Source organism: Nocardioides dongkuii (assembly GCF_014127485.1).
In the GTDB taxonomy this organism is placed as follows: Bacteria; Actinomycetota; Actinomycetes; order Propionibacteriales; family Nocardioidaceae; genus Nocardioides; species Nocardioides dongkuii.
The window spans coordinates 3831589-3943731 of sequence record NZ_CP059903.1 but is presented as its reverse complement, the minus strand read 5'-3'; the positions used below and the strand labels follow the sequence as shown (position 1 = coordinate 3943731).

Here is a 112143-nt window from a genome sequence, read left to right as displayed (position 1 = left end):
TCTATCCCGGCAAGGACTGGTTCGAGCCGGCCCTGACCCACCAGGTCGACTTCCTCACCCGGCACCTCGGCGGCGGCCGCCCGCAGCTGTAACGCGGTGTCCAGCGCTGTTCCGCGGTGCTGCGACGCCGCAGAACAGTCGCGGACACCGCGTTACAGCTGACGCGCCGCCCACGGACGCTGGCCTGGTCGCCGATCAGACCAGCGTGGCGGCCCAGGCGAGGCAGCCGACCGACGCGGTCGAGGTGAGCGCGCGCACGACGTTCCACCGCCGCCAGGGCGCCTCGAAGCCCCGGCGCACGTCGGCGAGGTCGGCGGCCTCGTGGACCGGTCCGGCCGCGTCGAGGGCGTTGTTCAGCGGGATGTTGCGCGCGCCGGTGACCACGACCGTCGCAGCGGCCAGGGCGGCGCCGGCGGCGACCCACGCGCGCGCCGTGCCCGTCGTCGCCGGGACGGCGAGCGCGGCCACCACCGGGGCGCCGACGAAGCTCGCCAGGAAGACCGGGTTCACGATCGCGACGTTGACCTGCTGCATCGCGTGCACGAACGTGCGGTCGTCGACCCGCGCCAGTCCGGGCATCACCCCGCTGGCCCAGGTGTAGTAGGTGCCGGCCTGCAGGGCGCCGAGGACGACGGCCGCCGTCAGCAGGAGGTCGCGCAGGGGCTCGAGCGTGTCGGTCATGGCTCCACCCTGGCGTGGACCGCCGTCGTCCGCGACCGGGCAGCCGTGCAGGTCAGCCGTGCAGGGCCCGGTGGGCGGTGCGGTGGGAGATCGGGTGCACCCGGCCGCGGCGGTCGGCGGCGAAGGAGTGCCCCCGCCCGTTGCCGCGGTGGCGGGCGTCCCAGACGCAGAGGCGGGAGTCCTCGTAGCGGCACGGCCGGGCGTTGCCGGGCTGGAGCATCTCGCGCCAGCCGCCGTACGCCGCGGCGGGCGCGGCCGGCACGGCGGCGAGCAGCGAGAGGGCGAGGGCGGCGGCCGCGGCGAGGGCCGGCGCGCGCATCAGGCGGCCCTCGGGTCGGGCTCGAGCGTGGCCGCGACCGCCTCGAAGACCTCGCACCAGTCGGCGTAGTCCTCCCGCGCCACCGTGCCGGTGAGGGTCAGCCCGGTCGTGCCGAGCAGCCAGGACCACTGCTCGCTGATCAGCGCCGCGAGGCCGTGGCGGTGCGAGAACCGGGCGTAGTGCACCGGCCGGCCCTCGAGCTCGAAGGCGTCCTCGTCCTCCAGGTCGAAGTCGTCCAGCCGCTTCCGCAGCTCGTCGAGCGCGGTGGCGCGCCACGCGTCGAGGTCGCCGTCGACGACCGTGCACCGCAGCACCAGCTCGGGGCGGGTGCCGCTGGGGGGCGTGCCGGGGGCACGCGCCTGGAGGAGCAGCCCGTGGTCGGGGTCGGAGCGGCGTCGCCAGCGCGGGGGCAGGCTGATGGTCAGGTCGCGGAGTCTCGTCATGGGTCCAGTCATCACCCGAGGACCCCCGCGCGGCACCGGTCGGCGGTCCGCCTGTGGACGAGGGTCGCCCGGGGGCGACCGGTGGACGACTACCGGTCGAAGGCGGCGCGCACCTGGTCCTCGGTGAGGCCGTAGTCCTCCAGGGAGTACCGGTGCGAGGGCGCGGCCTTGCCCTCCTTGGACTCGCGGTCGATCTCGGCGACCGCGGCCTGCGCCTCGGGGTTCCAGTCCAGCCCGAACTGCTCGTAGATCCCGCGGGTGACGCCGATCGGGTCGGCGCGCAGGTCGGAGAAGGCAACGTCGGCGAACTGCGCCGCGTCGTACGCCGGCCGCGCGTCGTGGAAGGAGTGGTAGGCCCGCGACCACAGGTCGAGCTGGGTCTGCCCGATCACGCCGCCGACGTACGTCGTGCTGTGGCCGTCGGTGGTCTCGGCCGACAGCGAGCAGGACGAGGCGATGCAGACGACCGGGTCGCGGTGCGTGTAGACGACCAGCGCGTCGGGGTAGACCGCCATCAGCGCGTCCAGCGCGGTCATGTGCGAGGGGTTCTTCAGCACCCAGCGCTTCTCGGGGTCGTTCATGCCGATCAGCTGCAGGTTGCGGCGGTGCCGCTCGTAGGCGTCGGTCCAGTCCTGCCGGGCGAGCCACTCGGTGTAGCGCGGCACGTGGGCCAGCGACTCGTAGGAGTTGGACTTGCCGGTCTGGCGCAGCACCCGCCAGCACTCCTCGACGGTGGTGGCGTCCATGTAGTGGATCCCCATGAACTCCGGGCTCTCCACGTGGTGCGCGGCGAACCCCTGCTGCATCGCCTGGAAGATCGGGTCCGCCTCCCAGGTCTCGCGCGGCGGCCGCGGCTGCGGCAGCTGGGTCAGCCACATCTCCAGCCCCTGCGCCATCGGGTCGGCGTGCAGCAGCCGGTGCAGCGCGGTGGTGCCGGTGCGGGGCAGGCCCATCACGAACACCGGCCGCTCGATGGGCACGTCGAGGTGCTGCGGCAGCTCGTCGAAGCGCGCCTGGGTGAGCAGCCGGCCCACCAGCGCGCTCTTGACCTCCGAGCGCTGGAAGTAGTTGCCGCGCGGGGTCAGGCCGGCCTCCGGGGAGGCGAGGTCCTCGACCAGGGTGCGCAGCCCCTCCTCGTGCTCGGTGCCGCCCATCTCGGTCAGGCCGGTGGTGCGGACGGCGGCCGCGGCGATGTCGTCGTACGACCCGACGTCGGCGCGCTCGCGCACCATGATGTTGTCGCTCATGGGAGGTCCCGTCAGGAGTGGAACTCGCCGCAGTCGACGTTGAGCATCTGGCCGCTCACGGCGGAGGCGAGGTCGGAGGCGAAGAAGAGGGTCGCGCGCGCGACCTCCTCGGAGGACGCGAGCCGCTTGAGGTCGGTCGGCGCCGCCTTGGCGGCGTACACCTCGTCGTGGGTCTTGCCCTCGACGGCGGCGAGGTAGTCGAAGTAGCCGCGGTTGACGTCCTCGTAGATGTAGGACGGGGCGACGCTGTTGACCCGGATCCCGCGGGGGCCGAGCTCGGTGGCGAGCGAGGAGGCGAGGTGCTCGAGCGCGCCCTTGGAGAGCTTGTAGCCGGCGAACTCCGGCAGGCTGCTGTAGGAGACGCAGGAGTTCAGCATGATCACCGAGCCGCGGCTCGCGGCGAGCGCGTCGGCGAAGTGCGTGGCGAGGCGCAGCGGCGCGAAGACGTTGGTCTCGTTGGCGCGGCGCAGCTCCTCCAGCGGGATCTGCGAGATCGGGTCCATCGGCGGGATCGCGAAGGCGTTGTTGAGCAGGCAGTCGACCTTGCCGAACTCGGCGAGCGCCCGCTCGACCAGCGCGGCCCGGGAGTCCTCGTCGGTGATGTCGGTGGGGACGACGAGCGCCCGGCGGCCGTGGGAGCGGACGACCTCGGCCATCTTCTCCAGGCGGCTCTCGGTGCGGCTGACCAGCACCAGGTCGGCGCCCATCCGGGCCGCCTCCTCGCCGAGCGAGCGCCCGAGACCGGGACCGACTCCGGACAGCACGATCACCTTGTCCTGCAGCAGCGGGACCGGGGTGTAGCGCTCCTCGATGGAGGTGTCGTGCGCGGCAGCGAGGCCGAGAGGCGTACGGCTCAACTGATCATCCTTCGGGCAACGGAGCGCTGTCGGGCGGCGATCCGCGCGGCGTACTCCTCGGTGGTGAGCGGGGTGAGGTGGGGGAGCCGGTCGGGAACCTCGTCGATCCGGCAGATCTCGATCTGCGGGCCGTCCTCGGGGCCGAGGTCGCGCTCCAGGCGCTGCCAGCGCAGCATCATCGCGCCGGTGCGGTGGCCGGTCGTCTCCAGCCAGTTCGCGATCGGCCGGTCCGCGCCGCCGGGCGGGCGCTCGGAGACGACGAAACGCATCATCCCGTCGGGGTCGGTGACCGCCTGCGCCTTGGTGAGCGAGGTCTGGTGGGTCTCGTAGTCGGTCGAGGCGTACCAGTCCGACCCGATCTGGATCGCCTGGTAGGAGCAGTCGTGGCACTCGGGAACGGTGACGATCATCGCCTCGTCCTCGGCGAGCTCGTAGTGGCCGATCGAGGAGCGCTGCGAGGCGAGCCCGCCCGGCGTCGACTGCGGCGCGGTCAGGGTGTTGACCGGCTCCTTGTACTGGAAGAACTGGGGGAAGGCGAACCACGTCTGGATCGACCCGACCAGCGAGCGGGCGGCCACCTCGTACTTGCGGCGCAGCAGGTCCTCGGTGAGGGTGCGGGCCGGCTTGCCCAGGGTGTCGGGGCGCTCGATCGTGAGCGTGCCGCGCTCCTCGGTGTCCCAGTCGTTGAAGACCTCGCGGACGATCAGCGTCTTCGCGCCCGGCTCGGCGACGTAGGTGAACTCGAAGGTGCCGTCGTCGGCGATCTCCAGCTCGCGGTCGTCGAAGGCCATCAGCGAGGTCGCGGCGGAGTCGGCGGTGTACGCGCCGCCCATCACCTGGAAGGACAGGTCGGCGCTCGTCCCGCGGCGCCCGCGCACGACGTACTCGACCCCCTCGCGGAGGTAGGCGTTGAAGTAGATCGCGTCGGGGTTGTCCAGGCCCTGCCGGGAGAACTGGTGGGTCGGGTTGATCAGCAGCGGCCGGTCCAGGTCGTGGTCGAAGGCCATCTGCATGGCCATCCGGATCCGGCCGGCCAGGTAGTCGTACCCCTCGAGCCGGTCGGCCTCGGTGCGGATGAACGGCGCGTTCGCGACCAGCTCCTCGGCCTCCGCGATCGCGTCCTGCAGGACCCGGGTCAGCCCCAGGCTCGCGCTCACCCGTTGACCTTGGCGATGATGTTCTCGGCGTACTTCTCGAGGTGCCGGACCTTGGTGTCCAGCGGCTCGGTGTCGGGGCCCTTCACGTAGGGCACGCGGAAGCCGACGATGCAGTCGGTGACGCCCTTGTCCTCCAGGCGCTTGATCCCGTCGGGGTCGTAGGCGTCGTAGGAGATCACGTGCACCTCGAAGTCGTCGCGGGTGTCGCCCTCCTCGGCGCGGATCTCGGCGAGCCGCTTCAGCAGCCGGTCGAGCTCCTCGCCGTCGCCGCCGGCGTGCATCCACCCGTCGCCCCGGCGTACGGCGCGGCGCAGCGCGGCGTCCGCGTGCCCGCCGACGAGCAGCGGGATCTTCTCGGTCGGGGCGGGGGACTGCTTGAGCGAGTCGACCTCGTAGAACTCCCCGGAGTAGGAGAAGAACTCGCCGGTGGTCAGGCCGCGCACGATGTCGATGCACTCGTCCATGCGCTTGCCGCGCTTCTCCCACGGGACGCCGAGGTTGGCGAAGTCCTCGGGCCACGGCGAGATGCCGACGCCGAGGCCGAGCCGGTTGCCGGAGAGGAAGGCCAGCGAGGACGCCTGCTTGGCGACCAGCACGGGCGGCCGCACCGGCAGCTTGAGCACGAACGGCGTGAGGCGGAGCGTGGTGGTCTGCGCGAACAGGTGCGCGCAGAGCACCATCGTCTCGATGAACTCCTTGCCGTCGAGGAACTCGCGGTCCCCGGTGTCGGTGTAGGGGTACTTGGAGTCGGAGTCCTCGGGGTAGATCAGGCTGTCGGCCACGGTCATGCTGGTGTAGCCGGCGGACTCGGCGGCCTGGGCGAGCGGGGCGTAGAACGACGCCTGGGTCATCGCCTCGGCGTAGGTGAACCTCATGGGCAGCACAGTAGAACGTGTTCCAGTTTTGTGCCACAGTTCACGCTGTGGACCTGCAGACCCTCTCCGACCGGCTCGAGATCGCCGACGTCCTGACCCGCTACACCCGGGCGATCGACACCGGCGACTGGGACCGGCTGGACACGGTGTTCACGCCCGACGCGCAGATCGACTACGTGCAGTCCGGCGGCATCGCGGCGGCGTACCCGGAGGTCAAGGCGTGGCTCGCCGAGGTGCTCCCGGCGTTCTTCCCCATCCGGATGCACACCCTCGGCCAGGTCGACGTCGCGCTCGACGGCGACGAGGCGACGGTCGCGGCGTACTTCCACAACCCGATGCCGGTCTCCGACGGCCAGGGCGGCGAGAAGATCGTGGAGTTCGGCGGCATCTACCACCACACGATGACCCGGACGGCGGACGGCTGGCGCAGCCGCGCGCTGCACGAGGAGATCGTCTGGAAGCGCGGGATGTAGTGGGCCTCCCCGAGGAGCGGCCCGGCGGGCTGGACTCGCCGTGGACGGTCACGGCGATCAAGTACATGGCGCGCGTCCAGGTCGCGGTCTTCCGGCTCACCAACGGCCGGGTCGGCAACACGTGGCGGGTCGGCGCGGGCTGGCGCGAGCCGGTGCCGACGCTGCTGCTCGACCACGTCGGCCGCCGGTCCGGCACCCGGTTCACCACGCCGCTGCTCTACCTCGAGGACGGGCCGGACCTGGTCGTGGTCGCCTCGCAGGGCGGGCTGCCGAAGAACCCGCAGTGGTACCTCAACCTGCTCGCCCACCCCGACACCGAGGTCCACCTGCCCCGGGAGGTACGCCGGGTGCGCGCCCGCGTGGCGGACCCCGAGGAGCGCGCCGCGCTGTGGCCGCGGCTGGTGGACCTCTACGCCGACTTCGAGAAGTACGCCCGCTGGACCGACCGGGAGATCCCCGTGGTGGTGCTCGAGCCGCGCTGACCCGGCCCGGGTTGGCGCCTGCGCGTCCGTCCCCCGACAATGGGGCGTCCGCAGCTGACCGCACCTGACCGGGAGTGACCGTGGCCGAACCAGAGGGACGTCCCGTCCTCACGGGCCTCGCCGCCCTCGCCGGCGTCGGCCTCGTCGTCGGCCTGGTGCTCGGTGGCGCCGCGCTCGCCGTCACCCAGGTGCTCGGGCTCGACGGCGAGACCAGCTCGGGCCAGGCGTCCTCGGCCGAGTCGATCTACCTCCCCCGGCCCTCGGAGACCGAGGGGGACGACGGCCCGGCGATCACGCTGGCCCCCGGCGAGGACGAGCCCTCCGAGGAGCCCTCGGAGAGCGAGGCGTCGGACGACTCGATCTCGCTCTCGGCCGGTCAGACCGAGGTGAGCCCGATGGAGAACATCGACCTCACCGGTGTCTACCCCGGCGGTGAGGGCGCGATCCTGCAGGTCGAGCGGCTCGCGGACGGCGCGTGGACGGAGTTCCCCGTGACCGCGTCGGTCGGCAACGAGACCTTCACGACCTACGTCCAGACCGGGCAGCTCGGGCCCAACAAGTTCCGCGTGCGCGACACCGACACCGGCGAGGTCTCGAACGCCGTCTCGGTCACGGTCCGCTGACCGCTCGCGCACGGTCGGCCTGTCGGGTCCAGTAGCCGACCCAGACGGTGCCGGCCACCATCAGCAGGCCGACGACGACCGACGCCGTGGCCAGCGGCGCCACCGCCGCGACGGCGCCCACGAGCAGCGGGCCGCCGGTGTTGCCGATGTCCCCGCACAGCCGCCAGCCGCCCAGGAACTGGGCGCGGCCGTGCTCCGGTGCGGCGTCCGCGCCCAGCGTCATCACGATCCCCGACCCCAGGCCGTTGCCGACCGCGATCAGCGCGACGACGGCGGTGACCGACCAGACCTCGTCGGCGAGCGGGAGCAGCAGCGCCGCGACGGCGACGGTCGCCACCACGGGCACCGCGACCACGGTCCGGCCGCGGGTGTCCATCAGCCAGCCGCCCGGGAAGAAGAAGGCGATGTCGACGGCGGCGGCGACCGCGAAGATCAGCGAGGTCGTGGAGGCGGCGATGCCGACGTGGTCGGCCCACAGCGGCAGCAGGCCGTTGCGCACCGACCGGGAGGCGCCGATGACCACGACGGCGACGCCGAGGGTGAGCAGCGTCCTGCGGTGCGCGACCAGCACCGAGCGGACCGTCGCGTGGCCGCGGGATCCGGCCGCCAGCCGCTGCTCCGACCCCAGGTCGGGCATCAGTCGCGCCATCAGCGCCGAGACCACGGACAGCACGGCGGCCAGGACGAAGACCGAGCGCAGGTCGGTGAGGTGGATCAGCGCCGCGCCCAGCAGCGGGCCGAGGAGGATCCCGACCCGGTGCGAGCCGCCGAGGCCCGCGAGCGCCCGGGCCCGGTGGGTGGCCGGGACGGCGTCGATCATGAACCCCTGGCGCGCGAGCAGGAACGCCGTCCAGGTCATCCCGCTGAGCACCACGGCCACGCCCAGGAGCAGGACCGAGCTGCTCAGCGCGGCGGCGACCATCGCGACCGCGTCGACCAGCCCGCCGAGGAAGAGCGTGCGGCGCTCGCCGATCCGGGCCACGAGGGCGCCGGCGGGCAGCGAGGCCAGCAGCATCCCGACGCCGAGGAGGGCGACCACGAGGGCCGCGGTGCTCACGTCGGCGCCGAGCTCGCGGGCACGCAGCGCGAGCACCGGCATCACCGCGCCGTGCCCGGTGGCGTTGACGATCGTCGGCCCGTAGCCGACGAGCGCGACGTCACGCAGGCGGAACGAGCTCGCGCTCCCGCTCTGCTGTCCCGGGCTCGGTCCTGGCGGCACCTGCCCGATTCTGGCGGCGGATCACCGCGGCCACCACAGCGGGCTGGCCCGCGAGCACGCCGACGAGCACCAGCACCAGGCCGGCGGCCTGGGTGCCGCCGAACGTCTCGCCGGCGAGGGTGACCCCGATCAGCAGGCCCGCGACCGGGTTCAGCAGGCCCACCAGCGAGACCGCGGCGGCCGGCAGCTCGCGCAGCCCGCGGAACCACACGGCGTACGCCAGGACGGTGCCGACGAGCCCGAGGAAGGCGAAGCCGCCCAGCGCGCCGGCGTCCAGCGCGGGCGGGGCGCCCTCGACGACGACCGCGACGGGCAGCAGCACCAGGCCGCCCGCGACGAGCTGCCACGCGGTGAGGGTGAGCAGGTCGACGGGAGCGGGCCAGCGCTTGACCAGCACGAACCCGAGCGAGGACATCGCGACCGCGCCGAGCGAGGCGGCCACGCCGACCGGGTCGACCGCGAAGCCGGCGCGCAGGACGAGCAGGGCCACGCCGGCGGCGCCCACCAGGGCGCCCGCGATCGAGGCGACGTGCGGGCGCTCGCGGACGAGCAGCCAGGCGAGCAGCATCACCGCGATCGGCGCGGTGGCGGTCAGGGTGGCGGCCAGGCCGCCGGGGAGGCGGTACGCCGCGACGAAGATCAGCACGAAGAACGCGCCGATGTTCAGCACGCCGAGCACCGTCGCCTTCCACCACCACGACCCGCGGGGGAGGTGCGGCCGGAAGGCGAGGAGGAGCAGGCCGAAGGGCAGGGCGCGCACCGTCGCGCCGAAGAGCGGCCGGTCCGGCGGGAGGAAGGTCTCGGTGACGTAGTAGCCGCTGCCCCACGCGATCGGCGCGATGGCCGCGGCGAGCAGCACCCGCCAATTTGTTTCCATGGAAACTATAATAGCTTCCGCGTCAGATACATTCCTCCGCATGGACGGCGACCCGCGGCTCGACCACGTCGGCCGGATCCTGGCGCAGTGGGCCGCGGAGCGGCCCGACCTCGACGTCGCGCCGATGGGCGTGATCGGCCGGCTGCACCGGCTCGCCGCGCGGCTGACCGAGGAGCTGGTCGCGGTGTACGCCGAGCACGGGCTCGGCGAGGGCGAGTTCGACGTGCTGGCGACGCTGCGCCGCAGCGGCGCGCCGTACGAGCTGGCGCCGGGCGACCTCGCCGCCTCGACCATGGTCACCTCGGGGGCGGTGACCAAGCGGGTGGACCGCTGCGTCGAGCGCGGCTGGGTCACCCGCCGGGTCAGCGACGCCGACGGGCGCGGCCGGGTCGTCGCCCTGACCCCGGCCGGGCGGGAGCTGATCGACCGGGCCTTCGAGGCCCACGTCGCCAACGAGCAGCGGCTGGTCGGCCTGCTCCCCGAACGCGACAGCGCCCGGCTCGCACGCCTGCTCGAGGCGTGGGGCCGGGCGCTGGACGCTTAGCTGCGGATCAGGGGAGGTAGTCGAAGGTGTCCGGGTTGGGGCCGGTGCGACCGTCCTCGCCGCGGTCGAGGGCGGCGATCCGCTCGAGCTCCTCGACGGTGAGGGAGAAGTCGAAGAGGTCGAAGTTCTCCCGCATCCGCTCCTCGTGGGTCGTCTTCGGGAAGACGATGTCGCCGCGGTCGAGGTGCCAGCGCAGCGTCACCTGGGACGGCTTCTTGCCGTACTTCGTGGCGATCTCGCCGATCACCGGGTCGCCGAGCACCGCGCCCTGCGCGATCGGGGACCACGCCTCGACCTCGACGCCGTGCCGGATGGAGGCGGCGCGGGCGGCCTCGTTGGTGAAGTAGGGGTGCACCTCGATCTGGTTCACCACCGGGACCACGCCGGTCTCCTCGACGATCCGGTCGAGGTGGGCGGGCTGGAAGTTCGAGACGCCCACGGACGCCGCGCGGCCGTCGGCCACGAACTCGGCCAGCGTGCGCCAGGTGGAGACGTAGTCGCCGTCGTACAGCGTCGGCAGCGGCCAGTGGATGAGGAACAGGTCGATCTTGTCCAGGCCGAGCCTGGTCAGCGTCTCGTCGAACGCGCGGCGCGCGTCGTCGGGACGGTGGAAGCCGTTGTTGAGCTTGCTGGTGACGTAGAGCTGCTCGCGCGGGATCCCCGAGGTGCGGATCGCCTCGCCCACGCCCTCCTCGTTCTGGTACATCTGCGCGGTGTCGAGGTGGCGGTAGCCGACCTCGAGGGCCGTGGCGGTCACCTTGGCCGTGTCCTCCGGCGGGACCTGGTAGGTGCCGAAGCCGAGCTGCGGGATGGTCGTCTGGTCGTTCAGCGTGATGGTCGGAACGGTCATGTCTATCGGAACCCGTCAGCGGACAGAACATTCCAGAATGCGGCCCGGGGCGAGAATGGTCACTGTGACCGACGCGCCGCACGACCTCCCGCACCGCCTCCCGCACTACACCGAGTACGACACCCGCCTCGGGGCGTACGCCGTGATCCGCGACGAGGAGGGCCGGCTGCTGCTCGCGCTGTGGAACGAGCCGGACCACGCGCAGTGGACGCTGCCCGGCGGGGGCGTCGAGCTCCCCGAGACCGTGGAGGAGGGCGCGGTGCGCGAGGTCCGCGAGGAGACGGGGTACGACGTGCGCCTCGACCGGCTGCTCGCGGTCGACAGTCACGTCGTCCCCGCGGAGCGCCGGCTGCACGGCGGGCCGCCGGGTCGGGCGCTGAAGTCCGTGCGGGTCCTGTTCGCCGCCACCGTCGTCGGGGGGACGCTGACCGCGGAGGTCGACGGCAGCACCGACGAGGCCCGCTGGTTCCCCGTCGAGGAGGTCCCCGGCCTGCAGCACGTGTCCCTGGTCGACGTGGCCCTGCGGCACCTGGGGTGACGGTGCGCCGCCGACCGGCCGCTGGGGCGGGCCTCGCCGCGGCCCTGGTGCTCGCGGCCGCCGCCTGCACCTCGCCGGCCTCCGAGGGCGACCCGGAGCCCGCCCCGGCACCGCGGACGAGGCCCGCAGCGCCCCCCGCGACCGCCGCGCCGGAGCCCGACCTCGCCGTCGTCGGGCACGCGACCCGCCCGCAGCTCGCCCTCACCCGCGCGGCGTACCGCCGTCTCGTCGCGGGCGACCTCGACCGGTGGCGCGGTCGCGAGGTGGTCGCCGGGATCCGGGCGGTCGAGCGCGACCCCGGCGCGATCGCGGTGGTCCCGCTCGACGACGTCGGGCCCACCGTCGTGGCCGCCCGCGTCGGCGGCGTCGACCCGGTCCGCGACGACCCGCGCGCGGTCGACCTGACCGTCGGCGGCGACGTGATGCTGGTGCGCGGCGTCCCCGACGCGGCCGCGGCCCTGGCGCCCCTCTCGCGGCGGCTGCGGTCCGCCGACGTGACCGTCGGCAACCTGGAGAGCACGCTCTCGCTCGAGGGGTCGCCCACCCAGGGCGGCGACTCCTTCGGCGGCACGCCCGCCCTGCTCGGTCCGCTCCGGCGCGCCGGCTTCGACGTGCTGTCCCTGGCCAACAACCACGCGGGCGACTACGGCACCACGGCGATGCTGCGCACCGTGGCCGAGCTGCGGCGGAGCCCGGTCGCCCCCGTCGGGGCCGGGCGCGACCTGGCCGCGGCGAGCCGGCCGGCGTACGTCGTGCGCGGCGGGGTGCGGTTCGGGTTCGTCGCCTTCAACGCCATCGGGGAGACGCCGCAGGCGACCCCGGACGCGCCCGGGGCGCTGTCGGTGCGGATGCCGCCCCGCACCGGGCCCCTGGTGCCGGCCGACCTCGACCACGTGGCCGAGGTGATCCGGCGCGCGACGCAGCGCGCCGACGTCGTGGTCGCGCTGCCGCACTGGGGCACGCAATACACCCACGAGCCCGAGGAGGTGCAGCGCACCGTCGGGCGCCGGCTGGTGCGGGCCGGCGCCGACCTCGTCGTCGGCGGCCACCCGCACTGGGTGCAGGGGATCGACTCCGTCGGGGGCGTGCCGCTGGCTCACTCGCTGGGCAACCTGGTCTTCGACATGGGCCCCAGCAGCGGCTTCCCCGTGGAGACGCGCGAGGGGGTGCTGCTGGAGGCGACGTTCTGGGGCGCGGAGCTCAAGGCGGTGCGGCTGGCGCCGTACCGGATGGACCCGACGTCGTACGCGCCGCGGCCGGTGCCGGGTCCGGAGGTGCTCGCCGACGTCTGGAGCACGAGCACGGGCCCGTACGCCGGGTAGGTTCGACGTGTGATCGAGCTGCACCAGGGCGAGGACTGGACGCTGGCGACCGAGACCGGCGAGCCGGTGACCCGGCTGCGGCTCGGCGTCGGCTGGGACAAGGAGCGGGGCGCGGGCTTCATCGGCTCCGGCGCGCCCGACGTCGACCTGGACGCCTCGGCGGTGCAGTTCGCCGGCGGGAAGCTCTTCGACCTGGCCTTCTACAACCACCTGCGCACCCGCGACGGCTCGGTCGAGCACCAGGGCGACAACCGCACCGGCGACGGCGAGGGGGACGACGAGGTGATCTCGGTCGACCTGGACCGGGTGCACGGCCCCGTCGACACGATCATCTTCCTGGTCAGCAGCTACCAGGGCCACAGCCTGGAGTGGGTCGACCGCGCCTACTGCCGCCTTGTTGACGAGCACGACACCGAGCTCGCCCGGTTCCGGCTGACCGCCGGGGTGCCGCAGACCGGGCTTGCGATGGCCGGGCTCTACCGCGACGGCGACCGCTGGCGGCTGCGCGCGATCGGCGAGGGCGTCGACGTGAAGGTGCCCTCCGACGCGGTCACCGCGCTGCGTCGCTTCGTCTGAGGGCTCCCCATGGGGGACCGGCCGGTGCAGGTCACCGCACCCAGGCCAGCACGACCCGCGCGGTGCGCTCGAGCTGCGCCGGGTCGACGACGGCGGGCAGGTCGCTGGCGTCGTGGTACGCCGCGTACGGCGTGCTGCCGAGGCGCACGCCCGGCATCCCCTCGCGGGCGAACGACCAGTGGTCGCTGGAGACCTGGCCGGTCTCCGGGAGCACGGGGACGCCGGCGCGGCGGGCGGCGGCGAGCACCTCGTCGCGCAGGGGCGACGGCAGGTCCGGGCTGCCGACGGGGACCGCCGCACCGACGCCGACCCGGTCCAGCGAGACCATGCCGCGCAGGCTCCGCCGCTCGGCGGCGGTGAGCGACGCGACGTACGCGCGGGAGCCGTAGTGGTGGTGGGCGTCGCCGGTGCCGCGTGGCTCCTCGGAGCCGAAGGCGACGAGCACGACCGGGAGCCGGGTACGCCGCCCGGCCAGCGCCTCGGCGACCGCGAGCAGCACCCCGACCCCCGAGGCGTTGTCCTCCGCCCCGGGCGCGCGCGGGACGGTGTCGAGGTGCGCGCCGACGGCCAGCCAGGGGCGGCCGGGCCGGACGTCGCCGCGGGTGGCGATCACGTTGACCGACGGCCCCGCTGGCACCGGGGCGACCCAGGAGAAACCGGCCGGGGTCGGGAACCGCTGCCGCTCGACCTCCCAGCCCAGGTCGGTGAACCGCCGCTCCACCCACGCGGCCGCCCGGAAGTACGCCGGGGAGGTGCCGGGCCGCGGGCCGATCTCGCCCGCGAGGTGGCGGACGGCGGCCGTCGCCGTACGGACCCGGACGTCCTCGGGCGACACGCGCGGGGCGGGGGGTGGCTGCTCCGGAACGACAGCCGGGGTGCTGGTGACCGAGCTCGGCGGGGCAGTCGCCGTCGGGCTCCCGGGGGCCGACGGCTCGGCCGTGCAGCCCACGAGCAGGGCGGGGAGGGCGAGGGCGAGCACGAGGAGACGGGGTCTCGAGGCTCGCGTCGCTCGCACCTCCACCACCGTAGGGCCACGGCAGGTCCGCGTCAGAGGTACGGCGTGGCCGCGTCGCTCAGCCAGGCCGCCAGGTGCCGGGCGAAGGCGGCGCGCACGTAGAGCCGCAGCGCGTCCGGCCCGACCCGGCCGATCGCGACCTGGGCGCCGGCGAGCGTGCCCTGGACACAGCCGCCGACCGGCACGACGGAGAGGTCGATCGGGCAGCCGTGGGCGACCACGGTCGCGGCGTGCTCGCCGGTCAGCACGATCGTCGTCCGGTGGGCCGAGACGTCGGTCGTCGCGGCGCCCGGACCGCGCAGCTGCGCGGCGAGCGGCACCTCGAGCGCGGGTGCGGGCGGCGGCGGGCCGTCGGCCAGCCACCAGTCCGGACCGAGTCGCCAGACGTGCCCGGTCGAGGGAGAGACGTCCGGCGCGACGTCGGAACGCACCTCGACCAGCGAGCGGAACGGCGCCTCGGCCATCGTCAGCCCGGGGCCGCCGACACCGAAGCCGGTCCCCTCCAGCGGCGAGCGCCGCAGCGCGAGGACGTCATCCGTCACGGCGGGCCCCCTCCTCGTCGTACGACACCGGTCCGGTGACGCGCACCGGCACCGGCACCAGGTCGTCGACGGCGTCGAGCACCTCGCCGATCCGGTCCCGGCCGCCGTCGAGCAGCGCGAGCGCGAACGGGCGCCCGTCGTGCCCGGCGGGGTAGGCGCTGGTGACGTGCCCGGCCATGGGCACGGGGTACGCCATCAGGTCGGCGCCGTGCGCGACCAGCTGGGCCCCCTCGACGATCCGCGAGGTGCCGTCGACGGGCCTCAGGCCGACCAGGTGCCGCCGGTCCGGGCGCTGGGCGTCGGCCCGGGCCAGCGAGCGCTTGCCGACGAAGTCGGCCCTCTTCCTCGAGACCGCCCACCCCAGGCCGAGGTCGTACGGCGTCACGGTGCCGTCGGTGTCCTGGCCCACGATCGGGAAGCCCTTCTCGGCGCGGAGCACGTGCATCGTCTCGGTGCCGTACGGCGTGATGCCGTACGCCGCCCCGGCCTGCGCGACCGCGTCCCACAGCGCCGCGCCCCACCAGCTCGGGACATTCAGCTCGAAGGCCAGCTCGCCCGAGAACGAGATCCGCATGACCCGCGCCGGGATCCCGGCCACGTGGGTGGAGCGCCACTCCATGAAGCCGAACGCCTCGGCCGAGCAGTCCAGCCCGGGCGCGAGCGCGGCGACCACCTCGCGCGAGCGCGGGCCGGCCACGGCGACCACCGACCACTGGTCGGTCACCGACGTCATCGTCACGTCGAGCTCGGGCCACTCGGTCTGGTGCCACTCCTCGAGCGCGTCGAGGACCGTGGCCGCGTTGCCGGTGGTGGTCGACATCAGCCACTCCGTCTCCGAGAGCCGGGCCGTGGTGCCGTCGTCGATCACCATGCCGTCGGGGCCGCACATCACGCCGTACCGCACCTTGCCGGTCTTCAGCGTCGAGAACAGGTTGGTGTAGACCCGGTCGAGCAGCACGCCGACGTCGGTGCCCTGCAGCAGGATCTTGCCGAGCGTCGAGGCGTCCATCATCCCGACGCCGGTGCGCACGGCCCGCACCTCGCGGGCGACCGCGTCGTCGAGCGTCTCCTCCGCCGCGGGGAAGAACCACGGCCGCTTCCACTGCCCGACGTTCTCCATCGGCGCGTGCGCCACCCGGTCGTGCAGCTGCGAGAGCCGGACCGGGTCGGAGAGCTCGCCGCGGTTGCGGCCCGCGAGCAGCCCGAAGGAGAGCGGGAGGTACGGCGGCCGGTACGTCGTCGTCCCGACCTCGCCCACCGGGAGGCCGAGCTCCTGCGCGAGCACCCCCACGCTCAGCACCCCGGAGCCGCGGCCCTGGTCCGCGCCGGTGCCGATGGTCGTGAACCGCTTGACGTGCTCGACGCTGGTCAGCCCGGCGGTGTGCGCGCGGCGCAGGTCGTGCAGGGTCGCGTCGCGGTGCGGGTCGAGGAAGACCCGCTCGGGGTCGCCGACCGAGGAGCGGAAGTGCGTCGCGGGAGCGAGGTACGTCGGCCGCGGGCCCCCGAGCTCGCCCGCGGCCGCGCCGACGATGCTCACCCGGCCCTCGGGGCCGGGCAGCGGCACGAAGCCCGCCACCTCGTCGGACCACCGGGTCCGCCCACCGGCGTGGCTCCACAGCTGGACCGCCGGGTCCGCGCCGCCGCTGACCGCGAGCAGGTCGGCGTCGTACGAGCCAGCGCTGGTGTGCACGCGGTTGAGCCGGCCGTCGTCGGTGCCGTCGGTGCCGGTCACCTCCGCGCCCAGGTGGACCGGGATCCCGCGGGCGGCGAACGCCGCGGCGAGCGGCTCGCCCATCTCGTCGCGGACGTCGAGCACGGCCAGCACCTCGACGCCCCCGTCGGCCAGCTCGATGGCGGCGTGCAGGCCGGGGTCGTGGGCGGCCCAGACGACCGCGCGCTCGCCGGGCAGGACGGCGTACCGGCGCAGGTGGTCGGCCGCCGCGCAGGCCAGCATCACCCCGGGGCGGTCACCGTCCTCGAGGGCCAGCGGGCGCTCCTGGCTGCCGGTGGCGAGCACGACCCGCCCGGCCTGGAGGTGGTGCAGTCGGGCCCCGCCGATCTGCCCGGTCGCGGGAAGCCGCTCGACGGCGACCAGGCGGCCGTGGCCGTAGAGCCCGGTGACGGTGGTGCGGGCCAGCACGGTGACGCCGTCGAGGTGCTCGAGGGCGGGCTGGTCGTCGACGAGCAGCACCCGCCCCGCGCCCGCCGCCGCGGCCTGGGCCGCCGCGCGCCGCCCGGCCGCCCCGCCGCCGACCACCACGACCTCCCAGTGCGAGAACAGCGTGTCGTGGCGGTCGCTCTCCGGATCGAGGGGCAGGCGGCCCCGGCCCGCGAGCCGCTCGACCGCGAGGCCGTCGTACACCTCCAGCAGCGTGGCCTGCACCATCGGCTCGCCGCCGCCCGAGAGCACCTGCACCCAGGCGTGGGGTTCCTCGGCGCCGACGCCGACGATGCCGCGAGGACGGCCGGAGTAGATGCCGCGGGCGACCAGCGGCAGGTCGGCGGCGAGCATCGCGGAGGCCAGGGTGTCGCCGGCGTACGCCGCGAGCTCCTGGCCGTCGACGGTCACGCGCACCGGGCGGGAGCGGTCGATCCGGGTGCCGCCATGGTCGAGACGCCGGCTCACGAGGGACTCCTGATCTCGTCGGTGACGGTGTGCCGCTCCACGGTCAGCCAGCGCCGGCAGCCGGCGCCGTGGAACCAGCGCTCCCGCAGCCAGCCCCGCGGGTTGCTCCGCACGAAGAGGTACGACGACCACGCGACGTCGTCGAGCGCGCTCGGGTCCGCGGGGTAGGCCACCCCGGCCTGGCCGCCGTAGTGGAACTCGGTCTCGTCGCGCTCGCCGCAGTGCGGGCAGGGGACCCGGATCATCGCGGTGCCTTCATCAGTGCGCCACCGCGGCCGCGCCGTGCTCGTCGATCAGCCGGCCGGTGACGAAGCGGTCCAGCGCGAACGGCTCGGCCAGCGGGTGGGGGTGCTCGCGGGCGACCGTGGCGGCGTACACCGACCCGACCCCGGGCGTGGCCTTGAAGCCGCCGGTGCCCCAGCCGCAGTTGAGGTAGGCGTTCGCCCACCCGTCCAGGTGCCCGATGATCGGCGAGGCGTCGGGGGTGACGTCGACGATGCCGGCCCAGGTGCGCAGCACGTGGGCGCGCGCGAAGATCGGGAACAGCTCGACGGCCGCGGCCATCTGGTCCTGGATCACGTGGAAGGACCCGCGCTGGCCGTAGCCGACCTGCGGGTCCACGCCGGCGCCCATCACCAGCTCGCCCTTGTGCGCCTGGGAGACGTAGACGTGCACGGCGTTCGACATCACGACCGTGTCCAGCACCGGCTCCAGCAGCTCGGAGACCAGCGCCTGCAGCGGGTGGCTCTGCACGGGGAGCCGGACGCCGAGCAGGTCGGCCAGCACGGAGGAGTGCCCGGCCGCGCACAGGGCGAGCCGGCCCAGCCCGATCCGGCCGCGGGAGGTCTCGACGGCGGTGACCCGGTCGCCGTCGGTCACGAAGCCGCCGACCTCGCAGCCCTGGATGATGTCGACGCCGAGCGCGTGCGCGGCCCGGGCGTAGCCCCAGGCGACGTGGTCGTGCTTGGCGATGCCGGCGCGCGGCTGGAAGGTGCCGCCGAGCACCGGGTGCCGCGGCCGGTCGGTGACGTCGAGGATCGGGACGAGCCGGCCGATCTCCTCCGGCGTCAGCCACTGCGCGTCCAGGCCGTTGAGCTGGTTGGCGTTGACCCGGCGCTTTCCCTCGCGGATGTCGGGGAGGCTGTGGGCGAGGTTGAGCACGCCGCGCTGGCTGAACAGCACCGACGTCCCGAGCTCCTCCTCCAGCGTCTCCCACAGCCTCAGGGAGTGCTCGTAGATGCCGGCGCTCTCGTCCCAGAGGTAGTTGGAGCGGATGATCGTGGTGTTGCGGGCCATGTTGCCGCCGGCCAGCCAGCCCTTCTCCAGGACCGCCACGTCGGTGATGCCGTGGTCCTTGGCGAGGTGGTACGCCGTCGCCAGGCCGTGCCCGCCACCGCCGACGACCACGACGTCGTAGGCCTTCTTCGGCGGGGCGTCCGACCAGAGGAAGTCGGGATGCTCGGGGAGCCGAGGGGCGGGCCTCATCCGCGCAGCCTGGTCATCGCCGGGTCGAAGAGCGGCTCCTCGGTGACGACGTACGGCAGCCGCTGGTCGAAGTAGCCGACCTCGACCTCGGTGCCGGGCGTGCTCAGCCCGGCCGGCACCCACGCGTAGGCGATCGCCCGCTCGACGGTGAAGCCCCAGGCGGCGCTGGTGACGTGGCCGACCGGCTCGCCCCCGTGGAGGACCGGCTCCTTGCCCATCACGACCGCCTGCGGGTCGGGGGAGGTGAGGCAGACCAGCTTCCTCGTGGGCTCGCCCAGCGCCGCCAGCGCGGACTTGCCGACGAACGCCTCCTTGGCCGTCTTGACCGCGAACGACAGCCCGGCCTCGGCGGGCGTGTGGTCCCACGTCATGTCGGCGCCGAAGGAGCGGTACCCCTTCTCCAGCCTCAGGCTGGTGAACGCGGCCCGGCCGCCCGCGACGATCCCGTGCTCCTGCCCGGCCGCCCAGAGGGTGTCCCAGAGCTTCTGGCCCAGGTCGGCGGTCGTGTAGAGCTCCCAGCCGAGCTCGCCGACGTAGGAGAGCCGCAGCGCGGTCACCGGCACCATCCCGACGTGCGCCTCGATGCCGCGGAAGTACTTCACGCCGTCGTTCGACCAGTCGTCGGTGGACACGCTCTGGACCACCTCGCGCGCCCGCGGGCCCCACAGCCCGACGCAGCAGGTGCCGGGCGTGAGGTCGTGGACGAACACGTCGGCCGGCGCCCGCTCCTGGAGGTAGGCGAGGTCGAGGTTGCCGTTCGCGCCCACCTGGTAGCGCTGCTGGCCGGGCGGCGCGCTCAGCCGGGCCACCGTCACGTCGCTGCGGATCCGGCCGCGCGGGTCGAGCAGCAGGCAGTACGTCACGCTGCCGACCGAGGTCGCCACGTTGCCGGTCACCAGGCCCTGCAGGAAGTCGGTCGCGCCGCGGCCGGCCACCTCGATCCGCTTCAGCGCGGTCATGTCGTACATCGCCACCCGCTCGCGGGTCGCGAGCGCCTCCGCGCCGGCGATCGGGGACCAGTAGCGGCTCGCCCAGTCGCCGGGGGTGGGGACGGTGTACTCGTCCAGCAGCGAGGCGTTGGCGGCGTACCACTGCGGTCGCTCCCAGCCGTTCGCCTCGAGGAAGTAGGCGCCGAGCTCCTCCTGGCGGCGGTGGAACGGCGAGAGCCGCAGCGGTCGCGGCGACGCCATCGGCTGGAGCGGGTGCAGGACGTCGTACACCTCGGCGAAGTTCTGCTGGTCGCGCTCGAGGACGTACGCCGGCCCGCGCTGGTGTGCCTCGAAGCGGCCCAGGGCCGCCTCGTGCAGGTCGGTGGTCGGGACGCCGTCGACCAGCAGCTCGGCCACCGCGCGCCCGACGCCGGCGGAGTGGGTCACCCAGACCGCCTCGGCGACCCAGAAGCCCGCGACGTCCGGGCTCTCGCCGATCAGCGGGGCGCCGTCGGTGGTGAAGGAGAACATCCCGTTGATGCCCGACTCGACGCCCGACTCGGCCAGGGCCGGCAGCAGCGCCTGCGAGTCCTTCCACGGGCCCTCGAAGTCGTCGGGGGTGAACGGCCGGACGCTGGGCATCACGGGTCCGCCCCAGTCGTCGAAGTCCGCGACCGCGACCGGGATCGGGCGGTGCGCGTAGGAGCCGATCACCTGGCGGTCGTGGTCGTCGCGGTAGTAGAGGTCCGCGCCCTGGTGGCGCAGGATCGGCCGGCGTACCTCCTCGGTCTGGCCGGCCAGCGCCGGCACCGGGGTGGTGCGCACCAGCTGGTGCTCCAGCGGGGTCAGCGGCAGGTCGAGGCCGACCATGGCGGCGATCTTCTGCCCCCAGATTCCGGCGCAGCAGACCACGACCTCGGCGTCGATGTGGCCTGCGCTCGTCTCGACCCCGACGACCCGACCGTCCTCGACGAGCACGTCCAGCACCTCGGTGCCGGGGCGCAGCGTCGCGCCCCGCTCGGCCGCCCGGCGGGTCTGCGCGTCGACCGCGCGGACCGCCTTGGCGAGCCCGTCGGTGGGGGTGAGCAGGCCGCCGAGCACGACCGCCGGGTCGAGCAGGTCGTGCTGCGCGACGCACTCCGCGGGGGTCAGGATCCGGGCAGGTACGCCGTGGGCGGCCAGCCAGCCGGCTCGCCGGTGCAGCTCCCGGAGCCGGTCGGGGCTGGTGGCGACCTCGAGGCCGCCGACCTGGAGGAAGCACGGCCCCTCGTCGGTGGACAGCGAGACCAGCTTCTCGACCGTGTACGTCGCCAGCTCGGTCATCATCCGCGATCCGTTGGTCTGGAAGACCAGCCCGGGCGCATGGGTCGAGGAGCCTCCGGTGTGCGGGATCGGGCCCGCGTCGACCACCGTCACGTCGGTCCACCCGCGCTCGGTGAGCTCGTCGGCCAGCGCCGCCCCCACCACGCCGGCCCCGATCACGACGACCTTGGGTCCGCCCACGACGCCCTCCGATCAGTTGCGCTGTGCGCAACCAAGATCACGATGTGCAACAAGCCTACCGGTGGTCGAGCAGGTTGCGCTAGCACCGGTACTGGCGGTTGAGCAGGTTGCGCTAGCAACCGTGTCGAAACCCCCGCAGCCCGACGTCGCACGTGGGCTACGGGGGTTTCGACAACGCTCAGGACTTCGTCCTTCGCTGCTCAACCACCGGCACCGGTGGTTGAGCAGGTTGCGCTAGCAACCGTGTCGAAACCCCCGTAGCCCGACATCGCGGGTGGGCTGCGGGGGTTTCGACAACGCTCAGGACTTCGTCCTTCGCTGCTCAACCAGCGAGGGCGTGAGCTCAGGCCAGCCAGGCCTCGACCTTGTCGGGGTTGTCCTCGACCCACTTGGCGGCGGCGTCCTCGGCGGACATGCCGTCCTGGGAGATGTACTTCGCGACCAGGTTCTGGTCGTCGTTGGTCCACTGGAAGTTCTGGACCAGGCCGACCGCCGGGCTGTCCTCCTCCACCCACGAGGTGGAGACGATCTTCTTCAGCTCGGTCTCGGGGTAGTCGCAGGCGACCTTCGCCGGGTCGTCCTGGCAGCCCTCCTCGTACGGCGGCAGCGCGACCTTGGCGAGGTCCACCTCGGCGAAGAGCCACTGCGGCTCGTAGAAGTAGCCGATCAGGAACTCCTTGTTCTTCTCGGCCTGCTGGAACGCCGTGATGCTGGCGGCCTCGCTGCCGGAGAAGACGACCTTGAAGTCGAGGTCGAGGTTGCTGGCGATCGCCTCGTCGAACTGCACGAACGACGGGTCGGCGCCGAGGAACTGGCCCTGGTCGCCGGACTCGGAGGTGGCGAACTCCTCGGCGTACTTGTTGAGGTTCTCCCACTCCAGGATGTCGGGGTGCTCCTCGGCGAGCCACGCCGGGACGTACCAGCCGATGACGCCGACGTTGCCGGTCGGGCCGAAGTCGGTCGCGCTGCCGTCGCCGGTCCCCTCGAAGAACTTCTTCTCGAGGTCCGGGTGGCCCCAGTCCTCGATGACCACGTCGACCTGCCCGGTCCCGAAGCCCTGCCAGGAGACGTCCTCCTTCAGCTCGCGGTAGTTGACCTTGCAGCCCAGCTCGGCCTCCGCGACGTGCCCGACGACGTAGGCGTCGGCCTCGAAGCCGACCCACGGGTTGACCGCGAGGTTGAGGTCCCCGCAGTCACCGCCGTCGGGCTGTGACTCGTTGGCCTTCGTCTCGTCGTCGATCGAGCTGCCGCCGCAGCCGGCGAGGGTGAGGGTCACGCACGCGGCAACCGAGGCGAGGCCGGCCACCCGCTTTCCTGACTTCCGCAATTTCTTCTCCTTGCTGGGTTGGTGTCGCGTGGTCACGTCTCTCCCGAGTGACTGGGTATGACTAGACGTCGCGGGCCGAGGCCCGGGCGATCCGGTCGATCATGATCCCGAGCAGCACGATGCTGAGCCCGGCGGCCGCGCCCTTCCCCCACTCCTCGGAGCGGGAGAAGCCGAGGACGACGTCGTAGCCGAGGGCCTGGGCGCCGACGAGGCCGCCGATGACGACCATGGCCAGCACGTAGAGCAGGCCCTGGTTGGCGGCAAGCACGAGGGAGCCGCGCGCCATCGGCAGCTGCACCTTGGTGATCTCCTGCCAGGTCGTCGCGCCCGTCGACCGCGACGCCTCGAGGGTGGTCGGCGAGACGGCCTTGACCCCGTCGGCGACGAGCTTGACGGCGACCGGGGCGGCGTACACGACGCCCGCCACGATCGCGGTGAAGCGGGAGGTCCCGAAGAGCGCCAGCACCGGGATCAGGTAGACGAACGGGGGGATGGTCTGGCCGGCGTCGAGCAGCGGTCGCAGGGCCACGTCGACCCGGTGGCTGCGGGCCATCCAGACCCCCAGCACCACGGCCAGGACGACGACCAGCAGGGTGCCGACCAGGGTCATCGTCAAGGTGAGCATGGTGTCGTGCCACAGGTCGAGGAACCGGATGCCGGCCAGGCAGAGCACGGTCGGGAGCAGGGCGCGCCGGCCACCGAAGACGGCAGCCAGGGCGAGGATCGCGGCGCCGGCGAGCCACCACGGCGACTCGCCGAGGAGCGCCTGCAGCGGGTTCAGCAGGACGGTGCTGATCGCGTCCTTGAAGGCCTGCGTCGCACCGCCGAAGGTGTCGAGGAACCAGGTGAAGAAGCGGTCGACGCCGTCGGCGACGGTGCGGCCCCACGTCAGCTCGGGGAACTCCGCGGCCGAGGGGAAGTAGCGCGAGGCCCACACGGCGACGGCGGCACCGACCGCCGCGACGGCGAGCACGATGCGCCGCAGGCGCGGGTCGGCGCCCGCCCGGGCGAGCTTCTCGGGGCGCTCGCTGGCCGCGGTGGTGGTGCGGTCGAGCATCACGGCCATCACCACGATCAGCATCCCGGGCACGAACGCGCCACCGACGTCGAGGCGGGTGAGTGCCGAGAGCACCGGCTGCCCGAGCCCGGGCCCGTCGACGTACGACGCGATGGTCGCCATCGAGAGCGCCGCCATGATCGTCTGGTTGAGGCCGACGACGATGGTCGCGCGGGCCATCGGGAGCTGGACCTTGGTGAGCCGCTGCCACCGGGTCTGGCCGACGGAGTCGGTCGCCTCGATCGTGGTCCCGGAGACCGACCGGATCCCGTGGCCCGCGATCCGGATGATGGGCGGCAGGGCGTAGACCAGCGTGCACACCACCGCCCCGGCGGCGCCGATGCCGAAGAACAGCACGACCGGCAGCAGGTAGACGAAGGTGGGCATCGTCTGCATCGCGTCCAGGACGCCGGTGATGACCGCCCGGACCGACCGCCCGCCGGTGCCGTAGAGCACCGCGAGCGGGAGCCCGATCAGCACCGAGGCCGCGACGGCGACGAACGTGACGATGAGCAGGTCGAGCGCGTCGGACCAGTAGCCGAAGGCGCCGAAGGACAGGAACGACGCGGCCACCAGGACCGCGATCCGCCAGCCGCCGAGCGCCAGCCCGACCCAGGCCGCCAGGGCGGTCACGCCGAGCCAGCCGAGCTGCGGGACCGGGCGCGGGTAGTCGGGGATCGAGACCAGCCGCTGGGCCCGGTCGACCACCGAGGTGAACCAGTCGCCCAGCTGGTAGGTCAGCTGGATCAGCGGGTTGGTGTCGCGGCTGGCGAGCACGGTGTCGCGGAAGTCGGTGAGCGAGTCGTGGAGGTCGGTGTGCTCGCGACCCGGCAGCGAGAGCGTGTCCTGACCCTGGGTGAACGCCCAGACGACCAGCCAGACGCCGAGCACCCCGAGCGCCCAGACCCAGCGCGGCACGGAGCGCCGCTCGGTCGGAGCGGGCGGCGCGGTGCGCGGGGGAGCGGGTCGCTCGAGCGTGGAGGTCATGCGGTGACGGCCTCCTCCGCGACGACGACCCGCAGGATCGCGTCGTCGTCGACGATGCCGACCAGCTCGCCGTCGCGCACCACCTGGACGGGATGCTCCGAGGCCAGCGCGGCGCGCGCCGCCTGTCGTACGACGACGTCGGGGGCCATCACCGGGCCCTCGAGCGAGTCGGTCGGCTCGGGCGGGCGCATGACGTACTCGAGCGTGAGCACGTGCGAGCGCGGCACGTCGCTGACGAAGTCGCGGACGTAGTCGTCAGCCGGCCGGGCGACGATCTCGGCCGGCGTCCCGACCTGGACGACCTCGCCGTCGCGCATGATGAGGATCCGGTCGCCGAGCCGCAGCGCCTCGTTGAGGTCGTGGGTGATGAACACGGCGGTCTTCTGCAGCTCGGCCTGCAGGCGCACGACCTCGTCCTGCATGTCGCGGCGGATCAGCGGGTCGAGCGCCGAGAAGGGCTCGTCGAAGAGCAGGATCGAGGGGTCGTTGGCCAGCGCCCGGGCCAGGCCGACCCGCTGCTGCATCCCGCCGGAGAGCTGGTCGGGGTAGGAGCGCTCGTTGCCGGTGAGGCCGACCAGGTCGACCAGCTCCTGGGCCCTCGCGTGCCGCGCGGTCTTCTTGACGCCGCGGACCTCGAGGCCGTACGCGACGTTGTCGAGGACCTGCCGGTGCGGCAGCAGGCCGAAGTGCTGGAAGACCATCGAGACCTTGTGGCGGCGCAGGTCGCGCAGCTCGGCCTCGGAGGCCGCGACGACGTCCCGCCCGTCGAGGGTGATCGCGCCGGCCGTCGGCTCGATCAACCGGGTCAGGCAGCGCACCAGCGTGGACTTGCCGGAGCCGGAGAGGCCCATGACCACGAACACCTCGCCGGGAGCGACCTCGAAGGACACGTCCTTGACGGCGGCGACGCACCCCGTCCTCGCCTTCAGCTCGGTCCGGCCGAGGTCGGCGTCCGGGGTGCCGAGGATCTTCTCCGCGCGCGGACCGAAGATCTTCCACAGTCCGTCGACGCGCAGGGCGGGCTCGGTCATGCGGGCTCCTCGGTGCGGTTGCGGGGGTCCCCGGGCGGGTGCAGCGGTGATCCGTCACGGTGGCGGTAGAACGGCACGTGCAGGGGCGCCAGCGGCTCGTTGCCGGCGATCAGGTCGGCCGCCTTCTCTGCCAGCATCATCACAGGTGCGTAGATGTTGCCGTTGGTGACGTACGGCATCGCGGAGGCGTCGACGACCCGCAGCCCCTCCAGGCCGTGCACCCGCAGCGACCCCGGGTCCAGCACGCTGTCGCCGTCGATGCCCATCCGCGCCGTGCAGGAGGGGTGCAGCGCGGTCTCCGCGTCCCGGGCCACCCAGTCGAGGATCTCCTGGTCGGTCCGGACGTCCGGTCCCGGCGACAGCTCGCCCGCGCTGAACGCCGCGAACGCCGGCTGCTCGAGGATGTGCCGCGCCGCCCGGACCATCTCGACCCACTCGCGGCGGTCGGTCTCGGTGGAGAGGTAGTTGAACCGCAGCGCCGGGTGCTCGAACGGGTCCCGGCTCTTCAGGGTCAGGCTGCCGCGCACGTCGGAGTACATCGGTCCGATGTGCACCTGGTAGCCGTGGTCGGCGGCCGGCCGCGACCCGTCGTACCGGATGGCGATGGGCAGGAAGTGGAACATCAGGTTGGGGTAGTCGACCTGCTCGTTGGAGCGGATGAAGCCACCGGCCTCGAAGTGGTTGGACGCCCCGACGCCACGGCGCAGGAAGAGCCACTCCGCGCCGATCCGCGGCTTGTGGCGGTGCCGGAGCCACGGACCGATCGAGACCGGCTGCTTGCTCGCGTGCTGGACGTAGACCTCGAGGTGGTCCTGCAGGTTGCGGCCCACGCCGGGCAGGTCGGCGAGCACGGGGATGCCGAGCGCCTCCAGCTCGGCGGCCGGTCCGATGCCGGAGAGGAGCAGCAGCTGGGGGGAGTTGATCGCGCCGCCGCAGAGGATCACCTCACCCGCGTCGACCCGACGACGTACGCCGCGCCGGCCCACCCCGCGCACGTAGTCGACGCCGGTGACCCTCGAGCCCCGGGTGCGCAGGCCGGTGACCTGCGCGAGGGTCTCGACGGTGAGGTTGGGCCGCTTGCGCACGGGGTGCAGGTAGGCGCGCGCGGCGCTCAGCCGGCGACCGCGGTGGACGTTGCGGTCGAACGGCGCGAAGCCCTCCTGGCGGTAGCCGTTCACGTCGTCGGTCAGGGGGTGGCCGGCCTGCTGCACGGCCTCGAGGAACGCCCCGAACAGCGGGTTGGTCGCGGGCCCGCGCTCCAGCACCAGCGGCCCGGAGCCGCCGCGCCAGGCGTCGGCGCCGGCGTGGCCGTCCTCGACAAGACGGGTCTCCAGGCGCTTGAAGTAGGGCAGGCAGTGGGCGTAGTCCCACTCCTTCATCCCCGCGTCGGCCGCCCAGCGCTCGAAGTCGAGCGGGTTGCCGCGCTGGAAGATCATCCCGTTGATGGAGCTCGATCCGCCGAGCACCCGGCCCCGCGCGTGGTAGATCCGCCGCCCGTCGAGGTGCGGCTCGGGCTCCGAGCGGTAGCGCCAGTCGTAGAGCGGGTTCCCGATCGGGAACGGCAGCGCGGCCGGCATGTGGATGAACGGGTCCAGCCGGACGTCGCTGCGGCCGGCCTCGAGCACGAGCACGCGGGTGGTGCCATCGGCGCTGAGCCGGTTGGCCAGCACCGAGCCGGCGGACCCACCGCCCACGATCACGACGTCGTACGCCGGCTGCATCAGCCGAACCAATTCTGGGCGACCGGCTTGACGTTGTGCCAGACGTGCTTGGTCTCGCGGTACTCCGCCAGTCCCCCCGACCCGAGCTCGCGGCCGATGCCGGACTGCTTGTAGCCGCCCCACTCGGCCTGGGCGACGTACGGGTGGTAGTCGTTGATCCACACCGTGCCCATCCGCAGCCGGGCGGCGACCCGCTCCGCGCGCCCGGCGTCCTGGGTCCACACCGCTCCGGCGAGGCCGTAGATGCTGTCGTTGGCGAGCCGGACCGCGGCGTCCTCGACCTCCTCGGCCGTGTCCCCGCGGAAGGTCTCGATCGTCAGCACCGGGCCGAACGACTCCTCCTGCACCACGCTCATGCCGCTGTGGCAGTCGCCCAGGATCGTGGGCCGGTAGTAGAAGCCCTGCTCGTACGCCGGCCCCTCGGGCCGTTCGCCGCCGAGCAGCAGCCGGGCGCCCTCGGCGAGCCCGGCGGCGACGTACGCCTCGACCTTCTCGCGGTGGGCAGCGCTGATCAGCGGACCGGACTGGGCCGCGTCGTCGAACGGCCCGCCGAGCCGGATCCGGCCCGCGCGCTCGACGAGCTGCGCGACGAAGTCGTCGTGGACGCTCTCCTCGACCAGCAGCCGGGCGCCGGCCGAGCAGACCTGGCCGGAGTGCAGGAAGACCGCGGCCAGGGCCAGGTCGAGCGCGACCTCGAGGTCGGCGTCGGCGAAGACGATGTTGGGGTTCTTGCCGCCGAGCTCCAGGGCGATCCGCTTGACCGTGCCGGACGCGGCGGCCATCACCCTCTTGCCGGTGGAGAGGCCGCCGGTGAAGGAGACCAGGTCGACCCCCGGGTGCTCGGTCAACGGTGCGCCGACGCCGGCGCCGTCACCGAGGACCAGGTTGGCGACACCGGCGGGCAGCCCGGCCTCGCTCAGGGCGTCCATCAGCCACAGCGCGGTGCTGGGGGTGAGCTCGCTCGGCTTGAGGACGAACGTGTTGCCGGTCGCCAGGCACGGGGCGACCTTCCAGGCGGTCTGCAGGAGGGGGTAGTTCCACGGCGTGATCAGCGCGCAGACGCCGACCGGCTCGTGGACCACCTTGCTGATCACGTCGCTGCGGCCGGTGTCGACGACCCGGCCGGCCTCGGCGCCCGCGAGCCCCGCGAAGTGGCGGAAGACGCTGACGACGTCGGCGACGTCGTACTCCGACTCGACCAGGCGCTTGCCGGTGTCGAGGGACTCGCGGCGAGCCACCTCGGCGACGTCGCGCTCGAGCAGGTCGGCGACCCGGTGCAGCAGCGCGCTCCGCTCGGGCGCCGGGGTCCGCGGCCACGGGCCGGTATCGAAGGCCCGGCGGGCCGCGGTCACCGCGACGTCGACGTCCGCGGCCGCGCCCTCGCTGACCACGCGCACCGGGCGGGCGTCAGCGGGGCAGCGGATCTCCCGCGTGCCTCCGCCCAGCGCCTCGCGCCAGGTCCCGTCGACAAACAGATCGGCCACAGTCCGCCCTCTGCTCGGTGTTGCGGATGACGCAACAAGTAGCATTATAAGCAACCTTACGTTTCACGGGAATCACGGTGGTGGAACGTTCTGGACCCCGGCGGCGCCTCCTGCCAGCCCAGCCGGTGCGACACCTCCCGTGCGTGCTCGACCACGGCCTCGGTGGCCTTCGCGAGCTCGGGGCCGCCGAAGCGGAAGGTCGGCCCGGAGACCGAGAACGACGCGACCACGTCGCCGTGGGCGTTGCGGATCGGCGCCGCCACGGCGCTGAGGCCGTGCTCCAGCTCGTCGACGACCACCGCGTACCCCTGCTCGCGGACCTCGGCGAGCTGGGCGACCAGGGCGGCCGGGTCGGTGACGGTGTTCGCGGTGTACGACGCCAGCGTGCGGCCGAGGGTCGCCCGCGCCTCGGTGTCGCTGAGGCCGGCGAGCAGCACCTTGCCGTTGGAGGTCGCGTGCAGCGGGATCCGCTGGCCCACCCAGTTGTGCGACTGGGGCGCGCCGGCGGTGGCCACCTGGTCGACGTACAGCGCGGCGCCCTCGGAGAGGACCGCGATGTTGACGGTCTCGGCCGTGCTCGCCGCCAGCGCCTTGGCGACCGAGCGGGCCTCCTGGACCACGTCGAGCCGGGCCGTCGTGGCCCCGGCGAGGCGCAGGATGCCGATGCCGAGCCGGTACTTGCCGCGCCCGTCGAGCTGCTCGACGAGGTCACGCTCCTCGAGGGAGTCGATGAGCCGGGACACGGTGGACTTGTGCACGCCCAGGTGGCCGGCGATCTCGGTGACCCCGGCCTCGCCGTCGCGTGCCAGGATGTCGAGGATCCTCAGTGCCCGGTCCACGGACTGCACGGTGCCCATGTCGTTGCACACTACGCAACGACTTGCGAGGGGCGCAACGCCTCGGTCAGGCTGGCAGCATGAGAGCCGGTCCGGACCGCTACGTGCTCACGCTCGCCTGCGACAACCACGTCGGCCTGGTGCACGCCGTCGCCGGCTGGGTCGTGGCCCACCGCGGCGACATCACCGACTCCCAGCAGTTCGACAACCCGGTCAACGGCCGGTTCTTCATGCGGGTGGAGTTCCGCGCCGAGGGCGTCGACGTCGCGTCGCTGCGCGGCTCCTTCGTCGCGATCGCCCAGGCCCACGCGATGTCGTGGCAGCTGGTGGCCGCGGACGCGCCGTACCGCACGCTGATCATGGTCTCGCGCTTCGGGCACTGCCTCAACGACCTGCTGTTCCGGCACAGCACCGGCGCGCTGAACGTCGACATCGCGGGGGTGGTCTCCAACCACCGCGACTTCGAGCGGCTGACCTCGACGTACGACGTCCCCTTCCACCACGTCCCGGTCACGCCGGACACCAAGGCCGACGCCGAGGCGCGGCTGCTGGAGCTGGTGGAGTCCGAACGGGTCGACCTGGTGGTCCTGGCCCGCTACATGCAGGTGCTCTCCGACGAGACCTGCGCCAAGCTCGACGGCCGGATCATCAACATCCACCACTCGTTCCTGCCGAGCTTCAAGGGCGCCAAGCCCTACCACCAGGCCCACGAGCGCGGCGTGAAGCTGATCGGCGCCACCGCCCACTACGTCACCGCCGACCTCGACGAGGGCCCGATCATCGAGCAGGACGTCATCCGCATCGACCATCGCCCCACCCCCGAGGAGATGGTGCAGGCCGGCCGCGACGTCGAGGCCCGCGTCCTCGCCCGGGCCGTCCGCTGGCACACCGAGTCCCGCCTGCTCCTGGACCGCTCCCGCGTCATCGTCTTCGACTGAGGAGCCGCCCCGGCGCACTCCGTGGACAGAACGGAGTCTCCGGAGCGCCCGGTACGTCGGAGGCTCCGCGCTCCTCCACAGGCCGGCGCCGGGCGGATGCGGGTCGGACGGTGCGGCGCCAGGCTGTGCCGCATGGCTCTGGACAGGGACGGACTCGCTCGGGTGCTCCGCGCCCAGTCGGGAGTCGTCACGCGCCGCCAGCTCCGTGAGCTGGGCGCGGCGAAGCACGACGTCGAGCGCCTGGTCCGCCGACGGGAGCTCGTTGCGGTAGGTCGGTCCGTCTTCGTCGACCACACCGGTGCGCTGACCTGGCTCCAGCGGGCGTGGGCGGCCACGCTTGCAGCCGGCCCGGCGGCGTTGTGCCTCGGGTCGGCGGCTCCGACGCCGGACGAGGCCGGGCCGATCCACCTGGCCATCGACGAGTCGAGGCGGGTGGCTCCCCTCCCCGGCGTCCGTGTCCATCGGGTCGTCGCTCTGGCGGACAAGGTGCGGTGGACCGCGTCGCCACCGAGGCTGCGACCCGAGCACAACGCACTGGAGCTCGCCCACCGGGCGAGGAGCGAGGTGGAGGTCGTCCGGGTGCTCACCGACGAGGTCAACGCCCGACGGACGACGCCCGAGCGACTACGGCAGGCGTCCGAGGCCCGGCCCCGACTGCGCCGGCGGGCGTTCATCGGCGACGTGCTGGCGGATCTCGCCGCCGGCGCCTGCTCGGTGCTGGAGCGCGGCTACCTCGAGCGGGTCGCGCGACCCCACGGCCTCCCCGTCGCGGACCACCAGGTCGTACGCCGGGTCGCGGGCCGTTCGGAGTACCGCGACCTGGAGCACGTCGCACTCGGGGTCGTCATCGAGCTGGACGGTGCGACCGGGCACGACTCGTGGGTCGCGAGCGGGCGCGACGCCGATCGGGACCTGGACGACCTCGCCGCGGACCGGATCACCGTGCGCCTGCGCTGGTGGCAGGTGTACGAGCGGCCCTGCGCCACCGCCGTGCGCCTGGCGCGGGTCCTCCAGAGCAGGGGATGGCAGGGGCAGGCGTCGGCGTGTGGACCGACCTGCGACCTCGCCGCGGACGCCGGAGCCGCCGGCGTACCAGGTGCGCCGGGGACTCCGATCACGCCAGCTTCGTCGTGACCCAGTCGTGGAAGTCGGCGATGTGGTGCTCGGCGGGGACCAGGACGCCGCCGGCGGCGTACAGCTTCGAGGACATGGCGGGCTGGGTGCGCTCGCAGGCCTCGAAGTCCTGGCTGTTGACCCGGTGGAAGAGCTCGACGGAGGCGGTGACGTCGCGGCCGGAGTCGACGACGTCGGGGAGGTAGAGCCAGTCGCACTCGACGACGGTCCGGTCGGCGGCCATCGGGTACATCCGGTGGAAGATCACGTGGTCGGGGACCAGGTTGACGAAGACCTGCGGCTTGACGGTGATCGCGTAGTACTTCCGGTCGCGGTCCTCGGCCAGCCCCGGGATCACGCCGAAGCCCGCGGAGCCGTCGACGGTGAAGCCGGAGACGTCCGCGCCGAACTCCGCGCCGTGGTCGACGAAGTACTGCGCGGCCAGCCCGTCGGCGAACTCCGGCAGCACCTCGGTGAGCTCGGGGTGGATCGTCGCGCAGTGGTAGCACTCCATGAAGTTCTCGACGATGAGCTTCCAGTTGGCCGCGACGTCGTAGACGATCCGGCGGCCGACGGCGAGGTTCGCGACGTCGTACCCGGCGATGTTGTCGAGGGTGCCGAGCCGGTCGACGACCTCCCGCTGCACGGTGCCCTCGAACGACGGGGGCGACTCGGCCAGCGAGACCCACACGTAGCCCAGCCAGGAGCGCACGTGGACGGCGTGCAGGCCACGCTCGTCCCGGTCGACGTCGGGCATCTTGGTGAGGTTCGGGGCGGCGATCAGCTTGCCGTCGAAGTCGTAGGTCCAGGCGTGGTAGGAGCACTGGAAGGACCGGGCCCGTTCGCCGGACTCCTCGGTGCAGATCCGCGCGCCGCGGTGGCGGCAGACGTTGTAGAAGGCCCGCACCTCGCCGCGGCGCGAGCGGGTCAGCAGGATCGACTCGCGGCCGACCTGGACGGTGCGGAACGCGCCGGGCTTCGGCAGGTCGCTCTCCCGGGCCGCGCAGAACCACAGCTCCTCGAAGATCCGCTCGCACTCGGCGTCGAAGACGGCCGGGTCGACGTACGCCGAGCCGGGCAGGGTCGGGATCAGGCTCGCGGCCGGCGGAGCGTCAGTGCTCATCGGGGACTCCCTGGAGGTCAGGCTGGAGGTCAGGCAGGGACAGGGCCACCCAGACCTCGCCGTCGCGGACCTCGACGCGGTGCGTCCGGACCGGCAGCTTGGCCGGCGGTGCGTCGACGGCGCCGGTGCGCAGGTGGAAGCGGGACCCGTGCAGGGGGCACTCCACCCAGCAGTCCTCGACCCAGCCGTCGGCGAGCGAGGCGTCCTGGTGGGTGCAGGTGTCGTCGAGGGCGAAGACCTCGCCGTCCTCGGTGCGGAAGACCGCGATCGGCGGCGTGACCGAGGCGATCCGCAGGCCCTCGTCCGTGGGGACGTCGGCCAGGGCGCACACGTGCTGCATGACACGAGCGTGCGGCCGGCGCGGAGTCCTGTCAACGCCATCGCGGAGATCTGTTCGCGATTTCACCTGGCCGAAACAGGGCTGCCCACAGGCGCTCTGACCTGCGAGGACAGTGACGGCGGTGGCCGACAACAGTTCCATGATGTGGAACACCTGATCTACCATGTGGGCATGACCGGCACCCAGTCCGTGGACCGCGCCGCCGAGCTGCTGCGCCTCGTCGTGCAGGCCGACGCGGCGCCGTCGTACTCCGAGCTGGTGGCCGCGAGCGGCCTCGCCCGCTCGACGGTCTCCCGGCTGCTCGGCGCCCTGGAGCGCGGCGGCCTGGTGGAGCGCGAGGGCGCGGGCTACCGCGGGGGCCGGCTGTTCGCCGACTACGCCGCCCGCTTCGACCGGGTCGAGGAGCTGGCCCGGGTCGCCCACGTCCACCTCGAGGGCGTCGCCGCGGCCACGGGGGAGACGGTCAACCTCGCGGTCGCCCGCGGCTCCCGGGTCGTGCACGTCGACCAGGTCGACGCCCGCTACGTCCTCGGCTCGGTCAGCTGGGTCGGCGTCGACGTCCCGAGCCACTGCTCCTCGCTCGGCAAGGTGCTGCTCGCCTGGGGGGCGGTACGACGCCCGTCGGGCCGCCTCGAGGTCCGCACGCCGTCGTCGGTGGCGACCCATGCCGACCTGGACGTCGAGCTGGACCGCACCCGCGAACGGGGCTACGCGGTCACCCGCGGCGAGCTGGAGGACGGGCTCGACGGCGTCGCGGTGCCGGTGCGCGGCACGGAGGGGGCCGTGGTCGCCGCCCTCGGGGTCTCCGGCCCGACCTTCCGGATCGGCGCGCGGCACGCCGAGGTGGCCGAGCTGTTGCGGACGGCCGCGGCCGCGGTGGAGCGCGACCTCCGGGCGCGGCGCCGGTTCCTCGCCGAGAGCCCCGCCCGGCCCGGGAACAAGTCGGGCCCGCCCTCCGTTGACCCCTATGAGCAAACTTGAGTTGAGAGCACTCAACTTGTTTGCTTGACTCGTCGCAGCGGCGCAGGATCGGTCCGCTGGACCTGTCCCGCAGTCACCACAGCAGTCCCCAACACGGAGGTAGAACAACCATGGCACGTGCGGTCGGCATCGATCTCGGTACGACGAACAGCGTCGTCGCGGTCCTCGAAGGTGGCGAACCCACCGTCATCGCGAACGCGGAGGGCGCCCGCACCACCCCGTCCGTCGTCGCGTTCGCCAAGTCCGGCGAGGTGCTGGTCGGCGAGGTCGCGAAGCGTCAGGCCGTGACCAACGTCGACCGGACCATCCGCTCGGTCAAGCGCCACATGGGCACCGACTGGAAGCAGTCCATCGACGGCAAGGACTTCACCCCGCAGCAGATCAGCGCGTTCGTGCTGCAGAAGCTCAAGCGGGACGCCGAGGCCTACCTCGGCGAGCCGGTCACCGACGCGGTGATCACCGTCCCGGCGTACTTCTCCGACGCCCAGCGCCAGGCCACCAAGGAGGCCGGCGAGATCGCGGGCCTCAACGTGAGCCGGATCGTCAACGAGCCGACCGCGGCCGCGCTGGCCTATGGCCTCGACAAGGGCGACGACCAGACGATCCTCGTCTTCGACCTCGGCGGCGGCACCTTCGACGTCTCGCTGCTGGAGATCGGCGAGGGCGTCGTGGAGGTCAAGGCGACCTCCGGCGACAACCACCTCGGTGGTGACGACTGGGACGCCCGCGTCGTGGAGTGGATGATCAAGAAGTTCAAGGACGGCAACGGCGTCGACCTCGGGGCCGACAAGATCGCCAAGCAGCGCCTCCAGGAGGCCGCCGAGAAGGCGAAGATCGAGCTGTCCTCCTCCTCGGAGACCACGATCCACCTGCCCTACATCACCCACGGCGAGTCCGGCCCGCTGCACTTCGAGGAGAAGCTCACCCGCAGCGAGTTCCAGAAGTTGACCGCCGACCTGCTCGACCGCACCAAGGGCCCCTTCCAGAACGTCCTCAAGGACGCCGGGGTCCCCATCTCCGCGATCGACCACGTCGTGCTGGTCGGCGGCTCGACCCGGATGCCCGCCGTGAGCGAGGTCGTCAAGGACCTGCTCGGTGGCAAGGAGCCCAACAAGGGCGTCAACCCCGACGAGGTCGTCGCCATCGGCGCCGCCCTCCAGGCCGGCGTCCTCAAGGGCGAGGTCAAGGACGTGCTGCTGCTCGACGTCACCCCGCTCTCGCTCGGCATCGAGACCAAGGGCGGCGTGATGACCACGCTGATCGAGCGCAACACCACGATCCCGACCAAGCGCTCGGAGATCTTCACAACCGCGGACGACAACCAGCCGTCGGTCGAGATCAAGGTCGCCCAGGGCGAGCGCCAGATGTGGGCGCAGAACCAGCCGCTCGGCAACTTCGAGCTGACCGGGCTCCCGCCGGCTCCCCGCGGCGTGCCGAAGATCGAGGTCACCTTCGACATCGACGCCAACGGCATCGTCCAGGTCCACGCCAAGGACCAGGCCTCCGGCAAGGAGCAGTCGATGACGATCTCCGGCGGCTCGGCGCTGAGCAAGGACGACATCGACCGGATGGTCAAGGAGGCCGAGCAGTACGCCGAGGAGGACGCTCGCCGTCGGGCCGCGGTCGAGGCTCGCAACCAGGCCGACCAGCTCGTCTACACGACCGAGAAGTTCCTCGCCGACAACGGCGAGAAGATCCCGGACGACGTGAAGACCGAGGTGCAGGCCGACGTCGACGCGCTGAAGGTCACGCTGGAGAACTCCGAGGCCTCCGCCGAGGAGCTGCAGGCCGGCATCACCAAGCTGGGTGAGTCCAGCCAGAAGATGGGCGCGGCCATGTACGCCGCCGCCGAGGCCGACTCGGCCGCTGCGGGCGGCGCCACCGGCGCGACGGGCGAGGCCGACGACGACGTCGTCGACGCCGAGATCGTCGACGACGCGCCCGAGGGCACGACCGGCGAGGACGGCACCAAGTGACCGAGCCCCGCGAGGAGCAGGTCGCACCGGAGGGGCAGGAGCCGACGGCTCCTGCCCCCGAGGGGTCCGTCGCCGAGGAGCAGGTCGAGGCCGCGGACGCGGCGGACTCCGCCGTCCCCGACTCGCCGGCCGAGCTGGTCGACGAGGCCGGCGGGGTCGACGAGGTCACCCGGCTGGAGACCGCGCTGGCGGAGCGGACCGCCGACCTGCAGCGACTGCAGGCGGAGTTCCTCAACTACAAGCGGCGGGTCGACCGCGACCGCGACCTGGTCAAGCAGAACGCGACGTACGCCGCGCTCGCGCCGATCACCGAGGTGCTCGACACCATCGACCGGGCCCGCAAGCACGCCCCCCTCGAGGACGGGTTCCGCTCCGTCGCCGACCAGCTCGAGCGCGCCGTCGCCGGGCTGGGGCTGACCAAGTTCGGCGCGCCGGGCGACCCGTTCGACCCGGCCCTGCACGAGGCGCTCAGCCACATCGGCCAGGACCCCGAGGTCACGGTGACCACCTGCAAGGTGATCGCCAAGTCCGGCTACCGCATCGGCGACCGGGTGTTCCGGGCCGCGCAGGTGCTGGTGGTCGACCCGGCGGAGCCCGCCGGCGAGTGACCCGCCGGCGAGTGAGCGGACGACGTACGAGGACGAGGGAGAGGAGGGTGCGCGCGTGAGCACCGACGACGGCTTCCGGGCCGACTGGGTCCAGAAGGACTTCTACGGGGAGCTGGGTGTCAAGAAGGACGCCCCCGCCGACGAGATCAAGAAGGCCTACCGCCGGCTGGCGCGGGCCAACCACCCCGACTCCCACCCCGGTGACACCGCCAAGCACGAGAAGTTCAAGGCGGTCGCCGAGGCGTACGACGTGGTGGGCGACCCCGCCAAGCGCAAGAAGTACGACGAGCTGCGGTCCCTGCACGGCCCGGGCGGCTTCCGCCCGGGGGCCGGCGGGGGCGGCGGCTTCAACCTCGAGGACCTGCTGCGCGAGCGCGCCGGTGGCGGCGGTGGCGGGTTCGGCGACATGTTCGGCGACCTCTTCGGCGGGGGTGCCGGCGGCGGCTTCGGCGGCCGCCGGCAGCAGCCCCGCCGGGCCCAGAAGGGCCAGGACGTCGAGAGCACGGCGACGATCAGCTTCACCGACGCCATGGACGGCGTCACGATCTCGCTGCGGCTGACCTCCGAGGCCGCGTGCTCGGAGTGCTCCGGCACCGGTGGCAAGCCCGGCACCAAGCCGCGGGTGTGCCCCGAGTGCGAGGGCGCCGGCTACGTCGTCGCGTCGGTCGGCGGCGGGTTCTCGATGAACGAGACCTGCCCGACCTGCGGCGGCCGGCAGCTGATCTACGACGAGCCCTGCCCGGTCTGCGGCGGGTCCGGCCGGGGGTCGTCCGCGCGCACCATCCAGGCGCGGATCCCCGCCGGGGTCAAGGACGGGCAGCGGATCCGGCTGCGGGGCAAGGGTGCGCCGGGGGAGAACGGCGGTCCCGCGGGCGACCTCTACATCACCGTCAAGGTCACCCCGCACCGGCTCTTCGGCCGCAAGGACGACCACCTGACCCTCGACGTCCCGGTCTCCTTCGACGAGCTCGCGCTCGGCGCCGAGGTGAAGATCCCCACCCTCGGCGGGGCGCCGGTGACCCTCAAGCTGCCGGCTGGCACGCCCGACGGGCGCACCTTCCGGGTGCGCGGCAAGGGCTCGACGCGCGCCGACGGCACCCGGGGCGACCTGCTCGCCACCGTCAAGGTGCAGGTCCCCGCGCACCTGCAGGAGCGGGCGCGGGCCGCCGTCGAGGCCTACCGGGAGGCGATGGCCGGCACGCCGCTGCGGGCCAACCTGTTCGAGCAGGCCGGGTCCTGATGCCGCGCCGCCCGTTCGAGAGCCCCGGCCCGGACGCCGCGGTGTTCGTGATCAGCGTGGCGGCCGAGCTCAGCGGGCTGCACCCGCAGACGCTGCGCACCTACGAGCGGCTCGGGCTGATCACCCCGGGCCGCACCGGGGGCGGCGGCCGGCGCTACTCCCAGCGCGACATCGAGCGGCTCCGGGAGATCTCCGAGCTCACCTCGGCCGGCATCGGCATCGAGGGGGTGCGCCGGGTGCTCGACCTGCAGAGCCGGGTCGAGGCGCTCACCGCGCGCAACCGCGAGCTGGCGGCCGAGCTCGACGCCACCCGCGACGCCCTGCGCCGGGCGCTGACCGCCCGGCGTGCCGAGGCCCCGCCCAGCAAGCTCCCCGTGCTCCGCCGTCCCGACCCCGGGCAGTCGCTCGTGGTCTGGCGCCGGGGCCGCTGACGCCGCCGGTCGAGGGGCGAGGTCAGCGCACCGGGGCGAGGACGGTGCGGGACTCGCCGTCCCGGGTGACTTCGAGCCGCAGGGCGGCCTGGTCGAGCCACTCGCGGACCGTCGCCAGCTCGATGCCGCTCTCGTGGGCGATGGTGGTGTCGGTGACCGGCGCGCCGGTCTCCTCCCACAGTCGCTGCGCGGTGCCCCAGACGAGCTCGGCCTCGGCGGTCTCACGGTCCCTGGTCATGGGCAGACCGTAGCGGTCACCCGGTCGCGCCGAACTGCTCGACCCGGATCGTCCGGGCGAGGACGCCCACCTCGCCCAGCAGCCGGGTCGCGAACGACGCGAACCCGACCGACCCGCAGACGTAGGCCCGCTCCACGCCGTCGACCAGCGGCGCGAGCTCGTCGGGGTACGGCGGGTGCGCCACCCGGTCGTGGTGGTTCTCCCGGGTGAGCGCCAGGAACGCGCCGCGCCGCTCCAGCTCCGCGGCGTACGGCAGGTCGGCGTACGTCCGGCCGACGGCGACGACCCGCAGCCGGTCCGCGAGCCCGAGCCGGTCGGCGTACCGCAGCATCGCGACGAGGGGCACCACGCCGGAGCCGCCCGCGATCCCGATGGCCGGCACCTCGCCGGTCCAGGTGAACCAGCCGCCGATCGGGCCGCGCAGCTCCAGGACGTCCCCGACCCGGGCCTCGTCGTGCAGGAACGAGGACACCTCGCCGTCGGGCAGGCACTCGACCATCAGCTCCAGCAGCGGGTCGACGGGGTCGGAGGCGACCGAGTACGAGCGCTGCGCGGTGTAGCCGTCGGGCGCCCGCAGCCGGACCACGTAGTGCTGCCCCGGGAGGTGGTCGACGCGGTCGGCGACCTCGAGCCGCAGCCGCACCAGCCGGTCGGTGGGCCGCTCGACCTCGGCGATCCGGCCGGTGGTCCAGGGTCCGGCGGGAGCAGTGGTCACGGGTCGCCCTGGTAGCGCTGCTCCAGCCAGGGGTCGCCGCGGTCGTGGTAGCCGTTCTGCTCCCAGAACCCGGGCCGGTCGCGGGCCATCAGCTCCAGCCGGGTGACCCACTTGGCGGACTTCCAGAAGTACAGGTGCGGCACCAGCAGCCGGGCGGGCCCGCCGTGCTCGACCGGCAGCGGCCGGCCCTCGTGCTCCCAGACCACCCACGCCCGCCCGCCGGTGACGTCGGCCAGCGGGAGGTTGGTGGTGTAGCCGGTGGTCGAGTGCGCCATCACGTACGCCGCCTCCGGGCGCGGGCCGGCGGCCTCGAGCAGGGTGTCCACGCTGACGCCGGCGAACCGGGTGCCGAGCTTCGACCAGGTGGTGACGCAGTGGATGTCCCCGGCGTACGACGACCCGGGCAGCGCCTGCAGCTCGGGCCAGGACCAGGTCGTCGGCCGCTCGACGAGCCCGTCGACGGTCATCGTGTGGTCCTCGGGGCGGATGACGGGCGTCGCCTCGGCGGTCAGGACCGGCCAGTCGGCGCCGGCGTCGTACTGCCCCGGCGGCAGCCGGTGGCTGCGCTCGCGCCGGTCGCGCCGGCCGAAGAATCCTCGGGTCACGGGCATGCGGCCATTGTGCCGTGCCGGTGGTCCCGCCGGGCCGTGCCCGGTGTTCTCCTAGACTCACAGAGTTGAGTGGAACAGACTCAACTCTTGGCACGTTGAAGAGGTGGACGGGGAACCCGTCCTGCGAGGAAGCACGACCACAGGAGAGACGATGAGCCAGTTCGGTGCCGACAAGTTCACGACCCGCAGCCGCGAGGCGATCGAGGCCGCGCAGCTCGCCGCGACGACGGCCGGCAACTCCACCACCGAGCCCGCCCACCTGCTGGTGGCGCTGCTGCTCCAGGAGGGCGGCACCACCGCGGCGCTGGTCACCCGCGCCGGGGCGGACGCCACGGCGCTGGTGCGCGAGGCCGCCGCCGTGCGCGACGCCCTGCCGACCGCGAGCGGCGCGACCGTCCAGCAGCCCGCCGCCTCGGCCGCCCTGACCCGCGTGCTCGCCAAGTCCATGGAGCTCGCGCGCGGCATGAACGACGAGTACGTCGCCACCGAGCACCTGCTGATCGCGCTCGCGAGCGTCGAGAGCCCGGCCCGCAAGGTGCTGCTCGACGCCGGCCTGACCGAGGAGGTGCTGCGGGAGGGCCTGGTCTCGGTCCGCGGCAACCGCCGGGTCACCAGCGAGGACGCCGAGTCGACGTACGAGGCGCTGGAGAAGTACTCCGTGGACCTCACCGCCGCCGCCGAGGAGGGCCGCCTGGACCCGGTCATCGGCCGCGACGCCGAGATCCGCCGCGTGGTCCAGGTCCTCAGCCGCCGCACCAAGAACAACCCGGTGCTCATCGGCGAGCCCGGCGTCGGCAAGACCGCGGTCGTCGAGGGGCTCGCCCAGCGGGTGGTCGCCGGCGACGTGCCCGACTCGCTCAAGGGCCGCCGGGTGCTCAGCCTCGACCTGGCGGCGATGGTCGCCGGCGCGAAGTACCGCGGCGAGTTCGAGGAGCGGCTCAAGGCCGTCCTCGAGGAGATCAAGGACGCCGGCGGCCAGATCATCACCTTCATCGACGAGCTGCACACCGTCGTCGGCGCGGGCGCCGGCGGCGACTCCGCCATGGACGCCGGCAACATGCTCAAGCCGATGCTGGCGCGGGGCGAGCTGCACCTGGTCGGCGCCACCACCCTCGACGAGTACCGCGAGCGGATCGAGAAGGACCCCGCGCTGGAGCGCCGCTTCCAGCAGGTCTTCGTCGGCGAGCCCAGCGTCGAGGACACCGTCCAGATCCTGCGCGGGATCCAGGAGAAGTACGAGGCCCACCACGGCGTCCGGATCACCGACTCCGCGCTGGTCGCGGCCGCGACCCTCTCCGACCGCTACATCACCGGGCGGCAGCTGCCGGACAAGGCGATCGACCTCGTCGACGAGGCCGCCTCCCGGCTGCGGATGGAGATCGAGTCCTCCCCCGAGGAGATCGACCAGCTCCGCCGCCAGGTCGACCGGCTCAAGATGGAGCAGTTCGCGCTCGAGAAGGAGAACGACCCGGCCTCGCGCGACCGGCTGGAGCGGCTCCGCGCCGACCTCGCCGACCACGAGGAGGAGCTGCGCGGGCTCGAGGCGCGCTGGGAGCGCGAGAAGGGCTCGCTGGAGGGCGAGGGCGAGCTGCGCCGTCAGCTCGACCAGCTGCGGATCGAGGCCGAGCGGCTCCAGCGCGAGGGTGACCTCGGCAAGGCCAGCGAGATCCTCTACGGCCGGATCCCCGAGCTCGAGCGGCAGATCGAGGCGTCCACGAGCGCCGAGAAGGACGACGTCGAGCCCCTCGTCGGCGACGAGGTCGGGGCGGAGGAGATCGCCGAGGTCGTCGAGGCCTGGACCGGCATCCCCACCGGCCGGATGCTGCAGGGCGAGACCGCCAAGCTGCTGCGGATGGAGGACGAGCTCGGCCAGCGCCTGATCGGGCAGCGGGCCGCCGTGACCGCGGTGAGCGACGCCGTACGCCGGTCGCGGGCCGGCATCGCCGACCCCAACCGGCCCACCGGCTCGTTCCTGTTCCTCGGCCCCACCGGCACCGGCAAGACCGAGCTGGCCAAGGCGCTGGCCGACTTCCTCTTCGACGACGAGCGCGCGATCGTCCGCATCGACATGAGCGAGTACTCCGAGAAGCACTCGGTCGCCCGGCTCGTCGGCGCCCCTCCCGGCTACGTCGGGTACGACGAGGGCGGCCAGCTGACCGAGGCGGTGCGCCGCCGGCCGTACTCCGTGGTGCTGCTCGACGAGGTCGAGAAGGCCCACCCCGAGGTCTTCGACATCCTGCTGCAGGTGCTCGACGACGGTCGGCTCACCGACGGCCAGGGCCGCACGGTCGACTTCCGGAACACCATCCTGGTGCTCACCAGCAACCTGGGCTCCGCCTTCCTGGTCGACCCGCTCCTCGACCCCGAGAAGCGGCGCGAGTCGGTGATGGCGGTGGTCCGCGCGACGTTCAAGCCGGAGTTCATCAACCGGCTCGACGAGATCGTCACCTTCGACGCGCTGACCCTCGAGGACCTCACCAGGATCGTCGACCTGCAGCTCGCGCTGCTGGAGAAGCGGCTCGCCGTCCGCCGGATCAGCATCGAGGTCACCGACGAGGCCAAGCGCTGGCTGGCCGACACCGGCTACGACCCGGCGTACGGCGCCCGGCCGCTGCGCCGCCTGATCCAGTCCGCCATCGGCGACGCGCTCGCGCGGATGCTGATCGCCGGCGAGGTCGTCGACGGGGGCACGGTCCACGTCGACCGCGGGCCCGACGGGCTGGTGCTCACGGCGGGGCAGCCCGTCGGAGCGGCCTGACACGGCTGTCGGGCCGTGAGGGCCGCTCTGGTGGAATGGCCGCATGAGTGACACCGCCAGCACCCGTCCCCGCCAGGTCACCGTCGCGGCCTCGCTCATCATGGCCGGGTCGGTGCTGCTGGTCATCGCGGTCTTCGACCAGATCGCCGGGCTGCGCTCGCTGGAGACCCGCGAGGCGGTCGAGGACTTCCTCGCCGATCCCCCCGGGGAGGGCCTCGGCCTGAGCGTGAACGGCGTCCTCGACATCCTGCGCGTGGGGTCGATGGTCGCCGCGGCGTGCGCCACCGCGGCGGTGATCCTGGGGACCCAGGTGCTGCGCCGCTCGCGGGCGGCGCGGATCGCGCTCTCGGTGCTCGCGGTGCCGCTGCTGCTCACCGGGCTGGTCGCGGGCGGCTTCCTGTCCTCGGTCGTGGCGGTCTCCGTCGCGATGCTGTGGATGCAGCCCTCGCGCGACTGGTTCGACGGCATCGAGCGCCGCGAGCCCGAGCGCGCGACCCCCGAGTCGCGCCCCGCGGAGGTCACGCACGAGCACGCCACGCACGAGCACGTGCGCGAGCCGGTCGCCCACGGGAGCGCCGGGGCGTCGCAGCCGCAGGTCGTCGTCCCGCCGCAGGGCGAGGCCCGCGCCTACCCCGGGTTCGGCACCGCCGCCGCGGCGCACCCCGAGGCCCTGGGCCGGCCCGGCCAGCCGGGGCAGCCGACCCAGGTCGGCGGGCCCGAGCGCCGTCCCCCGGCGGTGGTCTGGGCGTGCGCGCTGACCTGGACCTTCGCGGGGCTGGTCGCGGTGGGGATGCTGCTCACCGCGGTCGTCATCCTGCTGACCCCCGACCTGGTCATGGACGAGGTGCGCCGCCAGGAGCCGGCGATGGCCGAGGACCTCTCCGAGGACCTGCTCGTCGGCACGACGGTCGTGATGGCCGGGATCCTCGTGGTCTGGTGCACGGTCGCCGCCGTCTTCGCCTGGTTCGCGTTCCGCCGGGCCGGCTGGGCCCGGGTGGCGCTGCTGGTCTCCGCGGCGGTCGCGGGCGCGGGCTGCCTCGCCGGCGTCCTGGTCGGCAGCTTCCCGCTCCTCGTCCCCATGATCGGGAGCGCGGTGACCACCGCGCTCCTGGCGCGTCCCGAGGTCCGCCGGTGGTACGCCGGTCGTGGGACGATCTGAGGTATGAGCGACTCGAACCCGCCGGACCAGCCGTACGGCCAGCAGCCGTACGGCCAGCAGCCGTACGGCCAGTCGTCGTCCCCCTACGGCCAGCAGCCGACCCCGCCGTACGGCGGCCCGCCGGCGCCGTCGGGCGACCCTGACCGGCGTCCGGGCACCGTCACGGCGGCCGCGATCACGACGATCGTGATGTCGGCGCTGGCGTTCCTGCTGTTCGGCGGGGTCGCACTGATGATGCTGGTGCTGCGCGACGACATGGTCTCCGAGATCGAGAAGCAGCTGCGCCAGGAGAACATCCGGGACTTCACCGGCGACGAGCTGGCCACGATCGTGATCGTCACGACGCTGGCGTTCGCGCTGTGGGCGCTGGTCGCGCTCGTGCTCGCCGTGCTGGCGATGCGCCGCTCGCAGGTGGCCCGGACCATGCTGGTCGTCTCCGCCGCGGTCACCGCCCTGGTCTGCGTGCCCACGGTCGGGTCGGTGGTCTCCGTGGTCCCGTTCCTCGCGGCGGTCGCGGTCATCGTGCTGCTCTTCACCGGCGGCGCCAACGAGTGGTACGCCCGGCGCGGGCAGCCGGGCCAGGGCGAGCTGCCCACCGGCACCACCCAGCCTTGGGGCTGAGCCCGGGGCTGCTCAGGCGTGCAGCCGGGCGGAGCCCAGCCGGCGCAGGCCGTCCTGGATGACCGCGGGCTCCTTGCAGAACGCCCAGCGCACCAGGTGCCGGCCGGCCTCGACGTCGTCGTGGAAGACCTGCGCCGGGATCGCCACCACGCCCGCCCGCTCCGGCAGTGCCAGGCAGAAGGACCGGCCGTCCTCCCAGCCCAGCTCGGAGACGTCGGTGGTCGCGAAGTAGGTGCCCTCGGGCACCCGCACGGTCATCCCGACGTCCGCGAGCCCGGCGCACAGCAGGTCACGCCGGGCCCGCAGCTGCTCGGCGAGCCGCCGGGGGAAGTCCGGCTCCTGGTCGAGGGCGTGCGCGACGGCGGGCTGCAGCGGCGACCCGGAGGTGAAGGTCAGCCACTGCTTGGCCGCGAGCAGCGCCCCCACGAGCTCGCGCGGCCCGGTCGCCCAGCCGACCTTCCAGCCGGTGAACGAGTAGGACTTGCCGGCGCTGGACAGGGTCAGCGTCCGCTCCGCCATGCCGGGCAGGGTCGCCAGCGGCACGTGCTCGGCGTCGTAGGTGAGGTGCTCGTAGACCTCGTCGGTGACGACGACCAGGTCGTGCTCGAGCGCCACGTCGGCGACCGCCTGCAGCTCCGCGCGGGTCAGCACGGTGCCGGTCGGGTTGTGCGGGGAGTTGAGCAGCACCAGCCGGGTGCGCGGCGTGACGGCCGCGCGGAGCGCGTCGGGGTCGAGGCGGAAGTGCGGGGCGCGGAGGGTGACCGGGCGCCGTACGGCTCCGGCCATCTGGATCATCGCGACGTAGGAGTCGTAGTAGGGCTCGAGCACGACCACCTCGTCGCCGGGGTCGACCAGCCCAAGCAGTGCGGCGGCGATCCCCTCGGTCGCGCCGGTGGTCACCACCACCTCGGTGTCGGGGTCCAGCTCGATCCCGTAGTGCCGCTGCTGGTGCCGCGCGACCGCCTGCCGCAGCGCCGGTACGCCGGGGCCCGGCGCGTACTGGTTCTGGCCGCCCTGCAGCGCCCGCACCGCCTCCGCGATCACGCCCGGCGGCCCGTCGACGTCCGGGAACCCCTGCCCGAGGTTCACCGACCCCGTCCGCACCGCCAGCGCGGACATCTCCGTGAAGATCGTCGGCGGGATCCCTCGCAGCCGCTGGGCCAGACGTCCAGGCATGGGTCGAGGGTACGGCGGGTGGGGCGATTCCCCGGTGATCAGGGAGAGCCTGACGTTCTCAGGGGAAATTCTGGCCGAGAACATCCGGTTTCCCCGGATCACCGGGGAAACCGACACCCCGCACGCCAGGTTCCACCGTGCGCGATGATGGCCCGGTGACGACTGTGGACCGCGAGCTCGCCTCCGACATCGACGCCTGCTGCCGGCTGACGGGCAGCTTCACGCTGCGCTCGGGCCAGCAGGCGACCGAGTACTTCGACAAGTACCTCTTCGAGGGCGACGCCGCGCTGCTCTCCCGGGTGGCGCGCGAGATGGTGCAGATCCTGCCGAGCGACACCGAGCTGCTGGGCGGCCTGGAGCTGGGTGGGGTGCCGATCGCGACGATGGTGAGCTACCTGACCGGCCACTCCGCGGTCTTCGTGCGCAAGCAGGCCAAGACCTACGGCACCTGCAAGCTCGCCGAGGGCCGGGACGTCGCCGGGCGCCGGGTGACGCTCATCGAGGACGTGATCACGACCGGCGGGGCGGTGCGCGACGCGACGCGGGCGCTGCGCGAGGCCGGGGCGATCGTCGAGGTCGTGGTCTGCGCGATCGACCGCAGCCCCGAGGGCGAGAACCCGCTCGCGGACGTCGGCCTGGAGGTCCGCGCGGTGCTCACCAAGGCCGAGCTCGACGCGGCGCGGAACGCCGCGCGGTGAGCGCCGGGGACGGGGAGGACCTCACCGGGGTCGCCGGCTGGGCCGTCGACCTGATGGAGCAGCTCGGGGCACCCGGCGCCGGGCTGGCGATCGCGCTGGAGAACCTGTTCCCGCCCCTGCCCTCCGAGATCATCCTCCCGCTCGCGGGCTTCACCGCGAGCCGCGGCTCGTTCACCCTCGCCGAGGCGATCGGCTGGACCGTCGCCGGGTCCGTGGTCGGCGCGGTCGCGCTCTACGTGCTCGGCATGGTGATCGGCCGGGACCGGCTGTACTGGATCTGGCGCCACCTGCCGCTGGTCAAGGTCGAGGACCTGGAGAAGACCGAGCGATGGTTCGCCCGGCACGGCCGCAAGGCGGTGTTCTTCGGCCGGATGATCCCGATCTTCCGCAGCCTGATCTCCGTCCCGGCCGGCCTGGAGCGGATGCCGTTCGGGCAGTTCCTGCTGCTCACCCTGGCCGGCTCGACGATCTGGAACGTGACCTTCGTGGTCGCCGGCTACCAGCTCGGCGAGCAGTGGCACCGGGTCGAGGGGGTCGTCGGCGTCTTCCAGTGGGTCGTCATCGCCGCGGTGCTGGCCGGCGTCTGCTGGTACGTCCTGATCCGGATCCGCTCCAGCCGGACCGCCCTCCGCGAGGACCGACCCCAGGACTGACCCCAGGGCTCAGGGGGTGTCGGTGCGCGGCGGCACCGGCGCGCCGGTGATGTCGCGGTCCGGTCGCCCGTCGTGGTCGTTGTCGTCGGCCTCCGGCCCCGACGTACGACGGTGCCGCCGCCACTCCCAGACCATGGGGATGGAGCCGAAGACCAGGATCGCGATGATCGCGTAGTCGATGTTGTCGCCCAGCCACGGCACCTTCTTGCCCAGCCAGTAGCCGAGCGCGGTGATGCTCAGCACCCACAGGAGGGCGCCGATGAAGCTCCACAGGAAGAAGCGGCGACGCTCCATCCGGGTGACGCCGGCGACCACGGTGATGAAGGTCCGCACGAACGGCACGAACCGGCCGATCACCAGCGCCTTGTTGCCGTGCTTGTCGAAGAACACCTCGGTCTGGTCGAAGTACTTCCTCTTCAGCAGCCGCCCGTCCCGGGCGTAGAGGGGTGGCCCGAGCTTGCGGCCGATCTCGTAGCCGACCACGTTGCCCAGGAACGCCGCCACGGTGAGCAGGGCCAGGACGATGGCGAGCTCGGCCAGCGGCGGTCCCGGGAACAGGTCGATCCGCTCGGTCGCGATGAAGATGCCGAGGGCGAAGAGCAGGGTGTCGCCCGGCAGGAACGGGAAGAACAGGCCGCACTCGATGAAGATGATCAGCAGGCTGATCCAGAGGAACTCGGTCCCGAACCGTTCCAGCAGCCACTGCGGGTCCATCCAGTCCAGGCCGGGCACGAGCGCATGGGACCAGAGCGGGACGACGACCACGCGATTACGGTACCGCCCGAGTCTGAGCGGCCGGCGGCGCCTTTAGTCTCGTGCCGTGGAGGACACCGACGAGCAGCAGCGGGCGCCGTACGACCCGATGCCGCACGGTCCGCCCGAGGTCGGCGTCGGGCCCTGGGCGGGGGAGTGGCCCTCCGGTCCCGGCAGCGAGCGGTACGACGCGGCGCTGCTCGCCGCGGGCGACCGGCGCAACGTGGTCGACCGCTACCGCTACTGGTCGCTCGAGGCGATCGTGGCCGACCTCGACACCCGCCGGCACGGCTTCCACGTCGCGATCGAGAACTGGCAGCACGACTTCAACATCGGGACGATCGTGCGCTCCGCCAACGCGTTCCTGGCGGCCGAGGTGCACATCGTGGGCAACCGGCGCTGGAACCGGCGCGGGGCGATGGTCACCGACCGCTACCAGCACGTCCGGCACCACCCCGACGTCGCGGCGCTCGCGGCGTACCTCCGCGGCCTCCCGGACGGGCCGGTGCCGCTCCTCGGCATCGACAACCTGCCGGGCTCCCAGCACCTCGAGACGATGGCCGTGCCCGAGCGGGTCTGCTTCCTGTTCGGCCAGGAGGGCCCGGGGCTGTCCGAGCCCGCCCGCGCGGCCTGCGACGGCACCTTCTCGATCGCGCAGTTCGGCTCGACCCGCTCGATCAACGCCTCGGCCGCCGCTGCGATCGCCATGCACGCCTGGGTCCGCGCACACGCCGAGCTCGGCGACGACGCCGCCTGGCGGGGCTGACCCGCCTGACCCGGGCGGGCCGGGCGGGCCGGGGATCCACAACTTTGCCGATGCAGCGGGCCGCCGCCGGGACCGAGACTCCGACGGTGGTGCGGTGGCGGTCGGTGCTGGTGACGGGCGTTGCCGTGCTCTCGATGGCCGGGCCCGAGGCCGGGTCGGCGGCCGACGGACTGGTCGAGGTCCGGGACGGCGCCGTCCTCGGCGGTGCGGGACTCGAGCCGGGCTCCTCCGAGACCAGCGTCGTGACGATGAGCAACCCGTCCCGCGAGCCGGCGGCGATGAGCCTGTCGGTGCGGGTCACCTCCGAGGACGAGAACGGCTGCCTCCCGGCGGAGACGCGCGCGGCGGGGGAGGACTGCGAGGCCGACGGCGGAGAGCTCGGGGACTGGCTGGAGGTCGCCGTCGTCCAGGACGGGGTCCCGGTGTGGTCCGGACCGCTGACCGCTCTCGAGACGGCGCGGCGTCTCCCCGGCCGGCTCGCGCCCGGGCGGTCGGGGGAGGTGGAGCTGAGGATCGGCCTGCCCCTCGGGGCCACGAACGAGGTGATGACCGACCGCCTGGTCTTCGACCTGGTCGTGAGCGCCACGACCGAGACGGGGGACGTCGGCGACGCCATCTCCGCCGGGGTCTCCGCCGGGGGAGCCGGGGGCGCCGGGGTCTCCGCCGGGGGCGCCCAGGCCGGCTCGGGCGACGCCGGGACGGGAGCTGCCGTGCCGGGCGCCGTCGCGGCCGGCGGGCACGGAGCGGATCGGGCCGCGGCCCCCGAGCAGGCCTGGGTCGGCGCCGGTGGCGCCCGCTGGCTGCTGCTCGCGCTGGCCGGCGGCGGCGTGGTGGCGGGTGCCGGCGCACTCCGTTCGGTGCGTCGAGGGCGCTGAGGGCCGGCGAGCCCCCGACGCCCGCCGGCCACGTCGCGCTCCCGCGCGTGTCCTGGTACCCAGTTCCGCTCAGGTTCCACGGCGTACGTCGGCGAGCAGCCGGCGCTGGGCGAGCTCGGTGACCACCTCGCGCGCCGCCAGGTCGGTCACCAGGTAGGCCCGCCCGAGCACGCCGGCCGGCGCGAACGAGACCCGCAGCGTGATCCGGCACCGGTCCTCGGCGAGCGGGGTCACGCCCGCCTCCAGGCGCACCTCGCCCGGGGCGCGCACGTCGGCGCGCAGCACCAGGCGACGCGCGTCGTGGTTGGCCTCCTCGACGACCCAGAACCCCGCGCGGTCACCCGTCGTCAGGACCGGCGTCCCGGGTGGTCGCCAGCGGTGGCCCGCGCCGCCGAGCGCGCGGTCCACGCCGGCGCGGACGACGAACGGCGTGGCGTCGGCGTACCACTGCGGGCGGTCCTGCCCGCTGGCCACCACCCGCCAGGCCGCGGATGCGGCGACCGGCACCTCGCTGCTGCGGGTGGAGGAGCGCAGGGCCGGGCGGCGACGCATGTCGGCGAGCGTACGTCGGCACCCTTCGGGCGACCGGCCGGAAGCGACTAGGGTGACGGGCACGCCCGCCGATCCGCCGAGGAGCCCCGCAGATGCCCATCGCGACCCCTGAGAAGTACGCCGAGATGCTCGACGCCGCGAAGGGCGCGGCCTACGCGTTCCCCGCGATCAACGTCTCGTCCTCGCAGACCCTGAACGCCGCGCTCAAGGGCTTCGCCGACGCCGGCTCCGACGGCATCATCCAGGTCTCGACCGGCGGCGCGGAGTACCTCTCCGGCCCCTCGGTCAAGGACATGGTCACCGGCTCCGTCGCGTTCGCGGCGTACGCCGCCGAGGTCGCGAAGAGCTACCCCGTCAACATCGCGCTGCACACCGACCACTGCCCGAAGGACAAGCTCGACGGCTTCGTCCGGCCGCTGCTCGCGATCTCCGCCGAGCGGGTCGCCCGCGGCGAGGCGCCGCTGTTCCAGTCGCACATGTGGGACGGCTCCGCGGTGCCGCTGGAGGAGAACCTGGTGATCGCCGAGGACCTCCTCGAGCGCTGCATCCAGGCCAAGATCATCCTCGAGATCGAGGTCGGCGTCGTGGGCGGCGAGGAGGACGGCGTGGCCCACGAGATCAACGACAAGCTCTACTCCACCCCCGCCGACGCCATCGCGACCGCCAAGGCCCTGGGGTACGGCGAGCGCGGCTACTACATGACCGCGCTGACCTTCGGCAACGTGCACGGCGTCTACAAGCCCGGCAACGTCAAGCTCCGCCCGAGCGTGCTCAAGGACGCCCAGGACGCGGTCGTCGGCGAGTTCGGCCTCGAGGCCGGCAGCAAGCCCTTCCACCTGGTCTTCCACGGCGGCTCCGGCTCCACGGCCGAGGAGATCGCCGAGGCGGTCGGCTACGGCGTCGTGAAGATGAACGTCGACACCGACACCCAGTACGCCTTCACCCGCCCGGTCGCCGACCACATGCTGCGCAACTACGACGGCGTGCTCAAGGTCGACGGCGAGGTCGGCAACAAGAAGCAGTACGACCCCCGCGCCTGGGGCAAGGCCGCCGAGGCCGGCATGGCCGCGCGGGTCGTCGAGGCGTGCGAGCACCTGAGCTCCGCGGGCAAGTCCATCGGCTGATTCCCCTCCTCCGCCCCTAGGGTGCGGAGCGTGCCGATCCGTTCCGGGCTCCGCGCCCTGTCGTCCTTCGCCGCGCTCGCCGGCGTCCTGCTGGTCCTGCTGCCCGCGTCGGGGCCGGTGACCGCCTCGGCCCCGGCCGCCGGCCGACCGGTCTCGGACCGGCCGGCCGCCGGGGCGCAGGTCGCCCGGGCGCCGCTGCCGGCGCTGCGGTGGGGCCGTTGCCGCTCCGATGAGAGCGGCAGCGCCAGTGGCCGGGAGAGCGGCCGGGCCGCCGGGATCCGGCAGCGGACCACCTGCGCCGACATCTGGGTGCCGCTGGACTACGACCGCCCGCACGGCGCCCGCACCCGGCTGCACCTCGCCCGGGTGGCGGCCGTGCGTCCGGGCGCCCGGATCGGCACCCTGTTCGTGAACCCGGGCGGGCCCGGCGGGCCCTCGGCGGAGTTCGCGGGGTACGCAGCCCACCTGCTCGGCGACCGCGTCCAGGCCCGCTTCGACGTCGTCGGCATCGACCCGCGCGGGACCGGCGGGAGCGGTGAGGTGAGCTGCCGCGGCCCGCGCCCGCGGTCCCTCCCGGCCTACCCGCGGACCACCGAGGAGATCGCCGCCCAGCTGCGCAGCGACGCCCGGGTGCGCCGGGCCTGCCGCCGCGCCGCCACCCCGTTGACCGACCACGCCAGCACCGCCGACAACGCCCGCGACATGGAGCTGGTCCGGCGGGCGCTGCGGGAGCGGCGGATCAGCTACCTCGGCATCTCCTACGGCACCTACCTCGGCGCGACGTACGCCGCGATGTTCCCCGACCGGATCCGCGCGATGGTCGTCGACGGCGTCCTCGACCCGGTGGCCTGGTCGACGGGCGAGCCGGGCTCCCGCGACCCGTTCTCGACCCGCGTCCGCAGCGGTGCCGGCTCCCACGAGGCGCTGATGGCGGCCCTCGCCGAGTGCGCGAGGGTCGGCGAGCAGCGGTGCCCGATCGCCGCCGCCCCGCAGGAGACCTGGGAGCGGGTGCTCGCCCGCGCGGCCGCGCGGCCGATCCGGATCGAGGGCGAGAGGGTCTCCGACCGGGACCTGATCTCCCTGGTCACCAGCCTGCTCTACGACGCCTCGGCCGTCCCGCTGATCCTCGAGTACGTCGACGAGCTCGACCGGGCCGCCTCGGCACCGGCGGGCGCCCGCCGCAGCACCCGGTTGCTCGACCTGCACCGCCGGGTCGCGACGGTGCACGAGCGGCGCGCGGCCGGTGGGCCCTGGACCGCCCCGGCCGGGCGCCGCGTCGGGGTGCAGTCGCCTGCCGTGATGTGCAGCGACAGCCGCAACCCCGATCGTCCCCGGGCCTGGGTGCGCGCGGCGGCCCGGGCGGACCGGGAGGCCCCCGGCTTCGGACCGCTGTGGACCTGGGTGTCCTCGCTGTGCGCCCGCGAGGGCATCGGCTCCGGTGCCGACTCCTACCGCGGGCCGTGGCGCACCCGCACGGCGTACCCCCTGCTCGTGGTGGGCAACAGCCACGACCCGGCGACGCCGATCAGCGGCGCCCGCCGGGTGCACGGGCTGTTCGCCGGCTCGCGGCTGGTGACCTACGACGGCTGGGGCCACGGCGCCCTCGGCACCGGACGCTGCGCGCGCCGGACGATGGCCGGCTACCTCGTCGGCCGAGAGCTGCCCGCGGCGGGCAAGGTCTGCCCCGCGCCGCCGTTGTTCGCGAAGCCGCCGCGGGGGTAGGGCGACCCGGCCGCGGCGCGGCGTGGACACTGGGGTCATGAGTCACGTCGACCTGATGGCCGGTCCGCCCCCCACCCACCTCCCCGCCGACCCGGCGAGCGCCGAGCTGACCGACGGCGTCGACCCCGTCGACGTCGTACGCCGCCACCCCGACTCGCCGCTCGCCTGGGCGACGCTGGCCGTGGCGGCCGTCGACGACGGCCTGGACCCGGTGACCGTCTACGCCTACTCGCGCGTGGGCTACCACCGCAGCCTCGACCTGCTGCGCCGCAACGGGTGGAAGGGCCACGGCCCGGTGCCGTGGGAGCACGAGCCGAACCGCGGGTTCCTCACCTGCCTCGCGCTGCTCGCGCAGGCCGCGAAGGCGATCGGGGAGACCGCCGAGTGGGAGCGCTGCTCGGAGTTCCTGCGCGACTCCAGCCCGACGGCGTACGACGAGCTGCTCGGCTCGGTCTAGTCCCTGGCGATCCGGACGAGCTCGGCGGCGGGCCCGTCCGGACGGCGCTCGGGCAGCCACACCGCCCGCAGCGCGCGGGTGAGGTCCAGGCCCTCGACCGGCACCGGCACCAGCTGACCGGTCGCCACCTCGCCGGCCACCGCCAGCTCGCTGAGCACGGCGGCCGCCTCGCCCTCGGCGGCGGTCGCCTTGAGCGCCGCGGTGCTGGCCAGCTCGAGGCGGGAGCGGTCCAGCGCCACGCCGGCCCGGGTCAGCGCCCGCTCCAGGGTCTCCCGGGTGCCCGACCCGGTCTCGCGCAGCACCAGCGCGGCCCCGGCGAGCTCGGCGGCGCGCACCGGCGTACGCCGGCGGGCCCACGGGTGGCCGGGCCCCACGACGACGACCAGGGTGTCGCGGGCGACCGTCGTCGACGCGACCGTGCGCGGCACCGTCGGCGACTCCACGAACCCCAGCGGCACCGTCCCGCTCGTCACCAGCTCGAGCACCTCGCCGGAGTTGCCGACGTCCAGGCTGACGTGCAGGTCGGGGTGGGTCCGCCGGAACCGCGCCAGCCACCGGGGCGCGAGGTGCTCGGCGACGGTGAGGCTCGCGGCCACGGTCAGGTGCGCGGCCCGCGCGGCGGCCAGCGAGCGGGCCCCGAGGGCGACCCGGTCCATCGCCGCGACCGCGTCGCGCGCCCAGGCGACCACCACCTCGCCCTCGGTGGTCAGCCGCGACCCGCTCGGCGTGCGGACCAGCAGCGTGAGGCCGAGCTGGCGCTCGAGCCGGGCGAGGGCGCGGCTGGCGTTGGGCTGGGCCATGCCGACCCCTCGGGCGGCGGCGCCCAGCGACCCGGTCTCCGCGACCCGGACGAGCAGGTCGAGCGCGGTGAGATCGGGTCGGGAGGTCATGCGTTGACGATATGCCCTGCACTTCGCTCATATCAACAGCGCATGGGCTGAGGCTCGACTGACGGCTACCGCGACGGGCGCGGGCGGGGGAGCCTGGGAAGGTGCCCTCCCGTGTCCTGCCCGCGCTGCCCGGGCTGCTGCTCGCCGCCGCCGGCGGGGCGGCGGCGGTGCTGGTGCACGCCCGGGTGCCGCTGCTCGGGGCGACGCTCGTCGCGGTCGTCGCCGGGCTGGCCGTCGGCGCCGCGGGGCTGCCGGGCGCGTCGCTGCGTCCCGGCCTGCGGGTCGCCTCGCGGCAGGTGCTGCGCGTCGGGGTCGCGCTGCTCGGGCTGCAGCTCGCGCTCGACGACGTGACCGCGCTCGGCTGGCCGGTGCTGGCGGTCGCGGCCGGGGTCGTCGGGCTCGGCATCCTCGGCACCCTCGCGCTGGCCCGCCTGCTCGGGGTGGACCGTGAGCAGGCGCTGCTGGTCGCGTGCGGGTTCTCGATCTGCGGCGCGGCCGCGGTCGCCGCGGTGGACGGCGTACGCCGCTCGCGGGACGAGGACGTCGCCGCCGCGGTCTCCCTGGTGGTGGTCTTCGGCAGCGCGGCGATGCTGGGGCTCCCGGCCGCGGCCCTGCTGCTCGGTCTCGACCCGGTCGGCGCCGGCGCCTGGGCCGGCGCGTCGGTCCACGAGGTCGGTCAGGTCGTGGTCGCCGGGGGGCTGCTCGGCGGCGCCGCGCTCCAGGTGGCGGTCGTGGTCAAGCTGGCGCGGGTGCTGCTGCTCGCGCCGGTGCTCGCCGTGGTGTCCTGGCGGACCCGCGCGACCGGCCCCGGGACGCGTCCGCCGCTCGTGCCGGCGTTCGTGGTCGCCTTCGCGGTGCTCGCCGCGGCCCGCAGCGCGTCCGTCGTACCGCCCGTGGCGCTGGAGGCCGCCTCGGTCGTGCAGTCCGCGGCGCTGGCCACGGCGATGTTCGCGCTCGGCTGCTCGGTCGACGTGCGGGTGCTGCGGCGCACCGCCCGGCCGCTGCTGGGGCTGGCCGCGGGCGCGACCGCGCTGGTGACGCTGGTCGGCCTGCCCGCGGCGTACCTGGTGTGAGCGCCGGTGTGTCCCTGCCAGGTCCGCGCGCAGCCTGACGACCGGATCTGGCGACACCAGCTGGCCGAGGAGGTCACCACCGCCAGCTGTAACGCGGTGTCCACCACTCTTGCGCGGTGCCGCAGCACCGCAGGAGTGCAGCAAACACCGCGTTACATGCGCGGCGCAGCCCGCCGGCAGCCGTCCGCTCCGTCCACGGCTCGCCCCCGGGCACGTCGACGGTCCGGACGCGATAGGTACGTTCGGCTACGTCAACGGAGCGTCGACCCCGACCTCCGCGCTCGGCCTCCTGCCAGGACTCACCCCGCCGGCGGGCGGAGCAGCGAGCGGACCTTCTCCGAGCCGAGCGCGAGGAACAGCGTGGGCAGGCGCGGGCCGCGCTCGGCGGAGACGAGCAGCTGGTAGAGCAGCCGGAAGAAGCGCTTCTGGTCGGCCTTGACCTCGTCGGTCGGCGGGTCGTCGAGGCCCAGCCCGCGGCCGAGCTTGGGGACGCCGTAGATCAGGGTCGTGAGCTCGTCGGCGTCCGGCTCGTCGGGGAGCCGGTCGAGGAGCTGGGCCAGCCAGAGCTCCTCGTCCTCGTCGAGGGCGGCGAGCCGGTCCTCGTCGGGCGTCGCCCGCACCGTGGTGCGCTCGGACTCCGGCACGTAGTCAGCGGTCCAGGTCATCGCCCGGCCCAGCCGCGGCTGGAGGTCGTCGACCGAGTCGTGGGCGTACCCGACCTCGCCGACGATCCGGCTGACCAGCTCGGCGCTCCCCGCGGTCACGTCGGCGACCGACGAGAGCTGGCGGAACGGGACGACGACCTTCGGCGTCGGCAGCCTGCCCGCGGCCGCGGTCGCGGACGCGCGCTCGAAGGCGAGCACCTGCGCGTCGCGCTTGTCGGGGTTCGCGGCCTTGCGGGCGAGCGCGTCCCACTCGTCGTACAGGCGCACGACCTCGGCGCCGAAGTCGACGTTGAAGGCCTGCTTGGGCTGGCGGCGCACGTAGAGCCAGCGCAGGATCGGCGCCTCGAGCACCTGCAGCGCGTCGGCCGCGGTCGGGACGCCGCCGCGGGAGGAGGACATCTTCTGCATGCCGGCCACGCCGACGAACGCGTACGTCGCCGACGAGGGCGCGCGGAAGTCGAAGACCCGCTTCACGACGTCCTTGCCGACCGTGTACGACGACCCGGGGGTCATGTGGTCCAGGCCGGCGGGCTCGAAGTCGACGCCCTCGACCATCCAGCGCATCGGCCAGTCGACCTTCCAGACCAGCTTGCCCTCGTGCTCGGTCGCGACGTTGGTGCTGCCGGCGTACCCGCAGGACGAGCAGGTGTAGGCGAGGTCGGTCGAGTCGTCGTCGTACGCCGTGACCTCGACGGTGTCGCGGCCGCACTGGCGGCAGTAGGGCTTGTACGGGAACCGGGCGAGGTCGCCGGAGCCGCCCGCCGTCACCTCGTCCTCGGCGTCGGCGACCGAGTCGGCGAGCGCCGCGGCCTCCTCCTCGGACTCGGCGACCGGCTCGACCTTCTTGGTGCGGTGCTGGGCGAGCACCCGCTCGATGTCGTCGCGGTGCCGGATCGCGTGCAGCACCTGCTCGGTGTAGGCGCCCGCCCGGTAGCGCTCGGTCTGGGAGACCTCCTCCATCTCGACGCCGAGCTCGCGGAGCGCGTGCTGCAGCGGCTCCTTGAAGTGCTCGGCCCAGGACGGGTGGCAGTCCCAGGGGTCGGGGACGGCGGACAGCGGCCGGCCGATGTGCTCGGACCAGGAGGGGTCGACGCCCGCGGGCACCTTGCGGAACCGGTCGAAGTCGTCCCAGCTGTGCAGGTGGCGGACCGCGTGGCCGCGGCGGCGGATCTCCTCGGCGACGAAGTGCACGGTGAGGAACTCGCGCAGGTTGCCCAGGTGGATCGGGCCCGACGGGCTGGCGCCGGACGCGCAGGTGATCAACCGGTCCTCGGGACCGGTCTGCCGCGCGTGCCGGATGGCGTCGTCGGCCGCGCGGGTCACCCAGTCGGTGGGCTCGCCCTGGTTGCTGCCTCGTGCCATCGGTGCCTGCGCTCCTGCTCTGCTCGTGCTCGCTCGGGGGTCCTGCTGGTCCGACCGGCCACGCTACTAGAGCGCCTGTGGAGAAAGGGGGTGCGGGAGCCGTACGTTGCGGGCATGGCCCGTGGTGCACCGTCCTCGCTGATGACCGCCCTGGGGTTCCCGCGATCGGTCCAGGTGCTGTACGACCAGGTGCTGACGCAGTCCGGGCGGGAGCTGGTGTCGGTCGCCCAGTCGCTCGGGGTCACGCCGGAGGAGCTGGAGCGGCGGCTCCGGCCGTTGCTCGAGCACCGCATCGCGAGCATCGACGGGACCCGGCTGCACCTGGTCGGCCCGGTCGAGGCGGTCGGCGCGATGCTGAGCGAGACGGCGGCGTCGGCGGCCCGGGCGCACAGCCAGCTCGCCGCGGTCGCCACCGCGATCCCGTTCCTCACCGCCTCGCGGAACCCGCACGCGGACCCGGGCTCCGAGGTCGTCCCGCTGGACGGCGAGCTGAGCGCGGGAGGCGACGTGGGCGCCCTGGTGCAGGCCCTCGTGCCGGCCAGCCGCGGGGACCTGCTCTGGCTGCGCCCCGACCAGTTCCGCAAGCAGCGCGAGGAGGCGATGGCCGCCATGGTCGGCGCCGCCGTCGCCGAGGGTCGCCGTTCCCGGGCCATCTACCCGGTGCGCGCGGTGACCGAGGTCCCCGAGATCCTGGCGCACCGGGCCGCGGTCGGGGAGGAGGTCCGGGTCCTGCCGGAGCTGCCCACCCGGATGCTGGTCATCGGCGCCACGCACGCCCTGCTCCCCGAGCCGCTGGGGTACGTCGAGACCCCCCGCGCGCTCATCCGGCAGCGCGGCGTGGTCCAGGCGCTGACGCTCTGGTTCGAGGCGCTCTGGGAGCGCGCGGCCCCGGTGACCGGGCTCGACGGCGGCGACGCGCGGCCCGACGTACGCCGGTTCCTGCTCGAGCAGCTCGCCTCCGGGGCGCAGGACGAGCAGATCGCCCGGCGGCTCGGCGTCAGCCTGCGGACGGTGCGCCGGCGGGTCGCCGACCTGCTCGCGGAGCTGGGCGCGGAGAGCCGGTTCCAGGCGGGCGTCGAGGCGGCCCGCCGCGGCTGGATCTGAGCGGGTCAGGCGTCGCGCGGCCCGGCCGGCAGCAGCATCGAGTACGCCGCGGGCTCGACGTGCCAGGTGCGGGTGCGCTCGGGTCCGAAGACCTCGCCGTCGGCGCTGCACCAGAACTCCTCGCCGCTGACCGACACCGTCGACCCGCGCAGGTACGCGACGTCGTCGCGCTCCGGGTGCGTGCCGCGGAGCAGCCCCGCGACGTACCCGAACCGCGCCAGCGGGCCGATGGCCATCGAGACCATCACGTCGATCTTCCCGTCGCGCGCGTCGGCGTGCGGGACCAGCTCGGTGCCGCCGCCGACGTGCGACCCGTTGCCGACCGCGACCATCAGCACCGGGTGGTCGAAGTCGGAGACCACCTGCCCGTCGACCTCGACCCGGACCCGCACGAACGGCGGCTTGAACGCCGCCAGCAGGGCGCCGATGGGGTAGCCGAGCTTGCCGAGGTTGAGGGAGCCGACGCCGACCGAGTGCAGGCGGTCCTTCCAGCGGCCGCCGAGCCGGCTGGCCTGCGCGCCGGCGCCGATGTGCACGCTGTTGACGACGACCTCGCCGAGCTCGTCGACGATGAGGTCCATCGGGGAGACCCTGCCGTCCAGCACGACGCGGGCGGCCTCCTCGACGTCGAGGGGGAGCCCGTTGCCGCGGGCGAAGTCGTTGCCGGTGCCGAGCGGCAGCACCCCGAGCACGGAGCCGTGCAGGTCGTGGCGGCGGTAGAGCGCCGCGATCACCGCGTGCAGGCTGCCGTCGCCGCCGGCGACCACGATCCGGCGGGACCCGGCCCGGGTGAGGGCGCCGTCGAGCTCACCGGGGTTGGCGGTGGCCGCGACCTCGACGGAGGTGCGCTCGCGCAGCACCGCCAGCGCCCGGTCGAGGGTCTCCTCGTCGTCGGGGCCGGCGTCGCTGTTCCTGATCACGAGGAGCGGGTCCACGCGGCGGACCCTATCCCGACGACGTGGGGACGCCCGGTCGTCTTTGGTAACGTGACTGCGCAAGAGCTCCGGTGCACTTGCGCCGGGGCTCCTTTTCATGTGCCCAGTTCCATGGGTCGAGTTCTCTGCCGAGAGGGAGCAGGAATGCCTGCGATCGCGATCATCGGTGCCCAGTGGGGCGACGAGGGGAAGGGCAAGGCGACCGACCTCCTCGGGAGCCGTGTCGACCACGTGGTGAAGTTCAACGGCGGCAACAACGCCGGTCACACCGTCGTCATCGACACCCCGGACGGGCAGCGCGAGAAGTACGCCCTGCACCTGCTCCCCAGCGGCATCCTCAGCCCGAACGTCGTCCCCGTGATCGGCAACGGCGTCGTGATCGACATCGAGGTGCTGTTCCAGGAGCTCGACGCGCTGTCGGCGCGCGGCGTCGACGTCAGCCGCCTCCAGGTCAGCGCGAACGCGCACGTGATCGCCAGCTACAACCGCACCCTCGACAAGGTCACCGAGCGGTTCCTCGGGAGCCGCCGGCTCGGCACCACCGGCCGCGGCATCGGCCCGACGTACGCCGACAAGATGAACCGCGTCGGCATCCGGGTCCAGGACATCTTCGACGAGAAGATCCTCACCCAGAAGGTCGAGGGCGTGCTGGAGCTGAAGAACCAGGTGCTCTCCAAGATCTACAACCGCCGCGCCGCCACGGTCGAGGCCGTCGTCGAGGAGCTGCTCGAGTACGCCGAGCGGCTGCGGCCGATGGTCGCCGACACCGGGCTGCTGCTCAACCAGGCGCTCGACCGGGGCGAGACCGTGCTCCTCGAGGGTGGCCAGGCGACCCTGCTCGACGTCGACCACGGCACCTACCCCTTCGTGACCTCCTCCTCGGCCACCGCCGGCGGCGCCTGCACCGGCTCGGGGATCCCGCCGTCGCGCCTGGACCGGGTCGTCGGCATCGTCAAGGCGTACACGACCCGCGTCGGCGAGGGCCCGTTCCCCACCGAGCTGTTCGACGACTTCGGCGCCCACCTCAGCAAGGTCGGGGCCGAGTTCGGCGTCACCACCGGCCGGCCGCGCCGGTGCGGCTGGTACGACGCGGTGATCGCCCGCTACGCCGCGCGCGTCAACGGCGTCACCGACTTCGTGCTCACCAAGCTCGACGTGCTGACCGGCCTGGAGCAGGTCCCGGTGTGCGTGGCGTACGACGTCAACGGGGTGCGCCACGACGAGATGCCGGTGAACCAGACCGACTTCCACCACGCCAAGCCGATCTACGAGTACCTCCCCGGCTGGTGGGAGGACCTCAGCGACGCGCGGTCCTTCGACGACCTGCCCAAGAACGCGCGTGACTACGTGCTCGCCGTGGAGCAGATGTCCGGCGCGCGGATCTCGGTCGTCGGGGTCGGCCCGTCGCGGGCCGCGACGGTCGTTCGGCACGAGCTGGTCTGAGAACGCCACTAGGCTCCACGCCCGTGAAGACCCTCGTCATCGGCTCCGGCGGCCGCGAACACGCCCTGGCCCGCGCCCTCGCGCTCGACCCGGGCGTCACGGAGGTGCACGCCGCCCCCGGCAACCCGGGGACCGCCACCGTCGCCACCCTGCACGAGGTCGACCCGATGGACGGCGAGGCGGTCGCCGCGCTGGCCCTCGACCTCGAGGTGGACCTGGTCGTCGTCGGCCCGGAGGCGCCGCTGGTCGCCGGCGTCACCGACGCGGTCACGGCGCGCGGGATCCCGGTCTTCGGGCCGACCGCCGCGGCGGCGCGGCTGGAGGGGTCCAAGGCGTTCGCCAAGGAGGTCATGCAGGCGGCCGGCGTGCCGACCGCCCGGGCGCGGCTGTGCACCACCCTCGAGGAGGTCGAGGCCGCGCTCGACGACCTCGGCTCGCCGTACGTGGTCAAGGACGACGGGCTCGCCGCCGGCAAGGGCGTCGTGGTGACCGAGGACCGCGCCGCCGCGCTCGAGCACGCCGGGCAGTGTGGGCGGGTCGTGGTCGAGGAGTACCTCGACGGTCCCGAGGTCTCCCTGTTCGCGATCACCGACGGCCGCACGGTCTACCCGCTGCAGCCGGCGCAGGACTTCAAGCGGATCGGCGACGGCGACGAGGGCCCGAACACCGGCGGGATGGGCGCCTACACGCCGCTGCCCTGGGCCCCCGCGGACCTGGTGGACGAGGTGCTCGCGACGGTGCTGCAGCCGACCGTCGACGAGCTCGCGAAGCGGGGGACGCCGTTCGCCGGGCTCCTGTACGCCGGCCTCGCCCTCACCGCCGCCGGCACCCGGGTCGTGGAGTTCAACGCACGCTTCGGCGACCCCGAGACCCAGCCGCTGCTCTCGCTCCTGGACTCGCCGCTGAGCCCGCTGCTCCTCGGCGCCGCGACCGGCACCCTCGACGAGGTGCCGCCGCCGTCGTGGCGGAGCGGCTCGGCGGTCGGCGTCGTGATGGCGAGCAAGGGCTACCCCGAGAGCGCCAGCCGCGGCGACGTGATCACCGGCATCGAGGACGCCGAGGCGCTCCCCGGCGTGCACGTCATCCAGGCCGGCACCGCCACGGAGGGCGGTCGCCTCGTCACCGCCGGCGGGCGGGTGCTCGCCGTCGTCGGCAACGGGCCCGACCTGGCCGCCGCCCGCGCCGCGGCGTACGCCGGGGTCGCCGTGGTGGAGTTCCCCGGCGCGCAGCACCGCACGGACATCGCGCAGGCGGCGGCGTCCGCCTGACGCTGCTGGGCGTGGGAGGATCGGGCACCGTGACTGTCCCCAACGTCCTCGCCACCCGGTACGCCGGGGCCGACCTCGCCGCGATCTGGTCGCCCGAGCACAAGATCGTCCTGGAGCGGCAGCTGTGGGTCGCGGTGCTCCGCGCGCAGCGCGACCTGGGCGTCGAGGTGCCCGACGGCGTCGTCGAGGCCTACGAGGACGTCGTCGCGCTGGGGGAGAAGGGCGTCGACCTCGCCTCGATCGCCGCGCGCGAGCGGGTCACCCGGCACGACGTGAAGGCGCGCATCGAGGAGTTCGCGGCGCTCGCCGGGCACGAGCACATCCACAAGGGGATGACCTCCCGCGACCTCACCGAGAACGTCGAGCAGCTGCAGGTGCGCCAGTCGCTGACGCTGCTGCGCGACCGCACCGTCGCCACGCTGGCCAGGCTCGGGCGGCTCGCCGCCGAGCACCAGGCCACGGTGATGGCCGGGCGCAGCCACAACGTGGCCGCGCAGGCGACCACGCTCGGCAAGCGGTTCGCCACCGTCGCCGACGAGATGCTCCTCGGGCTGGAGCGGGTCGAGGACCTGCTCGCCCGCTACCCGCTGCGCGGCATCAAGGGCCCGATGGGCACCGCCCAGGACATGCTCGACCTCCTCGACGGGGACGGCGACCGGCTCGCCGAGCTCGAGCAGCGGGTCGCCGCCCACCTCGGCTTCGAGCGGGTGCTCACCAGCGTCGGCCAGGTCTACCCGCGCTCGCTGGACTACGACGTGGTCACCGCCCTCGCCCAGCTCGTCGCCGGCCCCTCCAACCTCGCCACGACCATCCGGCTGATGGCCGGCAACGAGGTGGTCACCGAGGGCTTCAAGGAGGGCCAGGTCGGCTCCTCGGCGATGCCGCACAAGATGAACAGCCGCTCCTGCGAGCGCGTCAACGGTCTTGCGGTCGTCGTCCGCGGCTACGTCTCGATGATCGGCGAGCTCGCCGGCGACCAGTGGAACGAGGGCGACGTCTCCGACTCCGTCGTCCGCCGCGTCGCGCTCCCGGACGCGTTCTTCGCCACCGACGGGCTGTTCCAGACCTTCCTCACCGTGCTCGACGAGTTCGGCGCGTTCCCCGCGGTGATCCAGCGCGAGCTGGACCGCTACCTGCCGTTCCTCGCCACCACCAAGGTGCTGATGGCCGCGGTCCGCAACGGCGTCGGCCGCGAGGCCGCGCACGAGGCGATCAAGGAGGCCGCGGTCGGCACCGCGCTCGACATGCGCCGCGGGCAGGCCGAGAACGACGTGTTCGCCCGGCTCGCCGCCGACCCCCGGCTGGGGCTCACCGCCGACCAGCTCGCCGGCCTGGTCGCCGAGCCGATCACCTTCACCGGCGCGGCGGTCGACCAGGTCCAGGCCGTCGTACGCCGAGTGGCCGAGGTCACCGAGCGGCACCCGGCCGCGGCGGCGTACGTTCCGGGCGCGATCCTCTAGCCCGCACGGCGGTGACCAGCGCCAGGCTCAGCACCACCAGCGCGGTCAGCAGCGCGACCCGCAGCCCGTGGTCGGCCGAGCGGGCGGCGCCGACCTGGTAGGCGGTCATCAGCAGCGCGGCGCCGATCGCGGAGCCGATCCGCTGCCCGGTCTGCAGGGCGCCGCCGGCGGCGCCGCCCATCCGCGGCGGCACGTCGGCGAGGGTGAGGGTGAAGTTCGGCGAGACCACCGCGCCGCCGCCCAGCCCCGCCACCAGCAGCAGCGGGACCAGTGCCCACCACAGCTCCCCGACGCCGCGGCCCGGGACCAGCAGGGCCACGCCCAGCACGCCGGTCATCATCACGACCAGCGCGACCACGGTGAGCGCCCGGCCGGCGCGGGACACCAGGCGGCCCGCGAGCGGGCTGGTGATCGCCGACCCGACCGCGAACGGCGTGATCAGCGCACCCGCGGCGAGCGGCGAGAGGCCGCGGCCGTCCTGCAGGAACACCGAGAGGACCAGGAACACCCCGGTGAAGCCGGTGAAGTACAGCGACCCCACGGCGAACCCGTTGGCGAAGCCGGGCAGGCCGCGGAGCAGGGCGACGTCGAGCAGCGGCGGCTGCTCGCGCCGGGCCCGACGGCGCTCCCAGGTCGTGAAGGCCCACAGCAGCGGCGGGAACCCGACCAGCAGCACCAGCGGCAGCCGGGCGCCGCCCTCGACGCTGACCAGCGGGTAGAGCAGGCACAGCACCGCGCCGCCCAGCAGCAGCGCGCCGACCACGTCGATGCCGGCGCCCTCCTCGCGCGTGCCCGGGGGCCGGCCCGGCACCAGGCGGAGCACGGCCAGCGCGGCGACCAGCCCGATCGGCACGTTGATCAGGAACAGCCAGCGCCAGCCGTCGTCCTCGCCGGCGACCGCGATGATCAGGCCGCCCAGGAGCGGACCGGTGGCGGAGGCGAGCGAGACGACCAGCCCGAAGAGGCCGAACGCGCGCGCCCGCTCCTCGCCGCGGAACAGCTGTTGGATCAGGCCCGAGTTCTGCGGCGTCAGCAGCCCCGCGCAGGCGCCCTGCGCGAGCCGGGCGACGACCACCAGCGCGGCGTTCGGCGCGAACCCGACCGCGGCGCTGGCCAGCACGAACCCGGCCAGCCCGACCAGCATCATCCGGCGGCGGCCGTAGGCGTCGCCGAGCCGGCCTCCTGCGACCAGGGTCAGCCCGAACGCGAGCGCGTAGCCCGACACCACCCACTGCACGGTGCCGGCCGAGGTGTCCAGGCCGGTGCGCATCGACGGGATCGCGACGTTCACGATCGTCACGTCCAGCAGCGACATGAACCCGACCACGAGGGAGACGCCCAGGATCCGCCACCGGCGCGGGTCGGGCTCGTCCACCCGCCCTCGGTGCCCAGCGGGATGCCCCAGCACGCGAGAATGGCTCCATGAGCACCGCCACCACCACGACCGCCGCACCCGTCACCGTCTCCATCACCCGCCACCTCGACCCCGGCCACGAGGCCGAGATGCTCAGCTGGGTCGAGTCCGGCGTGACGCTGGCGCAGCGGTTCCCGGGGTTCCTGGGCGCCGGCTGGGTGCGACCCGAGCCGGGCTCGGAGGAGTGGCACATGCTCTACCGCTTCGCCGACCCCGACGCGCTGCTCGCCTGGGAGCAGTCGCCGCAGCGCCAGTGGTGGCGCTCCTCCGCGGTCGGTCTCGGCGTGGTCGAGTCGCGGATGGAGCGCCGTACCGGCATCGAGGGCTGGTTCGACGAGCCGACCACCCAGGACGTCAGCGACCTCCGCACGGCCCCCACCCCGCCGCCGCGGTGGAAGCAGATGGTCGTGATCTTCATGGTCTTCTTCCCGCTGAGCCTGAGCGTCAACTGGGGCTCCGGCCAGCTCGTCCCCGGCTGGCCGCTGCCGCTGCGGGTGTTCGCGTCGGTGCTGGTGATGACCCCGGTGATGACCTACGTGGCCCTGCCGTGGATGACCCGGCGGATGGAGTGGTTCCTGCACCCGCGCTCCGGCCGCCGCGGGTCGACCGCAGGGTCCTAGGCTGGCGACCGTGGCCGACCCCAACATTCCCGACGCCCCTGCGATCGAGGGGGCCGTCCACGTCCACTCGGGCAAGGTGCGCGACCTCTACGAGCTGCCGGGCGGCGAGCTGCTGATGGTCGCCAGCGACCGGATCTCGGCGTACGACTTCGTGCTCGCCACGACCATCCCCGACAAGGGCGAGATCCTCACCCGGATGTCGCTGTGGTGGTTCGACCGGCTGGCCGACCTGGTGCCCAACCACGTGCTCTCCACCGACGTGCCGGACGCGGTGCGCGGCCGCGCCGTCGTCTGCGAGCGGCTCGAGATGTTCCCCGTCGAGTGCGTCGTGCGCGGCTACCTCACCGGCTCCGGGCTCGCCGACTACCGCGCCACCGGCGAGGTCTGCGGGATCCCGCTCGAGCCGGGGCTCGAGGACGGCAGCCGGCTGCCGCACCCCGTGTTCACCCCGGCCACCAAGGCCGCGGTCGGCGACCACGACGAGAACGTGTCGTACGACGCCGTCGTCGCCGAGGTCGGCGCCGACGCGGCCGAGCGGCTGCTCGACCTGAGCCTGCGGGTCTACGCGCGGGCCGAGGAGATCGCCCGCGACCGCGGCATCGTGCTCGCCGACACCAAGATGGAGTTCGGCCGCCGCGCCGACGGCACCACCGTGCTCGGCGACGAGGTGCTGACCCCCGACTCGTCCCGCTTCTGGCCCGCCGACGAGTGGCAGCCGGGCCGCACCCAGCCCTCGTTCGACAAGCAGGTGGTCCGCAACTGGCTGACCTCGCCGGAGTCCGGGTGGGACCGGTCGAGCGGCGCGCCGCCGCCCCCGCTCCCGGCGGAGGTCGTCGAGCGCACCCGCTCGCGGTACGTCGAGGCCTACGAACGGCTCACCGGCGAGACGTTCTGATGGTGCACTTCCCGGTGCCGCCCGAGGTCGCGTTCGACTACCTCGTCGACCCCGCCCACCGGCCCGCCTGGCAGTCCAGCCTGGCGCGGGTCGAGTCGGTCACCGACGGTCCCGCCGTCGGCCAGACCTGGGTCGACGTCACCGCGCCCGGCCCGCGGCCCCGGATGGAGACCACCGTCCTGGACCGGCCGCACCGCTGGACCGAGCGCGGCACCTGGCGCTCGTTCACGGCCGAGCTGACGCTGGAGTTCGCACCGGCGCCCGGCGGCTGCGAGGTGGAGGTCGCGGGCCTGCGACTGACGGCGACGGGGCTCGCCGCGCCCGTCGCGCGTGCCCTCGCGGCGGCGGCCCCGGTCGCCGTACGGTCCGACCTGCGGCGCGCCGCGACCCTGCTGGCCGACCGCGCGTGAGCGGTTGCCGACCGCTGAGTAGGTTGGCCCCCACCCGTTCGTGATGGAGGCCACCTGTGTCGTACAACCTGTCGTCCCTGCTGGAGAACAGCGCGAAGAGCTACCCCGACCGGGACGCGATCGTCCTCGGTGACACCCGGCTGACGTACGCCGCGGTGGACTCGTTCGCCAACATGGTCGCCAACCTGCTGGTCGCGCGCGGGATCCGGCCCGGCGACAAGGTCGCGCTCAGCTGCCCGAACCTGCCGTACTTCTCGGTCGTCTACTTCGGCATCCTCAAGGCCGGCGCGACCGTCGTCCCGCTCAACGTGCTGCTCAAGGGCCGCGAGATCGCCTACCACCTCGGCGACTCCGACGCGAAGGCCTACTTCTGCTTCCAGGGCACCCCCGAGCTGCCGATGGCCCAGGAGGGGTACGCCGGGTTCGGCGAGGCCGACGGGTGCGAGCACTTCTTCGTGATCACCGCCGACCTGGCCGCGCCGTCCCCGATCGAGGGCACCGAGACGATGGCCCAGGCGATGGGCGGCCAGCCGGGCGAGTTCACCTCGGTCGAGACCGACGAGGACGACACCGCGGTCATCCTCTACACCTCCGGCACCACCGGCCAGCCGAAGGGCGCCGAGCTGCGGCACCGCAACATGCGCGACAACGCGCTGCTGGGGGAGAGCCTGTTCGGCGCGAGCGCCGAGAGCCCCGACACGTTCCTGTGCGTGCTGCCGCTGTTCCACTCCTTCGGGCAGACCGTCATCCAGAACGGCGCGTTCGCCTACGGCGGCACCGTCGTGATGCTGCCGCGCTTCGAGGCGCAGCCGGCGCTGCAGCTGATGCAGCGCGAGCAGGTCACCTTCTTCGCCGGCGTCCCCACGATGTACTGGGGCCTGCTCGGCGCGCTCGACGACTCGGTCGACGTCGAGAAGATCGCGGGCAGCCTGCGGATCGCGGCCGCCGGCGGATCGGCGCTGCCGGTCGAGGTGCACAAGGACTTCGAGCGCAAGTTCGGCGTCACGATCCTCGAGGGCTACGGGCTCTCCGAGACCTCCCCGGTCGCGTCGTTCTCGACGTACGGCGAGCCGCCGCGCGTCGGCTCGATCGGCGTCCCGGTGCCCGGCGTGGAGATGAAGCTGATCGCCCCCGACAGCTGGGCGGAGATCGAGGCCGGTCCCGACGCGGTCGGCGAGATCGCGATCAAGGGCCACAACATCATGAAGGGCTACCACGGCCGCCCGGACGCGACCGCCGAGGTGATCGAGGACGGCTGGTTCCGCTCCGGCGACCTCGCCCGGCGCGACGAGGACGGCTGGTACTACATCGTCGACCGGTCCAAGGACCTGATCATCCGCGGCGGCTTCAACGTCTACCCGCGCGAGATCGAGGAGGTGCTGATGACCCACCCCGACGTCTCGCTCGCCGCCGTCATCGGCGTCCCGCACGAGAGCCACGGCGAGGAGATCAAGGCGTACGTCATCCTCAACGACGGCGCCACGGCCACGCCCGAGGAGCTCGTCGCGTGGGGCAAGGAGCAGATGGCGACCTACAAGTACCCGCGCCAGGTCGAGGTCGTCCCCAGCCTGCCGATGACCGCCACCGGCAAGATCCTCAAGCGCGAGCTCAGCTGACCCCGCGGCGGTCGCCTCAGAACGGGTCGGGGCGACCGCCGGGGAGCTCGGCGAGCAGCTCGCGGGCCCGGGCGGCCCCCTTGTGCTCGACCAGCACCTCGTAGCGGGTCGCGACGATCTGGGCGACGGAGGAGAAGTCGCGCGTGCCGCGGGTCGTGGCGTACCCCACCAGCGCCCAGATGAGGCCGAACAGCGCGCCGACGAGGACCGTCGACAGCACGGTGGCGAACACGCTGTCCTCGGTGAAGATCATGAACAGCACGCCGACGAAGAGGCCGAGCCAGGCGCCGGACAGCAGGCCGCCCAGGGCGACCCGGCCGGTGGTGAGCCGGCCGGTGATCCGCTCGAGGCGCTTGAGGTCGGTGCCCACGATCATGCACTGCTCGACGGGGAACGCGCGGTCGGCGAGGTGGTCGACGGCCCGCTGCGCGGAGGCGTAGTCGTCGTACACGGCGAGGGACTGCGGGAACTCCAGCCCGACCGGGGATTGCCCGGCTGCGGAGCCAGGGCCAGTGGGGATGCTCATACGGCCCAGTCTGCCCGGCCCGCCTAGAATGAGGCCATGCCTCGAGTCGTGGTCGACGTCATGCCCAAGCCCGAGATCCTCGACCCCCAGGGCAAGGCGGTCCTCGGAGCGCTGCCCCGGCTGGGGTTCTCCGGGATCACCGACGTCCGGCAGGGCAAGCGGTTCGAGCTCGAGGTCGCCGGCGAGGTGACCGACGAGGTCCTGGGCCGCGTGCACGAGATGGCCGAGACGCTGCTGTCCAACCCGGTGATCGAGAGCTACACCGTGCGGGTCGAGTCCGCGGACGGCGCCGAGGTCCTCGCGTGAAGGTCGGCGTCGTCACCTTCCCCGGCTCGCTCGACGACGTCGACGCGCAGCGCGCGGTCCGCATCGGCGGCCACGAGGCGGTTGCGCTCTGGCACGGCGACCACGACCTGCGCGGCGTCGACGCGGTGGTGCTGCCCGGCGGCTTCTCGTACGGCGACTACCTGCGCTGCGGCGCGATCTCCCGCTTCTCGCCCGTGATGACCGAGGTCGTCGCGGCGGCCGGCCGCGGGATGCCCGTGCTCGGCATCTGCAACGGCTTCCAGATCCTCTGCGAGTCCCACCTGCTTCCCGGCGCGCTGATCCGCAACCAGCGGCAGAAGTTCCTCTGCCTCGACCAGCGGCTGCGGATGGAGAACACCTCCACGCCCTGGACCTCGGCGTACGAGGAGGGCCAGGAGGTCGTGATCGCGCTCAAGAACGGCGAGGGCTCCTTCGTCGCCGACACCGAGACGCTCGACCGGCTCGAGGGGGAGGGCCAGGTCGTCGCGCGGTACGTCGGCGAGAACCCCAACGGCTCGCTGCGCGACATCGCCGGCATCGCCAACGAGCGCGGCAACGTCGTGGGCCTGATGCCGCACCCGGAGCACTCCGTCGAGGAGCTCACCGGCACCGGCACCGACGGGCTCGGGTTCTTCACCTCGCTCGCCGCGGCGGCGTTCGCATGAGCCCGCTCCGGTTGTTCCGCACCGTCGCGGTCGCCGAGGCGATCACCTGGGCGCTGCTGCTGGGCGGCATGTTCCTCAAGTACGTCACCGAGACCACCGAGCTCGGCGTCCGCATCGGCGGCATGCTGCACGGCGCGGTCTTCATCGCCTACTGCCTGACCACCGTGCTCGTCGCCGTCGACCAGCGCTGGTCGCTGGGGCGCACCGTCGCCGGCCTCGCCTGCTCGGTGCCGCCGTTCGCCACCATCCCGTTCGACCGGTACGCCGAGCGGCGCGGGCTGCTGGGCAGCTCCTGGCGGCTGCGCGAGGTGCCCCCGGCCACGGCGCCGGAGAAGGTCGCCGGCTGGCTGATCCGCAAGCCGGCCCAGGGTGCCGCCGCCGGCGTCGCCGCCGTCGCCGTGCTCTTCGGCGTCGCGCTGCTCGTCGGCCCGCCGGTCTAGGTCTCGCTACGTCCCCTCGGTGGTCGAGTAGCGAGCGTCCCCTCGGTGGTCGAGTAGCGAGCGCATCGAGACCCCGCCGAGTCGGCGCTTGTGTTCGCGGCTCTGAGGGTCTGGACGTGCCGGTGCCCCGCCGTGTGGTGCGTACGGCGGGGTCCGGGGCTGGGTGGTCAGGTTTCGTTCGGATCGGCCTGGGTGCCGGTGTGGTCGCGGATGAAGATCAGTCCGTGCGGGCTGCGCCATCGGAAGGTGGTCTCGTCGAGGGCGACGTAGGTCCAGCGGCCATGCGTCTTCACGCGGTGGTGTCTTCGGCACAGGGGCGCGGTGTTGCAGGAGCAGGTGGTGCCGCCGCGTGACGCGGCAGTGACGTGGTCGCAGTCGGCCTTGCGTCCGGGTCTGGTGCACCAGGGGAAGACGCAGGTGTGGTGGAGCAGGACTTGGCGTTCCCGGAGCCGGTCGGGGACTTCGTAGGCGGTCGTCGCGATGTGGCCGGTGAGGTCGATGACCGGCTTGACGACCACCTGGGTGTCGGGGTTCGCACACCACGCCTTGACCTGCTCGACGTCGATGAAGGAGCGGGTGTTCTCGATCCGCGCCAGGAACAGGCCGCCTGACTCACCAGTGCCGCCGCTGATCGCGGCGGCGGCGAGGTGCGCGTGCAGCACCACCTGGCGGGGCATGGCCCGCTTCGAGCGCTTCGCCTCCGCTTCGGGTTGGTCGGTGTTCAGCTCGAGGGCGAGCTGGCGGCGGGCCAGGTCGCCGGCGGCCATGGAGCGCCGTACGTCGAGCGAGGCGTCGTTGCCGAGGTCGGCCAGTTCTGCGGCGCCGCGCGTCACCGCGGCGTCAAGGTCGATCGCGTCGGCCAGGTCCAGGACACCCTCGACGCTGATGGTGCCGTCGTAGGAGACCTGGTGGGTGTCGATGTCGAAGTGCCGCCCGTCGGCGGCCGCGAGGCGGCGTTCGCGGGCTTCGTCGGGGTCGAACCGGACCCTCGCTTCCTCGATCAGCCGGTCCAGGGCGGCGATGCCGATCTTGTGCGCCACCGGGGCGACGTGCCGGTCGACATAGGCCGCACCATCCAGTGGCAGGGAGATGGTCTGTTGTGCGATCCGGCGGGCCTTCTACGCCGGCAGGTCACCGGACTGGACCCGGGTCCACACGCGGCGGAGCCGGTGGGCCAGCTCGACGGCCTCACCGAGGTAGCAGGCGCCGGCGTCGGTGGTGATGCCCATCGCGGCCGCGAACTCGCACACGCTGAACTCCGCGACCATCGGCGCACCCTCGCCGGCGACCATCAGCTCGCCCTCGGTGCCGGGCACCACCGCCGCCAGATAGGAGTCACGCTCGTCGACGGAGTGGATCCCCGCCCACGCCACCGCCGCGGCAAGCAGGTCAGCAGCGGCCTGGTGCTCGACCTGCCGACGCTCGCGCACCCGGGACAGCACGTCGGCTGCGGTGTCGAGAACGGGGGCGGTGGTCATGCCCTCATTCTATTCGAACATCTGTTCGAAGAAAAGGGTGGGAAAGGGGCTTGTGGACGCAACTTTCTCGTTGGTCGAGCAGAGACGAAGTCCCGGTGTCGAGACCCGGTGAGCTGCCCGGAGTGGTGAGGGCTGCTTGTCGGCGTACGGGGTTTCGACATCGCTCAGGCGCCAGGGCGCCTTCGCTGCTCAACCACCGGGGGTCGGCGCTCAGGCGGACACAAGCGCCGACTCGGCGTACCGGGTCCTCTCGACGCGCTCCGCGCTGGCTCAACCGTCGTTGGTCGAGCAGGGACGAAGTCCCGGTGTCGAGACCTGGTGAGCTGCCTCGGGCGTTGGATGGAGGCTGCTTCTCGGCGTGCGGGGTTTCGACATCGCTCGTCGCTGGCGCTCCTCGCTGCTCAACCACCGGGGGCCGGCGCTCGCGCGGGACACAAGCGCCGACTCGGCGTACCGGATTCTCTCGACGCGCTCCGCGCTGGCTCAACCGCCGGTGGTCGAGCAGGGACGTAGTCCCGGTGTCGAGACCCGGTGAGCTTCCTGGGGTGTTGGGTGGAGGCTGCTTGTCGGCGTACGGGGTTTCGACATCGCTCGTCGCTGGCGCTCCTCGCTGCTCAACCACCGGGGGTCGGCGCTCAGGCGGACACAAGCGCCGACTCGGCGTACCGGGTCAGCGGCGCTTGCCGAGGGCGAGCAGCCGCCAGGTGGCGGGGGTGGCGACGCCGCTGGTGGGGTGACCGACCCGCGACTGCCAGGCCTTGAGTGCCGTGGTGGTGGAGCCGGCGAAGACGCCGTTCACGCGGAGGTCCACGCCGTCCTGGGCGGCGTTGAGCGCGCGCTGCAGGCGGCGTACCCCCTCGCCGGCGGAGCCGTGCTTGAGCACCGGGGTGCTGCCCGCGGAGAGCAGCGCGATCCAGTGCCGGCGCAGGAACGCGTCGCGCACCGCGAGCCCCGCCTGCTGCTGCCACGCACGGGCGGCGGCGACGGTCTTGGGGTTGTACCTGCCGTTGAGCTTGCCGCGGTACAGGCCGCGCTCCTGGAGCAGGCACTGCAGCGCCTTCACCTGCTTCGCGCCCGGGGTGTACGTCGCGCTGGCCCGGCGGATCGGCGCGTAGCGCCGGAAGCTGACGTTCACCCCGCCGCAGCGCGACTCGCGCGCGGCGACCGAACCCTTGCCGACGTCGAGGAAGTTGCTGTCGATGTTGATGGTGACGCCGCCCCAGGTCTCGTCGTGGCCGCCGCGGTACTGCTTGACCCGGCCGCCGGGACGCCACCCGTCCTCACGGAGGTACGACGTGGAGGTGTTCGCGACGCCGTCCCAGCGCGCGATCCAGAGCCGGTCGGGGAGGACGAACTTTCCGGGGCGCGAGACGCGGGCGTCGTCGAGCGCCTTGATGCCCGAGCTGGCGCTGGAGTAGACGCCGGAGACGTAGTCGAGCGCGTGCAGCTTGCGGGTCCAGCCGCTGAGGAACTGCAGCGCCGACTCGCGGCAGTGCGTGTTGGTGTTGTCGTAGCCCTCGAGGTCGTACCAGAGCGTGCTGCCCGGGACGATGCCAAGCGCCTTCGCGTCCGCGACGGTCGAGACGGCCTCGAGCCGGCCCATCTTGCGGGCCTTGCCGTAGGTCTTGTTCTTGCCGGGGGTCGGGTCGATCCGCCGGTCGTCGTCGTACCGCGGGAACCGCGGCTGGCAGGACGCCTGCGGCCCGAGGGTGATCGGGAGCAGCCGCCAGCCCTTCGCGAGCTGGGTGCTGATCCAGGTCGGCGTGAGGTTCGGCTGGCTGCGGCAGGCGCGGGAGTCGCCGGAGATGTAGATGCCGACCGCCAGGAACGGCGAGTGGGCGAGCCAGGCGTCCATCTTCGCCTGGTCGGGGGCCAGGCACTGGTCGAACCCGTAGCCGGTGAAGTCGCCCGGCGTGGCCGGGTTCGCGGCGCGCGCGGCGACCGGTCGTACGGCGGCCTCCGTCGACGCGGTCCCGGTCTCCGCGGTGTCTGCGGTGTCTGGGGCGGACGCGACCACGACGGCCCCGGCGGTGGCGACGAGCAGGGCGCTCAGGGCGGTGGCGAGCACCGGGCGGAGGCGACGGGGGCGGGCCAGGCGGGTCATGACGGTGCTCCAGGGGAAGGCGGGGCGGGGGCCGATCCGAGTCACCATAACCCCACGAGTCACACCAGCCACAGCCTTCCTGTGAACTACAACGGTGTAGTTCAGCGCCGCGTTTCCGCAGGTCAGCGCGGTGCCCGGCACCCGCGTGACGACGGCCCCGAGACCGTGGTCGGGAGGGGTCCGCGCCGCCGGTAGATTGACCGCCGTGCTGGACACCGTCGCCGTCGCCGCCCAGGACCCCCACCGCGAGCAGCCCTGGGCCGACCTCGGCCTGAAGGCCGACGAGTACGGCGAGATCCGCGAGATCCTCGGCCGGCGCCCGACCAGCTCGGAGCTGGCGATGTACTCGGTGATGTGGAGCGAGCACTGCTCCTACAAGTCCTCCAAGGTGCACCTCAAGCAGTTCTCCGAGCTGAGCCAGGAGACGCCCGCCGGCAAGATGCTGGCCGGCATCGGCGAGAACGCCGGGGTCATCGACATCGGCCAGGGCTACGCCGTCACGTTCAAGGTCGAGTCGCACAACCACCCGTCGTACGTCGAGCCCTACCAGGGCGCCGCGACCGGCGTCGGCGGCATCGTGCGCGACATCCTGGCGATGGGCGCCCGGCCGGTCGCCGTGATGGACCCGCTGCGCTTCGGCCCGCTCGACGCCCCCGACACCCACCGGGTGCTGCCGGGGATCGTCGCGGGCGTCGGCGGCTACGGCAACTGCCTGGGCCTGCCCAACATCGGCGGCGAGGCCGTCTTCGACGAGTCCTACCTGGGCAACCCGCTGGTCAACGCGCTCTGCGTCGGCGTCCTGCGCCACGAGGACCTGCACCTCGCCAAGGCGAGCGGCGTCGGCAACCAGGTGATCCTGTACGGCGCGCGCACCGGCGGCGACGGCATCGGCGGCGTCAGCGTGCTCGCGAGCGAGACCTTCGACGCCGACGGGCCCGCCAAGCGGCCCAGCGTGCAGGTCGGCGACCCGTTCATGGAGAAGCTGCTCATCGAGTGCACCCTGGAGATCTTCGCCGCCGGCCTGGTCGCCGGCATCCAGGACCTCGGCGGCGCCGGGCTGTCCTGCGCGACCTCCGAGCTCGCGTCCGCCGGCGACGGCGGCATGCACGTCGAGCTCGACCGGGTCCCGCTGCGCGACTCCACGCTCGCGCCCGAGGAGATCCTGATGAGCGAGAGCCAGGAGCGGATGATGGCGGTCGTCGAGCCCGACGACGTCGCGGCGTTCCTCGCGATCTGCGCGAAGTGGGACGTCGAGGCGGTCGTGGTCGGCGAGGTGACCGACACCGGCCGGCTCGAGATCGACTGGCACGGCGAGCGCGTCGTCGACGTGCCCCCGCGGTCGGTGGCCCACGACGGCCCGACGTACCACCGCCCCTTCGCGCGCCCCGACTGGCAGGACGCGCTCCAGGTCGACGCCGCCGAGCGCCTCCCGCGGCCCGCGACCGGCGCGGAGCTGCTCGAGACGCTGCTGACCCTGGTCGCCTCGCCGAACCTCTGCGACAAGTCCTGGATCACCGACCAGTACGACCGCTACGTGCGCGGCAACACCGTCCTGGCCCAGCCCAGCGACAGCGGGATGGTGCGCGTCGACGAGGACACCAACCTCGGCGTGGCGGTGTCGACCGACTGCAACGGCCGCTTCGCCAAGCTCGACCCGTACGCCGGGGCGCAGCTCGCGCTCGCGGAGTCCTATCGCAACGTCGCCACCGGCGGTGCGACCCCGGTCGCGATCTCCGACTGCCTCAACTTCGGCTCGCCCGAGGACCCCGACGTGATGTGGCAGTTCGCCGAGGCCTGCCGCGGGCTCAAGGACGGGTGCGCCGAGCTCGGCGTCCCGGTCACCGGCGGCAACGTCAGCCTCTACAACCAGACCGGCGAGACCGCGATCCTCCCGACGCCGGTCGTCGCGGTGCTCGGCGTGATCGAGGACGTCACCCGCCGGACGCCGTCCGCGTGGTCGGCCGCCGGCGAGCGGCTGTTCCTGCTCGGCGAGACCCGCGAGGAGCTCTCCGGCTCGGAGTGGGCGCACGTCGTCCACGGCCACCTCGGCGGGACGCCGCCGCGCGTCGACCTCGCCGCGGAGCGCGCGCTCGCCGAGCTGCTGCACGAGGGCGTCGGCCTGCTGACCAGCGCCCACGACCTCTCCGACGGCGGGCTCGCCCAGGCGCTGGTCGAGGGCTCGCTGCGGCACCTGGTCGGCGCGACCGTCGCCGTCCCGGGCGACCCGTTCGTCGCGCTGTTCTCCGAGTCGACCGCCCGGGTGCTGGTCACGGTCGCCCCCGGCGACGAGGACGCGCTCACCGAGCTCGCCGCGCGCCACGGCGTACCCCTCACCGCGCTGGGCGCCACCGGCGGCGACAGCGTCGTCGTCGAGGGCCAGTTCACCGCGCCGCTCCTCGAGGTCCGGTCAGCGTGGATGGCGACGCTGCCCGCGGCGATGGCGTGAGGCTTGGCTGACGACCTCGTCGTCACCGGGTCGTGGGCGGTGCCCGCGGCCGAGCTGACCGAGCGGTTCTCGCGCTCGTCCGGCCCGGGCGGGCAGGGCGTGAACACGGCCGACAGCCGCGTCGAGCTGTCGTACGACGTGCTGCGGTCGCCGTCGGTGCCCGACCACCTGCGGGCCCGCGTGGCCACCCGGCTCGCGCCGCGGCTGGTCGACGGCGTGCTCACCATCGCCGCCAGCGAGCACCGCACCCAGCTCGCCAACCGCCGCGCCGCCCGGGAGCGGCTCGCGCAGCTGCTCCGCGAGGCCGCCGCGCCCCCGCCGCCGCAGCGCCGGGCGACCCGCCCGACCCGCGGCTCCAAGGAGCGCCGGCTCGCGCAGAAGAAGCGGCGCAGCGAGACCAAGCGGGGACGGCAGGGCCGGATCGACTGACCCGGCTCGGGCAGGATGGCGAGGTGCGAGCAGACGAGCGGCCGGTCCGGACGGCGTACGGCGAGGACCCGAGCCAGGTCGGCGAGCTGTCCCTCCCGGAGGGCGACCCCCGCGGCGTCGTGGTGGTGATCCACGGCGGCTTCTGGCGGGCGGCGTACGACCTCTCGCTCGGCGCCCCGCTCGCGGCCGCGCTGGCGGCGGAGGGCTGGGCCGCGTGGAACCTGGAGTACCGCCGGGTCGGCGGCGGGGGTGGCGCGCCCGAGACCCTCGACGACGTCGCTGCCGGGATCGACGCGCTCCGCGGGCTGGACCTGCCGCTGGACACCGTGGTGACCCTCGGTCACTCCGCCGGCGGCCACCTCGCGGCGTGGGCCGCGTCCCGCACCCGTCACGAGCGCTGGGCCGGCGGCGTCGAGGTCACCGCCGTCGTCTCCCAGGCCGGGGTGCTCGACCTGGTCGCCGGGCACGAGGCGGGGCTGGGCGACGGGGCGGTCGCGGCGTTCCTCGGCCACCCGCCGGGCGCCGAGGACGCGGCGTACGACCCGGCCCGGCAGCTGCCCCTCGACGTCCCGCTGTGGTGCGTGCACGGGCGCGACGACGACATCGTGCCGATCAGCCAGTCCGAGGGGTACGTCGCCGCCGCGACCGCCGCCGGCGCGCGGGCCGAGCTGGTCGCGGTCGACGGCGACCACTTCACGGTCGTCGACACCGGCTCGGCCGCCTGGGCCCGGACGCTGGCGGTCCTCGACACCCTCTAGGCGCACGGCAGCGGCCGCTAGCCTCGGGGGATGCACCTGCGCTGGAAGCTCTGCGTCGTCCTCGGCGGCGGCACCGGCGTGGGCCACGAGGTGAGCCTGCGGCTGGCGCGTGCCGGCGCCGGCGTCCTGGTCGCGGACCCCGACCTCACGCTCGCGGAGGAGACGGCCGCGGCGCTCCGCGGCAACCGGGTCTCCACCTGGTCGATCGAGGTCGACCCGGCCGACGACCGCGAGCTGGAGCTGCTCGCCGCCCGGGCGCGTGACCTCGGCGGGGCTGACCTCGTCGTCGTGACCGGCGTGACCCCTGCCCGCGGGAAGGACGTCGCCGCCGCGCTCCTGGCCGAGCCGCAGCTGGTCGGCGTGCTCGCCGACGACCAGCCCGGCGGGGACGCCCGGACCGCGATCGCGGTGGTCGACCTGCTCGGCACCGCCGACGCCGGCACGGTCGTCGTCGTCGCCTAGGCCGAGGAAGCACACCGGCCCGCGCCGGGGAGGCGCGGGCCGGTGGGTCGTGCTGGGTTGTTCTGGTCGTGCGGGGTGGGACTCAGCGCGCCACGGGGTCCCCGGGGTGCGCGTGGGCCGCGTGGCTGCTGCGGCGCGGCGTCGCCGCCGGCGGCGGCGGCTGGTGACCGGTGCGGTCCCCGTTCACGCTGCGGGTGGACCGGGCGTACTTGGTCACCGAGTGGAGGATCGCGGCGGTGTTCGCCTTGATCGCCCGCCGGCTCACGTTGCCGAGGTCGTCGCACTCCGCGTGGTAGCACTCGTCGTACGACTCGCCGGCGGTGCCGCCGAACTTCGCGGCCTGCTCCGGGGTCTTGACGCCCTCCGCGCCGGTGAACAGACCGCCGGCCGGCACGTTGAGCGCGATGAACGCGCCGTAGTCGCTACGGCCGCTGAACGGGGTCTCGTCGGAGCCGGTGCCGTACTTCTCGAAGAAGCGGTGGAAGGACCGCTCGATCGCGCCGGAGCCCTTCGGGCCGTCCGCGGCGTCCGGGCCGACCGGGTACGCCGAGTTGTTGCCGTCGTAGACCATCAGGGCGTAGTTCGGGGAGCCGACCATGTCGAAGTTGAGGTACAGGGCGATCTTCTGGAACCGCTTCGGGTTGGCGGCCGAGAGCTGCGCGACGTAGTGGTCCGACCCGAGCAGCCCGAGCTCCTCGGCGCCCCACCAGGCGAACCGGACCCGGTTGTTCGGCTTGGCCTGGCCGCCCATCGACTCGGCGACCTCGAGCAGCGCGGCGCTGCCGCTGCCGTTGTCGTTGATGCCGTTGCCGCCCAGGATGCTGTCGAGGTGCGCGCCCGCCATGACGACGTTCTTCCTGGAGCCGCGGGTCTCGGCCAGCACGTTCCAGGTGGTGCGGATCTCGGAGGCGGTGTCCGTGGCGACGTGGGCAGAGGTGCCCGCGGCGCTCAAGGCCTCGCCGGCCGCGAAGCTCGTCCCGATCGCGGGGATCTCGGTCCCCGGCCCGCCGAGGGTGCCGGCGAGGGCGTCGGTGCGACCGGCCGTGCCCTGGTTCATCACGATCACCGCGCTGGCGCCGGCCTCCTCGGCGTTGGTCACCTTGTCGGAGAACGGGCAGGTGCCGCGGCGCACCAGGGCGATGTTGCCGGCGGTGAAGCCGGCGAAGTCGGCGTCCTCGCACCCGCTGGTCGAGGTGGCGAGGTCGCCGAGCGCCAGGTCGACGCCCTGCACCGGTGCGGTGACGTCGCCGGACCCGGAGTAGGTCATCAGGACGTAGTCGGTGTCCTCGACGTAGGTCTGCTGGGTCGGGGCGGTGCGCTCGAGGGTCGAGGGGCCCAGCTGCTCGAAGTACGGGAAGTCGAACTCCTGGACCCGCGGCTCGTAGCCCGCCTTGCGCAGCTTCTTGACGACGTAGTCGCGGGAGGCGCGGTACCCGGGCGTCCCGGAGGCGCGGCCGTCGTGCCGGTCGCCGATCGCCTCGAGGCGCTGGAGGTGCTCCATCACCCCGGCGGCGGTGCCGTCGCGGTGGCGCGCGGGGGCCGTGTCGGGCCGGGCGTTGGCGGGAGACTGGACGAGCGTGGCGGCGAGGGTGAGCGCCGCGGAGGTCGAGATCAACGCGGCGGCCGTGGTACGGCGGCCGCGGAGGGTGCGACGTGGCAAGGGAGGTCCTTCCCGGAGGGCGAGACCGCGCCGGGTGGCTGCGGTGCCGGACACGGTAAGGCGGTGGGGCCGCATCCACAATGGGTCTGTCTCACTAGGCTGGCGGCGATGCCCGCCCGCCTCCGCCCCGCAGACCCCGCCGACGTGGCGGCCGCCCTCGACCGGGTCGCCGGTGGCGATCCCGAGCGCGGCGACCTGCGGCTGCTGGTCAAGCACTTCCTCGCCGTGCTGGAGGAGCGCGCACCCGGGCACTCGGTCGAGGTCCGCGTCCCGCCGTACGCCGCCGTGCAGGTGATCCCGGGCGTCCGGCACACCCGCGGCACCCCGCCCGCCGTCGTCGAGACCGACGCCGCGACCTGGATCGCGCTCGCCTCCGGCGAGCTGAGCTGGGCGGAGGCCCAGGCCGCCGGCCGGGTCCGGGCGAGCGGCGAGCGCGCCGACCTCGGGCCGTACCTGCCGCTGGGATGAGCTGTTCGTAGGCTGGTGCACATGAGCCTCCCCACCACCGACGACATCCGCACCCGGGTCCAGGCCGAGCTCCCGCGCCTGCGACGAGACCTCGAGGACCTGGTCCGGATCGAGTCGGTGAGCGCCGACCCGGCCCGCGCCGCCGAGGTCCAGCGCAGCGCCGAGGCCGTGGCCGAGCTGTTCCGGGCCGAGGGCTTCGCGAGCGTCGACATCGTGAGCGCCCGCGAGGACGGCGGCGCCCCCGCAGTGATCGCGCACAAGCCCGGGCCGGAGGGCGCGCCGACGGTGCTGCTCTACGCCCACCACGACGTGCAGCCCGAGAACGACCACGCCGAGTGGGACTCCCCGCCGTACGAGCCGACCGAGCGCGACGGCCGCCTCTACGGCCGCGGCGCGGCCGACGACAAGGCGGGCATCGCCGCCCACCTCGGCGCGCTGCGCGTGTACGGCGAGGAGCTGCCGGTCAGCGTCACGATGTTCGTCGAGGGCGAGGAGGAGGTCGGCTCCGACACCCTCCCCGAGCTGCTCGCGCAGCACCACGAGGCGCTGCGCGCCGACGTGATCGTGATCGCCGACTCCGGCAACTGGGACATCGGCGTGCCGGCGCTCACCACCAGCCTGCGCGGCCTGGTGCGCGCCGACGTCGAGGTCCGCACCCTCACCCACGCGGTGCACTCCGGCATGTGGGGCGGCCTGGTCCCCGACGCGCTGATGACGCTGAGCAGGGTGATCGCCAGCCTGCACGACGACCGGGGCGACGTCGCGGTCGCGGGGCTGCACAGCGGCCCGGCGGCCGACGTCGAGTACCCCGAGGACCGGCTGCGCGCCGAGTCCGGCGCCACCGCGGGCGTCGAGTGGATCGGCACCGGCTCGGTCGTGGAGCGGCTCTGGACCCGCCCCGCGCTGAGCATCACCGGCCTCGACGCCCCGCAGGTCGCGGGCGCATCCAACACGCTGGTGCCCACGGCCCGCTGCCGGGTGAGCATGCGGGTCGCGCCCGGCGACACCACCGCGAACGGCGTCGAGTGCCTGCGCCGCCACCTCGAGGCGCACGTGCCGTGGGGCGCGGAGCTCACGTTCACCGTCGTCGACACCGGTGAGGCGACCGCGATCGACGCGACCGGCCCGGCGTACGACGCGGCGCGGTCGGCGTTCACCGAGGCCTGGGACGGCACCGCGCCGGTCGACATGGGCGTCGGCGGGTCGATCCCCTTCATCGCGGAGTTCCTCGAGGCGTTCCCGGAGGCCAGCGTGCTGGTGACCGGCGTCGAGGACCCCGACACCCGCGCCCACGGCGCCAACGAGGGTCTGCACCTCGCGGAGTTCGAGCGGGTCGTGCTGGCCGAGGCGCTGCTGCTGCGCAACCTCGCGCCGGAGGCGTCCCGGTAGGGCTCAGGTCGCGGCCGGGAGCAGCACCCGGAAGGTGCTGCCCAGCCCGAGCTCGGACTCCAGCTCGATCCGGCCGCCGTGCCGGTCGACGATCCGGCGCACGATCGCCAGACCGAGGCCGGTGCCGGGCTGGGCGACGGCGAGCGGGTTGGAGGACCGGAAGAACTCCGTGAAGAGCTGCTCCTGGTCCTCCGGGCAGATGCCCAGGCCCTCGTCGGCGCAGACCAGCTCGACCTCGTCGCCGACGCGGGCGAGCGACACCCGCACCTTGCCGCCCTCGGGGGTGTACTTCAGCGCGTTGCTCACCAGGTTGGAGACGACCCGGTCGAGCTCGTCGGCGTCACCGAGCGCGAGCGGGTGGTCGACGACCGAGACGGACACGGTGAGGTGGCGGCGCTCGGCCTCCACCGCGGTCAGCTCGACCACGTCGTCGACGATCGAGCGGAGGTTCACCGGGCGCGGGATGATCGGGTTGTCGGGGTCGCCGACCTTCGAGAGCAGCAGCAGGTCGTCGACGACCCGTCCGAGCCGCCGGGCGCCCCGCTCCATCGCGGTGAGCGAGCGCTGCACCGGGACCGGCAGCCCCTCGACCGACTCCAGGATCTCGAGGTGGCCGAGGATCGAGGTCAGCGGGTTCTTCAGCTCGTGCGAGACGGTCGCGATCAGCTGGCTCTTGTAGGTGTCGAGCGCCTGGAGCTGCTTGACCAGCCGGTGCTCGCGCTCGTAGGCCCGCACGTTGAGGATCGCGCCGCCCAGGTCGCGACCGACGTCGAGGGCGGCCGCCGCCTCGGTGTCGCTCCACTCGCGGCCGCGGATCGGGCGGGTGAGCACCAGGTTGCCCAGGCACTCGTGGCCGGCCCCGATCGGCACGAACAGCAGGGAGCCGACCTCGATGACCGCCAGGAAGTCGAGGGTCTCCTGCCGCTGCTCGGGGGTGAGGTAGTCCAGCGTGCGGTCGGCCGCGATCACGGTCGCGGACTGGTCGCGCCACAGCGCGCGCGCGTTCACCTCGGCGAGCTGGATGAGGGACGGCGGCAGCACCACCTCGGCGCCGTGGGTGGAGTAGACGCTGCCGGTGCCGAGACCGTCCTCGTCGAAGGTCTGGATCCACATGCCGAGGGCGCGGAAGCCCTCGGTCAGCGCGGTGTGCGAGAGCTCGAGGATGCGGTCCAGGGAGCGCTGGCCGGAGGCCTGCCGGACGATGCGGCGGGCGGTGTCGGCGAGCCGGACCTGCTCGGCGAGCTCCTCGCGCTCGAGCGTCGTGACGACGGCGCGGGCCGCCTGCGCGGCGTACTTCTCCAGCACCCGGCGCTGCATGGGCCCCGGCCGCCGGCCGTCGACCGGCATGTCGATCGACAGGCTCCCGCGGAGGTTGCCCTCGTGGTCGCGCAGCGGCGCGACGAGCAGGTCCATCGGGTGCCAGGCGTCCTCGGCGTCGAGCGGCTCGATGTCGGGGACCCAGCCCCACTCGCCGGCGTCGGTGTCCATCCGCTCGTGCGGCACGAACTTCCACAGGCCCCAGTTGTCGGCCTTGTCCAGCTCGCCCAGCAGGCTGGCGATCGGCGTCCGGACGCCCTCAAGCTGCAGCCGGGCCTCGTCGCTCCCGGCGACCGCCATCACCTGCATCTGGCCGTCGTCGCGGGCCACGCTGAGCGCGGCCACGCCGAACCCGGCGATGTCGGTCACGCCCTCGGCGATCAGCTGGAGCGCGTGGTCGCTCGGTCCGCCGACGACGGCCGGGCGTCCCGGCACGTCAGTGGGCGGTCCGGACATGGGGGGCTCCAGTTTTCGCGGGGGGTGGGGGGCAAGCAATGCTACGGCCGACCGGGGGGTCCGCACCGGCTTTCCCATCGGCTGCTCGGCGGTCGGGTTGAGCGGTCGGGGTCCACTAGACTCCGTGCGTGCCCTACCTCAGCAGCAGCGGCAGCTCACGCAGGGGCGGTGACGGCCGGCTCACGGCGGCACTCGACCCCCACGACCAGGGCCCTCAGGACGCCTGCGGTGTCTTCGGGGTCTGGGCGCCGGGGGAGGAGGTCGCCAAGCTGACCTACTTCGGACTCTACGCGCTCCAGCACCGCGGCCAGGAGTCCGCCGGCATCGCCGTCTCCAACGGACGGCAGATCCTGGTCTACAAGGACATGGGCCTGGTCTCGCAGGTCTTCGACGAGACCACGCTGGCCTCGCTGCGCGGGCACGTCGCGGTCGGCCACTGCCGCTACTCGACGACCGGCGCGAGCACCTGGGAGAACGCCCAGCCGACGTTCCGGCCGACCGTCGACGGGTCGATCGCCCTGGGCCACAACGGCAACCTGATCAACACCCACGCGCTGGCCCGGATGGTCGAGGAGCTCCCCGGCCCCGATGACGAGCTCGACCTGCACACCCGACCGGTCGAGACCTCCACCAACGACACCGGCCTGGTCACGGCGCTGCTCGCCCACCACCCGGACACGACCCTGGAGCAGCGGGCCCTCGAGGTGCTGCCGCTGCTGCGCGGCGCGTTCTGCTTCGTGTGGATGAACGAGAACACCCTGTACGCCGCGCGCGACCCGCAGGGCATCCGCCCGCTGGTCCTGGGCCGCCTCGACCGCGGCTGGGTGGTCGCGTCCGAGGACGCCGCGCTGGCCACGATCGGCGCCAGCGTGGTCCGCGAGGTCGAGCCCGGCGAGATGCTGGTCATCGACGAGCAGGGGCTGCGCTCCCACCGGTTCGCGGAGCCCGCGCGCAAGGGCTGCGTCTTCGAGTACGTCTACCTCGCTCGCCCCGACGCGACCATCAGCGGCCGCAGCGTCCACGAGTCGCGGGTCGAGATGGGCCGCCAGCTCGCCCGGGAGTTCCCCGTCGAGGCCGACCTGGTGATCCCGGTGCCGGAGTCCGGCACCCCCGCCGCCGCCGGGTACGCCGAGGAGAGCGGCATCCCGTTCGGCCAGGGCTTCGTGAAGAACGCCTACGTCGGCCGCACCTTCATCCAGCCCAGCCAGACGTTGCGCCAGCTCGGCATCCGGCTCAAGCTCAACGCCCTGGACCACATGATCCGCGGCAAGCGGATCGTGGTGGTCGACGACTCGATCGTGCGCGGCAACACCCAGCGCGCCCAGGTGCGGATGCTCCGCGAGGCGGGCGCCCGCGAGGTGCACGTGCGGATCTCCAGCCCGCCGGTGAAGTGGCCGTGCTTCTACGGCATCGACTTCGCCACCCGCGCCGAGCTGATCGCCAACGGGCTCACCCCCGAGGAGATCGCCGCCAGCGTCGGCGCCGACACCCTCGGCTACATCTCCCTCGAGGGGATGGTCGACTCGACCCGGCAGGCCCCCGAGTCGCTGTGCCAGGCGTGCTTCACCGGTGAGTACCCCATCGCCCTGCCGGACGCCTCGATGCTCGGCAAGCACCTGCTCGAGGCCACCCTGGCCTCGCCCGCGCTCGGTCGCGAGCTGCCCGTGCTCAACAACCCGTGAGGACCCCGCCCGTGAGCCAGCCCGTGTCCGAGCCCAACGCGTACGCCGCCGCCGGCGTCGACATCCACGCCGCCGACCGGGCCGTCGACCTGATGCGCACCTGGGTCGAGAAGGCGCGCCGTCCGGAGATGATCGGGGGGATCGGCGGCTTCGCGGGGCTCTTCGACGCCTCGTTCCTCACGACGTACAAGCGCCCGCTCCTCGCGACGTCCACCGACGGGGTCGGCACCAAGGTCGCGATCGCGCAGGCCATGGACGTGCACGACACCATCGGCTTCGACCTGGTGGGCATGGTGGTCGACGACCTGGTCGTGTGCGGCGCGGAGCCGCTGTTCATGACCGACTACATCGCCACCGGCAAGGTCGTGCCCGAGCGGATCGCCGCGATCGTCAAGGGCATCGCCGAGGCGTGCGTGGAGGCCGGCTGCGCCCTGGTGGGCGGCGAGACCGCCGAGCACCCCGGCCTGCTCGGCCCCGACGAGTACGACGTGGCCGGCGCGACCACCGGCGTGGTGGAGGCCGACCGGCTGCTCGGCCCGGCCCGGGTCCGTCCCGGCGACGTCGTCGTGGCGATGGCGGCCAGCGGGCTGCACTCCAACGGCTACTCCCTGGTGCGCCACGTGCTGCTGGAGAAGGCGGGCTGGGCGCTGGACCGCAACGTCCCCGAGCTGGGCGGCCCGCTCGGCGAGGAGCTGCTGACCCCGACCCGGATCTACGCCAAGGCCTGCCTGGCGCTCGCCGACGCCACCGCGACCCACGCGATGTCCCACGTCACCGGTGGCGGGCTCGCCGCCAACCTGGAGCGGGTGCTGCCCGTCGAGCTCACCGCGACGCTGGACCGCGCGACCTGGACCCCGCAGCCGATCTTCGACCTGGTGCGCCGGGTCGGCGACGTCTCGCAGCCCGACCTGGAGATGACGCTCAACTGCGGCGTCGGCATGGTGGCGCTGATGCCCGAGGGCGACGTCGACGCGGCGGTCCGCCTGCTGGACGGGTTCGGCATCCGCGCGTGGGCGGCCGGGCGGGTCACCGAGGCCGGCACCGAGACCACCGGATCCGCGTCCGAGGGCGGCCGGGTGCGGCTCGTGGGGCAGCACCCGGGCTGGTGAGATCCGGCTCGGGGAGCCGGTTGCGCCTCCTGGTGTGCGGGAACACCCGGCGAACAGGTAGCGTTGCGCCCACGGAGATTTTCTAGGAGACAGCCCGGGAGCCACTGTGCCCCGGCCAACGTGCGAGGGGGCTGACCCTATGGGGCGCGGCCGAGCGAAGGCAAAGCAGACGAAGGTCGCTCGCGACCTGAAGTACCGGACTCACGAGACGGACTTCGGGAAGCTGGCGCAGGAGCTGCACGGCGGGGAGGACCCTGCCGAGACCGACCCTGTGGACCCGGAGGTCCTCGAGAAGTGGTCGGACTACACCGAACCCCAGCGAGACTGACCCCGCGCGACTGACCCCGCCCGCGGCGCGGGCCTAGCCGACCCAGATCCCTCGCAGCCGGCCCACGTCGCGCATCCTCGCCTCGGCGAGCCGGTCCGCGGCGTGCGCGGGGGGCACGCCGTCCCGGACGGCGCGCTCCAGCACCTCGCGGGTCGTCTCGAAGATGCGGCCGGCGCGCTGCTGGGCGCGCTCGAAGCTCGGGCCGGCGGGGTGGAGCTCGTCGGCGACCTGGACCAGGCCGCCGGCGTTCACGCAGTAGTCGGGCGCGTAGAGGACGCCGCGGTCGGCGAGCGTCTTCTCGATGCCCGGGTGGGCGAGCTGGTTGTTGGCGGCGCCGCAGACGACCCGGGCGCTGAGGGCCTCGACCACCTCGTCGTCCAGCGCGCCGCCGAGCGCGCACGGGGCGTAGACGTCGAGCGTCGAGGCGACCAGCTCCGCGGCCGAGGCCACGGCGCGGACGCCGGGGTGCTCGTCGCGCACCCGGTCCAGCGCCGGCTGCCAGACGTCGGTCACGACCACGTCGGCGCCGTCCTCGACCAGGTGACGCACCAGGTGGCGACCGACCTTGCCGACGCCGGCGACGCCGACGGTGCGACCGGCCAGCGAGTCGGTGCCCCAGGTGGCCTCGGCCGCGGCCCGCATGCCCTGGAACACGCCGTACGCCGTGAGCACCGAGCTGTCCCCGGCGCCGCCGGCCGCGACGGTGCGGCCGGTGACGTAGTCGCTCTCCCGGGCGACGAGGTCCATGTCCGCCGAGGTCGTGCCCACGTCGCAGGCGGTGCGGTAGCGGCCGCCGAGCGACTGCACGAACCGCCCGTACGCCCGCAGCAGCGCCTCGGTCTTGAGCGTGCGCGGGTCGCCGATGATCACGGCCTTGCCGCCGCCGAGGTCGAGCCCGGCGAGCGCGGCCTTGTAGGACATGCCGCGCGCGAGGTCGAGGACGTCGCGCAGGGCGGCGTCGGTCGAGGGGTAGGGGTGGAAGCGGGTGCCGCCGAGCGCGGGCCCGAGGGCGGTGGAGTGGATGGCGACGATCGCGCGGAGGCCGGTCGCGGGGTCGTGGGCGAAGACGACCTGCTCGTGGTCGGGACCGAGCTCGAACACGTCGCTCGGGGTCGCGGGGGTGGGAACGGTCATGGTGGTGTCCGCCTTCGGGTGAGCCACGGGGTGGGTGGCGCGCAGGGTCGGCCCGCAGGGGTGGCGCGGGTCACATCCCAGGCTAGGTGACGGCGCCGGACGCCGGACGCCGGCCTCAGCGCGCGCGCATCACCACGAGGTCGCCGTGCGTGCCGTACCCGGTCAGCGGGCCGCCGTACGGCGTGCCGTCGAAGGTGACCAGCAGCCGCCCGCCGCTCTCGCCGTCCGGCTCGACCACCGTGGGCCACGGGATGTTGCTCGGGTACGGCGCGGCCAGGCGCCCCACGCGGGTGAGCGCCAGGTCGTAGACCGGGTACTCCGCGCGCCGCCGGTCGCTGGCGAGCACGCGCCACTCCGCCCCCACCCGGTGCAGCGTGGTGCCCTCGCAGCTGCGGCGGGTCCGGTCGGCGCCCAGCAGCCCCAGCTCGTCCAGCGACGGGCCGCCCGCGAGCACGGGGTGGAAGCTGAAGTAGCGGCGGGCGCTGACGTAGCCGACCAGCCACCCCTCGTCGGTCCGCACCAGGTGCGGGTCCCAGACCCCCACCGAGGTCAGCCCGCCGGTGGGCAGCGGCAGCACCCGGGCGTCGAGGACGTGCCGGCCGGTCAGCAGGTCGCCGGAGCTCTCCGCGAGCAGCACGCGCACCGGCCGCCGCCGGTCGAAGTCGCCCCACGAGCTGGTCGCCACCAGCCAGCGACCCTCGTCGCGGACCAGGTGGGTGGCGTGGTCCCCGTGCACGCCGGGGGCGCCGCCCGGGCCGCCGGGGCGGCGGAAGAAGAGGTCCGCGCGGTGCGCGAGGTCGAGGCTGTCGGGATCGAGGCTCCAGACCGAGGTGTGCGCGGTCGCGAAGAACCCGGGGCCGGCGCTGGTGGCGGTGAGCAGCACCAGCCGGCCGAGCCGGTACGGCGACCCGTCGGTGTGGGTGACCAGCCGGACGTCGCGCAGCCCGAGCTGGCCGAACCCGCCGGCCGGACCGCCGTCGGTGCGCAGGTCGGCGAGCAGCGCCTCGTCGCGCACGTCGACCCGCCCCTCGAGGTCCACCCGGCCGCGCGCGACCCACTGGCCCGCCTCGTGGGTGAGCACGGTGGCCTGCGACCCGGTGAGCGCCAGCCCGAGCCCGTCGACGGGGCCGGCGGCGCGGTGGTGGCGCCGGCTGCGGTGCTCGGTGCGCCGGCCGGCGGTGGCGACGGTCAGGCCGGCGCCCCCGTCGTACCAGGCGGTCAGCTCGAGGTCGCCCGCCGCGATGGTGAGCGGGCCGTCGCCGGTGACCGCGACGTACGGCGCGCCCGAGTAGTCGCCCGCGTGGTCGCCGGGGACCACGAGGTCGACCGGGCGGTGCCGGGCGACGACCTCGAAGCGGTCGTCGAGCAGGCTCACGCGGTCGCGTCCCGCAGCGCGACCACCGCGCGGGCGACCTCGCGGCGCAGGTCGGCCATCATCGGCTCGGTGCCGCGGGTGCTGCCGCCCTCGGCGTGCGCCTCGACCCGGGCGGCGGCCGCGGCGACGAGCGGCAGCCCCAGGTTCAGCGCGCTGCCCTTGACCAGGTGCGCGGAGCTGAACGCGCGGGTGGCGTCGCGGGCGTCGATGGCGTCCTGGATGGCGCCGAGCTGCTCGCCGATCCGGCCGGTGAACGACGCCGCGGTGCGCTCGAAGAAGCTGACGCCGTCCTTGCGCAGCTCGTCGAGCATCCGCACCCGCGCGGGGTCGAGCACGACGCCGACGACCGGGGTCTCCACGGTGTCGAGGCCGTCCTGCGGGTCCGGCGCCGGGCCGACGCCGGCCTGCGGCCCCGTCCAGCGGCGTACGACGCGCGTGAGCACCGCGGCGTCGACCGGCTTGGTGAGGAAGTCGTCCATCCCGGCGGCGAGGCAGCGCTCGCGCTCGCCCTCCAGCGCGGAGGCGGTCATCGCGATGATCGGCACCCGGCGCCCGTCCGGCTCGGCGGCGCGGATCGCGCGGGTGGCGTCGTACCCGTCCATCCGGGGCATCCGGCAGTCCATCAGCACCGCGGCGTACGGGTGGTCGCCGGAGAGCATGGACACGGCCTCGACGCCGTCGCCCGCCACGGCGACCTCGGCGCCGAGGCTCTCGAGCAGGCCGGTGGCGACCAGCTGGTTGACGGGGTTGTCCTCCACGACGAGCACGGTGATCCCGAGGCGCGGTGCCGTGGCCCGGGGATCCAGCGCCCGGCGGCCGGAGCGGCCGGCGGGGGTGGAGGTGCCGCGTGCCAGTGTCGCGACCAGGACGTCGTGCAGCTCGCCGTGCCGCACCGGCTTGCTGAGCGCGCCGTCCGCGTCGGCCTGGGCGATCGCGCGGGTGCCGACGGAGTGGTCGGAGGAGAGCATCAGCAGCCGGGTCGCCCCGAGGGACGGGTCCGCGCGCACCCAGCGGGCCAGCTCGACCCCGTCGGTGCCGGGCATCACGACGTCGAGGAGCGCCAGGGCGAAGGGCCGCTGCTGACGGGCGGCCTCGCGCAGGGAGGCCAGGGCGGCCTCGGCGCCGGCCACCGCCTCCGGCTCCGCCTCCCAGGCCCGCAGCTGCTCGGTGAGGATGTACCGGTTGGTCTCGTTGTCGTCGACGACCAGCACCCGCGTGCCGCGCAGCGAGGGCAGCGTCGCGGGGGCGCGGTACGCCGGGGTCGCGGCCCGGCCGAAGCGGGCGGTGAAGCTGAACGTGCTCCCGACCCCCGGCTCGCTCTCGATCTCGATCGTCCCGCCGAGCGCTGCGACGAGCTGCTGGGAGATGGCCAGGCCGAGGCCGGTGCCGCCGTGCCGGCGGGTGGTGGACGGGTCGGCCTGGGTGAAGGCGTCGAAGAGCGACGGGACGACCTCCGCGGGGATGCCGACGCCGGTGTCGCGGACCTCGACCCGCAGCACGACCTGGTCGCCGTCGTCCTCCACGACCGACCCCCGCACGACGACCTCGCCCTGCGGGGTGAACTTCACGGCGTTCGAGCCGAGGTTGGTGACGACCTGGCCGAAGCGGGTGGCGTCGCCGCGCAGGAACGCCGGGACGTCGGGGTGGCACGCGACGACCAGCTCCAGGCCCTGGGTGTGCGCGGGCCCGGAGAGCACCCCGGCGACCTGGTCGAAGACCGCCCGGACGTCGAAGTCGGCCTCCTCGAGCTCGAGCCGGCCGGCCTCGATCTTCGAGAGGTCGAGGATGTCGTTGATGATCTCGAGCAGGGTGAGCCCGGCGCTCTGCACGCCCTCGGAGAGCCGGCGCTGGCGGTCGTCGAGCTCGGTGCGCAGCAGCAGCTCGTTGAGGCCGATCACGCCGTTCATCGGGGTGCGGATCTCGTGGCTCATCGTGGCCAGGAACTCCGACTTCAGCCGGGACGCCTCCATCGCCTGGTCGCGCGCCTCGGCGAGCTCGGCCGCGGCCCGCTCGCGCTCGGCGACGGTGCCGAGCTGGCGGGCGACCTGCTCGAGCAGCTCGCGGGAGACCGGGTCCGGGGGCCGCTCGTCGGAGAGCAGCACGGCGACGGCCACGACCTCGCCCGAGGCCTGGAGCGGCAGCGCGACCATCGACTGGTCCTCGCCGATCCCCTCGGGGGTGCCGACGGTGAGGGCGCCGGTGCGGGCCGCCTCGTGCACGAGGGACTCCTCGACCGCAGCCGTCGTCTCGAAGGACATCACCTGCGTCGGCGCGCCGTCCCGCACGTCGTACATCGCGACCGGCTGCCAGCGGGGGGCGACGGTGGTGAGCCCGTCCGCGGTGAGCGCCGCCGCCTCGAACAGGGAGGTGGCGCGGTTGGAGACCTCGGCGACCCGCTGGAGCAGGTGCAGGCGCCGGGTCGCCTCCTGGACCTGCTCGTCGGCGGTCTTCAGGTCGGTGATGTCCTGGATGGTGCCGCTGATCAGGAGCGGCAGGCCCTCGGCGTCCCGCTGGGCCACCCCGAGCCCCCGGACCCACCGGACCTCACCCGAGGGCAGGAGCACCCGGGCCTCCCAGGTGGACTCCTCGTGCCCCGCGAGCGCCGCGTCGGCGATCGCGCGCACGCGCTCGCGGTCGTCGGGGTGCAGGACGGTGTGGAAGCTCTCCCGGGTGACCTCGAAGGTGGCCGGGTCGGCCCCGAGGATCCCGTACAGCGCGTCGGACCAGGTGATCGTGCCGTCCCGGGGGTCCCACAGCCAGCTGCCCAGCCGGGCGATCTCCTGGGACTGGGTCAGCTGCTGCTCCCGCTCGCGGAGCGTCTCGACGAGCTCCTTGCGCTCGGTGTACGGCGTGATCCGGTGCAGCCACCCGATCACCCCGCCGTCGTCGTCGGGCACCGGGCTCCAGCTGACCAGCCCCCACACCGTGCTGCCGTCGGCCCGGTTGAAGCGGGTCTCGACGTTCTCGCGGCCGGGTCGGCCGGCGGCGAGCTCGCGGAGGTGCTCGGTCATCGTGGTGCCCTCGGCCTCGACGTCGACGGCGCCGAGGTCGAGCGCGGTCAGCTCAGCGGGCTCGAGGCCGAGGATCGCGGCCATCCGGTCGTTGGCGTACACGGTCCGTCCGCGCGCGTCGATGATCCACAGCCCATCGGTGCTGGCCTCGATCATCCGACGGAACAGGTCGGGGGGTTGCCTCATGCACGCGCCTCCTCCCACCAGTCTCCACCCTCGGCATGCGCCGGCACCGACGTTTCGCCGATTCTCGCGGGTGTCACGTCAGCCCTGCGAGTCACGTACCCGATCGCCGCCGAACCTGCCGGGTGAGTGGTCGAGTCGGCGCTTGTGTCCGGGTTCTCCACAGAAGAGCTGGGGATGACCCGGACACAAGCGCCGACTGGGCGGGGGTGGGGGCTCTTGACGGTCGGGGGCCGAAGGGGCACCGTGCCGCCATGAGGCGCCCTCCTCACGAGAACGTGGCGACCGTCCTGGTCGACCCGGCCGTGCTGCGCGAGCTCGAGGTGCACCTGATGTCCCTCGACCTGCGGCTCTGGCCGGTCGCGACCTCGCCGGTGCACGAGGACGGGCCGCGCGCGGCGTTCCAGCTGCGCCGCCGGCTGCTGATGGCGCGCCGCGGCGCGTGGGACGACGCCGCGCAGTGGACGCCGGTGTGGATCGCCTTCGGCGAGAGCTGGTACGACGGCGCGGAGCCGCTGCCCTGGTCGGCCCACCAGGTGCTCTGGCGCACGCTGGAGGAGTACGCCGGGCACGTGCGCTACCGGCTGGGTCTCGGGGGGATCCCGCGGGTCGACGTGCCGCGCGAGCGCACCGCCTGAGCCGGTCCTGGCGGGTGGTAGCTCAGACGTGGCCGGAGAGCTGCGCCATCCGCGCCTCGAGGGCGGCCAGGTAGGCGTCGCGCTGCTTGCGCCCCGCGGCGGTCTCCTCGTCGAGGTGGCTGCAGGCGGGCAGCACGTCCACCGAGAGCTTCGCGGCGCCCGCGAGCGCGCGCAGCTCGTCGACGCGGTCGCCGAACGGCGTCCCGCTGCCGGGGGAGTAGGAGCGCACGACCTCCTCCACCTCGTCGGGGAACAGGTCGGCCTTGGTGACCACCACGACCAGCCAGGTCGGCCGCGACCGGCGCACCGCCATCGACGCGATCCGGTGCGAGGTCACGGTCCAGTCCTCGAGCTCGCGGGCGAGCTGCTCCTCGCGGTCCACGACCGCCGTGCCGGTGGTCCCCGCCGTACGACGGCCGGTGGCGAGGCCGTTGGCGACCACGTGCAGGACGCCGTCGACCGGGTCGTCGTGGAAGACCTCGTCGAGCGCGCCCAGCCGCGTGGCGGCGTTCTCTCCCGGGACCACCCGGAACCGGAACCCGCGCAGCCGCCGGTCGCGGCGCACCCGGCGCTCCATCACGGCCGACCCGGACTCGGTCGTCGCGCCCGAGGTCCGGCCGCACAGGTGGTCGACGAGCTCGGTCTTGCCGACGCCGGTCATGCCGGTGACGGCGACCGTCGGGTAGCGGTGCTGCCACAGCCCCACCAGGCGGTCGCGGCCGCGCTGCACCGGCCGGGTCAGCGAGCGGGGACCGAAGGAGTCAGGCATGGCCCGAACGGTACCCAGCGGGTCGCCCGGGGCGCGGAATCCCGCTCAGATCGGCAGTCGGCGGAAGATCGGGCGCGGGACGTGCCGGAGCGCCGACATCACGGCCCGCATGCTGCCGGGCACCCAGATCTGCTCCTTGCGGGCGTCGACCGCCGCGAGGACCGCGGCGGCGACCGCACCGGGGTCGGTGGCGAGCGGCGCCGGGTCCAGGCCCTCGGTCATCTTCGACCGGACGAAGCCCGGCCGGACGACCAGGACGTGGCCACCGTGCTCGCGCAGCGCCTCGCCGAGCCCGGTGTAGAACGCGTCCAGGCCGGCCTTGGTCGAGCCGTAGACGAAGTTGGAGCGCCGGGGCCGCTCGCCCGCCACGCTGGAGAGCGCGACCACGACGCCGTGCCCCTGCTCGCGGACCAGTTCCCCCAGGGCGATGCCGGCGGCGAGCGGCCCGACGTAGTTGACCTCGGCCAGCTCGACCCCGGCGGCCACGTCGGTCCAGGACTTCTCGTTGTCGCCCAGGAGCCCGTAGGCCACGACGGCGACGTCGACGTCGCCCCCCGCGGCCGCGGCGCGGACCGCCGCCTCCTGCGACTCGGGGGAGCGCGCCTCGAGGTCGACCGGCTCGACCCGGCAGCCGGCGCGCTCGAGGCGGCGGACCGCCTCGTCGCGGCGCGGGGTCGGTCGGGCGGCGAGCGTGACCCGCAGCCCGGCGGCGCGGGCGGCGTACGCCTCGGCGACGGCGAGCGCGATGTCGGAGGTCCCGCCGAGGAGCAGCAGGGACTGCGGGCGTCCGGTGGCGTCGATCACGGAGGGCTCCTGGGAGGGCTGGTCAGCCGAGCAGACGGCGGGAGAGGTCGGAGACGAGGATGCCATCGGGGTCGACGGCGGCGCGGACGGCGCGGAACTCGCCGAGGCGCGGGTACATCTCCTCGAGGTGGCCGCCGGGCAGCCGGGCGTCCTTGGCGAGGTAGACGCGTCCCCCGGCGGCGAGCACCAGGTCGTCGAGCCGGCCGAAGAGCCGCTCCAGCACGGGCCGGACCGGCACGTCGACCGCCAGCGTCCACCCGGGGGCGGGGAAGGACAGCAGCCCCCGGCCCGACGGGCCCATCCGCTTGAGCACGTTGAGGCAGGCGGGGTGGCCCGAGGCGGCGATCAGGGAGACCGCCCGGCGGAAGGCGTCGACCTCCGCGAAGGGCACCACGCACTGGTACTGGCAGAAGCCCCGCGGGCCGTAGGCCCGGTTCCAGTCGCGCACCCCGTCGAGCGGCTGGAAGAACGCACCGATCCCCTGCACGTCGGTGGTCGGCCGCGCGGGGGCCTTGCGGTACCAGAGCTCGTTGAACGCCATCCCCGTCCCGCGGGTGACCAGGCCGGCGGGCACGGCCGGGAAGGCCGGTCCGCCGCCGCTGGGCGGGAGCCGCACCGGGTCGCGGGCCAGCCGCCGCGGCAGGTCGTCGCGGGTCGCGAGCCGGCCCCGGGTCAGCACCGCCCGTCCGAGGCGCCGGCCGCGGGCCATCGCGTCGAACCACGCCACGGAGTACGGCAACGCGGGGTCGTCGCCCTCCTCCAGGCGCTCGAGGAGGTGGTCGAGGTCCCGGCAGCGCTCGGTGACCACGACGGCGTACGACGTCTCCGTGCGCAGGCAGGCCAGGGTGGCGCGCACGACGACCCCGGTCAGGCCCATCCCGCCGACCGTGGCCCAGAACAGCGCCGCGTCGGGCCCGTCGGGGCCCAGCGTGTGCGTCTTCCCGTCGACGGTGACCAGGTCCAGCTCGAGCACGTGCGCGCCGAAGGACCCGGCGACGTGGTGGTTCTTGCCGTGCACGTCCGCGGCGATCGCCCCGCCCACCGTGACCTGCCGGGTCCCGGGGACGACCGGGAGCCAGAGGCCTAGGGGGAGCAGGACCCGGGTCAGCCGGTCTAGGTCGACCCCGGCCTCGACCCGGACGACGGCCTGCTCGGTGTCGATCGACAGCACCCGGTCGCAGCCGGTCATGTCCAGCACCAGGCCACCGGAGCTCTGGGCCGCGTCGCCGTAGCTGCGGCCCAGCCCGCGGGGCAGCACCCCGCGGCCGGGCACCCCGGTGGCCAGCAGCGCGACGACGTCCTCCGGGGACCGGATCCCGGCGACCTCGGCGACCCCGGGGGAGGTCCGGCCCCACCCGGTGAGCGCGCGCCGGACGGTGGTCGGCCCGCTCACGCGAGCACGACCGCCGCGACGAGCGGCGCCAGCCAGAGCGCGCCGAGCACCTGCAGGATCCAGTCGCCGTAGACGACGCGCTCCGGTGACCCGGCCCGGCCGAGCCGGACGTGCTGCGCGTAGCGCGCCATCCCGGCGGCGAAGAGCGGGACCGAGACGATCGCCCAGGCCGCGGCCGCCGACCCGAGCGGCGCCAGGCCGGTCGCGGCGACGGCGTACCCCACGACGGCGAAGGCCCCGGAGAGGGCCCAGACGACGCGCAGGGACCGCAGGGAGTACCGGGCCAGGCTGCTCCGCGTGCCGGCGGCCGCCCCGAGCATCCACATCTCTGAGTACCTCTTCCCTGCGACCATGAACAGCGCCGCCAGCCCGACCACCACCACGAACGGCACCGACACCTCCACGGCGGCGGCCACGCCCCCGGCCACCACCCGCAGCACGAACCCGCTGACGACGGTGACCATGTCGACGCCGGGGACGTGCTTGAGGTGGGTGCAGTACGCCGCCTGCACCAGCACGTAGGTCAGGAGGACGACGGCCAGCGCAGGCGACCACCACAGTGCCAGGCCCAGGCCGCCGGCCGCCAGCACCATGGCGCCGCCGAGGGCGAACGGCACGCGGAGCGCCCCGCTGGCGATCGGGCGCCGGGACTTGGTCGGGTGGCAGCGGTCGAGCTCGACGTCGCGCACGTCGTTGACGAGGTAGACGGCGGAGGAGAGGGTCACGAAGGCGACGAAGGCCACCAGGGTCCCCGGCACCACGGCGGCGTCGCTCAGCAGCTGCCCGCCCAGGGCCGGGGCGGTCAGCACGAGGAGGTTCTTGGTCAGCGCCTGCCGGGGACGGGTGCCGAGCAGGAGGGCGTACCAGCGCCGGCCGCGGGAGGCGGTGGCGAGGGCGCGCTCGTCGACGGGGACGGGCCACCGCTCCGACGTGCTGGCCATGATTGCCTCCCAGAGGTGAGGGCGCGGGGTACCCCGTCATCACGACCTGAACGCCGGATCGAGGAAAAGAGGACGTCGATGCCGCTCCGGCCCTGGCTGCTGCTCCTCGCGACAGCCCTCGGTGCGGCCGCGGCGGCGCTCGTCGTCGCGGCGCTCGACGTCCGGGTCGTCGAGCACGTGTGGCGCGAGCGGGTGACCTGGGGGCTCACCTGCGCGGCCGGGCTGGCGGGGGCGGCGGTCGCCCTCGTGGCCCGTCGATCGCGGGCGCGGGCGGCGGACGTCGGGGTGGTGCTGGCCGGGGTCCTGCTCGCTACCGCGGGCACCGCGGCGCTGCACGGCACCCGGTGGGGCTGGGCCGGGCTGTTCGCGGACTCCTCGTTCCGCACCCAGATGGCCACCCGGTACGCCGAGACGGCGGCGCTGGTCGACTACGGGTACGCCGACCTCCCGGCGTACTACCCGCCGGCGCTGGGGTGGCTGCAGGGCCGGCTCGCCGCGGTGAGCGGGATCGAGGGCTGGGAGGCGGTCAAGCCGGTGCAGCTGGCCGTCGCCGTGCTCGTGCCCGTGGCGGCGTACCTGCTCTGGCGGCAGGTCGTCGGGCCGATCCCGGCGGTCGCGGTCGCCGGGCTGGTGAGCGTGTGGACCGCGCACCCGCAGAAGCCCGACGAGTGGCTGGTGCTGACCTGCCTGCTGCCCTGGTGGCTGCTGGCCGTGCGCGACGTCCGCGCGCCGGGGGTGGAGCGCTGGCCGGCGTGGCGGCTGGGCCTGGTGCTGGGGCTGCTGATGCTCGTCCACACCTACTGGTTCCTGCCCTTCGGCGTGGCGACGGTGCTCGCGCTCGGCTACGACACGGCCCGCGGCCGCGGCCCCGTCGCCGCCCGGCGTCCGTCGCCGCTGCCGTGGCGGCGGGCCCTGGCCATCGGCGCGGTGGGGCTGGCGGTGTCGGCGGTCTCCTGGCTGCCGGTCCTGGTGGCCCGGCTGCGGCTGCCGGCCGACAGCCTGCAGCTGCGGTTCGCCGTGCCGGAGGGCAACCGGCCGCCGGTGCCGCTGCTCGTCGAGCCCCTCGACGCGCTGGACACGCTCGGCGTGCTGGTCCTGGTCGGGGCGCTCTGGCTCGCCTGGGCGGACTGGCGGTGGGTACGGCGCCGGGAGGCGCACGAGCTGGCCGGCGCGCTGGCCCTCGCGGTGGCCGGGACGCTGGCCACCCTCGCCCTGGGCGCCGTCGGCGAGCGGTACGACGTCGGGCTGCTCGCCTTCAAGACCCGCGACGCCTTCACGATGGTCCTGCTCGTCTGCGGGGTCCTCGGGCTGATCGACTGGTGGGGACGGCTGCCGGTACGACGGGGGGCCGCGGCGTTCGTCCCGGTCCTGGCCGCCGCCCTCGCCGGGGGGCACGCCGGCCACCACCTCGCCACCCTGTGGGTGACCGGTCCGCCCGCGCTGCTCGCGCACACGACCCGCTACCCCGACGGCTCGGTGCCGAGCGGGACGGTCGGGCAGGACCCCTACTACCCGACCCTGTTCGTCGACCCCGACGACCCGTCGGTCGCCGAGGTCCGCTCGGCCTGGCGCGAGCTGCGCCCCGACGTACCCCTCGACGAGGCGGTGCTGGTCACCTCGCAGGTCGACCTGCTCGCGACCACCCCGGTGCAGGGGTTCCTGGCGTACAAGAGCATCTACTCCCACCCGAACGGACAGTTCGAGGACCGGGTGGCGCTGCTCGAGGAGGTCGCCCGGTGCGACGACTCCGCCTGTGCCGCCGGGCTGCTGCGCGACAACGGGTTCGACGAGGTCGACGGGCTGGTGCTGCGCCGGGTCGGGGACGAGCTGGTGCTGCCGTTCATGGTCGACGACTTCCCGGACCGGACCCGCCGGGAGCAGGTGACCTTCCCCGACGAGCTGTTCAGCGGCCCGGAGTTCGTCCGCCGGGAGCTCGGCCCGATCGTCGTGGTCGCCGTGGTGCCCTGAGGGCAGGCGGGTACACACAGGCGCGACGACGGAAGGGGATTCCGGTGGCGGAACAGCTGACCACGGTGCACCTCGTGCGCCACGGCGAGGTGCACAACCCCTCCGGGCTGCTCTACGGCCGGCTCCCGGGCTTCCCGCTCTCCGGGCTCGGCCACACCATGGCCGCCCGGGTCGCGGAGGTGCTCGGCGAGCGCGACGTCCGCCACGTGTGCGCCTCACCCCTGGAGCGCACCCGCCAGACCGCGCAGCCGCTCGCCGACCGGCGGGGTCTCGAGGTCGTCGCCGACGACCGCGCCGTCGAGGCCGGCAGCCACCTCGAGGGCCGGCGCCTCGCCGGCGGGCGGGGCGTGCTGCGCGACCCCGCGGCGTGGCGCTACCTGTGGAACCCGGTGCGGCCCTCCTGGGGCGAGCCGTACGCCGAGGTCGTGGCGCGGATGCTGCTGGCGGTGGCGGCCGCCCGGGACGCCGCCCGCGGCCACGAGGCGGTCCTGGTCTCCCACCAGCTGCCGATCTGGGCGACCCGGCGGCACCTCGAGGGCCGGAGCCGGGTGCACGACCCCCGCCGCCGGCAGTGCAGCCTGTGCTCGGTCACCTCGCTGCGGTTCGCGGGGGACCACGTTGTGCGGGTGGAGTACTCCGAGCCGGCCGCCGACCTGCTGCCGGTGCTCCGCAGCTAGCCGAGGACCTCACGCAGCACGGCCGCCACCGCCGGTCCGTCGGTCAGCGGGACCATGTGCGCCCCGGCCGCCAGCGTCACGACGCGCGACCCCGGGGCGCCGTACGACGCGAGCTCGCTCGCCCAGTCGGCGGGGCAGATCCGGTCCCGCGGGCCGCGGACCACCAGCACGGGGCGGTCCAGCGCCCGCACGGCCGCGCGGACGTCGTGGTGCCGCGCCGCGCCCAGCGCGGCGAGGAGGTGGCGGGGACCGGTGCGGGTGTAGGACCGGACCAGCGTCGGCACCTGCCAGAGGCGCTCGTGGGCGGCGGTGCGCAGCCAGCGGACCACCAGCCGCCGCCAGGACCGCGCCCGCGGGTCCGTGGTGGGGCCGATCAGCACCACCGCGGCGACCGAGCCGGGCGCGGCCCGGGCGGCCTCGACCGCCACCTGGCAGCCCGCGGAGTGCCCCACCAGGACGACGCCGGACCGCCCGGCCAGCCGCTCGCGGGCGACCCGGCGCCCCAGCGCGACGGGGTCGAGCGGCTCACCGGGGCGCCGACGGGCGCCGTACCCCGGCAGCACGGCGACGGCGGACGGCCACTGCGGCAGGCCGTCGAGGGTGGGTCGCCACGCCGCGGCGTCGAGACCCACTCCCGGGACGCACAGGACCTCCGCCGCCGGCCTCACCGACGGGGGAACTGCCTGCCTCGGGTGGTGCGATCGGCCTCCATCACCACGACGTCTCCGTGGGTGCCGTAGCCCAGCAGCGGCTCCTCGAACTGGGTGCCGTTGAAGGTCACGATCAGCCACCGCGTGCGTCCGTTGCGCGTCGGCACCGGGATGACCATCGGCCACGGGATGTTGGTCGGGTGCGGGGCGTCCAGCACGCCGACCTGGTCCATCTGCAGGTCGTAGACGGGGTACTGCCCGCGGATCTCCTCCGGCGAGGCGTCGCCGTTGCTGGCCAGGACGTACCAGGAGTCGCCGAACTTCTGCATCACCGTGCCCTCGGTCTCGACCTTGTCGGCGTCGGCGCCCACGAGCCGGAGGCCGTCGTCGAAGTCGGCGCCCCGGGCGCTGCGCGCCAGGGCGGGGTAGAAGTTGAAGAACGCCCGCGCGTTGACGAACGCGACGTACCAGCGGCCGCGGATGCGGACGACGTGCGGGTCCCACTGGCCGACGGCCTCGCTGGGCAGGTCGGCGAGCGGCAGCGGGAGGCGCCTGGTGCGGAGCACGTGCACCCCGGAGAGCAGGTCACGGCGGGTCGAGACGGTCGTGTAGTTGATCTCGACGCCCTCGAACGAGAAGTCGCCCCAGGTGCTGTTGGTGACGATCCAGCGGTCGTTGCGCTCGTCGAGCACCAGGTGCCCGGCGTGGTCGCCGAGCACGGCGTCGAGCCCCTCGCGGCGGAAGAACAGATTGGCGACCTGCTCGAGCTCGAAGGTGCGCAGGTCGAGGGTCCACACGCCCCAGTGGGCGGTCTCGAAGAACGCCAGCCCCGCCTGGGTGAAGGTGAGGTAGGCCTTGCCGTCGCGGAGGTACGGCGTGCCGTCGGCGCGGGTGACCAGGTGCGGGTCACGCAGGCCGAGCTCGCCGAAGTAGCCCGCCTCGACTGCGGCGAGCTCGGTGCGTCCCGATCCCGACTCGGCGCCGAAGCCGTTGCGGTAGCGGGCCAGCAGCGCCGGGCGCCGCAGGTCGACGTGGTCGTCGAGGCGGGCCTGCACGAGCGGCTGGAGGCCCTCGCCGCCCTCGACGAACACCACGACCGTGCTGCTGGTGAGGCTGAACGCCATCCGGAACCCCCCGGTCAGGGCCGGCGCCTCGGCGCTGCCGAGCTCGGTGACCACGCCGTCGACGGAGACGTCGATGCCGGCGCGGCCCGTCGCCGCGTCGTACCAGGCCAGGACGTGGTCGCCCGCGTCCGCCACCAGCCCGGCGTACACGCGGTCGCGCTCGTCGTCGCCGGACATCGAGGCCACCTGCACCACGACCGAGGCGTACGGCGCCCGCTGCCCGGTCGTCGAGCGCAGCAGCGTGAAGTGCGGGTCGCGGCCGCCGATCTCGAGCCGGCCGTCGCGACGGCGTACGCGGCCGGGCTGGTCGCTGGGCGAGAGGACCGTGTAGCGCGGGCCGCGGCCCCCGAACCGGTCGCGCAGCTCGACGAACCGGTCGGCGACCAGGTCGCGCGGGCGCTGGGTGTCGACGATGTCGAAGCTGAGGTCCATCGGGTCGAGCCCGGGTGCGGCGTACGCCTCGCCGGAGGCGGCGGCGGTCGCGAGGCCCCCGAGGCCCGCCGCCGCGAGCAGGCGGCGGCGGTCGAGGGACGGCTGGAGGGTGGGCGGTGCGGCGGGCGAGGCGGTCGTGGACATGGCGTTCTCCTCCGAGCAGGACGCGGGTGCGGATGTGACCCAGGTCACTGTAAGCACCGGGACCGACATCACGCCACGAGGTCGTCCCAGCCTGCGGCGAGGTAGTCGATGAACGCCGGCCCGACGTGCTCGTCGCGCAGCACGTCCCGCGGGACAGGGCGCGACCGCACCTGGAAGTCGGGGTCGGCGATCGCCTGGGCGGCGAAGTCGTGGTGGAGGATCGCGGCGGTCCCGACGGAGACGAAGTCGGCGCCCTGCTCCAGGCACCACCGCGCGTCGGCGGCGGACAGCACGCGGCCGGCCACTCCGAGGAGCGCGCCGTGGCGGGGCAGGTCGGTGAAGTGCTCGATGAGCAGCCCGTCGTGCCCGGCGCCGCGCGGCCGCATGAAGACGTCCCACAACGACATGTCGAGGTAGTCGAGGGTCCCGCCGGCGAGCACCCGGCGGGCCACCTCGCGCCCCTCGGGCAGGGTGATGCCGTTGCCCTCGGGGGTGAGCCGGAGCCCCAGCTGGAAGTCGGGTCCGGTGGCGGCGCGGATGCCCTCGAGCACCTCCGTCAGGGCCCGGACGCGGTCGTCGAGCGACCCGCCGTACCCGTCGGTGCGCTGGTTGTGCCGGGCGTCGAGGAACTGCCCGAGCAGGTACCCGTGCGCGCCGTGGACCTCGACGCCGTCGAAGCCCGCGCGCTCGGCACGCACCGCGGCCGCGACGAAGTCGGCGACCATCTCGTGCACCTCGGCGGTCGTCATCGCGACCGCGTCCTTGTCCGGCTCGTCCCAGGGGCACTGGTTCGGCCGGCCGCTGAGCGCCGGGTCCGCGCGACGGCCCCCGTGGTGCAGCTGCACCGAGGACCGGGTCCCCGTGGCGCGCAGGCTCTCCGCCAGCCGGGTGAGCCCGGGCAGGTGCGCGTCCGAGGCGATGCCGAGCTGCCCCCGCCACGCCTGCCCCGCCGGAGCGACGTACGCCGCGCAGGTCATCGTCAGCCCGAACCCGCCACGCCCACGGGCCACCAGCCAGTCGTGCTCGTCGTCGGACAGCGTCCCGTCGTCGTGGCTCTGGGTGTTGGTCAGTGGGGCGAGCGCGAACCGGTTCGGCCACTCGGGGCCGTGCGGCAGGGACAGGCGGTCAGCAAGGGATGTCACCGACCCATCCTCCCGACCGCACCACCACCCACGACCACCGCCCGCAGGATCCGTGGCCCAGGTAACGCCGGCGGTCGAGCAGCGAAGGCGTCCCGCCGGTGGTCGAGCAGCGAAGGCGCTCTGCGCCTGAGCGGTGTCGAGACCCGGTGAGCCGAGAAGCAGCCTGAACCCAACGCCCCAGGCACCTCACCGGGTCTCGACACCGGGACTTCGTCCCTGCTCGACCACCGACCGCCGGTGGTCGAGCAGCGAAGGCGCTCTGCGCCTGAACGTTGTCGAGACCCGGTGAGTCGAGAAGCAGCCTCCACCCGACACCCCAGGCACCTCACCGGGTCTCGACACCGGGACTTCGTCCCTGCTCGACCACCGAGGCACTCGCCGAGTCGGCGCTTGTGTCCCGCTCCGGACCGCGAACACAAGCGCCGACTCGCGGGGTCGGGGTTGTCTGTCGGGGCACCGGGTTTCGAGAACGCTCAGGCGCCAGAGCGCCTTCGTCTGCTCAAACCACCGGTGGGGGCGGGGGCGGTGCGCATGGGGCAGCCCGGGAGGACATGGAACTCCCGGGCTGCTGAGGGTGGTTCGGAGCCGGTGCCTGGTCGGATGGGTGGCGCTCTCGATCCTCTACAGTCCGGGGCATGGAGGCGGAGAAGCGTCCCTTGCGGTTGGCCATCGTCGACGACTACGCGGTGGTGGTTGCCGGCGTCTCGGCGTTCCTCGCCGACGAGGGCATCGATGTGGTCGAGACGGGCGCCTCGACGGCCGTGATCTCCGACGTCGACGTCGTCCTGTTCGACACGTTCGCGCAGGTCGAGGGTCGGGGCGTCGACCTCAAGGACTTCGTGCGCGACAGCGACGCCATGGTGGTGGTCTACAGCTGGAACCTCGAGCCCCGGCTCATCCAGGAAGCCATCGACGACGGAGCCCGGGGCTACCTGTCCAAGGTGCTCACCGGACCCCAGATCGTGGCGGCGCTGGCGCGGGTCGTCCGTGGCGAGATCGTGATCCTGGCCGGCAGCGAGGAGTCGAGCCGCGACGGCGACGGTGACTGGCCCGGGCGGTCGGCGGGGCTGTCCCCGCGCGAGGCCGAGGTCATCGCGCTCATCACCCAGGGGTTGAGCAACCAGCAGATCGCGGCGCGGGCGTTCCTCAGCGTCAACACCGTCAAGACCTACATCCGGTCGGCGTACCAGAAGATCGGCGTCACCCGGCGCTCGCAGGCGGTCCTGTGGGGCGTCCGGAACGGCTTCGAGCCCGACACCCTGCGCACCGTCGATCCCGACCTGGTGCTGCGGACCAGCCCGCGGTTCCCGCCGACCTGATCCCAGACCCGACCCCCACCTGACGCAGAAGAGCCCCGCCGGATACCGGCGGGGCTCTTCTCGCAGGTCAGAGCCCTGCGTTTGCTCGTGGGCAGGGGCGGGGTCGAACCGCCGACCTTCCACTTTTCAGGCGGACGCTCGTACCAACTGAGCTACCTGCCCGAGCGACCGACACCCTACAGGAGCCTTCGGGGCGCTCCGAATCCGAGTCCGCGTCGTGCGCCCGTGGCGCCGCACGGCCGGCCGGCGGCGGCCATTATGCTGTGCGGGCAGTCCCGGCCCCCATCGTCTAGCGGCCCAGGACCCCGCCCTTTCACGGCGGTAGCACGGGTTCGAATCCCGTTGGGGGTGCCAGGTTCGATGCGTGAAAGACTCGCCGCCGTGAGTGACGCGACGCTACCCATCACGTACTCCATCGTCGGCGTCCAGAAGGCGGCCACCAGCACCCTCTTCTCCCTGCTCGTCCGGCACGACGAGGTGGCCCGCCCCGCGCACAAGGAGCTGCACGTCTTCGACGACGAGAAGCGCGACTGGTCGGCCCCCGATCTCTCCGACTACCGGGCTCGGGTGACCAAGCCGGGGCAACGGATCGCGGGCGACTCGACGCCGTCGTACCTCTACTGGCCGAAGGCGCTGGAGCGGATGCACGCCCACAACCCGGACATGCTGCTGATCGCGTCGTTCCGCGACCCGATCGAGCGGGCGTTCTCGCACTGGATGATGCAGGTCACGCGCCAGGGCAAGCGGAGCGACACCTTCCCGGACTTCGACTCCCTGGTGCTCGACTGGTCGCCGCCCGGCATCCCGGAGGTGAAGCCGGACGGCTGGACCACGGGCCAGCTGCGGAACTTCACCGCGGTGGCGCGGGGCTTCTACGGCAGGCAGCTGGAGCGCGGCCTGGCCCAGTTCCCGCGCGAGCAGTGGCTGCTCATCGACTTCATCGACGTGGTCAAGGACGAGGCCGCGGTCGCCTCGCGGCTGACCGACTTCCTCGGCCTCTCGCCGTACGGCCCGATCCCGCCGGACCTCCGGCGGCACCCGACGCCGGCGGTCACCGACCGGACCGGCCCGTCCGCCGAGGTGCTCCAGGTCCTCGCCGAGCGGTACGCCGACGACCTGGCGCTGTTCGAGCGGCTCAGCGGCCTCGACACCAGCGCCTGGCCGACCCGCCGCCTCCTCGACGGCGACCTCGACGCCTCCGAGCTCGCCGAGAAGCTGGGCCGCAAGGCCGCGCAGGCGGGGTGACGTGGGGAGACGCCCTCGATTGTGAACGCTCGCCCCGCGTGGGTTAGAGTTCCCCCGCTTCACCGCGCAGGCGGTGGACACACCTGGCCCCGTAGCGCAGTTGGTTAGCGCGCCGCCCTGTCACGGCGGAGGCCGCGGGTTCGAGTCCCGTCGGGGTCGCCATCAGACGCCCGGATCACACCGATCCGGGCGTCCGTGCATTTCGGGCGAAAGGCAGACTGTCGCCGTGCCGATCGAGATGGATCCCGCTCGCTTCGACGAGCTCGTCGACGCCGCCCTCGACGGCATCCCCGACGAGCTCGCCGCCCTGGTGCGCAACGTGGTGGTCCTCGTCGAGGAGGAGCCGCCGGAGGGCGAGCCCGACGACCTGCTGGGCCTGTACGACGGGGTCGCGCTGACCGAGCGGGACAGCATGTTCGGCGCCCAGCTGCCCGACCGGATCTTCATCTTCCGCGGCCCGCTCCTCGACCTGTGCGAGTCGGAGGAGGAGCTGGTCGAGGAGGTCCGGATCACCGTCGTCCACGAGGTCGCCCACCACTTCGGCATCGACGACGACCGGCTGCACGACCTCGGCTACGCCTGACCGAGGCCGGACCGAGCGCCCGGCCAGGGGTGCGGCTCCTCGTCGCGGCCCTGACGGACGAACTCGCCGAGGTACCACTGCTGGAAGTCGCGCTGCTCCGCGGTGCGCGCCAGCGACAGCAGCCGCTCCTGGCGGCAGAACTCGTCGGCGAGGTCGAGCACCGTGATGAACCGCTCCATGGTGCGGGTGGTCGCGCGGGAGGTGATGAGCTCGTGCTGGCCGACCCGACGCTCGGCCGCGACCGCCCCGGCAGCGCGGTCGGGACCGACGAGCCCCTCGCGGAGCGGCCGCTCGAGGGTGGCGAAGAGGTCCGAGAGCTCCTTGGCCAGCGGGTAGTCGCTCTCGTGGGCCAGGGACAGCAGCCGCGCCTCGCGCCGCAGCTCGCGGAAGTGCCGCTGGAACGCGGCGTACAGGTCGAGCGGGACGTCGCGGACCACCACCCTGACGGGGTCCGCGGGACCGACGGCGGGGGCCGCCTCCTCGCCGCGCACGACGCCCGCGGCGCCCGGGCCGTCGGCGAAGGCGGCGGCGGGGGCGAACCAGACGGTCTTGCCGTCCTCCTCGATCTCGGCGCCCCAGGCGTCGGCGCACCGGGCGACGATGCTCAGCCCGCGCCCGAAGGTGAGCAGCAGGTCGTCGTCGTCGTCCTCGCCCCCGCCGGTGCCCGGCAGCAGCGGCGCATCGGTGGAGCCGTCGCGCACCTCGACCCGGGGGTGCTCGCGGGTGCCCCGCACGCGCACCGAGATCGGCGGGGCGCCGTGCAGCAGGGCGTTGGTCACCAGCTCGGAGACGCCGAGCTCGGCGCACTCCACGAGGTCGGGCCGGTCGATGTCCCGGCAGGTGTCGACCACCCAGCGCCGCGCGTCCTGGACCCCGCGTGGTCCAGCGCCCAACGAGAGGGCAGGCCGGTTCAGCGGCACGGGCGGGACTCCATGAGACAGGCCGAGAATCGACGGGGCGCGGGACGGGTCTCGGCCCCTCTACCCCCGCGGCCCGGGGGGCAAACGCGGGTGCCGCACGTATCTGGTCCGGCCGGTGTGTGTGACCGACCAGACGGGGCACCGGCTTGGGGTCCGGCCGTCCTTGCCGGGAGAATGGACCCTCCGGAGACACCCCCGCCGCAGGAAGGCACGTCATGGCAACGCCCGACCAGAACAGCGCCGCGCAGGACCGTCACCGGGTCGCGGTGATCGGCTCCGGCTTCGGCGGGCTGTTCGGGACCAAGGCGCTGAGCCGCTCCGACGTCGACATCACGATGGTCGCGAAGACGACCCACCACCTCTTCCAGCCGCTGCTCTACCAGGTCGCGACCGGCATCCTCTCCGAGGGCGAGATCGCACCGCCGACCCGCGAGATCCTCGCCAAGCAGCGGAACGCCCAGGTGCTGCTCGGTGAGGTCACCGACATCGACCTCGAGCGCCGGGTCGTCGTCTCGCAGGTCCTCGGCCGCGAGACGGTCACGCCGTACGACTCGCTGATCGTCGCGGCGGGGGCGGGCCAGTCGTACTTCGGCAACGACCACTTCGCCGAGTTCGCGCCCGGCATGAAGAGCATCGACGACGCCCTCGAGCTGCGCGGCCGGATCTTCGGCGCGTTCGAGATGGCCGAGCTGGGTGCCCAGCGCGGCGACAACGTCGACCACCTGCTGACCTTCGTCGTCGTCGGCGCCGGTCCGACCGGCGTGGAGATGGCCGGCCAGATCGCCGAGCTCTCCCACCGCACGCTGCGCCGCGACTTCCGGGCGATCAACACCCGCTCCGCGCGGGTGGTGCTGGTCGACGCCGCGCCCCAGGTGCTGCCGCCGTTCGGCCGCAAGCTGGGCGAGAAGTCGAAGAAGGAGCTCGAGAAGCTCGGGGTCGAGGTCGTCCTCGGCGCGATGGTGACCGACGTCGACGAGCGCGGCATCGACATGAAGTTCAAGGACGGCCGCACCGAGCGGATCGACACCGTCACCAAGATCTGGGCCGCCGGCGTGCAGGCCTCCTCGCTGGGCCGGATGCTGGCCGAGCAGACCGGCGCGCCCCTCGACCGCGCCGGCCGGATCGGCGTGAACCCCGACCTCACGCTCCCCGGCCACCCGGAGGTGTTCGTCGTCGGCGACATGATCGCCCTCGACAACCTCCCCGGCGTCGCCCAGGTCGCGATCCAGGGCGCGAAGTACGCCGCCCGCGAGATCGACGGCCGGCTCAAGGGCAAGGCGCCGCAGAAGCCGTTCCACTACTTCGACAAGGGCTCGATGGCGATCATCAGCCGGTTCCGCGCCGTGGCGATGATCGGCAAGCTGCGGTTCAGCGGCGTGCTCGCCTGGCTGATGTGGCTGGCCCTGCACCTGGTCTACATCACCGGCTTCAAGAGCCGGATCACCGCGCTGATCCGCTGGGCCGTCTCGTTCATCGGCCGCGGCCGCTCCGAGCGCACCACCACCGAGCAGCAGATCTTCGCGCGCAGCGCCCTGGCCCGCCTCAAGCACGGCGCGACCGACCTGGTCTCCCAGCCGGGGGCGTACGACGCGGCGCGCGACGTCCTGGACACGTCGCGGCGCGAGGAGCTGGAGGCGCAGGCGGCCGAGGAGTCGCGACTCACCGACTCCGGCGAGCGCGGCGTCAGCGGCGGCGACCGGGGCGGCGCGCCGGCGCACACCGGCGAACGCGTCTGAGCGCTACTCGAAGTACGACGGGGTCGGCTTCTCGGCGTCCTGCGCGGCGATCGCCTCGCGCGCCCACCGCGGCAGGATGAACACGCCCTCGGCCTCGACCGTGACGCCCTCGGGGCCGATGATGTGGCCCTTGGCGAAGGTCTTGACGCCCTCGGCGCGGTCGATCCAGGCCTCCGCCCGCAGGTCGCCGAGCGGGGTGCCCTGGCGGTAGCGCAGGGTCAGGGTGCCGGTCATGCCGGGCTTCCCGCCCGCGCCGGCCGCCTCGCCCAGCATCTGGTCGAGGAGCATCGCCGAGACGCCGCCGTGCACGAGTCCCGGGGGCCCCTCGTACGGCGCGCCGAGGTGGAACTCCGACCAGGCGCGGCCGGACTCGTCGTGCTCGACCTCCAGCGGCGGCGCCGCGGGGTTGCGGAGCCCGACGACGGTGTTGCCCCACGGCCGGCCCCGGCCCGCCTTGCCGAACCGGACGCCGTACGAGCCGTCGAGCTGGTGCTCGCGCAGCCGCGCGGTGATCGCCTCGACCTCCGCCTGGGCGCGCCGGATCTCGTCGTCGTCCACGAGCGTGCGGATCGTGACATCCACGAGCTCGCGCACGGCCTGGGTGAAGGGGCCGTAGAGGGCTCGCTGCCGCTCGAGCTCCTCGTCGGTGATGTCGTCCTGGACGTAGCCGGTCACCCGCGGAGTCTAGAACACGTTCCACTTCGGCCGGTGCCTCGGCATGCTCCGACGCGCGGACGCCGACCCTGCCGATCCGGCGGTGGACGTCTGGACCGGCTGCGGGATCGGTGGTGATCTGGACGATCCTCGACGGTTTCCGCAGCGGATCGCCGGTTCGGGCCACTAGGGTCGGGGCCAGCCAGATGTCGGGGGAGGACTGATGGGGACTGCCACGCGTACCGGCACCGCGGTGTCGCTGCACGCAGCCACGGCGCACGAGGCGCCCCCGGAGGAGCTCGGCGTCGGTGACGTCGAGCTCCTCCTGGCGGAGCTGCGCCTGCGGCGCCGGCTGCGCGCGCGCCCGCCGGGGGAGCGCCGGGACGAGCGTCCCTGACCTGATGGAATGATGCGTGAGGACCGCCACGCATCGTGGCCGACCCCCCCGCACCCCCCGGAGCGCCCGTGACCGACCTGGCTGTGTCCGCGCACACGCCTGCCTACGCGGCCGTCGACCTCACGACCTGCGACCGGGAGCCCATCCACGTCCCGGGCGCGATCCAGCCGCACGGCGTCCTGCTGGCGCTCAGCACCGACCTGGAGCGGGTCGAGATGGCCTCCGCCAACGCCCGCACGAAGCTCGGCACGGCCCCGGCGAGGGTGGTCGGTGCGCGCCTCGAGGACGTCCTGGGCGCCGAGGCCGCCGCCGTCGTCCGCCAGGCCGGCGCCGCTCCGGCGGCCAGCACCGTGGAGCTCGTCCTCGACGGCGACGCCGACGGGCCCGGCCTCACGGGGGTGGTCGACGCCGTCGTGCACCGCTCGGGTGACCGCCTGGTCGTCGAGATCGAGCGCTCCGGGCGCGCCGACGGCTCGCTGCCGGCGTACCGCGCGGTCCGTGGGGCGATGCGTCGGCTCGCCGCCACCGGGACGGTCGCCGAGCTGGTGGCCGGCATCGCCGACGAGGTGGCCTCGATGACCGGGTTCGACCGGGTGATGGTCTACCGCTTCGACCCGGAGTGGAACGGCGAGGTGGTCGCCGAGCACCGCCGTCCCGACCTGAACCCGTTCCTGGGGCTGCACTACCCCGCGACCGACATCCCCGCCCAGGCGCGACGGCTCTACACGGTCAACTGGATCCGGATGATCCCCGACCTCTCCTACGTCCCCGTCCCGATCGTGCCGGTGCTCGACCCGGCGACCGGTGCCGCGCTCGACCTCTCGCACTCCACCCTGCGCAGCGTCTCGCCGATCCACGTCGAGTACCTCGGCAACATGGGCGTGACCGCCTCGATGTCGGTCTCCCTGGTGGTCGACGGCGAGCTGTGGGGGCTGATCGCGTGCCACCACTACTCCGGCCCCCACCTGCTCAGCCTCGACGTCCGGACCGCCGCGGAGTTCCTGGGGCAGGCGTCCTCCCAGCTGGTCGCCGAGCGGGAGCGCGCCGACGACCGCGAGGACGTACGCCGCGCCGAGGCGCTGCTCGCCGAGCTGATGGCCCGCACCTCCGCGGCGGGCTCCGGTGCGCTCGACTCCCTGGTGGCCGACGACGCGCTGGTCGAGCTGATGGGTGCCGGCGGGGTCGCGCTCTGCTTCGACGGCGTGATCACCTCGCTCGGCGACGTGCCGCCGGAGCCCGCGCTGCGCCGGATCGCCACGCTGCTGCGCGGACCCGACAGCCAGCCGGGGTCCAGCGCCCACCTCGCCGAGCTGGACCCGGACCTCGCCGACGTGGCGGACGTCGCGGCCGGCGCGCTGGTGCTGGGCTCGGCGCCCGACCGCTGGCTGTGCTGGGTGCGCCCCGAGCTCCCGACGGTCGTCGACTGGGGCGGCGATCCCACCAACAAGCAGATCGCCCGCTCCGAGGGGCCCGAGGTGCGGCTCAGCCCGCGCAAGTCCTTCGAGAAGTGGCAGCAGGAGGTCCGCGGCTACAGCGACCGGTGGGCGGCGTGGCACCCGGAGCACGCGGTCGCGCTCGCCAGCCACCTCGCGAGCCTGCTCTACGCGAGCTCGCGCGAGCAGGTCGACATGGCCGAGGCGCTGCAGCGCAGCGTGATCCCGCTCGCCGCTCCCGACCTCGCCGGCCTCGAGGTCGCGGCGCGCTACCAGCCGGCGTCGACGTTCCAGCTGGGCGGCGACTGGTGGGACGCGTTCCTGCTGCCCGGCGGGCGGATGGCCTTCGTGGTGGGCGACGTCGCGGGCCACGGCGTCGCGGCCGCGACGACGATGATCCAGCTGCGCGCCGCGGTACGCGCCCACCTGTTCGCGGACGCCTCGCCCGCCGCCGCGCTCGACCGCACGGACCGGTTCATGGACGGCCTGTTCGAGCAGGTGATCGCGACCGCGCTCGTCGGCACCGTCGAGCCCGCGACCGGCCGGATGGTGCTGGCCGCGGCCGGGCACCCGCCCCCGCTGCTGGTCCACGACGGCGTCTCGCGGGAGCTCGAGGTGGCCACCCGGCCGGTGCTCGGCCTCGGCGTGCAGCGGGCCGAGCAGAGCGAGATGGTCCTCGCCCCCGGCGACACCCTGCTGGTCTACACCGACGGGCTGGTGGAGCGCCGCGGCGTCCACCTCGGCACCTCACTGGCCCAGCTGGTCGAGCTCGCCGGGTCCGGCCCGGGCGAGGACGGCGCGGGCGCGTGGATCGACGGGATGCTGCACGCCGTCCCGGGCGCCCGGGACGACGACACGACGGTGCTGGCGCTCAGGATCGACCCGGCGTCCTGACGACCGCGCCGTGGTCGGTGGTGTCGAGGCCGCGGGAGATCACCAGGCGCTGGATCTGGTTGGTGCCCTCGAAGATCTGCATCACCTTCGCCTCGCGCATGTAGCGCTCGACGGGGAAGTCGCGGGTGTAGCCGTACCCGCCGAG

Annotated in this window: 108 protein-coding genes and 3 tRNA genes (2 of these 111 cut by a window edge); 57 read left to right on the top strand and 54 right to left on the bottom strand. The window is 73.8% G+C overall.

Going from position 1 to position 112143, the window contains the following annotated elements; translation table 11 throughout:
• Positions 1-92, top strand: the end of a protein-coding gene (locus H4O22_RS19090; RefSeq protein ID WP_182524876.1) for an alpha/beta hydrolase. Its footprint begins 814 nt before the window's first position; the window shows 92 of its 906 coding nt (coding positions 815-906); its start codon lies beyond the left edge, outside the window; its stop codon occupies positions 90-92.
• A gap of 103 nt (positions 93-195) precedes the next feature.
• On the opposite strand, the gene H4O22_RS19085 is transcribed toward H4O22_RS19090, so the two are convergent.
• The 7 genes from H4O22_RS19085 to H4O22_RS19055 all read right to left on the bottom strand — a co-directional run bounded on the left by H4O22_RS19085 (position 196) and on the right by H4O22_RS19055 (position 5579).
• Positions 196-681 carry an anthrone oxygenase family protein gene (locus tag H4O22_RS19085; RefSeq protein ID WP_220451213.1) on the bottom strand — a complete coding sequence of 162 codons (486 nt, stop codon included), beginning with the start codon at positions 679-681 and terminating at the stop codon, positions 196-198.
• Between the two features lie 52 nt (positions 682-733).
• Positions 734-1000: a hypothetical protein gene (locus H4O22_RS19080; protein ID WP_182524875.1), complete on the bottom strand. Its 267-nt coding sequence runs from the start codon at positions 998-1000 to the stop codon at positions 734-736.
• On the bottom strand, positions 1000-1443 hold the full coding sequence (locus H4O22_RS19075; protein ID WP_182524874.1) for a hypothetical protein: 444 nt from the start codon (positions 1441-1443) through the stop codon (positions 1000-1002). Before H4O22_RS19075 ends, H4O22_RS19080 begins: the two co-directional genes overlap by 1 nt.
• A gap of 89 nt (positions 1444-1532) precedes the next feature.
• Positions 1533-2690, bottom strand: coding sequence for a sulfotransferase family protein (locus H4O22_RS19070; protein ID WP_227466049.1), 1158 nt, complete (start codon positions 2688-2690; stop codon positions 1533-1535).
• Positions 2691-2701: 11 nt separating this feature from the next.
• Complete coding sequence (locus H4O22_RS19065; protein ID WP_220451212.1) at positions 2702-3547, bottom strand: SDR family oxidoreductase; 846 nt, start codon at positions 3545-3547, stop codon at positions 2702-2704.
• Entirely contained in the window at positions 3544-4704 is a 1161-nt protein-coding gene (locus H4O22_RS19060; protein ID WP_244963031.1) for a hypothetical protein, read from the bottom strand. Before H4O22_RS19060 ends, H4O22_RS19065 begins: the two co-directional genes overlap by 4 nt.
• Entirely contained in the window at positions 4701-5579 is an 879-nt protein-coding gene (locus H4O22_RS19055; RefSeq protein WP_182524873.1) for a TIGR03619 family F420-dependent LLM class oxidoreductase, read from the bottom strand. The genes H4O22_RS19060 and H4O22_RS19055 overlap by 4 nt, the downstream gene beginning before the upstream one ends.
• A 47-nt stretch (positions 5580-5626) precedes the next feature.
• On the opposite strand from H4O22_RS19055, the gene H4O22_RS19050 reads away from it, so the two are divergent.
• The 3 genes from H4O22_RS19050 to H4O22_RS19040 all read left to right on the top strand — a co-directional run bounded on the left by H4O22_RS19050 (position 5627) and on the right by H4O22_RS19040 (position 7157).
• Positions 5627-6052 carry a nuclear transport factor 2 family protein gene (locus tag H4O22_RS19050; protein WP_182524872.1) on the top strand — a complete coding sequence of 142 codons (426 nt, stop codon included), beginning with the start codon at positions 5627-5629 and terminating at the stop codon, positions 6050-6052.
• Positions 6052-6534, top strand: a complete 483-nt coding sequence (locus H4O22_RS19045; RefSeq protein ID WP_244963030.1) for a nitroreductase/quinone reductase family protein — start codon at positions 6052-6054, stop codon at positions 6532-6534. The genes H4O22_RS19050 and H4O22_RS19045 overlap by 1 nt, the downstream gene beginning before the upstream one ends.
• An 80-nt stretch (positions 6535-6614) precedes the next feature.
• Positions 6615-7157 carry a hypothetical protein gene (locus tag H4O22_RS19040; RefSeq protein ID WP_182524871.1) on the top strand — a complete coding sequence of 181 codons (543 nt, stop codon included), beginning with the start codon at positions 6615-6617 and terminating at the stop codon, positions 7155-7157.
• Here the strand turns inward: H4O22_RS19040 and H4O22_RS19035 are convergent.
• Positions 7144-8376: an MFS transporter gene (locus H4O22_RS19035; RefSeq protein ID WP_182524870.1), complete on the bottom strand. Its 1233-nt coding sequence runs from the start codon at positions 8374-8376 to the stop codon at positions 7144-7146. The two genes, H4O22_RS19040 and H4O22_RS19035, sit on opposite strands and share 14 nt — an antisense overlap.
• Positions 8315-9253 (bottom strand): EamA family transporter, encoded by a 939-nt coding sequence (locus H4O22_RS19030; protein WP_182524869.1) that lies wholly within the window; start codon positions 9251-9253, stop codon positions 8315-8317. The genes H4O22_RS19035 and H4O22_RS19030 overlap by 62 nt, the downstream gene beginning before the upstream one ends.
• 40 nt (positions 9254-9293) lie before the next feature.
• On the opposite strand from H4O22_RS19030, the gene H4O22_RS19025 reads away from it, so the two are divergent.
• Positions 9294-9797 (top strand): MarR family winged helix-turn-helix transcriptional regulator, encoded by a 504-nt coding sequence (locus H4O22_RS19025; RefSeq protein WP_182524868.1) that lies wholly within the window; start codon positions 9294-9296, stop codon positions 9795-9797.
• A gap of 7 nt (positions 9798-9804) precedes the next feature.
• Here H4O22_RS19025 and H4O22_RS19020 read toward each other — a convergent pair whose 3' ends face one another.
• Positions 9805-10647 carry an aldo/keto reductase gene (locus H4O22_RS19020; RefSeq protein WP_182524867.1) on the bottom strand — a complete coding sequence of 281 codons (843 nt, stop codon included), beginning with the start codon at positions 10645-10647 and terminating at the stop codon, positions 9805-9807.
• Between the two features lie 64 nt (positions 10648-10711).
• Between H4O22_RS19020 and H4O22_RS19015 the strand changes: the two genes are divergently transcribed.
• Genes H4O22_RS19015 through H4O22_RS19005 form a run of 3 tightly spaced genes read left to right on the top strand, consistent with a single transcriptional unit; the run spans position 10712 to position 13083 of the window.
• Positions 10712-11185 (top strand): NUDIX hydrolase, encoded by a 474-nt coding sequence (locus H4O22_RS19015; protein WP_220451211.1) that lies wholly within the window; start codon positions 10712-10714, stop codon positions 11183-11185.
• Between the two features lie 2 nt (positions 11186-11187).
• On the top strand, positions 11188-12507 hold the full coding sequence (locus tag H4O22_RS19010) for a CapA family protein (protein WP_182524865.1): 1320 nt from the start codon (positions 11188-11190) through the stop codon (positions 12505-12507).
• 9 nt (positions 12508-12516) lie between these two features.
• A complete protein-coding gene (locus H4O22_RS19005) occupies positions 12517-13083 on the top strand; it encodes a TerD family protein (protein ID WP_182524864.1) in 567 nt (188 codons plus the stop codon).
• Positions 13084-13114: 31 nt separating this feature from the next.
• Here H4O22_RS19005 and H4O22_RS19000 read toward each other — a convergent pair whose 3' ends face one another.
• The 12 genes from H4O22_RS19000 to H4O22_RS18945 form a co-directional block, all read right to left on the bottom strand.
• On the bottom strand, positions 13115-14098 hold the full coding sequence (locus H4O22_RS19000) for a M28 family metallopeptidase (protein WP_244963029.1): 984 nt from the start codon (positions 14096-14098) through the stop codon (positions 13115-13117).
• Positions 14099-14130: 32 nt separating this feature from the next.
• A complete protein-coding gene (locus tag H4O22_RS18995; protein WP_182524863.1) occupies positions 14131-14640 on the bottom strand; it encodes a sarcosine oxidase subunit gamma in 510 nt (169 codons plus the stop codon).
• Positions 14630-17266: a 2Fe-2S iron-sulfur cluster-binding protein gene (locus tag H4O22_RS18990; RefSeq protein WP_182524862.1), complete on the bottom strand. Its 2637-nt coding sequence runs from the start codon at positions 17264-17266 to the stop codon at positions 14630-14632. Before H4O22_RS18990 ends, H4O22_RS18995 begins: the two co-directional genes overlap by 11 nt.
• Entirely contained in the window at positions 17263-17511 is a 249-nt protein-coding gene (locus H4O22_RS18985; protein ID WP_182524861.1) for a sarcosine oxidase subunit delta, read from the bottom strand. The genes H4O22_RS18990 and H4O22_RS18985 overlap by 4 nt, the downstream gene beginning before the upstream one ends.
• A gap of 13 nt (positions 17512-17524) precedes the next feature.
• Positions 17525-18751 (bottom strand): sarcosine oxidase subunit beta family protein, encoded by a 1227-nt coding sequence (locus H4O22_RS18980; RefSeq protein ID WP_182524860.1) that lies wholly within the window; start codon positions 18749-18751, stop codon positions 17525-17527.
• The gene (locus tag H4O22_RS18975; RefSeq protein ID WP_182524859.1) at positions 18748-21183 is read right to left on the bottom strand and encodes a GcvT family protein; all 2436 of its coding nucleotides are present in this window, start codon (positions 21181-21183) and stop codon (positions 18748-18750) included. Before H4O22_RS18975 ends, H4O22_RS18980 begins: the two co-directional genes overlap by 4 nt.
• 343 nt (positions 21184-21526) lie before the next feature.
• Positions 21527-22510, bottom strand: coding sequence for an ABC transporter substrate-binding protein (locus tag H4O22_RS18970; RefSeq protein ID WP_227466048.1), 984 nt, complete (start codon positions 22508-22510; stop codon positions 21527-21529).
• A 61-nt stretch (positions 22511-22571) separates the two neighbouring features.
• Complete coding sequence (locus H4O22_RS18965; protein ID WP_182524858.1) at positions 22572-24554, bottom strand: ABC transporter permease; 1983 nt, start codon at positions 24552-24554, stop codon at positions 22572-22574.
• On the bottom strand, positions 24551-25585 hold the full coding sequence (locus tag H4O22_RS18960) for a quaternary amine ABC transporter ATP-binding protein (protein ID WP_182524857.1): 1035 nt from the start codon (positions 25583-25585) through the stop codon (positions 24551-24553). Before H4O22_RS18960 ends, H4O22_RS18965 begins: the two co-directional genes overlap by 4 nt.
• Entirely contained in the window at positions 25582-27306 is a 1725-nt protein-coding gene (betA, locus tag H4O22_RS18955) for a choline dehydrogenase (RefSeq protein ID WP_182524856.1), read from the bottom strand. The genes H4O22_RS18960 and betA overlap by 4 nt, the downstream gene beginning before the upstream one ends.
• A complete protein-coding gene (locus tag H4O22_RS18950) occupies positions 27306-28790 on the bottom strand; it encodes an aldehyde dehydrogenase family protein (protein ID WP_182524855.1) in 1485 nt (494 codons plus the stop codon). The genes betA and H4O22_RS18950 overlap by 1 nt, the downstream gene beginning before the upstream one ends.
• 56 nt (positions 28791-28846) lie before the next feature.
• A complete protein-coding gene (locus H4O22_RS18945; RefSeq protein WP_182524854.1) occupies positions 28847-29647 on the bottom strand; it encodes an IclR family transcriptional regulator in 801 nt (266 codons plus the stop codon).
• Positions 29648-29706: 59 nt separating this feature from the next.
• Here H4O22_RS18945 and purU point away from each other — a divergent pair, with 59 nt between their 5' ends.
• Together purU and H4O22_RS18935 are read left to right on the top strand one after the other, a co-directional pair.
• On the top strand, positions 29707-30564 hold the full coding sequence (gene purU, locus H4O22_RS18940; RefSeq protein ID WP_182524853.1) for a formyltetrahydrofolate deformylase: 858 nt from the start codon (positions 29707-29709) through the stop codon (positions 30562-30564).
• A 132-nt stretch (positions 30565-30696) separates the two neighbouring features.
• A complete protein-coding gene (locus tag H4O22_RS18935; protein ID WP_182524852.1) occupies positions 30697-31698 on the top strand; it encodes a type IV toxin-antitoxin system AbiEi family antitoxin domain-containing protein in 1002 nt (333 codons plus the stop codon).
• On the opposite strand, the gene H4O22_RS18930 is transcribed toward H4O22_RS18935, so the two are convergent.
• The gene (locus tag H4O22_RS18930) at positions 31679-32800 is read right to left on the bottom strand and encodes an aromatic ring-hydroxylating oxygenase subunit alpha (RefSeq protein ID WP_182524851.1); all 1122 of its coding nucleotides are present in this window, start codon (positions 32798-32800) and stop codon (positions 31679-31681) included. The two genes, H4O22_RS18935 and H4O22_RS18930, sit on opposite strands and share 20 nt — an antisense overlap.
• Complete coding sequence (locus H4O22_RS18925) at positions 32790-33140, bottom strand: bifunctional 3-phenylpropionate/cinnamic acid dioxygenase ferredoxin subunit (protein ID WP_182524850.1); 351 nt, start codon at positions 33138-33140, stop codon at positions 32790-32792. Before H4O22_RS18925 ends, H4O22_RS18930 begins: the two co-directional genes overlap by 11 nt.
• A gap of 171 nt (positions 33141-33311) precedes the next feature.
• On the opposite strand from H4O22_RS18925, the gene H4O22_RS18920 reads away from it, so the two are divergent.
• The 5 genes from H4O22_RS18920 to H4O22_RS18900 all read left to right on the top strand — a co-directional run bounded on the left by H4O22_RS18920 (position 33312) and on the right by H4O22_RS18900 (position 38376).
• Positions 33312-34121 carry an IclR family transcriptional regulator gene (locus H4O22_RS18920; protein WP_182524849.1) on the top strand — a complete coding sequence of 270 codons (810 nt, stop codon included), beginning with the start codon at positions 33312-33314 and terminating at the stop codon, positions 34119-34121.
• 110 nt (positions 34122-34231) lie between these two features.
• A complete protein-coding gene (dnaK, locus tag H4O22_RS18915) occupies positions 34232-36097 on the top strand; it encodes a molecular chaperone DnaK (protein WP_182524848.1) in 1866 nt (621 codons plus the stop codon).
• Positions 36094-36705, top strand: a complete 612-nt coding sequence (grpE, locus tag H4O22_RS18910) for a nucleotide exchange factor GrpE (RefSeq protein ID WP_182524847.1) — start codon at positions 36094-36096, stop codon at positions 36703-36705. The genes dnaK and grpE overlap by 4 nt, the downstream gene beginning before the upstream one ends.
• Positions 36706-36760: 55 nt before the next feature.
• On the top strand, positions 36761-37945 hold the full coding sequence (dnaJ, locus tag H4O22_RS18905; RefSeq protein WP_182524846.1) for a molecular chaperone DnaJ: 1185 nt from the start codon (positions 36761-36763) through the stop codon (positions 37943-37945).
• Complete coding sequence (locus tag H4O22_RS18900; RefSeq protein WP_182524845.1) at positions 37945-38376, top strand: heat shock protein transcriptional repressor HspR; 432 nt, start codon at positions 37945-37947, stop codon at positions 38374-38376. Before dnaJ ends, H4O22_RS18900 begins: the two co-directional genes overlap by 1 nt.
• A 22-nt stretch (positions 38377-38398) precedes the next feature.
• On the opposite strand, the gene H4O22_RS18895 is transcribed toward H4O22_RS18900, so the two are convergent.
• The 3 genes from H4O22_RS18895 to H4O22_RS18885 are packed head-to-tail and all read right to left on the bottom strand — an operon-like array spanning position 38399 to position 39940.
• Positions 38399-38614, bottom strand: coding sequence for a hypothetical protein (locus H4O22_RS18895; RefSeq protein WP_182524844.1), 216 nt, complete (start codon positions 38612-38614; stop codon positions 38399-38401).
• Positions 38615-38630: 16 nt separating this feature from the next.
• On the bottom strand, positions 38631-39329 hold the full coding sequence (locus H4O22_RS18890; RefSeq protein WP_182524843.1) for an FAD-binding oxidoreductase: 699 nt from the start codon (positions 39327-39329) through the stop codon (positions 38631-38633).
• On the bottom strand, positions 39326-39940 hold the full coding sequence (locus tag H4O22_RS18885; RefSeq protein WP_182524842.1) for a sulfite oxidase-like oxidoreductase: 615 nt from the start codon (positions 39938-39940) through the stop codon (positions 39326-39328). Before H4O22_RS18885 ends, H4O22_RS18890 begins: the two co-directional genes overlap by 4 nt.
• A 151-nt stretch (positions 39941-40091) precedes the next feature.
• On the opposite strand from H4O22_RS18885, the gene clpB reads away from it, so the two are divergent.
• The 3 genes from clpB to H4O22_RS18870 are packed head-to-tail and all read left to right on the top strand — an operon-like array spanning position 40092 to position 44478.
• Positions 40092-42698 carry an ATP-dependent chaperone ClpB gene (gene clpB / locus H4O22_RS18880; RefSeq protein WP_182524841.1) on the top strand — a complete coding sequence of 869 codons (2607 nt, stop codon included), beginning with the start codon at positions 40092-40094 and terminating at the stop codon, positions 42696-42698.
• Positions 42699-42741: 43 nt separating this feature from the next.
• Positions 42742-43857: a hypothetical protein gene (locus H4O22_RS18875; RefSeq protein ID WP_182524840.1), complete on the top strand. Its 1116-nt coding sequence runs from the start codon at positions 42742-42744 to the stop codon at positions 43855-43857.
• Between the two features lie 3 nt (positions 43858-43860).
• The gene (locus H4O22_RS18870) at positions 43861-44478 is read left to right on the top strand and encodes a hypothetical protein (RefSeq protein WP_182524839.1); all 618 of its coding nucleotides are present in this window, start codon (positions 43861-43863) and stop codon (positions 44476-44478) included.
• 12 nt (positions 44479-44490) lie between these two features.
• Here the strand turns inward: H4O22_RS18870 and H4O22_RS18865 are convergent, their stop codons facing one another.
• A complete protein-coding gene (locus H4O22_RS18865) occupies positions 44491-45654 on the bottom strand; it encodes a pyridoxal phosphate-dependent aminotransferase (protein WP_220451210.1) in 1164 nt (387 codons plus the stop codon).
• A gap of 155 nt (positions 45655-45809) precedes the next feature.
• Here H4O22_RS18865 and pyrE point away from each other — a divergent pair, with 155 nt between their 5' ends.
• Both pyrE and H4O22_RS18855 read left to right on the top strand, forming a co-directional pair.
• Positions 45810-46352 (top strand): orotate phosphoribosyltransferase, encoded by a 543-nt coding sequence (gene pyrE, locus H4O22_RS18860; protein WP_182524837.1) that lies wholly within the window; start codon positions 45810-45812, stop codon positions 46350-46352.
• On the top strand, positions 46349-47005 hold the full coding sequence (locus H4O22_RS18855; protein WP_244963028.1) for a DedA family protein: 657 nt from the start codon (positions 46349-46351) through the stop codon (positions 47003-47005). The genes pyrE and H4O22_RS18855 overlap by 4 nt, the downstream gene beginning before the upstream one ends.
• A 9-nt stretch (positions 47006-47014) precedes the next feature.
• On the opposite strand, the gene H4O22_RS18850 is transcribed toward H4O22_RS18855, so the two are convergent.
• Positions 47015-47770, bottom strand: a complete 756-nt coding sequence (locus H4O22_RS18850) for a DedA family protein (protein WP_244963027.1) — start codon at positions 47768-47770, stop codon at positions 47015-47017.
• A gap of 97 nt (positions 47771-47867) precedes the next feature.
• Between H4O22_RS18850 and H4O22_RS18845 the strand changes: the two genes are divergently transcribed.
• Positions 47868-48524, top strand: coding sequence for a TrmH family RNA methyltransferase (locus tag H4O22_RS18845; RefSeq protein ID WP_182527227.1), 657 nt, complete (start codon positions 47868-47870; stop codon positions 48522-48524).
• A gap of 50 nt (positions 48525-48574) precedes the next feature.
• Positions 48575-49399, top strand: coding sequence for a hypothetical protein (locus tag H4O22_RS18840; protein ID WP_182524836.1), 825 nt, complete (start codon positions 48575-48577; stop codon positions 49397-49399).
• A 69-nt stretch (positions 49400-49468) separates the two neighbouring features.
• Here the strand turns inward: H4O22_RS18840 and H4O22_RS18835 are convergent, their stop codons facing one another.
• A complete protein-coding gene (locus H4O22_RS18835; protein ID WP_182524835.1) occupies positions 49469-49951 on the bottom strand; it encodes a DUF2867 domain-containing protein in 483 nt (160 codons plus the stop codon).
• Between the two features lie 92 nt (positions 49952-50043).
• Between H4O22_RS18835 and fbaA the strand changes: the two genes are divergently transcribed.
• Genes fbaA through H4O22_RS18820 form a run of 3 tightly spaced genes read left to right on the top strand, consistent with a single transcriptional unit; the run spans position 50044 to position 53254 of the window.
• Positions 50044-51075 (top strand): class II fructose-bisphosphate aldolase, encoded by a 1032-nt coding sequence (gene fbaA / locus H4O22_RS18830; protein ID WP_182524834.1) that lies wholly within the window; start codon positions 50044-50046, stop codon positions 51073-51075.
• Positions 51076-51105: 30 nt separating this feature from the next.
• Positions 51106-52797 carry an alpha/beta hydrolase gene (locus H4O22_RS18825; RefSeq protein ID WP_182524833.1) on the top strand — a complete coding sequence of 564 codons (1692 nt, stop codon included), beginning with the start codon at positions 51106-51108 and terminating at the stop codon, positions 52795-52797.
• 37 nt (positions 52798-52834) lie between these two features.
• Complete coding sequence (locus H4O22_RS18820) at positions 52835-53254, top strand: DUF3151 domain-containing protein (RefSeq protein WP_182524832.1); 420 nt, start codon at positions 52835-52837, stop codon at positions 53252-53254.
• Here the strand turns inward: H4O22_RS18820 and H4O22_RS18815 are convergent.
• Entirely contained in the window at positions 53251-54144 is an 894-nt protein-coding gene (locus H4O22_RS18815; RefSeq protein ID WP_182524831.1) for a LysR family transcriptional regulator, read from the bottom strand. The two genes, H4O22_RS18820 and H4O22_RS18815, sit on opposite strands and share 4 nt — an antisense overlap.
• 101 nt (positions 54145-54245) lie before the next feature.
• On the opposite strand from H4O22_RS18815, the gene H4O22_RS18810 reads away from it, so the two are divergent.
• A complete protein-coding gene (locus H4O22_RS18810; RefSeq protein WP_182524830.1) occupies positions 54246-55217 on the top strand; it encodes a YeiH family protein in 972 nt (323 codons plus the stop codon).
• A 299-nt stretch (positions 55218-55516) separates the two neighbouring features.
• Here H4O22_RS18810 and lysS read toward each other — a convergent pair whose 3' ends face one another.
• Positions 55517-57244 (bottom strand): lysine--tRNA ligase, encoded by a 1728-nt coding sequence (gene lysS / locus H4O22_RS18805; protein WP_182524829.1) that lies wholly within the window; start codon positions 57242-57244, stop codon positions 55517-55519.
• Between the two features lie 114 nt (positions 57245-57358).
• On the opposite strand from lysS, the gene H4O22_RS18800 reads away from it, so the two are divergent.
• Positions 57359-58348 carry a helix-turn-helix transcriptional regulator gene (locus H4O22_RS18800; protein WP_182524828.1) on the top strand — a complete coding sequence of 330 codons (990 nt, stop codon included), beginning with the start codon at positions 57359-57361 and terminating at the stop codon, positions 58346-58348.
• A 5-nt stretch (positions 58349-58353) separates the two neighbouring features.
• Here the strand turns inward: H4O22_RS18800 and H4O22_RS18795 are convergent, their stop codons facing one another.
• Entirely contained in the window at positions 58354-59283 is a 930-nt protein-coding gene (locus H4O22_RS18795; protein WP_244963026.1) for a diacylglycerol/lipid kinase family protein, read from the bottom strand.
• 144 nt (positions 59284-59427) lie between these two features.
• Between H4O22_RS18795 and H4O22_RS18790 the strand changes: the two genes are divergently transcribed.
• Genes H4O22_RS18790 through purB form a run of 3 tightly spaced genes read left to right on the top strand, consistent with a single transcriptional unit; the run spans position 59428 to position 63454 of the window.
• Entirely contained in the window at positions 59428-60726 is a 1299-nt protein-coding gene (locus tag H4O22_RS18790; RefSeq protein WP_182524827.1) for an adenylosuccinate synthase, read from the top strand.
• Positions 60727-60749: 23 nt separating this feature from the next.
• Positions 60750-61994: a phosphoribosylamine--glycine ligase gene (purD, locus tag H4O22_RS18785; protein WP_182524826.1), complete on the top strand. Its 1245-nt coding sequence runs from the start codon at positions 60750-60752 to the stop codon at positions 61992-61994.
• A 29-nt stretch (positions 61995-62023) separates the two neighbouring features.
• Positions 62024-63454: an adenylosuccinate lyase gene (gene purB / locus H4O22_RS18780; RefSeq protein WP_182524825.1), complete on the top strand. Its 1431-nt coding sequence runs from the start codon at positions 62024-62026 to the stop codon at positions 63452-63454.
• Here purB and H4O22_RS18775 read toward each other — a convergent pair.
• Positions 63402-64829 (bottom strand): MFS transporter, encoded by a 1428-nt coding sequence (locus H4O22_RS18775; protein WP_244963025.1) that lies wholly within the window; start codon positions 64827-64829, stop codon positions 63402-63404. The two genes, purB and H4O22_RS18775, sit on opposite strands and share 53 nt — an antisense overlap.
• A gap of 47 nt (positions 64830-64876) precedes the next feature.
• Here H4O22_RS18775 and H4O22_RS18770 point away from each other — a divergent pair, with 47 nt between their 5' ends.
• The 4 genes from H4O22_RS18770 to H4O22_RS18755 are packed head-to-tail and all read left to right on the top strand — an operon-like array spanning position 64877 to position 68409.
• Positions 64877-65488 carry an antibiotic biosynthesis monooxygenase gene (locus H4O22_RS18770; protein ID WP_182524824.1) on the top strand — a complete coding sequence of 204 codons (612 nt, stop codon included), beginning with the start codon at positions 64877-64879 and terminating at the stop codon, positions 65486-65488.
• Positions 65489-65498: 10 nt separating this feature from the next.
• Positions 65499-66383 carry a phosphoribosylaminoimidazolesuccinocarboxamide synthase gene (locus H4O22_RS18765; RefSeq protein ID WP_182524823.1) on the top strand — a complete coding sequence of 295 codons (885 nt, stop codon included), beginning with the start codon at positions 65499-65501 and terminating at the stop codon, positions 66381-66383.
• Positions 66383-66793 (top strand): SRPBCC family protein, encoded by a 411-nt coding sequence (locus H4O22_RS18760; protein ID WP_182524822.1) that lies wholly within the window; start codon positions 66383-66385, stop codon positions 66791-66793. Before H4O22_RS18765 ends, H4O22_RS18760 begins: the two co-directional genes overlap by 1 nt.
• 56 nt (positions 66794-66849) lie before the next feature.
• A complete protein-coding gene (locus tag H4O22_RS18755) occupies positions 66850-68409 on the top strand; it encodes a long-chain-fatty-acid--CoA ligase (protein ID WP_182524821.1) in 1560 nt (519 codons plus the stop codon).
• A 16-nt stretch (positions 68410-68425) separates the two neighbouring features.
• Here H4O22_RS18755 and H4O22_RS18750 read toward each other — a convergent pair whose 3' ends face one another.
• Complete coding sequence (locus H4O22_RS18750) at positions 68426-68935, bottom strand: YflT domain-containing protein (protein ID WP_182524820.1); 510 nt, start codon at positions 68933-68935, stop codon at positions 68426-68428.
• Between the two features lie 36 nt (positions 68936-68971).
• Between H4O22_RS18750 and purS the strand changes: the two genes are divergently transcribed.
• The 3 genes from purS to H4O22_RS18735 are packed head-to-tail and all read left to right on the top strand — an operon-like array spanning position 68972 to position 70346.
• Positions 68972-69241 (top strand): phosphoribosylformylglycinamidine synthase subunit PurS, encoded by a 270-nt coding sequence (purS, locus tag H4O22_RS18745; RefSeq protein ID WP_182524819.1) that lies wholly within the window; start codon positions 68972-68974, stop codon positions 69239-69241.
• Complete coding sequence (gene purQ, locus H4O22_RS18740; protein ID WP_182524818.1) at positions 69238-69906, top strand: phosphoribosylformylglycinamidine synthase subunit PurQ; 669 nt, start codon at positions 69238-69240, stop codon at positions 69904-69906. The genes purS and purQ overlap by 4 nt, the downstream gene beginning before the upstream one ends.
• A complete protein-coding gene (locus H4O22_RS18735; protein ID WP_182524817.1) occupies positions 69903-70346 on the top strand; it encodes a DUF3817 domain-containing protein in 444 nt (147 codons plus the stop codon). The genes purQ and H4O22_RS18735 overlap by 4 nt, the downstream gene beginning before the upstream one ends.
• Positions 70347-70513: 167 nt before the next feature.
• Here the strand turns inward: H4O22_RS18735 and H4O22_RS18730 are convergent, their stop codons facing one another.
• From H4O22_RS18730 to H4O22_RS18720, 3 genes are all read right to left on the bottom strand, one after another.
• Positions 70514-71386 carry an HNH endonuclease gene (locus H4O22_RS18730; RefSeq protein ID WP_182524816.1) on the bottom strand — a complete coding sequence of 291 codons (873 nt, stop codon included), beginning with the start codon at positions 71384-71386 and terminating at the stop codon, positions 70514-70516.
• 78 nt (positions 71387-71464) lie between these two features.
• Positions 71465-71824 (bottom strand): hypothetical protein, encoded by a 360-nt coding sequence (locus tag H4O22_RS18725; RefSeq protein ID WP_182524815.1) that lies wholly within the window; start codon positions 71822-71824, stop codon positions 71465-71467.
• Positions 71825-72494: 670 nt separating this feature from the next.
• Positions 72495-73928, bottom strand: coding sequence for a glycoside hydrolase domain-containing protein (locus tag H4O22_RS18720; RefSeq protein WP_182524814.1), 1434 nt, complete (start codon positions 73926-73928; stop codon positions 72495-72497).
• A gap of 205 nt (positions 73929-74133) precedes the next feature.
• On the opposite strand from H4O22_RS18720, the gene purL reads away from it, so the two are divergent.
• From purL to H4O22_RS18700, 4 genes are read left to right on the top strand one after another with little or no spacing between them, the layout of a single operon-like run.
• Positions 74134-76374 (top strand): phosphoribosylformylglycinamidine synthase subunit PurL, encoded by a 2241-nt coding sequence (purL, locus tag H4O22_RS18715; RefSeq protein WP_182524813.1) that lies wholly within the window; start codon positions 74134-74136, stop codon positions 76372-76374.
• A 3-nt stretch (positions 76375-76377) separates the two neighbouring features.
• Positions 76378-76803 carry an alternative ribosome rescue aminoacyl-tRNA hydrolase ArfB gene (gene arfB / locus H4O22_RS18710; protein WP_182524812.1) on the top strand — a complete coding sequence of 142 codons (426 nt, stop codon included), beginning with the start codon at positions 76378-76380 and terminating at the stop codon, positions 76801-76803.
• 23 nt (positions 76804-76826) lie between these two features.
• On the top strand, positions 76827-77561 hold the full coding sequence (locus H4O22_RS18705; protein ID WP_182524811.1) for an alpha/beta hydrolase family protein: 735 nt from the start codon (positions 76827-76829) through the stop codon (positions 77559-77561).
• A gap of 30 nt (positions 77562-77591) precedes the next feature.
• Entirely contained in the window at positions 77592-78023 is a 432-nt protein-coding gene (locus tag H4O22_RS18700; protein WP_182524810.1) for an SDR family NAD(P)-dependent oxidoreductase, read from the top strand.
• A gap of 82 nt (positions 78024-78105) precedes the next feature.
• Here the strand turns inward: H4O22_RS18700 and H4O22_RS18695 are convergent, their stop codons facing one another.
• On the bottom strand, positions 78106-79683 hold the full coding sequence (locus H4O22_RS18695) for a M28 family peptidase (protein WP_182524809.1): 1578 nt from the start codon (positions 79681-79683) through the stop codon (positions 78106-78108).
• 108 nt (positions 79684-79791) lie between these two features.
• On the opposite strand from H4O22_RS18695, the gene H4O22_RS18690 reads away from it, so the two are divergent.
• A complete protein-coding gene (locus tag H4O22_RS18690) occupies positions 79792-80151 on the top strand; it encodes a sterol carrier family protein (protein WP_182524808.1) in 360 nt (119 codons plus the stop codon).
• Positions 80152-80172: 21 nt separating this feature from the next.
• Entirely contained in the window at positions 80173-81540 is a 1368-nt protein-coding gene (locus H4O22_RS18685) for a dipeptidase (protein WP_182524807.1), read from the top strand.
• 3 nt (positions 81541-81543) lie between these two features.
• On the opposite strand, the gene H4O22_RS18680 is transcribed toward H4O22_RS18685, so the two are convergent.
• Positions 81544-83313, bottom strand: coding sequence for a sensor histidine kinase (locus tag H4O22_RS18680; protein ID WP_182524806.1), 1770 nt, complete (start codon positions 83311-83313; stop codon positions 81544-81546).
• 128 nt (positions 83314-83441) lie between these two features.
• On the opposite strand from H4O22_RS18680, the gene purF reads away from it, so the two are divergent.
• The 3 genes from purF (at position 83442) to H4O22_RS18665 (ending at position 86432) form a co-directional block, all read left to right on the top strand.
• The gene (gene purF / locus H4O22_RS18675; RefSeq protein ID WP_182524805.1) at positions 83442-84995 is read left to right on the top strand and encodes an amidophosphoribosyltransferase; all 1554 of its coding nucleotides are present in this window, start codon (positions 83442-83444) and stop codon (positions 84993-84995) included.
• A gap of 23 nt (positions 84996-85018) precedes the next feature.
• Positions 85019-86104: a phosphoribosylformylglycinamidine cyclo-ligase gene (gene purM / locus H4O22_RS18670; protein ID WP_220451434.1), complete on the top strand. Its 1086-nt coding sequence runs from the start codon at positions 85019-85021 to the stop codon at positions 86102-86104.
• A 139-nt stretch (positions 86105-86243) separates the two neighbouring features.
• Positions 86244-86432: a DUF3073 domain-containing protein gene (locus H4O22_RS18665; protein ID WP_182524803.1), complete on the top strand. Its 189-nt coding sequence runs from the start codon at positions 86244-86246 to the stop codon at positions 86430-86432.
• A 33-nt stretch (positions 86433-86465) separates the two neighbouring features.
• On the opposite strand, the gene H4O22_RS18660 is transcribed toward H4O22_RS18665, so the two are convergent.
• The 3 genes from H4O22_RS18660 to H4O22_RS18650 form a co-directional block, all read right to left on the bottom strand.
• Positions 86466-87566, bottom strand: coding sequence for a Glu/Leu/Phe/Val family dehydrogenase (locus H4O22_RS18660; RefSeq protein ID WP_182524802.1), 1101 nt, complete (start codon positions 87564-87566; stop codon positions 86466-86468).
• 115 nt (positions 87567-87681) lie between these two features.
• Positions 87682-88941: a hypothetical protein gene (locus tag H4O22_RS18655; protein WP_244963024.1), complete on the bottom strand. Its 1260-nt coding sequence runs from the start codon at positions 88939-88941 to the stop codon at positions 87682-87684.
• Positions 88938-92138 carry a response regulator gene (locus H4O22_RS18650; RefSeq protein ID WP_182524801.1) on the bottom strand — a complete coding sequence of 1067 codons (3201 nt, stop codon included), beginning with the start codon at positions 92136-92138 and terminating at the stop codon, positions 88938-88940. The genes H4O22_RS18655 and H4O22_RS18650 overlap by 4 nt, the downstream gene beginning before the upstream one ends.
• 251 nt (positions 92139-92389) lie before the next feature.
• On the opposite strand from H4O22_RS18650, the gene H4O22_RS18645 reads away from it, so the two are divergent.
• Entirely contained in the window at positions 92390-92773 is a 384-nt protein-coding gene (locus H4O22_RS18645; protein ID WP_182524800.1) for a hypothetical protein, read from the top strand.
• Between the two features lie 22 nt (positions 92774-92795).
• Here the strand turns inward: H4O22_RS18645 and H4O22_RS18640 are convergent, their stop codons facing one another.
• Genes H4O22_RS18640 through H4O22_RS18625 form a run of 4 tightly spaced genes read right to left on the bottom strand, consistent with a single transcriptional unit; the run spans position 92796 to position 96680 of the window.
• Positions 92796-93542 carry a GTPase domain-containing protein gene (locus H4O22_RS18640; RefSeq protein ID WP_182524799.1) on the bottom strand — a complete coding sequence of 249 codons (747 nt, stop codon included), beginning with the start codon at positions 93540-93542 and terminating at the stop codon, positions 92796-92798.
• Between the two features lie 45 nt (positions 93543-93587).
• Positions 93588-94346: a decaprenylphospho-beta-D-erythro-pentofuranosid-2-ulose 2-reductase gene (gene dprE2, locus H4O22_RS18635; RefSeq protein WP_182524798.1), complete on the bottom strand. Its 759-nt coding sequence runs from the start codon at positions 94344-94346 to the stop codon at positions 93588-93590.
• Positions 94347-94368: 22 nt separating this feature from the next.
• Positions 94369-95739 (bottom strand): decaprenylphosphoryl-beta-D-ribose oxidase, encoded by a 1371-nt coding sequence (gene dprE1 / locus H4O22_RS18630; protein WP_182524797.1) that lies wholly within the window; start codon positions 95737-95739, stop codon positions 94369-94371.
• Positions 95736-96680 (bottom strand): decaprenyl-phosphate phosphoribosyltransferase, encoded by a 945-nt coding sequence (locus H4O22_RS18625; protein WP_182524796.1) that lies wholly within the window; start codon positions 96678-96680, stop codon positions 95736-95738. Before H4O22_RS18625 ends, dprE1 begins: the two co-directional genes overlap by 4 nt.
• A 78-nt stretch (positions 96681-96758) precedes the next feature.
• Between H4O22_RS18625 and H4O22_RS18620 the strand changes: the two genes are divergently transcribed.
• The gene (locus H4O22_RS18620) at positions 96759-98648 is read left to right on the top strand and encodes an arabinofuranosyltransferase (RefSeq protein ID WP_182524795.1); all 1890 of its coding nucleotides are present in this window, start codon (positions 96759-96761) and stop codon (positions 98646-98648) included.
• Positions 98649-98692: 44 nt separating this feature from the next.
• Entirely contained in the window at positions 98693-99325 is a 633-nt protein-coding gene (locus H4O22_RS18615; protein WP_220451209.1) for a histidine phosphatase family protein, read from the top strand.
• On the opposite strand, the gene H4O22_RS18610 is transcribed toward H4O22_RS18615, so the two are convergent.
• The 3 genes from H4O22_RS18610 to H4O22_RS18600 form a co-directional block, all read right to left on the bottom strand.
• Complete coding sequence (locus H4O22_RS18610) at positions 99322-99993, bottom strand: alpha/beta fold hydrolase (RefSeq protein ID WP_280530170.1); 672 nt, start codon at positions 99991-99993, stop codon at positions 99322-99324. The genes H4O22_RS18615 and H4O22_RS18610 overlap by 4 nt on opposite strands.
• Positions 99990-101675: a hypothetical protein gene (locus H4O22_RS18605; protein WP_182524793.1), complete on the bottom strand. Its 1686-nt coding sequence runs from the start codon at positions 101673-101675 to the stop codon at positions 99990-99992. The genes H4O22_RS18610 and H4O22_RS18605 overlap by 4 nt, the downstream gene beginning before the upstream one ends.
• A 68-nt stretch (positions 101676-101743) precedes the next feature.
• The gene (locus tag H4O22_RS18600) at positions 101744-102817 is read right to left on the bottom strand and encodes an NADH:flavin oxidoreductase (RefSeq protein ID WP_182524792.1); all 1074 of its coding nucleotides are present in this window, start codon (positions 102815-102817) and stop codon (positions 101744-101746) included.
• A gap of 635 nt (positions 102818-103452) precedes the next feature.
• On the opposite strand from H4O22_RS18600, the gene H4O22_RS18595 reads away from it, so the two are divergent.
• Entirely contained in the window at positions 103453-104136 is a 684-nt protein-coding gene (locus H4O22_RS18595; RefSeq protein ID WP_182524791.1) for a response regulator transcription factor, read from the top strand.
• An 88-nt stretch (positions 104137-104224) separates the two neighbouring features.
• Here H4O22_RS18595 and H4O22_RS18590 read toward each other — a convergent pair.
• Positions 104225-104298 (bottom strand) — tRNA-Phe (locus H4O22_RS18590).
• Between the two features lie 116 nt (positions 104299-104414).
• On the opposite strand from H4O22_RS18590, the gene H4O22_RS18585 reads away from it, so the two are divergent.
• The 4 genes from H4O22_RS18585 to H4O22_RS18570 all read left to right on the top strand — a co-directional run bounded on the left by H4O22_RS18585 (position 104415) and on the right by H4O22_RS18570 (position 105964).
• Positions 104415-104490: transfer RNA gene (locus tag H4O22_RS18585), tRNA-Glu, on the top strand.
• A 27-nt stretch (positions 104491-104517) separates the two neighbouring features.
• Entirely contained in the window at positions 104518-105381 is an 864-nt protein-coding gene (locus H4O22_RS18580) for a sulfotransferase family protein (protein WP_182524790.1), read from the top strand.
• Between the two features lie 85 nt (positions 105382-105466).
• Positions 105467-105543 (top strand) — tRNA-Asp (locus tag H4O22_RS18575).
• 64 nt (positions 105544-105607) lie between these two features.
• Positions 105608-105964, top strand: coding sequence for a metallopeptidase family protein (locus H4O22_RS18570; protein ID WP_182524789.1), 357 nt, complete (start codon positions 105608-105610; stop codon positions 105962-105964).
• Here H4O22_RS18570 and H4O22_RS18565 read toward each other — a convergent pair.
• Complete coding sequence (locus tag H4O22_RS18565) at positions 105955-106857, bottom strand: ATP-binding protein (protein ID WP_244963023.1); 903 nt, start codon at positions 106855-106857, stop codon at positions 105955-105957. The two genes, H4O22_RS18570 and H4O22_RS18565, sit on opposite strands and share 10 nt — an antisense overlap.
• Before the next feature lie 242 nt (positions 106858-107099).
• Between H4O22_RS18565 and H4O22_RS18560 the strand changes: the two genes are divergently transcribed.
• Positions 107100-108620 (top strand): NAD(P)/FAD-dependent oxidoreductase, encoded by a 1521-nt coding sequence (locus H4O22_RS18560; RefSeq protein ID WP_182524787.1) that lies wholly within the window; start codon positions 107100-107102, stop codon positions 108618-108620.
• A gap of 3 nt (positions 108621-108623) precedes the next feature.
• Here H4O22_RS18560 and H4O22_RS18555 read toward each other — a convergent pair whose 3' ends face one another.
• The gene (locus H4O22_RS18555) at positions 108624-109295 is read right to left on the bottom strand and encodes a PaaI family thioesterase (RefSeq protein WP_182524786.1); all 672 of its coding nucleotides are present in this window, start codon (positions 109293-109295) and stop codon (positions 108624-108626) included.
• Between the two features lie 202 nt (positions 109296-109497).
• Between H4O22_RS18555 and H4O22_RS18550 the strand changes: the two genes are divergently transcribed.
• A complete protein-coding gene (locus H4O22_RS18550; RefSeq protein WP_182524785.1) occupies positions 109498-109671 on the top strand; it encodes a hypothetical protein in 174 nt (57 codons plus the stop codon).
• Between the two features lie 68 nt (positions 109672-109739).
• Positions 109740-111998, top strand: a complete 2259-nt coding sequence (locus H4O22_RS18545) for a SpoIIE family protein phosphatase (RefSeq protein ID WP_182524784.1) — start codon at positions 109740-109742, stop codon at positions 111996-111998.
• Here H4O22_RS18545 and H4O22_RS18540 read toward each other — a convergent pair.
• Positions 111976-112143, bottom strand: partial view of an acyl-CoA dehydrogenase family protein gene (locus H4O22_RS18540; protein ID WP_182524783.1) — the end only. It continues 1020 nt past the right edge of the window; only the last 168 of its 1188 coding nucleotides appear in the window; the start codon falls outside the window, past its right edge — the gene reads right to left on this strand; its stop codon occupies positions 111976-111978. The two genes, H4O22_RS18545 and H4O22_RS18540, sit on opposite strands and share 23 nt — an antisense overlap.

What these genes read in the sequence shown, in the direction of transcription:
- lysS (WP_182524829.1), bottom strand. Translation starts at nt 57,244, where the DNA reads ATGGCACGAGGCAGCAACCAGGGCGAGCCCACCGACTGGGTGACCCGC.
- H4O22_RS18770 (WP_182524824.1), top strand. Translation starts at nt 64,877, where the DNA reads ATGAGCACCGCCACCACCACGACCGCCGCACCCGTCACCGTCTCCATC.
- H4O22_RS18550 (WP_182524785.1), top strand. Translation starts at nt 109,498, where the DNA reads ATGGGGACTGCCACGCGTACCGGCACCGCGGTGTCGCTGCACGCAGCC.
- H4O22_RS18835 (WP_182524835.1), bottom strand. Translation starts at nt 49,951, where the DNA reads ATGCGTCGCCGCCCGGCCCTGCGCTCCTCCACCCGCAGCAGCGAGGTG.
- H4O22_RS18645 (WP_182524800.1), top strand. Translation starts at nt 92,390, where the DNA reads ATGAGGCGCCCTCCTCACGAGAACGTGGCGACCGTCCTGGTCGACCCG.
- H4O22_RS18815 (WP_182524831.1), bottom strand. Translation starts at nt 54,144, where the DNA reads ATGACCTCCCGACCCGATCTCACCGCGCTCGACCTGCTCGTCCGGGTC.
- betA (WP_182524856.1), bottom strand. Translation starts at nt 27,306, where the DNA reads ATGCAGCCGGCGTACGACGTCGTGATCGTGGGCGGTGGGTCCGCCGGC.
- clpB (WP_182524841.1), top strand. Translation starts at nt 40,092, where the DNA reads ATGAGCCAGTTCGGTGCCGACAAGTTCACGACCCGCAGCCGCGAGGCG.
- H4O22_RS18685 (WP_182524807.1), top strand. Translation starts at nt 80,173, where the DNA reads ATGAGCCTCCCCACCACCGACGACATCCGCACCCGGGTCCAGGCCGAG.
- H4O22_RS18690 (WP_182524808.1), top strand. Translation starts at nt 79,792, where the DNA reads ATGCCCGCCCGCCTCCGCCCCGCAGACCCCGCCGACGTGGCGGCCGCC.
- purU (WP_182524853.1), top strand. Translation starts at nt 29,707, where the DNA reads ATGAGAGCCGGTCCGGACCGCTACGTGCTCACGCTCGCCTGCGACAAC.
- H4O22_RS19020 (WP_182524867.1), bottom strand. Translation starts at nt 10,647, where the DNA reads ATGACCGTTCCGACCATCACGCTGAACGACCAGACGACCATCCCGCAG.
- H4O22_RS18605 (WP_182524793.1), bottom strand. Translation starts at nt 101,675, where the DNA reads ATGTCCACGACCGCCTCGCCCGCCGCACCGCCCACCCTCCAGCCGTCC.
- H4O22_RS18865 (WP_220451210.1), bottom strand. Translation starts at nt 45,654, where the DNA reads ATGCCTGGACGTCTGGCCCAGCGGCTGCGAGGGATCCCGCCGACGATC.
- H4O22_RS18885 (WP_182524842.1), bottom strand. Translation starts at nt 39,940, where the DNA reads ATGCCCGTGACCCGAGGATTCTTCGGCCGGCGCGACCGGCGCGAGCGC.
- H4O22_RS18980 (WP_182524860.1), bottom strand. Translation starts at nt 18,751, where the DNA reads ATGAGGCCCGCCCCTCGGCTCCCCGAGCATCCCGACTTCCTCTGGTCG.
- H4O22_RS18985 (WP_182524861.1), bottom strand. Translation starts at nt 17,511, where the DNA reads ATGATCCGGGTCCCCTGCCCGCACTGCGGCGAGCGCGACGAGACCGAG.
- H4O22_RS19055 (WP_182524873.1), bottom strand. Translation starts at nt 5,579, where the DNA reads ATGAGGTTCACCTACGCCGAGGCGATGACCCAGGCGTCGTTCTACGCC.
- H4O22_RS19080 (WP_182524875.1), bottom strand. Translation starts at nt 1,000, where the DNA reads ATGCGCGCGCCGGCCCTCGCCGCGGCCGCCGCCCTCGCCCTCTCGCTG.
- H4O22_RS18960 (WP_182524857.1), bottom strand. Translation starts at nt 25,585, where the DNA reads ATGACCGAGCCCGCCCTGCGCGTCGACGGACTGTGGAAGATCTTCGGT.
- H4O22_RS19075 (WP_182524874.1), bottom strand. Translation starts at nt 1,443, where the DNA reads ATGACGAGACTCCGCGACCTGACCATCAGCCTGCCCCCGCGCTGGCGA.
- H4O22_RS18895 (WP_182524844.1), bottom strand. Translation starts at nt 38,614, where the DNA reads ATGACCAGGGACCGTGAGACCGCCGAGGCCGAGCTCGTCTGGGGCACC.
- H4O22_RS18735 (WP_182524817.1), top strand. Translation starts at nt 69,903, where the DNA reads ATGAGCCCGCTCCGGTTGTTCCGCACCGTCGCGGTCGCCGAGGCGATC.
- H4O22_RS18900 (WP_182524845.1), top strand. Translation starts at nt 37,945, where the DNA reads ATGCCGCGCCGCCCGTTCGAGAGCCCCGGCCCGGACGCCGCGGTGTTC.
- H4O22_RS18595 (WP_182524791.1), top strand. Translation starts at nt 103,453, where the DNA reads ATGGAGGCGGAGAAGCGTCCCTTGCGGTTGGCCATCGTCGACGACTAC.
- H4O22_RS18875 (WP_182524840.1), top strand. Translation starts at nt 42,742, where the DNA reads ATGAGTGACACCGCCAGCACCCGTCCCCGCCAGGTCACCGTCGCGGCC.
- H4O22_RS18640 (WP_182524799.1), bottom strand. Translation starts at nt 93,542, where the DNA reads ATGCCTGACTCCTTCGGTCCCCGCTCGCTGACCCGGCCGGTGCAGCGC.
- H4O22_RS18660 (WP_182524802.1), bottom strand. Translation starts at nt 87,566, where the DNA reads ATGACCGTTCCCACCCCCGCGACCCCGAGCGACGTGTTCGAGCTCGGT.
- H4O22_RS18935 (WP_182524852.1), top strand. Translation starts at nt 30,697, where the DNA reads ATGGCTCTGGACAGGGACGGACTCGCTCGGGTGCTCCGCGCCCAGTCG.
- H4O22_RS18625 (WP_182524796.1), bottom strand. Translation starts at nt 96,680, where the DNA reads ATGGCCAGCACGTCGGAGCGGTGGCCCGTCCCCGTCGACGAGCGCGCC.
- H4O22_RS18840 (WP_182524836.1), top strand. Translation starts at nt 48,575, where the DNA reads ATGCAGCGGGCCGCCGCCGGGACCGAGACTCCGACGGTGGTGCGGTGG.
- H4O22_RS18665 (WP_182524803.1), top strand. Translation starts at nt 86,244, where the DNA reads ATGGGGCGCGGCCGAGCGAAGGCAAAGCAGACGAAGGTCGCTCGCGAC.
- H4O22_RS19030 (WP_182524869.1), bottom strand. Translation starts at nt 9,253, where the DNA reads ATGGAAACAAATTGGCGGGTGCTGCTCGCCGCGGCCATCGCGCCGATC.
- H4O22_RS18650 (WP_182524801.1), bottom strand. Translation starts at nt 92,138, where the DNA reads ATGAGGCAACCCCCCGACCTGTTCCGTCGGATGATCGAGGCCAGCACC.
- H4O22_RS18845 (WP_182527227.1), top strand. Translation starts at nt 47,868, where the DNA reads ATGCCGCACGGTCCGCCCGAGGTCGGCGTCGGGCCCTGGGCGGGGGAG.
- H4O22_RS19025 (WP_182524868.1), top strand. Translation starts at nt 9,294, where the DNA reads ATGGACGGCGACCCGCGGCTCGACCACGTCGGCCGGATCCTGGCGCAG.
- fbaA (WP_182524834.1), top strand. Translation starts at nt 50,044, where the DNA reads ATGCCCATCGCGACCCCTGAGAAGTACGCCGAGATGCTCGACGCCGCG.
- H4O22_RS18965 (WP_182524858.1), bottom strand. Translation starts at nt 24,554, where the DNA reads ATGACCTCCACGCTCGAGCGACCCGCTCCCCCGCGCACCGCGCCGCCC.
- H4O22_RS18680 (WP_182524806.1), bottom strand. Translation starts at nt 83,313, where the DNA reads ATGTCCGGACCGCCCACTGACGTGCCGGGACGCCCGGCCGTCGTCGGC.
- H4O22_RS19070 (WP_227466049.1), bottom strand. Translation starts at nt 2,690, where the DNA reads ATGAGCGACAACATCATGGTGCGCGAGCGCGCCGACGTCGGGTCGTAC.
- H4O22_RS18930 (WP_182524851.1), bottom strand. Translation starts at nt 32,800, where the DNA reads ATGAGCACTGACGCTCCGCCGGCCGCGAGCCTGATCCCGACCCTGCCC.
- H4O22_RS18700 (WP_182524810.1), top strand. Translation starts at nt 77,592, where the DNA reads ATGCACCTGCGCTGGAAGCTCTGCGTCGTCCTCGGCGGCGGCACCGGC.
- H4O22_RS18760 (WP_182524822.1), top strand. Translation starts at nt 66,383, where the DNA reads ATGGTGCACTTCCCGGTGCCGCCCGAGGTCGCGTTCGACTACCTCGTC.
- H4O22_RS18725 (WP_182524815.1), bottom strand. Translation starts at nt 71,824, where the DNA reads ATGACCACCGCCCCCGTTCTCGACACCGCAGCCGACGTGCTGTCCCGG.
- H4O22_RS19085 (WP_220451213.1), bottom strand. Translation starts at nt 681, where the DNA reads ATGACCGACACGCTCGAGCCCCTGCGCGACCTCCTGCTGACGGCGGCC.
- H4O22_RS18790 (WP_182524827.1), top strand. Translation starts at nt 59,428, where the DNA reads ATGCCTGCGATCGCGATCATCGGTGCCCAGTGGGGCGACGAGGGGAAG.
- H4O22_RS18870 (WP_182524839.1), top strand. Translation starts at nt 43,861, where the DNA reads ATGAGCGACTCGAACCCGCCGGACCAGCCGTACGGCCAGCAGCCGTAC.
- dnaK (WP_182524848.1), top strand. Translation starts at nt 34,232, where the DNA reads ATGGCACGTGCGGTCGGCATCGATCTCGGTACGACGAACAGCGTCGTC.
- H4O22_RS18800 (WP_182524828.1), top strand. Translation starts at nt 57,359, where the DNA reads ATGGCCCGTGGTGCACCGTCCTCGCTGATGACCGCCCTGGGGTTCCCG.
- H4O22_RS18620 (WP_182524795.1), top strand. Translation starts at nt 96,759, where the DNA reads ATGCCGCTCCGGCCCTGGCTGCTGCTCCTCGCGACAGCCCTCGGTGCG.
- H4O22_RS18720 (WP_182524814.1), bottom strand. Translation starts at nt 73,928, where the DNA reads ATGACCCGCCTGGCCCGCCCCCGTCGCCTCCGCCCGGTGCTCGCCACC.
- purS (WP_182524819.1), top strand. Translation starts at nt 68,972, where the DNA reads ATGCCTCGAGTCGTGGTCGACGTCATGCCCAAGCCCGAGATCCTCGAC.
- H4O22_RS18945 (WP_182524854.1), bottom strand. Translation starts at nt 29,647, where the DNA reads ATGGGCACCGTGCAGTCCGTGGACCGGGCACTGAGGATCCTCGACATC.
- H4O22_RS18920 (WP_182524849.1), top strand. Translation starts at nt 33,312, where the DNA reads ATGACCGGCACCCAGTCCGTGGACCGCGCCGCCGAGCTGCTGCGCCTC.
- H4O22_RS18925 (WP_182524850.1), bottom strand. Translation starts at nt 33,140, where the DNA reads ATGCAGCACGTGTGCGCCCTGGCCGACGTCCCCACGGACGAGGGCCTG.
- H4O22_RS18560 (WP_182524787.1), top strand. Translation starts at nt 107,100, where the DNA reads ATGGCAACGCCCGACCAGAACAGCGCCGCGCAGGACCGTCACCGGGTC.
- H4O22_RS18750 (WP_182524820.1), bottom strand. Translation starts at nt 68,935, where the DNA reads ATGAGCATCCCCACTGGCCCTGGCTCCGCAGCCGGGCAATCCCCGGTC.
- H4O22_RS18820 (WP_182524832.1), top strand. Translation starts at nt 52,835, where the DNA reads ATGAGTCACGTCGACCTGATGGCCGGTCCGCCCCCCACCCACCTCCCC.